General features: G+C 45.4%; 106 protein-coding genes and 3 pseudogenes (2 of these 109 running past the window's edge). 65 read left to right on the top strand and 44 right to left on the bottom strand.

Annotated features, from left to right (window positions below; genetic code table 11):
• Positions 1-1401 carry the 5' portion of a SusC/RagA family TonB-linked outer membrane protein gene (locus tag AXF12_RS01355; RefSeq protein WP_066427868.1) on the bottom strand. The gene continues 1656 nt to the left of window position 1, outside the view, so 1401 of the gene's 3057 nt are visible here — the first part of the coding sequence; the start codon lies at positions 1399-1401; its stop codon lies beyond the left edge, outside the window.
• A 431-nt stretch (positions 1402-1832) separates the two neighbouring features.
• Between AXF12_RS01355 and AXF12_RS01350 the strand changes: the two genes are divergently transcribed.
• The 10 genes from AXF12_RS01350 (at position 1833) to AXF12_RS01305 (ending at position 9214) form a co-directional block, all read left to right on the top strand.
• Complete coding sequence (locus tag AXF12_RS01350) at positions 1833-2882, top strand: NAD(P)/FAD-dependent oxidoreductase (protein ID WP_066427867.1); 1050 nt, start codon at positions 1833-1835, stop codon at positions 2880-2882.
• 296 nt (positions 2883-3178) lie between these two features.
• Positions 3179-3964, top strand: a complete 786-nt coding sequence (locus AXF12_RS01345) for a threonine/serine exporter family protein (protein WP_066427866.1) — start codon at positions 3179-3181, stop codon at positions 3962-3964.
• On the top strand, positions 3951-4502 hold the full coding sequence (locus tag AXF12_RS01340) for a threonine/serine exporter family protein (RefSeq protein ID WP_066427865.1): 552 nt from the start codon (positions 3951-3953) through the stop codon (positions 4500-4502). Before AXF12_RS01345 ends, AXF12_RS01340 begins: the two co-directional genes overlap by 14 nt.
• A gap of 134 nt (positions 4503-4636) precedes the next feature.
• Positions 4637-4909 carry a hypothetical protein gene (locus tag AXF12_RS01335; protein WP_066427864.1) on the top strand — a complete coding sequence of 91 codons (273 nt, stop codon included), beginning with the start codon at positions 4637-4639 and terminating at the stop codon, positions 4907-4909.
• Positions 4910-4915: 6 nt separating this feature from the next.
• Positions 4916-5587: a hypothetical protein gene (locus AXF12_RS01330; RefSeq protein ID WP_066427863.1), complete on the top strand. Its 672-nt coding sequence runs from the start codon at positions 4916-4918 to the stop codon at positions 5585-5587.
• Positions 5508-6239: a YggS family pyridoxal phosphate-dependent enzyme gene (locus AXF12_RS01325; protein ID WP_066427862.1), complete on the top strand. Its 732-nt coding sequence runs from the start codon at positions 5508-5510 to the stop codon at positions 6237-6239. The genes AXF12_RS01330 and AXF12_RS01325 overlap by 80 nt, the downstream gene beginning before the upstream one ends.
• Positions 6240-6331: 92 nt before the next feature.
• The gene (locus tag AXF12_RS01320; protein WP_066427861.1) at positions 6332-6931 is read left to right on the top strand and encodes a LemA family protein; all 600 of its coding nucleotides are present in this window, start codon (positions 6332-6334) and stop codon (positions 6929-6931) included.
• Positions 6932-7423, top strand: a complete 492-nt coding sequence (locus AXF12_RS01315; protein ID WP_066427860.1) for a TPM domain-containing protein — start codon at positions 6932-6934, stop codon at positions 7421-7423.
• A 25-nt stretch (positions 7424-7448) separates the two neighbouring features.
• A complete protein-coding gene (locus AXF12_RS12375; RefSeq protein WP_066427859.1) occupies positions 7449-8366 on the top strand; it encodes a TPM domain-containing protein in 918 nt (305 codons plus the stop codon).
• 26 nt (positions 8367-8392) lie between these two features.
• Entirely contained in the window at positions 8393-9214 is an 822-nt protein-coding gene (locus tag AXF12_RS01305) for a TPM domain-containing protein (RefSeq protein WP_082752952.1), read from the top strand.
• A 267-nt stretch (positions 9215-9481) separates the two neighbouring features.
• Here the strand turns inward: AXF12_RS01305 and AXF12_RS01300 are convergent, their stop codons facing one another.
• The 4 genes from AXF12_RS01300 to AXF12_RS01285 form a co-directional block, all read right to left on the bottom strand.
• The gene (locus AXF12_RS01300; protein ID WP_066427858.1) at positions 9482-9844 is read right to left on the bottom strand and encodes a winged helix-turn-helix transcriptional regulator; all 363 of its coding nucleotides are present in this window, start codon (positions 9842-9844) and stop codon (positions 9482-9484) included.
• Positions 9845-9897: 53 nt separating this feature from the next.
• Positions 9898-10908 carry a Gfo/Idh/MocA family oxidoreductase gene (locus tag AXF12_RS01295; RefSeq protein ID WP_066427857.1) on the bottom strand — a complete coding sequence of 337 codons (1011 nt, stop codon included), beginning with the start codon at positions 10906-10908 and terminating at the stop codon, positions 9898-9900.
• A 132-nt stretch (positions 10909-11040) separates the two neighbouring features.
• Entirely contained in the window at positions 11041-11457 is a 417-nt protein-coding gene (locus AXF12_RS01290) for a hypothetical protein (RefSeq protein ID WP_066427856.1), read from the bottom strand.
• Between the two features lie 211 nt (positions 11458-11668).
• Positions 11669-12655 carry a helix-turn-helix transcriptional regulator gene (locus AXF12_RS01285; RefSeq protein ID WP_066427855.1) on the bottom strand — a complete coding sequence of 329 codons (987 nt, stop codon included), beginning with the start codon at positions 12653-12655 and terminating at the stop codon, positions 11669-11671.
• 129 nt (positions 12656-12784) lie between these two features.
• Between AXF12_RS01285 and AXF12_RS01280 the strand changes: the two genes are divergently transcribed.
• Positions 12785-13645 carry a CPBP family intramembrane glutamic endopeptidase gene (locus AXF12_RS01280; protein ID WP_066427854.1) on the top strand — a complete coding sequence of 287 codons (861 nt, stop codon included), beginning with the start codon at positions 12785-12787 and terminating at the stop codon, positions 13643-13645.
• A 269-nt stretch (positions 13646-13914) separates the two neighbouring features.
• On the opposite strand, the gene AXF12_RS01275 is transcribed toward AXF12_RS01280, so the two are convergent.
• The 12 genes and pseudogenes from AXF12_RS01275 to AXF12_RS01215 form a co-directional block, all read right to left on the bottom strand.
• Complete coding sequence (locus AXF12_RS01275) at positions 13915-14643, bottom strand: aldo/keto reductase (RefSeq protein ID WP_066427853.1); 729 nt, start codon at positions 14641-14643, stop codon at positions 13915-13917.
• Complete coding sequence (locus AXF12_RS01270; RefSeq protein WP_231909880.1) at positions 14621-14908, bottom strand: hypothetical protein; 288 nt, start codon at positions 14906-14908, stop codon at positions 14621-14623. The genes AXF12_RS01275 and AXF12_RS01270 overlap by 23 nt, the downstream gene beginning before the upstream one ends.
• Before the next feature lie 79 nt (positions 14909-14987).
• On the bottom strand, positions 14988-15812 hold the full coding sequence (locus AXF12_RS01265; protein WP_066427852.1) for an alpha/beta hydrolase: 825 nt from the start codon (positions 15810-15812) through the stop codon (positions 14988-14990).
• A gap of 51 nt (positions 15813-15863) precedes the next feature.
• The gene (locus tag AXF12_RS01260) at positions 15864-16586 is read right to left on the bottom strand and encodes a nitroreductase family protein (RefSeq protein WP_066427851.1); all 723 of its coding nucleotides are present in this window, start codon (positions 16584-16586) and stop codon (positions 15864-15866) included.
• 846 nt (positions 16587-17432) lie between these two features.
• Positions 17433-17798 carry a nuclear transport factor 2 family protein gene (locus tag AXF12_RS01250; RefSeq protein WP_066427849.1) on the bottom strand — a complete coding sequence of 122 codons (366 nt, stop codon included), beginning with the start codon at positions 17796-17798 and terminating at the stop codon, positions 17433-17435.
• 163 nt (positions 17799-17961) lie between these two features.
• Positions 17962-18411 (bottom strand): MarR family winged helix-turn-helix transcriptional regulator, encoded by a 450-nt coding sequence (locus tag AXF12_RS01245; protein WP_066427848.1) that lies wholly within the window; start codon positions 18409-18411, stop codon positions 17962-17964.
• Entirely contained in the window at positions 18386-18838 is a 453-nt protein-coding gene (locus AXF12_RS01240) for an EVE domain-containing protein (RefSeq protein ID WP_066427847.1), read from the bottom strand. The genes AXF12_RS01245 and AXF12_RS01240 overlap by 26 nt, the downstream gene beginning before the upstream one ends.
• The gene (locus AXF12_RS01235; protein WP_066427846.1) at positions 18839-19213 is read right to left on the bottom strand and encodes a DoxX family membrane protein; all 375 of its coding nucleotides are present in this window, start codon (positions 19211-19213) and stop codon (positions 18839-18841) included.
• 173 nt (positions 19214-19386) lie between these two features.
• Positions 19387-20202, bottom strand: a complete 816-nt coding sequence (locus AXF12_RS01230; protein WP_009421548.1) for an alpha/beta hydrolase — start codon at positions 20200-20202, stop codon at positions 19387-19389.
• Positions 20203-20332: 130 nt separating this feature from the next.
• Positions 20333-21184, bottom strand: coding sequence for a hypothetical protein (locus AXF12_RS01225; RefSeq protein ID WP_231909881.1), 852 nt, complete (start codon positions 21182-21184; stop codon positions 20333-20335).
• Between the two features lie 186 nt (positions 21185-21370).
• Positions 21371-21748, bottom strand: coding sequence for a VOC family protein (locus AXF12_RS01220; RefSeq protein WP_009421531.1), 378 nt, complete (start codon positions 21746-21748; stop codon positions 21371-21373).
• Between the two features lie 76 nt (positions 21749-21824).
• Positions 21825-22553 (bottom strand): annotated as a pseudogene (locus tag AXF12_RS01215) (AAA family ATPase); the annotation flags it as partial.
• A 249-nt stretch (positions 22554-22802) separates the two neighbouring features.
• Here AXF12_RS01215 and AXF12_RS01210 point away from each other — a divergent pair.
• Positions 22803-23519 carry a transposase gene (locus AXF12_RS01210; protein WP_231909882.1) on the top strand — a complete coding sequence of 239 codons (717 nt, stop codon included), beginning with the start codon at positions 22803-22805 and terminating at the stop codon, positions 23517-23519.
• Positions 23520-23532: 13 nt separating this feature from the next.
• Here the strand turns inward: AXF12_RS01210 and AXF12_RS01205 are convergent, their stop codons facing one another.
• From AXF12_RS01205 to AXF12_RS01180, 6 genes are all read right to left on the bottom strand, one after another.
• Positions 23533-24219 (bottom strand): hypothetical protein, encoded by a 687-nt coding sequence (locus AXF12_RS01205; RefSeq protein WP_066427843.1) that lies wholly within the window; start codon positions 24217-24219, stop codon positions 23533-23535.
• Between the two features lie 7 nt (positions 24220-24226).
• Complete coding sequence (locus tag AXF12_RS01200) at positions 24227-24913, bottom strand: hypothetical protein (protein WP_066427842.1); 687 nt, start codon at positions 24911-24913, stop codon at positions 24227-24229.
• Positions 24914-24990: 77 nt separating this feature from the next.
• Positions 24991-25212, bottom strand: coding sequence for a hypothetical protein (locus AXF12_RS01195; protein WP_066427841.1), 222 nt, complete (start codon positions 25210-25212; stop codon positions 24991-24993).
• 90 nt (positions 25213-25302) lie between these two features.
• Positions 25303-25632, bottom strand: coding sequence for a hypothetical protein (locus AXF12_RS01190; RefSeq protein WP_143325029.1), 330 nt, complete (start codon positions 25630-25632; stop codon positions 25303-25305).
• Positions 25633-25655: 23 nt separating this feature from the next.
• Positions 25656-27809, bottom strand: coding sequence for a peptidase domain-containing ABC transporter (locus AXF12_RS01185; protein ID WP_066427839.1), 2154 nt, complete (start codon positions 27807-27809; stop codon positions 25656-25658).
• Between the two features lie 3 nt (positions 27810-27812).
• Positions 27813-28952: an HlyD family secretion protein gene (locus tag AXF12_RS01180; RefSeq protein ID WP_066427838.1), complete on the bottom strand. Its 1140-nt coding sequence runs from the start codon at positions 28950-28952 to the stop codon at positions 27813-27815.
• Positions 28953-29178: 226 nt separating this feature from the next.
• Between AXF12_RS01180 and AXF12_RS01175 the strand changes: the two genes are divergently transcribed.
• From AXF12_RS01175 to AXF12_RS01145, 7 genes are all read left to right on the top strand, one after another.
• Positions 29179-30003 (top strand): carboxypeptidase-like regulatory domain-containing protein, encoded by an 825-nt coding sequence (locus tag AXF12_RS01175; protein WP_066427837.1) that lies wholly within the window; start codon positions 29179-29181, stop codon positions 30001-30003.
• Between the two features lie 20 nt (positions 30004-30023).
• Positions 30024-30752, top strand: a complete 729-nt coding sequence (locus AXF12_RS01170) for a hypothetical protein (protein ID WP_066427836.1) — start codon at positions 30024-30026, stop codon at positions 30750-30752.
• 538 nt (positions 30753-31290) lie between these two features.
• Positions 31291-32442 carry a suppressor of fused domain protein gene (locus AXF12_RS01165; protein WP_066427835.1) on the top strand — a complete coding sequence of 384 codons (1152 nt, stop codon included), beginning with the start codon at positions 31291-31293 and terminating at the stop codon, positions 32440-32442.
• 457 nt (positions 32443-32899) lie between these two features.
• Entirely contained in the window at positions 32900-36244 is a 3345-nt protein-coding gene (locus AXF12_RS01160) for a SusC/RagA family TonB-linked outer membrane protein (protein WP_066427834.1), read from the top strand.
• 15 nt (positions 36245-36259) lie between these two features.
• Positions 36260-37741, top strand: a complete 1482-nt coding sequence (locus AXF12_RS01155; protein WP_066427833.1) for a RagB/SusD family nutrient uptake outer membrane protein — start codon at positions 36260-36262, stop codon at positions 37739-37741.
• Between the two features lie 21 nt (positions 37742-37762).
• Entirely contained in the window at positions 37763-38617 is an 855-nt protein-coding gene (locus tag AXF12_RS01150; protein WP_066431664.1) for a zinc-binding metallopeptidase, read from the top strand.
• A 12-nt stretch (positions 38618-38629) separates the two neighbouring features.
• A complete protein-coding gene (locus AXF12_RS01145) occupies positions 38630-39934 on the top strand; it encodes a DUF4302 domain-containing protein (protein ID WP_066427832.1) in 1305 nt (434 codons plus the stop codon).
• A 139-nt stretch (positions 39935-40073) separates the two neighbouring features.
• On the opposite strand, the gene AXF12_RS01140 is transcribed toward AXF12_RS01145, so the two are convergent.
• The 4 genes from AXF12_RS01140 to AXF12_RS01125 all read right to left on the bottom strand — a co-directional run bounded on the left by AXF12_RS01140 (position 40074) and on the right by AXF12_RS01125 (position 43538).
• On the bottom strand, positions 40074-40970 hold the full coding sequence (locus AXF12_RS01140; RefSeq protein ID WP_066427831.1) for a DUF3078 domain-containing protein: 897 nt from the start codon (positions 40968-40970) through the stop codon (positions 40074-40076).
• A gap of 23 nt (positions 40971-40993) precedes the next feature.
• Entirely contained in the window at positions 40994-41314 is a 321-nt protein-coding gene (locus AXF12_RS01135; RefSeq protein ID WP_066427830.1) for an iron-sulfur cluster assembly protein, read from the bottom strand.
• 102 nt (positions 41315-41416) lie between these two features.
• Complete coding sequence (locus AXF12_RS01130; protein ID WP_066427829.1) at positions 41417-41839, bottom strand: SufE family protein; 423 nt, start codon at positions 41837-41839, stop codon at positions 41417-41419.
• Between the two features lie 97 nt (positions 41840-41936).
• Positions 41937-43538: an L-lactate permease gene (locus AXF12_RS01125; RefSeq protein ID WP_066427828.1), complete on the bottom strand. Its 1602-nt coding sequence runs from the start codon at positions 43536-43538 to the stop codon at positions 41937-41939.
• Positions 43539-44197: 659 nt separating this feature from the next.
• On the opposite strand from AXF12_RS01125, the gene AXF12_RS01120 reads away from it, so the two are divergent.
• On the top strand, positions 44198-45631 hold the full coding sequence (locus tag AXF12_RS01120; protein ID WP_066431662.1) for a lipopolysaccharide biosynthesis protein: 1434 nt from the start codon (positions 44198-44200) through the stop codon (positions 45629-45631).
• A gap of 77 nt (positions 45632-45708) precedes the next feature.
• Here AXF12_RS01120 and ybeY read toward each other — a convergent pair whose 3' ends face one another.
• Both ybeY and AXF12_RS01110 read right to left on the bottom strand, forming a co-directional pair.
• Entirely contained in the window at positions 45709-46125 is a 417-nt protein-coding gene (gene ybeY / locus AXF12_RS01115) for an rRNA maturation RNase YbeY (protein WP_066427827.1), read from the bottom strand.
• Positions 46126-46131: 6 nt separating this feature from the next.
• Complete coding sequence (locus tag AXF12_RS01110; RefSeq protein ID WP_066427826.1) at positions 46132-46338, bottom strand: YgaP family membrane protein; 207 nt, start codon at positions 46336-46338, stop codon at positions 46132-46134.
• Between the two features lie 288 nt (positions 46339-46626).
• Between AXF12_RS01110 and AXF12_RS01105 the strand changes: the two genes are divergently transcribed.
• The 8 genes from AXF12_RS01105 to AXF12_RS01070 all read left to right on the top strand — a co-directional run bounded on the left by AXF12_RS01105 (position 46627) and on the right by AXF12_RS01070 (position 55217).
• A complete protein-coding gene (locus tag AXF12_RS01105; RefSeq protein ID WP_066427825.1) occupies positions 46627-47607 on the top strand; it encodes a polyprenyl synthetase family protein in 981 nt (326 codons plus the stop codon).
• Positions 47608-47864: 257 nt separating this feature from the next.
• On the top strand, positions 47865-48506 hold the full coding sequence (locus tag AXF12_RS01100; protein ID WP_066427824.1) for an HmuY family protein: 642 nt from the start codon (positions 47865-47867) through the stop codon (positions 48504-48506).
• 44 nt (positions 48507-48550) lie between these two features.
• Complete coding sequence (locus AXF12_RS01095; protein ID WP_074860856.1) at positions 48551-49750, top strand: HmuY family protein; 1200 nt, start codon at positions 48551-48553, stop codon at positions 49748-49750.
• Positions 49750-50439 (top strand): HmuY family protein, encoded by a 690-nt coding sequence (locus AXF12_RS01090; protein ID WP_317045036.1) that lies wholly within the window; start codon positions 49750-49752, stop codon positions 50437-50439. Before AXF12_RS01095 ends, AXF12_RS01090 begins: the two co-directional genes overlap by 1 nt.
• An 81-nt stretch (positions 50440-50520) precedes the next feature.
• Positions 50521-52479, top strand: a complete 1959-nt coding sequence (locus AXF12_RS01085; protein ID WP_066427822.1) for a TonB-dependent receptor plug domain-containing protein — start codon at positions 50521-50523, stop codon at positions 52477-52479.
• Positions 52480-52709: 230 nt separating this feature from the next.
• Positions 52710-54227 (top strand): F0F1 ATP synthase subunit beta, encoded by a 1518-nt coding sequence (atpD, locus tag AXF12_RS01080; protein ID WP_066427821.1) that lies wholly within the window; start codon positions 52710-52712, stop codon positions 54225-54227.
• A gap of 11 nt (positions 54228-54238) precedes the next feature.
• Positions 54239-54523 carry a F0F1 ATP synthase subunit epsilon gene (locus AXF12_RS01075; RefSeq protein ID WP_066427820.1) on the top strand — a complete coding sequence of 95 codons (285 nt, stop codon included), beginning with the start codon at positions 54239-54241 and terminating at the stop codon, positions 54521-54523.
• A gap of 70 nt (positions 54524-54593) precedes the next feature.
• A complete protein-coding gene (locus AXF12_RS01070; protein WP_066427818.1) occupies positions 54594-55217 on the top strand; it encodes a ribonuclease HII in 624 nt (207 codons plus the stop codon).
• Between the two features lie 81 nt (positions 55218-55298).
• Here the strand turns inward: AXF12_RS01070 and AXF12_RS01065 are convergent, their stop codons facing one another.
• From AXF12_RS01065 to dut, 3 genes are all read right to left on the bottom strand, one after another.
• Positions 55299-56561 (bottom strand): murein hydrolase activator EnvC family protein, encoded by a 1263-nt coding sequence (locus AXF12_RS01065; RefSeq protein WP_066427816.1) that lies wholly within the window; start codon positions 56559-56561, stop codon positions 55299-55301.
• 12 nt (positions 56562-56573) lie between these two features.
• A complete protein-coding gene (lolB1, locus tag AXF12_RS01060) occupies positions 56574-57344 on the bottom strand; it encodes a lipoprotein insertase outer membrane protein LolB1 (protein ID WP_066427814.1) in 771 nt (256 codons plus the stop codon).
• A gap of 114 nt (positions 57345-57458) precedes the next feature.
• Positions 57459-57893 (bottom strand): dUTP diphosphatase, encoded by a 435-nt coding sequence (dut, locus tag AXF12_RS01055; RefSeq protein ID WP_066427810.1) that lies wholly within the window; start codon positions 57891-57893, stop codon positions 57459-57461.
• Between the two features lie 502 nt (positions 57894-58395).
• Between dut and nrdD the strand changes: the two genes are divergently transcribed.
• From nrdD to AXF12_RS00970, 17 genes and pseudogenes are all read left to right on the top strand, one after another.
• The gene (nrdD, locus tag AXF12_RS01050; RefSeq protein ID WP_066427809.1) at positions 58396-60195 is read left to right on the top strand and encodes an anaerobic ribonucleoside-triphosphate reductase; all 1800 of its coding nucleotides are present in this window, start codon (positions 58396-58398) and stop codon (positions 60193-60195) included.
• Complete coding sequence (gene nrdG, locus AXF12_RS01045; protein WP_066427807.1) at positions 60167-60643, top strand: anaerobic ribonucleoside-triphosphate reductase activating protein; 477 nt, start codon at positions 60167-60169, stop codon at positions 60641-60643. The genes nrdD and nrdG overlap by 29 nt, the downstream gene beginning before the upstream one ends.
• Positions 60644-60997: 354 nt before the next feature.
• Positions 60998-64408 carry an isoleucine--tRNA ligase gene (gene ileS, locus AXF12_RS01040; RefSeq protein ID WP_066427806.1) on the top strand — a complete coding sequence of 1137 codons (3411 nt, stop codon included), beginning with the start codon at positions 60998-61000 and terminating at the stop codon, positions 64406-64408.
• 49 nt (positions 64409-64457) lie between these two features.
• Positions 64458-64841, top strand: a complete 384-nt coding sequence (locus tag AXF12_RS01035; protein ID WP_066427805.1) for a TraR/DksA family transcriptional regulator — start codon at positions 64458-64460, stop codon at positions 64839-64841.
• Entirely contained in the window at positions 64841-65404 is a 564-nt protein-coding gene (locus AXF12_RS01030) for a Crp/Fnr family transcriptional regulator (RefSeq protein ID WP_066427804.1), read from the top strand. The genes AXF12_RS01035 and AXF12_RS01030 overlap by 1 nt, the downstream gene beginning before the upstream one ends.
• Before the next feature lie 23 nt (positions 65405-65427).
• Entirely contained in the window at positions 65428-65673 is a 246-nt protein-coding gene (locus AXF12_RS01025) for a hypothetical protein (protein WP_143325028.1), read from the top strand.
• 74 nt (positions 65674-65747) lie between these two features.
• Positions 65748-66161 carry a hypothetical protein gene (locus AXF12_RS01020; protein WP_066427800.1) on the top strand — a complete coding sequence of 138 codons (414 nt, stop codon included), beginning with the start codon at positions 65748-65750 and terminating at the stop codon, positions 66159-66161.
• A gap of 428 nt (positions 66162-66589) precedes the next feature.
• The gene (locus tag AXF12_RS12190; RefSeq protein WP_159429713.1) at positions 66590-66760 is read left to right on the top strand and encodes a hypothetical protein; all 171 of its coding nucleotides are present in this window, start codon (positions 66590-66592) and stop codon (positions 66758-66760) included.
• 207 nt (positions 66761-66967) lie between these two features.
• A complete protein-coding gene (locus tag AXF12_RS01015) occupies positions 66968-68392 on the top strand; it encodes a TolC family protein (RefSeq protein WP_066427798.1) in 1425 nt (474 codons plus the stop codon).
• Positions 68393-68566: 174 nt separating this feature from the next.
• Positions 68567-68890 carry a hypothetical protein gene (locus AXF12_RS01010; protein ID WP_066427797.1) on the top strand — a complete coding sequence of 108 codons (324 nt, stop codon included), beginning with the start codon at positions 68567-68569 and terminating at the stop codon, positions 68888-68890.
• A 129-nt stretch (positions 68891-69019) separates the two neighbouring features.
• The gene (locus tag AXF12_RS01005; RefSeq protein WP_066427796.1) at positions 69020-69367 is read left to right on the top strand and encodes an NTF2 fold immunity protein; all 348 of its coding nucleotides are present in this window, start codon (positions 69020-69022) and stop codon (positions 69365-69367) included.
• A 178-nt stretch (positions 69368-69545) separates the two neighbouring features.
• Positions 69546-70754, top strand: coding sequence for an SH3 domain-containing protein (locus tag AXF12_RS00995; RefSeq protein ID WP_066427792.1), 1209 nt, complete (start codon positions 69546-69548; stop codon positions 70752-70754).
• Positions 70755-70985: 231 nt separating this feature from the next.
• Complete coding sequence (locus AXF12_RS00990) at positions 70986-71963, top strand: HlyD family secretion protein (RefSeq protein WP_066427790.1); 978 nt, start codon at positions 70986-70988, stop codon at positions 71961-71963.
• Positions 71964-71968: 5 nt separating this feature from the next.
• On the top strand, positions 71969-72382 hold the full coding sequence (locus AXF12_RS00985) for an EamA family transporter (protein ID WP_066427789.1): 414 nt from the start codon (positions 71969-71971) through the stop codon (positions 72380-72382).
• Between the two features lie 86 nt (positions 72383-72468).
• Complete coding sequence (locus tag AXF12_RS00980) at positions 72469-73251, top strand: DNA alkylation repair protein (protein ID WP_095114488.1); 783 nt, start codon at positions 72469-72471, stop codon at positions 73249-73251.
• Between the two features lie 37 nt (positions 73252-73288).
• Positions 73289-74452: pseudogene (locus AXF12_RS00975) on the top strand (ABC transporter permease).
• The gene (locus tag AXF12_RS00970; protein WP_066427784.1) at positions 74439-75638 is read left to right on the top strand and encodes an ABC transporter permease; all 1200 of its coding nucleotides are present in this window, start codon (positions 74439-74441) and stop codon (positions 75636-75638) included. Before AXF12_RS00975 ends, AXF12_RS00970 begins: the two are co-directional and overlap by 14 nt.
• Before the next feature lie 86 nt (positions 75639-75724).
• Here AXF12_RS00970 and uvrC read toward each other — a convergent pair whose 3' ends face one another.
• The 3 genes from uvrC to AXF12_RS12025 all read right to left on the bottom strand — a co-directional run bounded on the left by uvrC (position 75725) and on the right by AXF12_RS12025 (position 78742).
• Positions 75725-77521, bottom strand: coding sequence for an excinuclease ABC subunit UvrC (gene uvrC, locus AXF12_RS00965; RefSeq protein WP_066427782.1), 1797 nt, complete (start codon positions 77519-77521; stop codon positions 75725-75727).
• A 127-nt stretch (positions 77522-77648) separates the two neighbouring features.
• Positions 77649-78362 (bottom strand): lipocalin-like domain-containing protein, encoded by a 714-nt coding sequence (locus AXF12_RS00960; protein WP_066427779.1) that lies wholly within the window; start codon positions 78360-78362, stop codon positions 77649-77651.
• A 152-nt stretch (positions 78363-78514) separates the two neighbouring features.
• Positions 78515-78742, bottom strand: coding sequence for a hypothetical protein (locus tag AXF12_RS12025; RefSeq protein WP_143325027.1), 228 nt, complete (start codon positions 78740-78742; stop codon positions 78515-78517).
• Between the two features lie 177 nt (positions 78743-78919).
• Here AXF12_RS12025 and AXF12_RS00950 point away from each other — a divergent pair.
• Positions 78920-80082, top strand: a pseudogene (locus AXF12_RS00950) (serine hydrolase domain-containing protein).
• Between the two features lie 13 nt (positions 80083-80095).
• Here AXF12_RS00950 and AXF12_RS00945 read toward each other — a convergent pair.
• From AXF12_RS00945 to pheS, 4 genes are all read right to left on the bottom strand, one after another.
• A complete protein-coding gene (locus tag AXF12_RS00945; protein ID WP_066427776.1) occupies positions 80096-82588 on the bottom strand; it encodes a TonB-dependent receptor in 2493 nt (830 codons plus the stop codon).
• 188 nt (positions 82589-82776) lie between these two features.
• Positions 82777-84114 carry an RIP metalloprotease RseP gene (rseP, locus tag AXF12_RS00940; protein ID WP_066427774.1) on the bottom strand — a complete coding sequence of 446 codons (1338 nt, stop codon included), beginning with the start codon at positions 84112-84114 and terminating at the stop codon, positions 82777-82779.
• Between the two features lie 325 nt (positions 84115-84439).
• A complete protein-coding gene (locus tag AXF12_RS00935) occupies positions 84440-84703 on the bottom strand; it encodes a hypothetical protein (protein WP_095114450.1) in 264 nt (87 codons plus the stop codon).
• Between the two features lie 112 nt (positions 84704-84815).
• A complete protein-coding gene (gene pheS, locus AXF12_RS00930; RefSeq protein ID WP_066427770.1) occupies positions 84816-85835 on the bottom strand; it encodes a phenylalanine--tRNA ligase subunit alpha in 1020 nt (339 codons plus the stop codon).
• A 278-nt stretch (positions 85836-86113) separates the two neighbouring features.
• Between pheS and AXF12_RS00925 the strand changes: the two genes are divergently transcribed.
• The 7 genes from AXF12_RS00925 (at position 86114) to AXF12_RS00895 (ending at position 92288) form a co-directional block, all read left to right on the top strand.
• Positions 86114-87328, top strand: a complete 1215-nt coding sequence (locus tag AXF12_RS00925) for an ROK family transcriptional regulator (protein ID WP_066427769.1) — start codon at positions 86114-86116, stop codon at positions 87326-87328.
• Positions 87329-87718: 390 nt separating this feature from the next.
• Positions 87719-88162, top strand: a complete 444-nt coding sequence (locus AXF12_RS00920) for a mechanosensitive ion channel domain-containing protein (protein WP_394336585.1) — start codon at positions 87719-87721, stop codon at positions 88160-88162.
• A 46-nt stretch (positions 88163-88208) separates the two neighbouring features.
• Positions 88209-89579 (top strand): SLC13 family permease, encoded by a 1371-nt coding sequence (locus tag AXF12_RS00915; RefSeq protein ID WP_066427765.1) that lies wholly within the window; start codon positions 88209-88211, stop codon positions 89577-89579.
• A gap of 132 nt (positions 89580-89711) precedes the next feature.
• Complete coding sequence (locus AXF12_RS00910; RefSeq protein WP_066431658.1) at positions 89712-90617, top strand: hypothetical protein; 906 nt, start codon at positions 89712-89714, stop codon at positions 90615-90617.
• On the top strand, positions 90617-91282 hold the full coding sequence (gene rsmI, locus AXF12_RS00905) for a 16S rRNA (cytidine(1402)-2'-O)-methyltransferase (protein WP_066427764.1): 666 nt from the start codon (positions 90617-90619) through the stop codon (positions 91280-91282). Before AXF12_RS00910 ends, rsmI begins: the two co-directional genes overlap by 1 nt.
• A gap of 14 nt (positions 91283-91296) precedes the next feature.
• A complete protein-coding gene (tsaB, locus tag AXF12_RS00900) occupies positions 91297-91932 on the top strand; it encodes a tRNA (adenosine(37)-N6)-threonylcarbamoyltransferase complex dimerization subunit type 1 TsaB (protein WP_066427763.1) in 636 nt (211 codons plus the stop codon).
• Positions 91933-91961: 29 nt separating this feature from the next.
• A complete protein-coding gene (locus AXF12_RS00895; protein WP_066427761.1) occupies positions 91962-92288 on the top strand; it encodes a nucleotide pyrophosphohydrolase in 327 nt (108 codons plus the stop codon).
• 79 nt (positions 92289-92367) lie between these two features.
• Here the strand turns inward: AXF12_RS00895 and AXF12_RS00890 are convergent, their stop codons facing one another.
• Positions 92368-94002, bottom strand: a complete 1635-nt coding sequence (locus AXF12_RS00890; RefSeq protein WP_066427760.1) for a right-handed parallel beta-helix repeat-containing protein — start codon at positions 94000-94002, stop codon at positions 92368-92370.
• A 338-nt stretch (positions 94003-94340) separates the two neighbouring features.
• On the opposite strand from AXF12_RS00890, the gene AXF12_RS00885 reads away from it, so the two are divergent.
• The 11 genes from AXF12_RS00885 (at position 94341) to obgE (ending at position 111144) form a co-directional block, all read left to right on the top strand.
• Positions 94341-94772 (top strand): hypothetical protein, encoded by a 432-nt coding sequence (locus AXF12_RS00885; protein ID WP_066427757.1) that lies wholly within the window; start codon positions 94341-94343, stop codon positions 94770-94772.
• 213 nt (positions 94773-94985) lie between these two features.
• Positions 94986-95804, top strand: coding sequence for a hypothetical protein (locus tag AXF12_RS00880; protein WP_066427756.1), 819 nt, complete (start codon positions 94986-94988; stop codon positions 95802-95804).
• Between the two features lie 130 nt (positions 95805-95934).
• On the top strand, positions 95935-101412 hold the full coding sequence (locus tag AXF12_RS00875) for an alpha-2-macroglobulin family protein (protein ID WP_066427754.1): 5478 nt from the start codon (positions 95935-95937) through the stop codon (positions 101410-101412).
• Between the two features lie 135 nt (positions 101413-101547).
• Entirely contained in the window at positions 101548-103878 is a 2331-nt protein-coding gene (locus tag AXF12_RS00870; protein ID WP_066427752.1) for a family 65 glycosyl hydrolase domain-containing protein, read from the top strand.
• Positions 103879-104356: 478 nt separating this feature from the next.
• Positions 104357-105181, top strand: coding sequence for a thymidylate synthase (locus AXF12_RS00865; protein WP_066427750.1), 825 nt, complete (start codon positions 104357-104359; stop codon positions 105179-105181).
• An 86-nt stretch (positions 105182-105267) separates the two neighbouring features.
• The gene (locus AXF12_RS00860) at positions 105268-106512 is read left to right on the top strand and encodes an alpha/beta hydrolase (protein WP_066427749.1); all 1245 of its coding nucleotides are present in this window, start codon (positions 105268-105270) and stop codon (positions 106510-106512) included.
• Positions 106513-107061 carry a dTDP-4-dehydrorhamnose 3,5-epimerase gene (gene rfbC / locus AXF12_RS00855; protein WP_066427747.1) on the top strand — a complete coding sequence of 183 codons (549 nt, stop codon included), beginning with the start codon at positions 106513-106515 and terminating at the stop codon, positions 107059-107061. It begins immediately after the preceding gene.
• 249 nt (positions 107062-107310) lie between these two features.
• Entirely contained in the window at positions 107311-107946 is a 636-nt protein-coding gene (locus AXF12_RS00850; protein WP_066427745.1) for a peroxiredoxin, read from the top strand.
• A gap of 348 nt (positions 107947-108294) precedes the next feature.
• Complete coding sequence (locus AXF12_RS00845) at positions 108295-108975, top strand: hypothetical protein (RefSeq protein WP_066427743.1); 681 nt, start codon at positions 108295-108297, stop codon at positions 108973-108975.
• Positions 108976-109030: 55 nt separating this feature from the next.
• Positions 109031-110146 (top strand): adenylate kinase, encoded by a 1116-nt coding sequence (locus tag AXF12_RS11840; protein ID WP_074860853.1) that lies wholly within the window; start codon positions 109031-109033, stop codon positions 110144-110146.
• On the top strand, positions 110146-111144 hold the full coding sequence (gene obgE / locus AXF12_RS00835; RefSeq protein WP_066427741.1) for a GTPase ObgE: 999 nt from the start codon (positions 110146-110148) through the stop codon (positions 111142-111144). Before AXF12_RS11840 ends, obgE begins: the two co-directional genes overlap by 1 nt.
• A 78-nt stretch (positions 111145-111222) precedes the next feature.
• On the opposite strand, the gene AXF12_RS00830 is transcribed toward obgE, so the two are convergent.
• The gene (locus AXF12_RS00830; RefSeq protein ID WP_074860850.1) at positions 111223-111999 is read right to left on the bottom strand and encodes a superoxide dismutase; all 777 of its coding nucleotides are present in this window, start codon (positions 111997-111999) and stop codon (positions 111223-111225) included.
• A gap of 131 nt (positions 112000-112130) precedes the next feature.
• On the opposite strand from AXF12_RS00830, the gene AXF12_RS00825 reads away from it, so the two are divergent.
• Positions 112131-113459, top strand: coding sequence for a UDP-glucose dehydrogenase family protein (locus tag AXF12_RS00825; RefSeq protein WP_066427740.1), 1329 nt, complete (start codon positions 112131-112133; stop codon positions 113457-113459).
• Positions 113460-113514: 55 nt separating this feature from the next.
• Here the strand turns inward: AXF12_RS00825 and AXF12_RS00820 are convergent, their stop codons facing one another.
• The 3 genes in view from AXF12_RS00820 to fabF are tightly spaced (at most 6 nt apart) and all read right to left on the bottom strand, a layout consistent with a single transcriptional unit that may run on beyond the window.
• Complete coding sequence (locus AXF12_RS00820) at positions 113515-114009, bottom strand: metallophosphoesterase family protein (protein WP_066427735.1); 495 nt, start codon at positions 114007-114009, stop codon at positions 113515-113517.
• On the bottom strand, positions 114006-114761 hold the full coding sequence (gene rnc, locus AXF12_RS00815; RefSeq protein WP_066427734.1) for a ribonuclease III: 756 nt from the start codon (positions 114759-114761) through the stop codon (positions 114006-114008). Before rnc ends, AXF12_RS00820 begins: the two co-directional genes overlap by 4 nt.
• Before the next feature lie 6 nt (positions 114762-114767).
• Positions 114768-115343 carry the final stretch of a beta-ketoacyl-ACP synthase II gene (gene fabF / locus AXF12_RS00810; RefSeq protein WP_066427733.1) on the bottom strand. It continues 675 nt past the right edge of the window, so the window shows 576 of its 1251 coding nt (coding positions 676-1251); its start codon lies beyond the right edge, outside the window — the gene reads right to left on this strand; it ends in the stop codon at positions 114768-114770.

Below are 115343 nucleotides of genomic sequence, written 5' to 3'. Positions count from 1 at the left end.
ATATTGTATCCCCGCTTGTGTCTTTAGTACCAAGTTTTTAATAGGTTCTATGGTTATATAACCTATCGGTAATATATCTTCTCCTTCTGCATAGCGTGGATTCTTCACTACATTATATGCGGGCATATAGAATCCACTATTAGGAGTTGAGCTATATTTGTATAGTACATAATCTTTAAGCTTTCCATTCTCATCTCGTGGGGAGTAAAATGGCAAGGTAAATAGGCTACCATTAGAGTCTCCTCCTCCTGCCCCATTAGTATCACTTTCACTGTGCCCTACACTAAGGCTAATCCCCATCTTGAGCCATTTATTTACTTCTGTATCTACATTGGCATTGAGTGTATAACGTTGGTAGCGCGATCCATAACGCAACCCCGTCTGGTCTGAATAGCTCGCCGATACAAAATAAGTAGTCTGATTGCTGCCTCCTGATAACGAGACATTGGTGCGATAGGTGGGTGCAAACCCTCTATAGAAAAGCTTCTTCCAATCGGTATTATAAGGACTTTCCTCCTTTATCTGCGTCACTAATGCTGGAGTAACTCTATTGTCTAATTGTGTTTTTAACCAGAAATCCAAATACTCATCTGTGGTCATCAGATCATCAAAGATTTTGGTACGTGCAAAACGTGAGAAACTCACTTGTTGACTGATAGACAGACTAGTTCGTTCACCTTTCTTACCACGCTTAGTTGTAATATAGATTACCCCATTGGCAGCACGTGTCCCATAGATAGACGTAGAAGCAGCATCTTTCAGCACTGATATACTCTCTATATCATTTGGGTTAAGCGACTTAAACACTGCCCTGCTCACAGCTACTCCATCTACTACAAAGAGTGGGTCGCCATCAGTGCTTCTGACCTTGTCCCCAGCTGCAAATGAATTAAATCCGTGTATGGTAATCTGCGACTCTGCCTCTGGATCACCACTGTTAGTAGTAATTACCGCACCCGCCACCTTACCTTGCAGTGCATCTGCTATATTGATTGTAGGTGTTTCCTTAATATCAGCACCTTGCACCGTAGCTGCCAATCCCACTGTCTTACTGGCTACCTTCTTCGCTCCATATCCCATCACCACGGTACCTTCAATTTCCTGCACATCATCTTTCAAGGTGATATTCAGCGTACTCATTCCTTGGGTTACCTTCTTGTCCTGCGACTTCATCCCTAAGAACGAAAAGTGTAGCACATCGCCTACATTGGCAGCAACGCTATAGTGCCCTTTATCATCGGTTACGGCGCCTTTGCTGGTACCTTTTATTTGCACAAACACCCCAAACAGAGGCTCTCCAGTATCATCCTTCACGGTCCCCGATACAGTGATATTCTGTGCTAAAGCGCTGCTACATACGCCCACCAGCAATAGCAATGTCCAAAATAGTCTTCTTCTCATTGTATACTTCAAATTTTTGGCAAAGATATCTAAATAAATATGATTTACGCAAGTTTTATTTTAATTGTTTTTGTTTACTTGTTTATTTTTATTAAGAAAAGTTCTTTTATTTGGAAAATAAACCTTGTATTCTGTTTCTTTTAATAATTGATTGTGAATACATTAGCATTTTTGGAACGTATAGAAGCTTTTAAGGTAGTTTTTACATTTATAACAAATTTTTTTAAAAAAGTAAGGGTAAAGAATGAAAGTCACTATCTTGAGCAACGCCTATCAATAGCTTTGTAAAGGCTTAATCCTTGTTTTGTTATAGTCTTAACCTCTTGGCTTGTTTCTGCTTCCTGTCCTCTGTTCCCCAATTTCTGATTTCTTTATGATAGTTTAATCGTTGGAAAGTGTTATCTTTGCGGCGTGATTTAGGTTTAGAGCGTATGTTTGATTTTATCATTGTCGGAGGTGGTTTGGCTGGGGTTACGTTCGCTCATACTTTGGAGCGGTACGGAAGGAGTTTTTGCCTTATAAGCGATCGGTCGCAGGCAGCGAGCCTTGTGGCTGCGGGGGCGTATAACCCTGTGGTGCTCAAGCGTTTCACACCGATATGGATGGCGACGGAGCAGATACACTGCTTGCACGATTTTTACGGCGGAGTGGAGGCAAAGCTGGGTACGCAACTGCTGCATCCAATGGCGGTATTACGTAGGTTTGCTTCGGTGGAGGAGCAGAACAACTGGTTTGCCGCTTCGGATAAGCCTGTGCTCTCGGAGTATCTCAGTGGGGAGTTGGTAGGTAAGGTAAGCCCTTATGTGCCTGCACCTTTTGGCTTTGGGCAGGTGCTGCATACGGGGCGTATGGATGTGAAGCGATATCTCTCACTGAGTTTGCAGCGCTGGGGTAGCGAGGGGGTATATCATCCTTATCGGTTTCAGTACGAAGCGCTATCGGTTGGCAAGGGTTCTGTGAGTTACAAAGGTGTTGAGGCGCGACATATTGTGTTCTGCGAGGGTTGTGGGGTGTCTGCTAATCCGTTTTTTAAGGCACTGCCAATGGCGCCTTGCAAGGGCGAGTTGCTCACGTTTTGTGCCCCTGAACTATCGGTGGAGGTTATCTTGAAGGGCGATGGGGTGATTTATCCTGAAGGCGGTGACTGCTACAAGATAGGCGCTACGTATAACCGCGACGACCTGAGTGATACGATCACTGAGGCGGGACGTGAGGAGCTCATAGAGCGACTCAAGAAGCTCATCACTTGTGGGTATACGATTACGGCGCACGAGGCTGGGATACGCCCTACGGTGATCGATAGGCGTCCACTGGTGGGGCATCATCCTGTATATGACAATGTTTGGATACTCAACGGGCTGGGTACGCGTGGGGTGCTGGGAGCGCCGTATCTCGCTGAGGTACTCTACGGGGCGGTATTCGAGGGGGAGGCGGTAGCCCGTGAGATGGATATAGGGCGGTTTGCTAAGCGGATTTTATAAACAACCCCACCTTTCCACATACTCCCATTCTCACGTCACTTCTCCCTTCAAAGAGGAATTTGTAGAGAGCAAAAGTACTTTATGCAATATGTTTGCAGTATACCCCTCTTTTGAAAGAAGTGGCACACTGCAAAAGTATGCGGAGGGAAGGGTGTTGCAATAGGTTCATTATGAGGGGTTGCTTTGTGGAAATGGTAAAAATCGGAGTGTGTTTTTGCGTAGAATGAAATGTTTTTAGTAATTTTGCGGCGTTTTTTAAGATTAGGCTTCAGGCTTGAAGCTCAAAGCTGAATGTTATGAAGGATATAGAAAGAGCGGCGAAATTGTTCGCTGAAATTAATGAACTGCTCATCTCTAGTGGGGCGAATACGCAGCGTGTGAAGCGCAATGTCGATCGGATTTCGGGGGCATTGGGCTATGATTGCGAGGTGTTCTACTCGCATTCGGCGGTGATTGTTACGGTGATTGGCAAGCTCACGGGCGAGAAGGAGACGGTGGTGGAGATGATTCCGCACCACGGGGTGAATTTTAACGCTATCTCGGATATCAGTATCCTCTCGTGGGAGGTGCAGGAGAAGAAGCTCACCATCGACGAGATTGAGCAGCAAGTGGCTGCCATCAAGGCAAAGCCACATTACAATATGTACGTGATGTGGTTCTTCGTGTCGGTGGCTGGGGGTGCGTTGGCTTACATCTTTGGTGGCAAAGAGAGCAGTTATGCTGAGTTTGGGATGTCGTTTGCTGCTACGCTGGCAGGCTTGGCAGGGCGCCGCGTGTTGCAATTGCGCAAGTTCAACGTCTACATCTGCTGGGCGTGGGCAGCCTTCGTATCGGTGTGTGTGATCAGTATTTTTAGGAAGCTGATTGAGTATTACACGATCGACTTGGAGTTTCGCAATGCCTTGGCGGCGAGTGTGCTGTGGTTGGTGCCTGGGGTGCCGCTGATCAATGGGTTTATCGATATGCTCACCGGCAGCACCGTATCGGGGATGGCAAAACTCTCGCACGCAGCCATCTTGGTGTTTATGATAGGGTTAGGTTTTTACGTTGCTTTATATTTGTTTGGTTATGGAGGTCTTTAATACGTTTGTAGAGTTAGTACCGCGCATCTTCTGGTCGATGTGGGTGTCTATTGGTTTTGCGTTGCTGTTCAACACGCCGCGCCGTGCGCTGTGGATCACAGGGGTGCTAGGGGGCATTGGCTGGTCGGTAAAGTTTATGCTCTTGGGCACTGTGATGCCTGAGCAAATCGTCATCACCTCGTTCTTTGGGGCGTGTGTGGTGGGCTTCTTAGGGGTGTACTTCGCCCATAGGGTGCATACCCCGCCGATTGTCTTTACCATCCCTGCGGTGATTAATATGATCCCTGGTAAGTTTGGCTATGAGTTTATGATGGGCTTGATGGAGATCGTAACGGTAAGCGGCACGCACGAGGAGAACTTGGATATGATCTTTAAGACCATCAAACTCGGCTTGCAGACGGGCTTTATCACCTTGTGCTTAGCTTTCGGGGTGATTGCGCCAATGCTGCTGTTCAACACCTACACAGTCAAAGGCAAGGACTTGAATGCCTTTATCAAGAGGCGATTGGGCAGAGCGGGGAAAGAGAAGGAGAAGTAGAACTATAATAAGATGATAATGAGAGGTTGCATAGGCAGTAATTGTCCTTTGCAACCTTTTTTTGTGCGGAGGCTACGGTGGATTCAAAAAAAAGTTGTACCTTTGCCCTCGTGGAATGAGCATTGGAAATTGCTATGGAGTGTACAGTATTCCTAACAGTGGGGCTGATAGTAGCTATGGGGGTAGCGGTGTATCTCTATTTTCGTTATGTGGGGAGATATTGGTTGGAGTGCATAGGTTTTGCGCTTGTGCCTATGAGTCTTATCTCGGTAGTTATAGCCCTTACAGCGCCTCAGTACAACGGGTTGTTCTGGTGGATAGGGGACATTTGTGGCGTGCCTGTGGCGTTGCTGGGGCTGTTTGCTTTTTGGTATATCAGAGCTCTTGCTAAGGGTTTTAACCATTGATAGCGTATGGAAGGTGTATATTTTACAGTGGCAAATGGAGTGCTTGCGGGGCTATTGCTATTAGTGCTGCTAAAGCTATTGTTTGCCATAAGCGCTGATAGGCGATGGGAGCGGTGTAGCATTGCGGTGATAGCCTATGGGGAGATGCCTGTCGCTATTTATTGGGGGAATTATTGCCATAGTACGCCTCACTACTCTTGCAGTGGGGTTTATACCAATGAGGCTGATGGGACGAGGGCAGACTCTTTCTTGCCAGCAGGCACTTATGTGAAAATGGAGGTAAGCGAGCAGGAAGGGGAGCGGTTTGTCTGTCAATTATTGCCTGAGAAGATTGATCTGCGATGGGTAGCGCCTTTTTGTGGCAAGAGGTGTGCACTTGATGAGCAGCACCTCAATTATCGGGCACTTAGGGCTGCGGCAAAGCAGATAAATAGCAAGGAGAAAGTAGTGTGCTTTAAGATACTTGCTGACCAGCGTGTGGAGCTGTCAGTAGGCAGTAGTGCGCTGATAGCCACAGAGAAGATTGACCCTACAGCGCAACAGATCGTAGTGCAAGTATACCCTCCTACGTGGGTAGAAGGTGAAGAAGATGATACTTATGGAACATATTATAGAGAATATCAAGCAAATAGAGGCGCGCATCACTGTGGCGTGCGAGCGTGCAGGAAGGGCGCGTGAGGAAGTGAAGCTGCTCTTGGCGACCAAGACGGTTACTCCAGAACGCATCAAAGTGGCTTTCGCGGCGGGCTATACGCTCATCGCTGAGAATAAGGTGCAGGAGCTTAAAGAGAAGTATGAGGCGCTGAGCGATGTGCCGCATACCAATCACTTTATTGGGCATCTGCAAACCAATAAGGTCAAGGAGATACTGCGCTATGGCGTGAGTTGTGTGGAGTCGGTAGATAGGCTTGATTTGGCACAGAAATTGCAGCAGAGGTTAGCCACAGAGGATAAGCACCTCGATGTGCTCTTGCAGGTGAATACCTCAGCTGAGGAGAGCAAGTACGGCGTGGCACCCGACAAGGCTTTGGACTTGGCAAGAGCCGTAGCCCAGTGCGACCGCCTGCACATCAAAGGACTGATGACCATAGGGCTTTTCAGTGCGGAAGAAGAGAAAGTGCGCGTGTGCTTTCAGCTCTTGCGGCGTTTGCAGGGCGAGATAGCCGCCTTAGGGCTGCCAGGGGTGGTGATGGAAGAGCTTTCAATGGGTATGAGTGGCGACCTTGAGATTGCCATTGAAGAAGGAGCTACCATCGTGCGCGTAGGCACTGCCATATTTGGTAAGAGGGTCTACCCCGATAGTTATTATTGGAAAGAGAGCAGAGAGTAATAAGTAGAGAGTAATGAGTAATGAGCTGACTTCTAATTTCTAATTCCTCATTTTCTAATTTCTATTTTGTAAACAATTAAAAATAAGCATATATGAAAAAATCATTAGTAGTTATTTTAGTCCTCGTAGGGCTTGTATTTATAATTGGCTCCTTTTGGGTGAGCAAAAGCAATGAGATGGTGCGCCTGAAGAACACTGCCGAAGCGCAGTGGGCGAATGTAGAAACCGCCTATCAACGCCGTGCTGACCTCATCGGTAACCTCGTGAAAACCGTGCAAGGTGCCGCCGACTTCGAGCGCAATACACTCAAGGAAGTAGTAGAAGCCCGTGCCAAAGCCACTTCGGTGAATATTGATGCCTCTAAGCTCACGCCTGAGACTGTAGCACAGTTCCAAGAAGCACAATCTGGACTTACTTCCGCACTCTCGCGCCTATTGGTAACCGTTGAAAAGTATCCCGACTTGAAGGCAAATCAGAACTTTTTGCAATTGCAATCGCAGATAGAGGGCACTGAGAACCGCATCAACATAGAGCGCACCCGCTTTAACGAGGCGGCTAAGCAGTACAACACTTATATTGAGCTGTTCCCTAATAGCATTATTGCCAGCTTCTCAGGCAGAACAAAGATGCCGCTCTTCAAGGCTCAGGCAGGTGCAGAGAAAGCTCCAGAGGTAAACTTTAATTTTAACTAAATGAAGGTTGCAGATTTCCTTACCGCTACTGGGGAGGCACAGGTGATCGCTGCTATTCGCACTGCTGAGGCAAATACCTCAGGGGAGATACGGGTGCATTTGGAGTCAGGCTTGAGGGATGAGGCGTCAGGCGTCAGTTCACGCCCCACACCCCAGACCTCAGACCCCACACCTGATGCCGTCTTGGTGCGTGCAGTGGAGGTGTTTCATCATCTTAAAATGGAGCAGACTACCCAGCGCAATGGGGTGCTCTTCTATGTGGCAGTTGCCGCAAAGCAGTTTGCTATCTATGGTGATGAGGGTATCAACAAAACTGTGCCCGAGGGCTTTTGGGAGGAAGTAAAGCAAGTGCTCGGGGTACATTTCCGCAAGGGGCAATTTGCTGAGGGCTTAGAGGCGGGTATCTTAATGGCTGGTGAGAAGCTCAAAGCGTATTTCCCTGTGCAAGAAGACGATGTTAATGAGCTCCCCGATGAGATTTCTGTGGGTTGATGTTTAAACCCTTATCTAAGTAGAAATGAAAAGCTATATGCTAAAAGCTAAGTACTATGCACTATGCATTATGTACTGTGCACTATTCTTCTGCCTTCAATTCGCTACAGCACAAAACCTTCCTGCCTTAAAGAACAAAGCTGAGGCGGTGCAGGACTATGTGGGTTTGCTTTCCGAGAGCGATCGCACAGCTCTCAATGAGAAGCTGAGGTCGTACACCGATAGCACCTCCACGGGTATCGTCATTGCCATAGTGGGGACAGTAGACGATGATATTAACTACGAGGCGGCACAACTGCTTACCAAGTGGGGCGTTGGTCAGAAAGGTAAGGACAATGGCGCGCTGATACTAATGGCAGCTGAGAGTAGGCGCGTAGCCATCTCCACAGGCTATGGAGTTGAAAGCATTCTTACCGATGCCCTTTGCAAGCAGATTATTGAGCAGGATATGATCCCTGCCTTTAAGCGTGGTGACTATTACGCAGGCTTTGATGCGGCAACCACTTCCATTATGCAGGTGCTACAAGGCACTTTTAAGCCGAGTGCTACTGATAAGTATGTGGATAACTCACAAAACTATATCATAGGGGGAGATAGTGCTTCCTCTTCATTTTGGAATGAGTTATTAGAGGCTTTTGAGAGGTTTTCTACTTTTTTCATTCTTTTCTTGTTCTTTTCGTTGCTTAGTCTAAGTCTACGACTATTAGAGGCGTGGCGTTATCAGAGGGAGAAAAATAAAGAGATAAAAGCAAAAGGAAAAAGAGGACACATAACTTTCTTAGAAGCATTCACTATTATTAATGCTCAACATTACAGTACAGATGAGGATAGCACTACCTATAGCCGTTCAGGAAGTAGCAGCTCTCGGAGTTCAAGTAGCTCTTCCTCAAGTAGCTTTGGAGGAGGACGTAGTGGGGGCGGGGGAGCCAGTGGTAGTTGGTAAGCTAAATTAATATAAAAAAGAATCTTATGCTAAAAGCTAAAAGCAACATATTAAAAGCTAAGCACCATGCACTGTGCACCATTCTCTGTGCACTATTCTTCTGTCTGCAATTCGTTGCGGCGCAAAACCTTCCTGCCTTAAAGAACAAAGTTGAGGCGGTGCAGGACTATGTGGGGTTGCTTTCCCAGAGCGATCGGGCAGCCCTCAATGAGAAACTGCGCTCCTACGCCGATAGCACCTCCACGGGTATTGTCATTGCCATAGTGCGGACAGTAGACGATGATATTAACTACGAGGCGGCACAACTGCTTACCAAGTGGGGCATTGGTCAGAAAGGGAAAGACAATGGCGTGCTGATACTAATGGCTGCTGAGAGCCGCAAGGTAGCTATCTCCACAGGTTATGGGGTAGAGAGCTATCTGACCGATGCGTTGAGTCGGCAAATTATTGAGCAAGATATGATACCCTCCTTTAAGCGTGGCGACTATTACACAGGCTTTGATGCGGCCACTACTTCCATTATGCAGGTGCTACAAGGCACTTATAAAGCCGATAAGCGCACCGCAGTGAATGATGCTAAAGACATCTTTGCTGCTATATTCGTCTTTGTAGTCATCGCGTTGCTATTTATCTTAGCCATAAAACGCGGCAATAAAGGCGGCGGCAACGGCAATAACTCACGCGGCTTAGACCTCTTCGATATCATTATGCTCTCCAGCTTAGGGCGTAGCAGTGGCGGTGGTTTCTCATCAGGCGGCTTTGGTAGCTTCGGTGGTGGGAGCAGCGGAGGCTTCGGCGGTTTTGGTGGCGGTATGGGCGGCGGTGGCGGTGCCAGCGGTAGTTGGTAATCCATAGCAACCTAGAAAGAATTAACTGAACGTACGATAATTATACCGATTATTTATTAGGAAAACACAAAAACAGCCTAAGCGCACTATTCGCTTAGGCTGTTTTTCAATATATAATGAGAATACCTTTAAAGCTATTACCTAATGTACCAAACCGATATACTTATCTTGTATGTAGCTAATAACGTTTTATATCGGTAAGGCTACTGACACCTAACCCTTGGAATACAGTAATAACATAAAGAGCAGATCCACTCACGAGTTATTTCATTTCTGATTCAAGCGTTTATACTTAGCCGCCCATTCCCTAAACACCACCAGCGCAGGAAAAAGCTCAGTGGTGATATAGGTTAGTTCATATTCCACCCTTGGTGGCACCTCGTTATAGGCGTGTCGCCTCACCAACCCAGCCTCTTGCAACTGACGCAAATGTACAGTAAGCATCCGCTCACTTAGTTGGGGCAGCCGTTGCTTAATTTCCCCAAAACGCAAGGCTCCATTGCTTAGCTTACGAATGATAAGTAACTTCCATTTGCTCCCAATAAGATCTAAACCATAGGTCAGATCCGCATCTTCACTGATAGAGCGCTCTACAGAATTATAGGGAGCGACTTCTTTTTTTACCTCCATAAAAAACTGATTATTCCATTACTAACTAAATATACGTATACCCCTAACAGCATTTACACTGCAAAGATAGCATTTTTTGACAAATCAATCACGCGTATTACTTCAAGTGCCTCAGTAGCAGGCACGGGGTTCTTTGCCCCGCAAGCGAGATGCTGATAGAGTGCCTCGTAAAAATGCATATAGTTACCCTGCTGGGCGGTCGTTTCTTCGCGTTTATCAAGGGTGTGAAGTATCCCATTCGGTGCACTTACTTTTGGTAACCATTTGGAGAAAGAAGGTTTTGCGCCCTTATCCAAAGCCTCTTCTTGTGCATCAAAACGCTGCTGCAAAAAGCTGCCTTTAGTGCCGTGGAGTTTGTATTCCCATTGCCGTTCAAGGGCAAAAGTAGTGGAGATAAGGCGCACGCGTAGCTCCTTAGGGTAGTGTAAAAGGATCTCAAAATAGTCGTTCGTGAGCGTGCCTTCGCGCATATAACCGAGATCGGCAGCAATGCGCTGCGGTGTACCAAAAAGCACCAAGGCTTGGTCAATGAGATGTGCGCCAAGGTCGTGCAGCGTTCCCCCACCAGCCTCGGCGGTCTCCTTGTGTGCTTTGGCACTGAGTGTTGGGCGAAAGCGGTCGAAGCGCATCTCCACTTGCTTGAGATCGCCCAATACGCCACTTGCCACTATTTCTTTTACTTTTAGAAAATCACCATCGTAGCGGCGATTTTGGTATACTGTAAGACTGAGTGCCTTCTCGGCTGCAAGGCGCACCAAATCGGCAGCCTCATCAGCATTGACCGTAAAGGGTTTTTCCACTAGGACGTGTTTGCCTACCAAAAGAGCCGCACGGGTGTACTCATAATGGGTTTGCACAGGGGTATTGACCACTACCAGATCAATTGCAGGGTCCGCAAGCCCCTCAGCTACACTGCTGAAGTGTTTTGCCTCGGGGTAAAGGCTTTGGGCTTGCGGGGTATGACGCTCCACGACCCCGTAGAGCTTAAAATGTGGGTGCGTCGCAATAAAAGGTGCGTGGAAGAGTCTTCCGCTCATTCCAAAAGCTGTTAAAAGTACATTCATCTGATTTAAAAACTACAAAGGATGGATATATTACAAAAAAGGCTATCCAAAAAGTCTACTTGTAACATTAGTTTATTTATTTAGTCACATACTGCAAGACCTTTTAGGTAGCCTTTAATTAAGGGGAGCATTTTAGCTTTCTAATTCACTAACAGCTTTGTACAATATCTGTTTACCTTTGTAGTACATAGCGCGGGCGATACCTACATTTGCCTTATCTCTATCTAAGACAAGTATAGAAAAGTAATCCCCTGTATTACTTACTGAGATGATATAAATTACTTTGTCTGTCTCAATATGAATAAGCTCCATTTTCATCTCAACAACCCCTTGGCTGGAAGTAATCACACTTCTCACCTTATGAATAACCAATAACATTGAAGAAATATCGTCCTCAATAATCTTTGCAAAGGGGGTACCATTGCTCACTTTTGAAATCATAGAACCATCGGAATAGCTCATTACCCCCATAAATAAGAACCCTGGCACGGTATTACTTGCCATTACACAATAGTCGTCAATTATCTTTTGTAATTCTGCTCCTGTCATAAAAATAATAGTTTAAAATTAGTACCACAAAGGTATTAAAAAAATAAACGATAAATTACAATAAAAAAGAAAGAATTTTAATACTTATTTTGAAACTACCTTATAACCAAATAGATACATATCAATTAACTTAGTTGTTTTTCTCAACTTACAGCTAGCTTTATTCAGTATATACGTTGCACAGGATGTCGTCCTACGGTCTGATCTCTGACTACTGCCCTCTGACCCCTGACGCTGTCTCCCCCCACCGCCTTTTAAACGCCACTGAAAAGTGTGAAGAGTCATCATAACCGCACTCCCACGCGATTTCCTTTACACTGCGGTCGGTGGTGGTGAGCAGCCTTCGCGCCAATTGCATCTTGTGCTCAAAGAGATACCCGTAAACCGTAGTGCCATAGAGTTCTTTAAAGCCATAACACAGTTTCTTCTCGTTAAGCCCTACCGCTCGCGCCAACTCTGCAATGGAAGGCGTATGCAGCAAGTCGGCAGTGATAAGCCGCACCACTTCACCCATACATTCACGGTCGGCAGCCCTTTTGCAGTACTTATAAGCAGGCACAGCACTCTCAACAGTAAAGAGATGTAAGAAAAGTTCCAACAGCTTCGCATCGGCATACGCCTTGGCAGCAACTCCCAACGCAGGCGCACACTGCAATTGCCCCACAAGCTCACGCAGTATCGCTGCTTTGGCAGGACTGTGTTGCAGTGGCAAGAAAAAGTTCTCCCCCGTATCGTAACGCTCAAAGTGCACACTAAACACCTCAGGATACCGCAGTGCCATTGCCTCAAACTGTGCCCCCGAGACAGCCACAGAGCGCAAACTGTAAGGACTATCCGCGGCAAAAGTCTCCTTGGAATAACATTCTTCCTTACTGAAAAAGAGATGATACTGCCCCTCAAAGAGCGTGCGCTCCGCTACCTCGTGCGTATGGATAGCAAAGCCTTTCGCCGCCTTGTCTATAAAGCAAAAGCGCACCGAAGGGATCGCCCACTGCTGCTCCAAATGCACCGCCTCGGGGAAGGTCATCGCCCATTGGTAAACAAAGTGCGTCCCCGCCTCTTGCGTTTGCAGCGAAAAGCAATCCGTATCGTCCATAAGCGCACTATACGACTGCTGAAGCGCAACCTCACTATGCTTATCAGCCTCGCGCTTCTCCATTGCCATCGCTTGTAAATCTTCTCCTGTGATGTGTAACATATCTTTTGGCTATTGAGATAAAAGCATTTGCTAACGAAATAAAAGGCATTACACACCTATCGCTGTACCTTTGCCCCGTATTTCACCGCAAAGGTAGCAAAAACATTGTAACTAACAAAATATTTTATAATGATGACACATAAACAAACATTGAGAAACGTCCTTATCTTCACCGCTGTAGCCGCCTTTATCGGCTGGATAGGCGGTTGGATCGACAGTATTTTGCCCGACCAAGGGGCGCACACCGAACCCGATACCATAGGCGCCGCACTATGGATCGCCAGCCCGCTCATTACCGTTATTCTCCTGAGAACTTTCGGTGGCGATGGCTGGAAGGATATGGGGCTAACGCCTCACCTGAAGGGCAACAAGCGTTGGTATCTGCTCTCGCTACTCGTCTACCCCGTTATCTATGGAATCACCATTGGATTAGGGGTGTGTTTCGGCTGGGCTGATGCCTCAAAGTTCAGCCTAAGTGCTTACCTGCCTATCTTTGGCTTTTGGATTGCCTTTGAGTTCATCAAAAATATCTTTGAGGAATCCGTATGGCGCGGCTACCTCACCCCTAAGGTGAGTCTGCTCATAAAGCGCGATTGGCTGTTCTACGGGGTGGTAGCCACCATCGTATGGCTATGGCACATCCCTTACTACCTCTTCTTCTTAGGCGAGGACTACCTGAATATGTTCTTCCCTTATGGCAAAGTCGCAATGGCACTGTATTCACTGATAGTAGCCTTCTGCTGGACACCCCTCTTTGTGGAAATGTTCTTCCTCACCCGCAGCCTTTGGCTCTGCATTATAATGCACACTGTTGAGGACGCCCTCAACCCACTCATCTCAGGAGGCTTTGTCCACATCCCCGATGACAAGATACTGCTCATCTCCCCCACTTATGGCATTATCCCGATGACCCTCTTCCTCCTCTTAGGCTTATACCTACGCAAACGCCGATTATCACTTATAGGGGAGAGAGAAGTGTATAGTGTATAACGAAAATTAAAAGTGAAAAAAACGAGAAGTCAGCAGGTCGTAGAGCAACACCCTACCTCCTGCTGACATCTTGTTTCTAAATTATTCATTATCTTTGCCGCACAATGATTCAGATTTACAACTAGCAGAATATATTTCAACAGGCGGCTCTCGGGCAAACGTTCCGTCTGAGAGATGAGGTGCTTATCCTCGTGGAAGAGGGGAGTGTGGTGGTGGTGCGCAATGGCGTTCGGGTAGTAGGGGAGCGCGGTAGCGGCCTGCTGTTTGTCTCAGGCGATGTGTGTACCTTTGAGGCACTTTCGCCCGAGGCGCGCTTTACGGCGATGGTCGTTCTTGGCAAAGGTGCTTTCTGCTTTGATTTTCCCTGTCAAAAAGCCTTTGCCGAGCGGACTGTAAGGTACAAAGCCAATACCGAGTTCCTCTAAGGTAGGAATGATAGTTGCCTCAGGAATGCGCCACATCATAGAATACTCACTTTGGAGGGCTGTTACAGAGGCTACAGCGTGTGCGCGGCGTATCGTCTCTGCATCGGCCTCTGAAAGTCCATAATGGCGTATTTTGCCTTCTTTAATAAGCGACTGCATCGTCAGGGCAACCTCCTCAATAGGCACTTTGGGGTCTACACGGTGAAGGTAGTACAGATCGATATAGTCTGTACGCAAGCGGCGCAATGAGTCTTCTAAGGTGCGCCTTATGGTCTCGGGGCGTGCATCTAAGTTCATTTTGCCATTAGCAGCGTCTATACCATAAATGCCGCATTTAGTAGCGAGTACCACCTCTTTGCGGAAAGGCTGTAATGCCTCACCAACAAGCAATTCATTGTCATCATACGCCTGAGCGGTGTCAAAGAAAGTTACCCCTAAATCGTGTGCAGTGCGTATAAGTTGCACCTGCTCAGCGTGCGATAGCTCCGTAGTGCCATAGCCGTGTGAAAGCCCCATACAGCCAAAGCCAAGTGCTGAGACTTGCAGATTGTTACCTAAAATTCTCTTTTTCATTTCTTATCTTTTTAAGATCTTTTTCTAGCTGCAAAGGTACTGCTTTAAGTCCATCAAAATGCTTGCGCAAAGCCTCAAATACTCCTGTTTTACAGATTTTTGTACCTATACACTCTACAAAATCGCCTATTTTTTTACCCCCACTACACCAGTCGTCCCACCATACATCAAGGACTTCTACATCTCTAACATATTGCTTGTTACTCTGTCGCATACAAGCAAAGCCTTCATTTCCTACAATATTGGTAATTTTATATATTTTCATTTGATAAATTAGTTATTAATGTTTAGTCATTAGTAAATAGGGGCACATCGGCAAATTGACAAATCGACAAATCAACTCATTATCTCAAGTTTTTCAGCATAAACTGTGTCATCATCTCTGCTGTTTCCGCTTCTTTAGCAGTAAACAAATGGTCTCCTCTTTCAATAAGACTTACCTTACAATGCTTGTAGAAAAAAGGCAAATTCTCGCTATAGGTATAGGATATCATCCGATCACCTGTGCCGTGAATCACCAGCACCTTGCCTTTGTAGGTACTCGCTTTCTGAATGAGTTTGCAGCGTTGTGCCGAGAGGATATAGTCTTTCCCCACAGTTACCTTCCCTCCAAAAAAGGAAAGCTCCTCAGGTACATTCAATGGGTCGAAAGTGGCATCAAACAGTACCCCTTGTGATAGTATGTCGTGAATTGTAGAAGCAGGTGCTAACAAGCCTAATGCTTTAACGTTTTTCTTTCCTAATTCGGCACTCAAAAGCATCGCTATAGCCCCTCCTTGCGAGTGTCCTATCAAGCCTATCTTACCTACGAAAGGGAGTCTTTTAGTAAATGCCATTATGCGCCGTGCATCTTCTAACTCATTATCTAACGACATTTTCTTAAAATCTCCTTCACTTTCGCCGTGTGCGTTAAAGTCAAAGCGTACTGAGGCAATACCGTGTGCCGCTAAGCTATCTGCCAAAGTAGCATATAGCTTTTTGTCTTTATTGCTAGTCAGTGCGTGAAAGATAATCACAGTAGGGATTTTCTGAGACTTTTTCACAGTATCAGGAGTGGTTACCACTCCGCGAAGTGTTCCTACAGCTCCCTGAATAGTTACAGGCTCTGTTTTGGCATTTACCAAGTTAATAGTAACTAAAAAAGTAAAAATAATATTCCTAAGTTTCATATATTTGAATTATTAAACAGTTATTAGTATCTAATCATTATTCATTAACCATTAATCATTATGTCTGTACACTTCCTCAAACGGCAATCTAAACCTTTCGCCCCAGATACCGAGCTGTTCACGAAGTCCACAAGTAATCACCATATTCACTTCTGCTCCGCAAGGTAGGTGCAGTAGTTTCTTAATACGACGGCTGTCGTAACCCTCTAACGGACAAGTATCGTACCCTTCCTCTGCCATTGCTAGCATAAAGGTCTGTGCTACGAGTCCACAGCTTTTGTGTACACTTACGCGAATATCGCCTTCCGAGAGCTGTTGCATCATAGGACGAAACCAACTGGTAACCATCCCAAACGCTTTGCGGAAGAGTCCTAGTAGCCCAAAAAATCTACTATACACAAAGGGCATCAGTTTGCCGTAATATGCCTCTTTATCTTTAATACGCTTGGCTTGCCTTTCGGGCGGACTGTTCCGCTGTACATTACCACGCTCAAACTCCAAGATAGCACGAGCGTGAGCGCGGTGTTTGTCTTGACGAGTAACGAAAACCACCATTTGTTGTGCCGTGGTAGCCGTACGCTGTTCGAGGCAGGCGTGTGCTAATTTCTCTAACAAAGCCTTATCAGTGATGTGGTAGAGCTCGTACAACTGCATATTAGAGCTGGTAGGTGCCAGTGTGGCGAGTTTAAGACATTCGCGCACCTTTTCCTCACTGATGGGCGTAGGCTCATAATAGCGTACCGCCCTACGAAAGTTTAAAATATCTTTTAACATAGAATTAGTGTTTAGTAGTCAGCTAAATTTCCTGACATTTCTTATTGATTTTTATTTTGTAATGACAAAATTACAAAAAGAAACTGAAACGAACAAAATATTGAAGCTGTTTAAACTTTTCCCTATAATAAAATAAAAGTTCCCGAAAATTAGTAATTTTGTGTTTGAAAAAAAAGAACACCAAAATTCAGGAATTTTGGGCAAAGATACAATAAATAATTGGATTATTTCCTTTTTAAGTGTAAAAAAGAAGGTTTAGCTTTAATAATGGAGAGCAACCAGATGTTTATTTTGATGAAGAATTGTACAAAAATAGGTTTAAAATTGAACAAGCAAATGGTTGGCTTTACGGATATAAAGGTTTGATAATGAGATATGAGTATCTTGATGTAACTTGGATTGGAATGCTCCTATTAGGGTTTATCTCCAAGTTCCTCAAAAAAGTTTAAACACGTTTATTATGAAAAAAAATAATATTTTTATTTAAGTACTATAATTTTAAATATATTTCATTTATTTGTATACTCTCATTCTTTATAAAACTTTCTAAAAAACTTCCATAACCACCCATTGCCTGTGAGAAAATGGTATCTTTGTAAATACTTTAGGCTTTTTCCTACGGGAAAAAGCCTAATTTATTCGTTTTTCTATCTTTTTTCGAAATGCCAAAGGTTGCCTAAGCTATAAGTTAGCCTTTGGGAAAAATGCCACAAGTCCATAAAGTGTTTTTGTAAGGTTTTTTCACCTTAAAAATACCTAAAACACCCATTGCGTTGCTGTTTTTCATTGTGCCATTAGCTAAAAAAGCATTTGCGCTATACGTGGCACAAGGGAAAACGCTTTTCTTTATTCTCTGTTGTTCATCGTCCAGCAGTCGGTGATTTTCCCGTCTTTAATTTTTAGAAAATCAGTACCTACTTTCACTGCTTTTTTATCTCCTAACGTAGCGGTTACGCGCCAATAAGCAGCAATAAAGTCCTCATCGCGAAAGGGTCCGAGTACAATCTCATAATGCAAGGCATCTGCCTTAGAGCGAATGGTATTAATCCACGCTTTGGCACTGGGGATATCGATTACAGATGCCGGAGGAGGGGTAGAGTCGGAAGTTAAGTGCGCTTTGAAAGTAGGAGATAAAATCTCATCGGCAAGGTCGAGATTTCCATTCCACATCTGTGTCCATTTTTCGTAAATTTTAATTGCTTCTGTATTCATCTTTATAATAGAATTTAAAATCGTGCAAAGGTAGGGAATAATTAGCGAAATAGAAAATTAGGGAATTGCTCAATTATTCTCCGCTTTTTCCTTCAAAGCATTCACTCCATTAATACCCAAACAAAAAACTATACCAAGGATAGCAAGGAGTAAAACGATTCTGTTAATTCGTTAAAAGTTTGTGCAGTTGAGCGTTGAACGAGGGCTGTTCGGTTACCAAAATACTGAAAAATTCATCGTCGAAAGCCTCGACCTTAGCGACAACTTGTGCGATAAGTTCGGCACCTTTATCAGTGATAGCAACTACTTTGGCGCGGGTGTCGGTCTTGTGTTCTTCCCTTGTGATGAGGTCTTTGCTCTGCAAAGTGCGCACCACTTGCGAGGTAGTCATTGGGTCTATCTTGGTGAAATTTGCCAAAGATACCTGCGTGATTTCCTTTCCTTGTTGGGCGAACCACTGGGCACTCGCCAAGAGTACAAACTGGGGATGTGTGAGGTCGAAAGGTTGCAACACTTTTTTGATTCCGCGTTGCCATAACATACTTACCTGCCAAAGTAAAAGCCCTGAGCTTTCTTCGGCTCTTAAACTAAAAATTGAGTGCTGAGAGGTCATTGTGTAACATTTTAGAGGCTATAAGTTTAAAATCGTTCTCGGATATTTCCAAAATACCAAAGCGAAAAGGATATCCCCACGCTTTTTTGTTGGGGATAAAGTCCAATAGCTCGATAAGGTCGGCTATGGGCGTTTCTTCGCAGTCTACAAAAGTAATATTTCTCCTAAACGGACAAAAATTTTCACTCATCTGAAAGGCATAGACTTCCTCGTCTTTCACTCTGCCAATAGCCGTGAAGGCTTGGCATTTGTCTTCCTTTCCAAAATAGCGTTTGGAAGAGTAATAGAGAATACCGTCTCCCTCCTGCATACGTTTCAAAGGCTGTGCCTTTCCGTGGCAAGCTTGGGCAAAGCCTCCCGCAACGCCCATTTGTACGTGGTCTCTGCTCGCCACGATAATCCAATATTTGATAGGTCTCTTTTTCATTTATAAATGGAATAGGAATTCGTAATAATTTCTATATGAATATAGTAAAAATACATTCATCAAGAAAATAAATAAGCCAGGTCCTACCACAGGAGGAGCTACAAATAAGTGAAATAGCAAAATATTGATAGAGATAGGTAACAATATCAATACTGCTAAGGGCGTTAAATACCCTGAGAGTAACAAAATTCCTACAATCAATTCTGTTACTTGCACAAAAGTAAGCAAATAGCCCGTTTCTTGGAAAGCTTGCATAATATGTTGTGCTTTTTCAGGCATTTTTGGTTTAAAAGCCTTGATAAAAAGAGCGTTCACTGGAAATACTACCAATATAAGCCCTAATACAATACGTACAATAAGTGTAGCGGTTGTCATAAAAATTAATATTTGTAATTCGGGCGCAAAGGTAATATGTTTTTATATAATAAGCAAACTTACTATATATTATTTTATAAATATTTTTTTGAGGTGTAGGTATTACTATGAGTTGGGGATATAAAAACTCCCCATAGATGGTTTTTGTATCTATGGGGAGGGTGTTTTATAATTTACAACTGTTTCTTCAGCCATTGGGTAACCTCTTGGGCTAAGGTATCCTCTTTACCTGAAAAACCGTGATCGGCGCGGTCTATAAGGGTTAATTCAGATTTTTTGTAGAAATAGGTAAGGTATTCGCTATATGAGTAAGGCACTGCCCTGTCGCCTGTACCGTGAATGAGTTTTACGGCACCTTTGTATTGCTTGGCGGCTTCAAAAGGTTTCATACGTTGCCCTGCTAAGATGTATTCTTTTCCTAAAATTACTTTTCCTCCCATAATACTTATCTGTTCGGGTACGTTCAGCGGGTCAAAAGAAGCACCTATAAAAGAACCTTTTAGCATATCGTCGTGGATAATTACTCCTGGGGCGAGTAGGGTTACCGTTTTTATTTTGCTCTTTCCCAATTCTCCACTGAGCAGAATTGCTACCACACCTCCTTGTGAATGCCCTAAGATACTTATAGAGCTTACAAAGGGGAGTTTCTCTACATACTGAACGATACGGCGGGCATCTTCTACCTCATTGTCGATGGTCATATTTCTAAATGAGCCGTCACTTTCTCCGTGTCCGTTGAAGTCAAAGCGTACGGAAGCGATATTTTCCTTGGCGAGACTTTCGGCGATGGTAGTATGCATTTTCTCGTTGATATCCCCTGTAAGTCCGTGAAAGAGAATCACCACGGGTACTTTCTTTCCGTTTAGGTTGTCGGGAGTAGTTACCACCCCACGGAGTTTGCCTACTGCTCCTTGTATTTCTACAGGCTCTGTTTTGGCATTGATTGCTGTTGTTGCCATAATGAGTAATAAAATTAAAATTTTCTTCATTTTTTTTACTTTTAGTATTTTTACAAGATAAATATTTATGGGCAAAGGTAGCAAATAATCAGCTAATTAAAAAATCCCCACTGGTAGATTTTTCTATAAGCGGGGAGGGGGGGTGTGTTTTCTAAAGGTTCTATGGCTTTTCAGATGTTAGTGAAGGAGAGGCACTATAGCCCCCTACGAACCATTCATTTTTTTCACTATCATATCTTAGAATCTCTACAGATGAATTGTCCTTGACATAGAAAAAATAAGTGAAATTTTGATATTTAGCTCTAAAAATATAAGAAATTGCTACATTATCAGGGGCTAATTTGAGCCTTATGAGCAATTTTCTTATAAAAAGAGAGGTTTCTTTGTCTTCTTTTAGGGTTTCAAAAGATTTATTTATATCGGAAATGCGTTTTCCAAGATTATTATCGGGAATGTAGTCATACATTTCATTGGTTTTAGGGTTAAAGTAGCCTAATATATTAGCTCTCCCTCCGGATTGTTGTCCTGCTTCTATATGAAAATAGAATATACCTTTATATTCTTTGGTTTCTATACTATGTGCGAGATTTGCAAAAGCTCCCGTATGAGGGTATAATCCTATGTAATAGGTCTTGTGTGTCATTGTAGTTAGATCAAAACTTACGGCGATTACTACTCCCCAACAAGAATAGAAAACAAGTAGCTTATTTTCTAAATGGAATCCTTTGATGATATTATAAGTATAATATGCGCCTTCTCCTATTGATTTTCCAAAAATCCAATGAAGGTCTTTTTTATAAGTAGAAATAAAGATTTTTGTAGAAATACTCGTTTTTTTATTTATAAATAAAGTACGGAACTCTGCTTGCTTCTCACCACTATCATCTCTGACTAATTGTAGAGAAAAGTCCTCGAAATCTTGTTTGTAGATGGTATCTATATCTGTCTTAGTTTGACTAAACATATTTTGAGAATAGCTAAGTATAAAGATTAAGAATAGGAATGTTCTCATAGGCTAATTTTTAGAGGATTGTTCGATTTTATCGAGTTTAATTCCTAACCAAATGGCGAATTACAAATGACGAACGACGAACGACGAATGACGAATGACGAATGATGAGTGCAAAGGTAGTGAATAATTAGCTAATTAAAAAATCCCCGCCGGTAGATTTCTCTTTCAATGGGGGATTTTTCATTTTTATTCGGGTGCGGAATAGGTTACGATATCTATTCCGATGCCGTTGGGATCTATAATGGCAAAATGGCGGTCGCCCCAAGGCTCTTCGCGTAAGTCTATGGCAATGGGCACGCCCTGCTCTTTTAACTTGTGGTAATACTCATCTACATTCTCTACTTCAATGGTGAGGTATACGCCCTGTTGGGTAAAAGGTTTTTGGAAGAGAGGCTGTTGCGAAGGGTGGTTAGGCAACAAAAAACTGATTTCTGCCTCCTGATTGGGGGTGTGCAACAGCAAATAAAAGTCGTTTTCAAAAGTAACGCCAAATTGCAATACTTGGGTGTAGAAAGCCTTGCTTTCGGCTAATTTCTCGGTGATAATACCTGCGTTTAATTTCATTCTGATAATGTATTTGTTATTCGGGGCAAAAGTACCGCAAGCGCAGGGAATACAATTGTAAAAAACGGACAAAGTTTTATTTCTTACATTCTCCTATACTTTTTAATAAAGCATCATATTGTTCCTCATCCTTTTCTTTAATCTTTTTTAAAATATATTGAGCCATTGTTCTCATTTCTGGAATATCAACAGGTCTCATGCTTCTTTCAAATAACCCCTCTAAATGAGAATATTCATTATCAATTCTATCTGCCAATGTTACAGCTTGTTTGTCTCCTTCAAAAAATTTTAATAGTTTATCTTTATCGTTTATGTCTGCATTAGGATATTTATAGAATAAGAAAGCTTCTAAAAATTTTCGTGTATTATTAGCAAAATTATAGAATAAGCTATGTTCATTAATATCATTTTCTTCTGCAATAGAACATTTATATATTTGATGAAATAAATAATTAAATTCTGTTACATAGTTTTTTAAATAGTTTGGCATTATAATTAATTTACTTTCATCACTTTCCCTAGTAAGTAAAAAATATGAAATTATATTTTCCTGACCGTCTTTTTTAGAAAGATAATTTGAAAATCTTTTCAGATATTTGAGAAAATCTAAATTATGTGTTGATATAAATAATTGTTCAAATTTTTTTGGTTGAATGATTTCTGAACTTATCAAACTATAAACAAAAAATATGTGATTCCCATCTAAACTTGAAATAGGATCATCTATCCAAATAATAGGATTCATATTTTTAGTATCAATGTCCTCAAGTTTAGCCATAAAATAGCAAAAAGATATTAAACTACATTCTCCTTCACTTAAATGATATGCTTTTTTCCCATTTCTAACAACGAACCTGTTTAAACTTTTATCTTTCTAAGGAAAAACCTGTTTAAACTTTTCAAAAATAAAGAAGTTCCAGAATTTTTAGTACTTTTGTATTGTCAAACTAAAAATCTAAAAAAAACTGGAACTATGTGCAAAGATACAATAATTAATTGGATTATACCTTTTTTGAGTGTAGGAAAACGAGGATTTTCTTCAAAATTCTGTCTTATGAAAATTATTACACTGATTTTTAAGAGATTAAAAACAGGATGTCAGTGGAGAGAAATTCCTATAAAAGAGCAATTTGAAGAGGGAGAAATCTCTTGGAACACCATCTATTACTACTTTAACAAGTGGAGCAAAGACGGCTCATTTCAGAGGGTATGGCTTAATATTTTAGAGAAAAACAAGAGTAAGTTAGATCTTTCTTGTGCTCAAATAGATGGTAGCCATAGTAAGACAAAAGGAGGAGAAAGTAGAGGGTTTCAAGGTAGAAAAGCAGCTAATACGACAAATGCTATTTTCCTTTGTGATAATCAGAGACAAATGTTAGCAATGAGTCCTCCAATGGCAGGAAATCATAATGACCTGTACGAAATAGAGAAGAATCTAAAGGCTATTTTTGAGTTCTTAGAACAGGCTGATATAAATACAGAGGGACTATTTATAAGTGCAGATGCAGGTTTTGATAGTCAGTCAGTTAGAGATTATTTAGAGAGTAAAGATATTGTTGCTAATATCAAGGGAAACCCAAGAAATGGGGGTGAAAGAGATAATTATTTTGATGAAAAGTTATACGAAAGAAGATTTACAATAGAAAGGGCTAATGCTTGGATAGATGGGCAAAAAGCTTTATTGGTCAGATATGAAAAGTTAGATGTCAATTGGGTGGCGATGCATCTATTAGCATTCAGTTTTTTCTTCCTTAGAAAAATAAAAGTTTAAACAGGTTCTATAATTAAAACTTCCAAAATACATTGCCAAAGGCAATACCTATCCCAATGTAATCACCTTTGATAGGTGTGCTCTCGTCTCCTAAACGATAATCGGCAAGGCTATAGATTGCTTTGAGTCGTAGGAAAGAACCATCGCGCCACCAACGTGTTACTGAAAGTGTAGGGCGGAAAATAAAACTGCCTTTACTGCGCGAGAGACGTTTACCATTACTGGCTAAACCATCACGCGAACGATACTGCCGCTCTCCGTAGCCTAACCCTGTTTGCACATCAAAGGTATACCTGCCAAGAGTGTAGACGCTATAGCCCAGCTCTAACATTGCCATATAAGTCTCTTTGCCTTCACTTTCTGCCATCTTACGCCCTTGAGGGGCATTGTCGTAATTGGGGTAATATACCCATAAGGGCTGGGTTACTTTATTAGAGATACTGCCAATGAATATATTTGCCGAAAAGCCGTACTGCCTTACGCCAGCCCCCAAGCCTATATCTAACACCCAACTGATAGGGTCGTCATTGCGAGTGCTATAACCCCCAGAAGTATCCCAGAGAGCATAGAAGCCATCGGCGGGAGTGATGTCGGATATGGGTTCTATATACTTAGGAAGTTCTTTAACGATTGTGTCTTGCTCTTGTGCTTGGCAAAGTGTTGTTAGTATGATAAAGATTATAGTCGAAAGATGCTTCATAAAGGTGTTATTCTTTTACTTCAAATTTAAAATTGATGTAATCCTGATTTTCCTTATTTGTGATTTTACCTTCTGCTTTGGTAAAATAAGTAACTATCTCATCTTTGGGAACGTCTCTATTCTTTTCATTTTCAAACATCCAATCAAAAGTATCTCCCATTAGAGTAAAGTTATACCACGTTTTTATAGAAACATTCTGTTTACCTGAAAGATAGGACTCTGTATAGTATATCTCACCTTTTTCATTAAGTTTTATAATGAAATGAGCCTTTTCATCCTTCACTAATTTCAATAATTGCTCAGCCTGAGTATTTGCAGGCGATAATTTATAGGTATTAGATGCTACTTTCTCTACTGTAAAATACTCTAAGTGCTCTGCTTTGTTCAAAAATTTACAGATAAAGACTGCTTTTAGGGTTAACGCACTTAAAGAGGATTTTCTCTGTTCTTCTTTTCGAGGGTCTGAAGGAGTGAAAACACACTCTTTAGCTTTATAAAGGTTTGATGAGATGAGAAAGTGCCCTGTGAGATGTTGCACCTTACCCTCTTGCTGGTTATCAATATTAAAACTCACCTTTTTATCTTCAAAGATAAGGCTTCTTGGTGTCCATACCTGTTTAAATTCTTTTACCGCATCTTGGGCTCTTAATGGTATAGTAATTAATATTATGAATAAGGCTAATATTTTTTTCATACAATTAATATATTTCTAATAAGAAGGCTACCTAAAACTGTTATATTGCTCTTAGGTAGCCTTCTCATAATTAGTAATTAAAGTGTTACGCTAACGCCATAAGCATCTGTAATCTTTTCTCCTGTTATCTGATCACGAATTGTAAAAACCTTTGGTCGAAGATGTCTCTTACACCAGTCTATAAAACCACCTCCTTCAATTACCTTGAGTTCTTTAACACTAAGTGCCTCAACTCCTTTTACATTGTTAAGCTTATCTAAGCTCAACATCTCTGTTTTTTGTTTTTGTTCTGTTTTCATTTGTTTAAAAATTTTAAAAATTAAATACTATTACTCGAAAGATAGCCTCGCGCGCTTGCTATCTTATTTCGGGTGCAAAGTTAATATCGCTCAGTGCAGAAACCTTGCACTGAGCAAATTTTCTTCAAAAATATTTGAAAAAAGTGTTGTTCCTCCTGAAATCATTTGTGCTTCTCCATTGGAAATAGCTACAATTTTAATCTCTACTACCAGCTGAAAATCATTGTCATATCTATAACACTGCGCTTTCCTGTCATAAGAGACTGAGGCACCTAAGTCTTTTAAATAAGTGAGCATATCAAAGAGTCTGCGTCTGCTTACTCCAAGGTGAGAGGCTAATTCTTCAGGAGTAATTATCTGTTGCTGTTCTATATATTCGTGCAGCTTTCTGATTTTTTCATACGTGTGTAGTTTCTTCATAGTCATTATCTTTTTTATTATTTTTATACGAGGTTTTGAGCACTCCAAAGTTTATGGTACAAACCTTGTTTTTGTAAAAGCTCTTGGTGCGTACCTTGCTCAGCAAGCGTACCTTTTTCGAGCACTAAGATAGTATCGGCACTGGCAATAGTGCTCAATCTATGGGCAATGACTATCACAGTGCGCCCCTGAGCTTTAAAGGCGTCTATAGTTTGCTTTACTACTTGCTCTGAGGCAGTGTCGAGGGCTGAGGTTGCCTCATCAAGCAGTAGGAGTTGTGGGTCTTTGTAGAGGGCACGGGCAATCGCAATACGCTGTTTTTGTCCGCCTGAGAGCTGTGCTCCATTTTCACCTACTTGTGTTTCAAAACCGTAGGGCAACTTCTCTACAAAGGCAGTGATACCGAGTGCTTTACACAGATCATATACGCGTTGCAGGTTGGGGAAGTTATCACCAAGGGCGATATTTTCAATAATAGAACCCGAAAAGAGGTCTACTTGCTGCGGTACAATTCCTACAAAGGAGCGCAGACTTTGCACGTCAATGTGGCTCACTTCATAGCTCCCGATAGTGATTTTGCCAGCCGTCAGGGGATATAGGTTTTGCAGAAGAGCAAAGAGTGTGGTTTTGCCGCTGCCACTCTCCCCCACAATAGCTGTGATAGTGCCTGCTTTGATAGTAGCATTGAAACTCTCGAATACCTCTGTGCGCGAGCCATAACGGAAGGATACATTTTCAAAAACTATATCCGTAAAATGCTCACGAGAGAGCGTTACTTTGTTTTCTGTTTTTTCGCGCTCTAAGTCCATTATTTCAAAAAGGCGGTCGGTGGCAATCATTGCGTTTTGTAGCGTCTTATTAGCCCCTATGAGCGAAGCCACAGGCGTAGTGAAGTACCCTACTAAGGCGTAGAAAGAGAAAAGCTCCCCAGGTGTCAGTGTTCCTTTGAGTACATAGCCCGCCCCTACCCACATCAGTATCACGGTGAATACAGCCGCCAAAAACTGTGTAGAAGTGCTTGCAAAAACGCCATTTAGTCCCGATTTATAGATGGTAAAAAGTAACTTTACAAACCTATTTTCTGTCTTGCTGTCAGAAAACTCCTCCAAAGAAAACTCTTTAATAGTGCGCACGTGGGTGATGCTCTCCACTAATTGGGTCTGTAACTGGGCACTATCCTCCATTAGCTTTCGCTCTACACGCTTGTTATAACGGTTGTAGAGGTAATAGACTAAGGCGTATAGTGGGATAATCGCCAGCATTATAAGGGCTAAAGTAACGTTGTAGACGAACATTAAGGTGAAGGAAAACAGCACAATAAGCACATTGACCACCAAGTCAATGGCCACATCGTTGATAAAGGCGCGTATCTTCACCGCATCATTGATACGCGAGGTGATTTCCCCTATTTGCATTGTGTCAAAAAAACGTTGCGGCAAACGCAAGAGGTGTTTGTAATATCCGAGAATGAGGCGGGCATCGATAAGTTGGCCTGTCTTGAGTATAAAAACACTCTTTTTAGTGCCTATATACGCTTGCAAAAGAATAATGAGCAACATCACTACACTCATCAAGTTGAGCAAATTGCCATTGCCATCTACCAATACGTAATCGGTTATCTTTTGTATGTAGATAGAGGTAGAAAGCCCCAAAAGGGTAAAGATAAAAGCCCCAAAAAGTGCCTGAGTGAGCACTACCTTATGCGGAGCGATAAGCTCAATAAACCGCTGAAAGTTGCTCACTTTTTCATTACGTGCTACAAAGCTATCGTCTTTCTCAATAAGCACTAAGACGCCCGACCATATTTTGCTAAACGCCTCGTAGGTATAGCGCACCATCTTGCCCTCAGCGGGGTCCATAAGGTGTACGTGTGTTTTGTCCACTTTATAGAGCACCATAAAGTGCTGCAATTGTCCTTCGAGCACAGTGTGAGCGATAGCAGGGAGCGGCAACTCTGTGAGTGCCTCTAACGGAGCCCGCACCCCTTTGGCTGTGAGTCCCATCTTTTCAGCTCCCTCAATAAGCCCCATAAGATTGGTGCCGCGCTTATCAGTATGCACTAACTGGCGGATATGGGCAATAGGCAATTGCACACCAAAATAGCTGCCAACAGAAGCGAGGCAGGCAGCTCCACAATCGCGGATATCGTGTTGTTTTATGAGACATTGTTTCTTCATAGGCTATGTTTTTAAGGATTGAGTAGGATTGAGCCAATTGTCTACCTTGTCGAACAATAATTGATAAAGACTTCGGCGCGCAATGATAAAACGTGCGGTGAGGGTCATTCCCTTGCTTATAGCTGCCTTGTAACCATTTTTAAGACTAAGACTATTGTCCTCTAAGAGGCAGCGCACTTTAAAAAATATATCGCTATTGTGCTGGGTTACGTTATTGTCAATATCTAAAACTTTACCGGTGAGCGTGCCCCATTGGTTGTAATTAAAAGCGTCCACTTGAACTCTAACGAGCTGTCCTTTCTTGATAAGACCAATATCCTTTGGACTTACATACGCCTCAACTACCAAGTTGTTATTAGGGGAGATGGTTGCTATATTTTGAGAAGAGAGCACAAAACTACCCTGCTGCACACCAGAGAACCCTTCAATGGTGCCTGCCACAGGAGCTTTGATAACGTAGTTCTGAGCCTCTGTTCCGAGCTTAGTAAGCGAATTCTCTAAGGAAGTGAGTTTCTCCTTAGTGGTGATTTTACGGTTGCTCCACTCTGAGAAGTACTTGCTTTGGAGGTTCTGCAAAGAACTGTTGAGTTGTTGATAGGTAAATTCGTATGTTTCAAATTCTGAGAGCGCAATGACCCCTTTATCAAAGAGCTGTCGGTTGCGGTTGAGTTTTACTTTGGCTTGTGCCACTTTGCTTTGTAGCTCCTGACAGGCACTGCGGTAGGCTGCGTATTCCTCACGAAGGGCAACAGTCTGCAACTGTGAAAAGCTCTTATGAGCAATAAGCTCTAAGTCGGTGAGTAAGTCTTTTTGTTCTTGTATATTTTTAAGTATTGTTTCGCGTTCAGAACTAAGACCTTCGGAGGAGAGCACCACTAAGGTATCGCCTGCGGCAACCTCTTGATTGTTTTTAAGATAGATGCGCTCTACCCGAGCCGAAGCAATACTATTGATAGGTACAGGTTCCGTATCACTGCGCAGCACACCCCGTGCCTGTGCACTCACCTCTACCTTGATAAAGGGCAGAGAGATCAGCAGTACAAAAAGGCTTAGTAATACTACTATATAAATAGAAAATGTTTTGACCTTATTGCGGTAAAGCAGATTTTCATAAGTATGTATGGCGTCTGTTGTGATGTTCATATTTTTTATGTTTAAGGATAATATTTTGCAAATATACTAATTACTTTTAATTTACCAAAAATATTCACTAAAATATTTCTAACGAGTCGATAATAAAACGGTCTCTTATACTTATTATTTCATTGTAAAACAATGTGTTATACTTTTTTTGTGCTAAAAAAATATGTACACAAGATGTTAGGTAAAGAATTATTTTTTACATTTGCAGCGTTTAACAGTATTTTATATGAAACAGCTTATCTTAGCAATCGCAGTATTAAGCCTTTTTAGCACAAAGGCACAGAGCCTCATTAAGGGTACGGTTAAGGACGCACACGGGGTGCCTATCAGCTATGCCGACGTAGGCATTGTGGGCACTACGCGCGGTATCACTACCGATGCACAAGGGGCGTTCTCTCTGAATGTCGCCGACTACAAGCCTACCGATAGCCTCTTCGTATCGCACTTGAGCTATGAGCGCAAGGCGTTTACCATCGCCTCATTACAGGGGCAACAGCCGCTTGTCATCAGCCTAAAAGAGCGTACCATCGAAGTGCCTGAGGTAACCGTAAACGTCAAAAAAGGCAAGGAAAAGACCTTGATGGGCAAAGGCGTTCGCGTGGTAGCGGGCTCGGTGTGTATTATTCCTGATGAGTTTGAAACGAGTGGCAGTGAGGAGCTCGGCGACTTTATGCGCTTGAAAAAAGACCATATCGCTACCCAATTTGAGCTACGACTGCTAAAAAACACCGCCCAAACGCTGCTGCGCTTGGAGTTTTACAGTGTCAATGAGGACAAGAGTGTATTTACCCCGCTTATCCACGAGCCCATCTACATTGAGTTGCCGCAGAACAAAAAGGCAATGACCTTAAAGAAATCTTTACGAGTGCTGTTGCCCAAAGGCGAGGTATGGATAGGCTTTAGGGTCGTTTCCTCAATAGGTAAGAAAGGTGATGAGACGTGTTTTGCAGCCTCTTTCTCAGGCTGCTGGGTGCGCAATGGCAACGATTTGGAGAAAATACCCTTAGGCTTAGGAATGCAATTTGCCGTAAAAGGTTACTCAGTAGAATAAAACACAAAATACAACCGATAATGAAACACTTTTTGATCGTAATAGGCACGGCTCTCACAGCGTTTTGTGCCGCCCAAGCGCAGGACAGCACTGTGGTGCGCGAATTAGGCAAAAGGGAGATCCCCAAACTCAAACGCGTAAAGCACAGCGAGCGTCCACCAGTGGATTACAGCACTATCCGCGATGGCATCGGCGGCTTCTTTGACATAGGAATGGGCTACTCAACCGTAAAGAGCGACCCCGTAGGGGTGATCGCCCGTACTGCTGTGGGCATAGGCGCGCGCAAGGACGGATTTTCAGTAACGCTGCTCTTTGGCGGCGAAGTCTTAGGGCAGCACGAACCCTTGCAGGTGCATTACCCCGCCTATGAAGGAGATGCACAAAGCAGGCGTACGCTCCCGAGCGATATTCGCCCTATGTACTTTGTGCGCACCGACCTCTCTTACCAAGTGCTCCAAGCCCAGCGTAACACCCTTATGATCGGGGCGGGGGTAGGCTATGGCAAGCGCGAATACCGCACACAGGATGGCGCACTGGGCATCGGACGCTATCTGCGACAAAAGAAGGAAAGCCTACTGCTCAGTCCATACATAGAAGTACAAAAATGGTATCAGGGGGCGGGCTATCTCGGGCTGCGACTGAGTCTCCACCTAAACGATTTCCGATTGAACGACCACCACAGTGCCCCCTTTAAAGGCAACTGCCTAATGCTGAGCTTCACCTTTGGCGATTTATTTTGGAAACTTTAACCCCCACTCACCACATATAAATCGCTCTACACCACTAATAATCACTTAGATACAACAACCCCAACAAAAATTCTCAAAGAAATTATACATTATACATTGTGCATTATACATTATTTTGTATCTTTGCCGCATCTTTTTAACAATACCGCAACACAACATTTTCCCACAACAATCTAACCACTAAACCCTGATCCCTAACCCCTCCCTGTAAGAAGAACCTAAGAGCAAGGTAAGAGGAAGGTAAGAGCAACTACGGTATCAATACGGTACCAATACGGATGCACTACGGACTTTCTACCTACCCTAAAAGGGTGCATTTCGACACGATTAGCGATTACATATTATTCAATAATAGAGCTATTTTAGTAAGAATACATTAAAACATCCTATCGAACCTTACTCCTTAAAATATCCACTATAAAAACGGTGCGTTAGCCCTAAAAGCTCAAAGCTCGAAGCTCAAAACTAATCACATTTGGCAATCTAAACAAAAAACCTTATATTTGTCGCCTGAAACATATTTAAAAACAAAATCGCTATGTCAGACAAAATAGATTTTGAAGAAGGCTATGAGTTGCACCTCTACTCCGAAGAGGAATTAGAAGCCGTAGAGGCTTGGATAGACGAAAATATGGGCAAGAGCGACCTAGTGTTCCACGAGATACTCTCCCTTGATATCCACTGCGATGTCTACATCATCAACCCTAAAGACGGTGAGGACTACTATTGCGTAACCACCGTAGGGGCAGGTGCCTACCGTATGAATGCCCCTGAAGACGAACCCAAACGCTTAGAGCTATTTATGCTCTTGCCACCCGATTGGAAGATTGGTGAAGAATATGACGTAAAGAGCGAAGAAGATGAAAGCTATTGGCCTATCTATTGGATCAAACGCCTCTCGCGCCTACCACTGCAAATGGATACGTGGTTAGGCGAAGGGCACACCATCCCCACAGGCGAAAAGATACCAGGCACTAACTTCACGGGCTTTATGGTCTACCCGCTATGGACCTTAGATGAAAGCGCGCCCCTCTCGCTCAAAGAGAAGATTGCCGATGACGACACTGAGCGCAGGGTGATGTTCTACACCTTGATACCGCTCTATGATGAGGAGATGAACTACAAACTCGAGCACGGCACCAACGCCCTATTAGAGCGGTTCCGCGAGGCAGAGATGCCGTTTCCGCCTGTGGTCGACGTCAATCGCCCCAACGTATGCGAAGGCTTTCAGCTCACATCGCACCACGAGGCACTCAACGATGTCTATTGGGCTTTCAACGACACCTCTTACGACTCGGTGATGACCTTCTGGGCAGCTGTGAGCCAATACAACGAGGGATTGGAGCATCCCTTAGACGACTTCAACCCCTTTGAGACGCTCTTTGCCAGCACCAAGGTAAAAGTCTCCTACGAGGCTTATATTGATAGCCTTGATGAGCTGCAAGATTTTGAAACGCTTGACGACCCCGACTCCTTTGTAGAAAACACCTCCGATGAAGGTCCCGTAGAGGTAATTGCCACCCTCGAGGCTTCGCAGGACGGCAACTTCGTAGCGATGGAATTGCTGTGGTATCTCCACCAGCTCTTCCTCACGAAGGATTTGGGCGACCATAAGTTCTTCGAAGGGCTAAGCTTCGAGGGCTACGACGATGAGGGCACCCCTATGGCGTACGTGTGCTTAGGAAGTTAATTGCATAAGGAAATAAGCGACAAAAACAGAGGTATGTACTTCCTCCTTACAGGGGATTACATACCTCTGTTGGTATTTTCTATCTACTTATATCAAAAAAGTAGTATAAAACAACGCCTTATTTTGCGAAATCATAAGAAATATTTTGTCTACCTTCACAGGCTTAAATAGTGTATTTTTAGGTTAAAATCGTTTGCGACCATACGCAAAAGTATCTATAAAAGCCCATATAACAACATTTTTTTACAATAAATTTACTATACCAAAATCTTTAATTATAAATAGAATGCAAAAAACAAATGTTAACTTTATGAATAATATAACGAAATAAGCAACTTTTGTAACAGAATAATCAAAGAGCCTTTTTGTTGTTGTGAAAAAAAATATCTTTTTATATTTGCAAAGTGAAGAAAATAAATATAACTTTGCCCCGTCGTTAATAATAAATAATAAGGATATGAGAGTAAACAACAATGTATGGTGGGTACTGCTGTTCTTTCTGGCAGTACCGCTTGTCGGCTTCGCGCAGACAAGAGAAGTGAGCGGTACGGTTACCGACGATAAGGGCGTACCGCTGATGGGCGTAAATGTCATCATAAAAGGTAGTAACATTGGGGCTGTTACCGATTTTGATGGGCATTACAAAGTAAAAGTGCCTGATGATAAGGCGGTTTTGGAGTTCTCAACCCTCGGGATGGCTACCCAGAGCAAAATAGTCGGCACTGCAAAGATCATCAACATTAAGATGAAAGAAGACGTAGTGCAGATCGGTGAAGTGATCATCACCGGCTACCAAACAGTAGACAAAAGCAAGTTCACAGGGGCAACACAAACCCTCAAAGCCGACCAAGTAAAGATGGACGGCGTGGTAGACGTGGGGCGTATGCTCGAAGGGCGTGCTGCAGGGGTGAACGTCCAAAACATCTCAGGCTCGTTTGGTACCGCTCCTAAGATCACCATCCGCGGTGGTTCATCTATCTTTGGCGACACCAAGCCGCTGTGGGTGGTGGATGGTGCCGTGCAAGAAGAGGTCGTAAACCTCACTTTTGAGCAGCTTGCCTCAGGTGATGCCTCTACGCTGGTGAGTTCAGCTATCTCAGGGCTCAATGCCAACGACATCGAGTCTATCGAAATCCTTAAAGACGCCTCGGCACTTTCGCTCTATGGGGCACGTGCACTCAACGGGGTGGTGATCATCACCACTAAGAGCGGTAAGAAGAACACCCGCACCCAAGTCTCTTACCAACTCGAGCAGTCCGTGCGCTCAGTGCCTAACTATGGGCAGTACGACATCCTCAACTCACAAGAGACGATGGCCATCTACCGTGAGTTAGAAGAAAAAGGGCTTTTTAGCCTTGCTTCGCATACCCAAGCACGCTACGGTGGGGTTTACAATATGATGTACCGTGCCATCGACACTTACGACCCTGCCACAGGGCGTTTCTTGGTGGAAAACACCACCGAAGGGCGTAATGCTTTCCTCAAAAAGTATGAATATGCCAACACCGACTGGTTTAAAGTGCTCTTCCGCCCTTCGCTCACACAGAACCACACTGTGAGTCTCTCGGGAGGTGGTGAAAACTCTACGCAATACGCCTCAGTAGGCTTCTTTACTGACCCAGGTTGGAGCATCGCCGACCGCGTACGTCGTGTTACGGGTAACCTGAAGACCACTTACACCCTTTCGCCTAAGATTACCGTAGGGGTATTGGCACAAGGGTCGATACGTGAGCAAAAAGCACCAGGTACCTATACCCGTAAGGCAAACCAAGTAACCGGTGAGTACACGCGCGACTTCGATATCAATCCGTTTAGCTACGCACTCAATACAAGTCGCACGCTGCGCCCTTATGACGATAATGGAGCTTTGGAGTACTACCGCTATAACTACGCACCGATGAATATCCTCAACGAACTTAGCAACAACTATATGGATATCAACGTGCTTGAGCTGAAGTTGCAAGGTGATATCGACTTTAAGATCAATAAGAACCTACATTACAAGTTTCTCGGTTCTGTGCGCCACGTAAAGAGCACCAATAAACACTCAATGACGGAGGATAGCAATGTGGCTGGGGCACACCGCGCCAATGAGACGACCATCATTGCTAAGAACAATCCGTTCTTATTTACAGACCCTGACAACCCTGATGCTATCCCACAAGTGGTGTTGCCTAATGGAGGTATCTTAAGAACTTCTGAAGACAATCTACAGAGCTACTACTTCCGCAATGCGTTGGAATACAAGTCTTTGTTTAAGAATGTACACGATGTAAAGCTCTTCCTCGGGCAAGAATATCGCCATACCGACCGCGACAACAATTTCAGCACTGGCTATGGTTACCAGTTCAAGAAAGGTGGCTCCGTATTCACCGACTATCGCATCTTGCAAAAATACATACAAGATAACATCGATTACTTTGATAGCTCGTTCAACAAAGAGCGTGGCATCGCCTTCTTCTTGCAAGGCAACTACACCTTTGACGAACGCTACGTGCTCTCGCTGACAGCCAACTACGAGGGCTCTAACAAGCTCGGCCGCAGTCGCTCTGCCCGTTGGTTGCCTACGTGGAACGTCAGTGGACGTTGGAATATCAGCAAAGAGAAGTTCCTCGCTAACAACCCCACCGTCTCTAACCTCGCCCTGCGCGCTGGCTACGGACTCATCGCTGGCTTAGGAAGTGCAAGCAATGCGCTGGCAATCTACAAAAACAAAGTTACTGAGCGCTACGTGCCAGGCAATCGCGAAAATAAAATCGTGATCGATCAGCTGCAAAACAGCGAACTCACTTGGGAAAAGGTATACGAAAGCAACATTGGGGTAGACCTCGGGCTGTTTAAGAACGCCATAAACCTCACAGTCGATCTCTACCAAAAGAATTCTAAGGACCTCATTGACTACGTGCGCACCTCTGGCGTGGGTGGCGAGCAGACTAAGCTGGCCAACAATGCAGAGATGACCACTAAGGGGATTGAGCTTGCGCTGCGCACACGCAACTTTAAGAATGACAACTTCTCGTGGACATCTGAGATCAATTTCTCTTATTTCGACCAGAAGATCACCAAGCTGCGCTATGAATCGAATGTGTGGGGGCTGGTGCGTGAATTGGGCGGCAACGTGCTCGGCGAGCAGCGCAATACGCTCTACTCTTTTGACTTCCAAAAATTAGACGATCGCGGATTGCCTGTGCTGAAACTCAAAGAAGGTCAAGATCCTTTTAGAGACATCAACTTCCAAGATAGACAAGATATTTTGAGCTACCTCAAGAAGGAAGGCCCCGTAGAGCCTAACATCACCGGAGGACTCTCTAATACATTTAAGTATAAGAATTGGGAGCTGAGTGCACTCATCACTGCCTCTGCAGGCAATAAGATTAGGCTCGCCCCTATCTATAGCTCTGAGTATAACGATTTGGACGTTTTCCCTCGTGAGTTTATCAACCGTTGGACGGCTTCAGACCAGCAGACTCATATTCCTGCTATTGCTTCAAAGAGAATCATCAATACAGTGGGAAGTGATAATATGAGAAAGATCTACAACGCTTACAATTACTCAAGCGAGCGGGTGGTTGATGGTGCTTTTATCCGTATGAAGAGTATCTCGCTCTCTTACTCATTTAACAAAGACTTGCTCGAGGCTCTTAAGCTAAGCAACTTCACGCTGCGTTTGCAAACAACCAATCCGTTCCTTATCTATGCGGATAAGAACCTCAATGGGCAAGACCCTGAGTTTTTTAGAGCAGGTGGGGTTGCCTACCCTGTTTCTACACAGTATACCTTTACAATCAATATAGGAATTTAAAAAATCAGAAAGGATATGAAAAAGTATATATGTAATAAAACTGTTGCAGCTCTTGCCTTAGCACTGGGGCTATCAGGCTGTAACTCCTTCTTAGATGAAGTGCCTGATAAGCGCACAGAGATAAATACACCTGAGAAGATACAAGAGCTCTTAACCTCAGCCTACCCAGACGGGCTATATATGCTCGTAGCAGAATCGATGAGTGACAACGCCGATGATAAGACCACTGTAACGGAGAATAATACCGTCAATACAGATGCTTATCACTGGAAGGACAACACTGAAGTACGCCAAGATACGCCTACCCACTATTGGAATGCGGCTTATACGGCTATTGCAGCTGCTAATCAGGCTTTAGAGTCGGTTCAGGAAATCGGCAAAGGTAAAAACCTCAACTACCTAAAAGGGGAAGCCCTTGTGGCGCGTGCCTATGCCCACTTTATGTTGGTTACCTTCTGGGCAAAACCTTATAATCCAGCTACGGCTGCCACTGATGTTGCGCTGCCTTATGTGAAGACGCCTGAGAAGGTGGTTTTTGCTAACTATAAGCGCATTTCTATCAAAGAGTATTACGACCTCATTGAGCAAGACCTTCTTGAGGGTATCGCCTTGATAGACAACTCAAAGTATAAACAGCCTAAATTTCACTTTACCAAAGAGGCTGCCAATGGCTTTGCTACGCGCTTCTATTTAGCTAAAGGTGAATGGGAAAAAGTGATCAACCACGCAAATGCTGTTTTAGGGAATGACCCTGCTAAGAATTTGCGCAATGTAGTAGCCTATGCACAACTGAGTTATTCTCAAAACAAAAATCTTTATGTGAGTTCGAGTGAGCCTGCTAACTTACTCATCTCAGGGAACATCTCTGACTATTCCATTCGATTCGGAAGTGTGAAATATGGGTTGACGATAAACGTAGCGAGAAACATTATTGGTCAGCGAAGCCATCCCACCCTAAACAATTGGGCTTACGACATCTATGGCAACACTGAGAACCTCAATATTCCTCGCTTTCTGCAGTACTTTAAGTATGATAACATATCAGCAGGCACAGGATATCGATACACAATGGCAAGCTTGCTCTCTTATGATGAGGTGCTGCTCAACCGTGTAGAGGCTAACCTGATGCTCGGCAACACAGCTGAGGTGATTGCTGACCTTAACCTTTATCTACCCTATAAAACTCAGGGAGGCACCATAAACCCCGCACTCACTGAGGCTATAATGAACAGACGCTATGCAGGTGTTGGAACGGCTTTCGACCCCAACTATAGCCTCACTACACAGCAACGCGAATGGCTACAGTGTATCGCTGATGTACGTCGCGCCGAGTTCCTGCACTTAGGCCTACGCTGGTTTGATATCAAGCGTTGGGGAATGACCGTTACCCACACCGATAGCAAAGGTACTTATGAACTTAAAAAAGACGACCCTCGCCGCGAGTGGCAAATACCTGAGGATGCCGTGAAAGCTGGCCTCCCTGCTAACCCAAGATAATCACCCTAAAAAATGATAGAGATGAAAAGATATATACTAATAGCAATAGCGATGCTGAGCCTCACTGCCTGCAAGCGCGATAACGGAGACGAACTCTCAGATAAGAGTATTTTTGACGGAGGACACCAGTACTCTCAAACCACCTTGGATAGGTTTATCTACAACAACTTTCAGCGACCTTATAACATCGCTGTTACCTATAAGTGGATAGATGCCGACTTTGAACAGAATAAGTTTCTCTACCCGCCCACACGTGAGAAAGTGCAACCAATGCTCGAAATCGTTAAGAAAGTATGGATAGACCCTTACGTAGAAGTGGCCGGTGCCGACTTTATCAAAACCGTAGCCCCTCGACAAATCTCACTCATCGGCGGCTATAATAGAAATACTGATGGCACCATCACCCTCGGCTTTGCCGATAGCGGTATGAAGATCACCCTCTTCAATGTCGATCAGCTCGATATTACCCAGCAACAGGCTACCCGCCAATATTTCCATACCATTCAGCACGAATATTGCCACATCATCAATCAGCACAAACCCTATTCTGATGAGTATCGCAAAATTACCCCCAGCGACTACACCGCTCAGTGGTTTAATGTGAAAGACGTTGATGCCCTCAACAAGGGCTTCATAACCCCCTACGCTATGGCTAATGATATTGAAGATTTTGCCGAAATGACCTCAGCGATCCTCAGTATGTCAAAAGCTCAGTTTGATGCAAAAATCAATGCCGTAACCAATGCCAATGGTAAGGCGGCTCTTCGCTCAAAAGAAAAAATGGTTGCTGAGTACTTTAAGAGCGAGTGGAACATCGACATCTACCAGCTGCAAGACCTTGTAGAAAGACGTATGTTAGAAGTGTTAAACCCTTAAAAATAATTTACGATGAAAAAGATACTATTGATATTTTCAGCAATATTGCTCGCCTCTGCCTGCAACAAAAATGGCGTAGAGGATTTAGATGGCATCTCCTCAAGCGAGCAGATGCAGCAAAGCCAAGAAGCCCTTATAAAAGAGCTTACTGCCCCCGAAAATGGCTGGCGATTTGCCTACCAGCCTAATGAAGGTAAGGTGGGGGGATTTACCCTGCTGATGAAGTTCAGCAATGATGGCGAAGTAGTGATGACCTCCGACATCGATAGCGACACCGCTACCACCACCAGCGAATACCAAGTGAAGATGGGGCAAACTACAATGCTATCCTTCGTTACTAAGAACCATATCCACAAGCTCGCCGACTCAAACCTCGGCAGCCAAGGCAATGGCTACTATGGAGAGTTCGACTTTCTTTACTATGGCAAAGAAGGCGATAAACTCAAGTTTAAAACCCAACGCACTAATAAGTTTGTGTACTTCGAAAAGGCAACGGTTACCGATTGGAATAATATCTCAACAATAACAAATAAAGAAATTAATTTAGGGTTATTTGCTTATCGTCCACATACATTAAAGATTACCACCGCAAAAGGAACTGAGGAGTATAGAGCTACTTCTTATGAGAGTCGTCTTTTAAAGCTTTCAAACGGGGATAAGACGATTAGTTTTGGAACTTTGCCGACAGCAGATGGAGTGCAAATTATGCCTCCATTAGATGTAGAAGGAAAGAAGATTAGCGAATTAAAGCTTGACAACACCACACAAAGTTATAAAACTACTGTCGATGGGGTTACCGTTGAACTTATTCTCAAAACCTATCCTGAGGTGATAACAGATGATTATAAAGAAATTGATAACCTTGCTGGTTTTGCCAATATTATTCAGAATTTTCTTAACTCATTAAGTTCAGTAGAAATGAGGAGGCAGTATTTCTCTTCTAAAGGGAAGTTACTCTATGCTTATAGGATTCTTTTTAGGGAAAATAATGTATGCCTTATTGAAATATGGCACAAATTTACAAATAACCCAAATATACTCACCTTCCGTTGTGGATATGAGGTTAAGAATAAGAAGCTTTACATAAATGAAGGTGAAGGAAAACTTATAGCAGATGATCTGAAAGTTTGGCAGGGAGATAAAGATGTGGCGAATGCTGCCATTAATCTGATTAATTTCTTTTTAAATGATGGGAAAGAAGGTTTTTATATTGAAAAGCGTACGGAAAAATACGGTTTGCCTAACGATGTGTACACCTTACAAAGTAGTAAAAGACCTCAATATTACTTCCCTGTTTATGGGGTGCCAAAAAAATAAGAAACTTAAACGCTTAGACCTATTCTTAGGTGTTTTGTTACACTGTTTAGCATAGAACAATGTCTCCCTTTATAAAACAGTTTAGGCTGCCCAGCAGGCAGCCTAAACTTTAATAATAAGATAAAAGCTTATATGTGATTTAGAACTTATAGTTTACCCCTAAGCCCAACACTTCGCGAATCTGGAAGGCACGTGCCGCATCATCGTCGTAGATGGCTTGGAAAGTAAAGTTAGCACTCAAATACTTGTTGACAGTCATCACTACGTTAGCAGTGTAGTCGATATCTACGTTTTGAGGATTTTTCAGGTAGTTGCTGTACAGATTGAGGATGTTCTCAAACGATACATTGTCCATTACGTTGAACTTCGCATAACCATTCAAGGCAAACCCGAGTTCGTAACGCACTGTCTTGTTGTCGTCCAAACCGTAGAAGCTCTTAATGTAGCGAGCACTTGTTGGGTCGGTGAACTCCTTCTTAGCAAAAGTGAGCTTTGAGGTAGCTGGTGCTAAGTTCACCTTCAGGTTGTCACTTTTCTTCCACAGCATACCAGGACCGAACTGCAAGTAGCCAGGCGACATAAAGTCGTTGATAGGCGTACGTTGGGTAGCCGAATCGTACTTGTAGCCGCGTGTCATCTGAGTCTTGAAGTTCAGGAAGAATGAATAGTACCAATGCTCAGTAGCCTGACGCCCTAACACAGAGTTGAGCTCTAAGCGGTCGTTGGTTTTGCGTTCGAAATCGTCGCCTTCGAGTTTGGTGATACCGTAATCAACGAAGATGTTGTTATCCCAAGCCCATTTTTCTTTCTTATAGTTGAAAGCATAACTCACAGCCAAGTTAGCTGCGACATTGTTAGTTCCGCCTCCTGTCCAGTCAGCATTGAAAGCCGATTGTGAGAATAATAATGAGGCATTCCCTGCCTTTGTCCAGTTTGATGTAGGTTGATCCGCAGGTACTGTTGGGTCTGCGGTTTCTTCTTGTGCAAAAGCTGCTAATGATGACACAAATAGTGCCGATAGTAAAATTTTTTTCATACGTGATTAATTATTTCTAATGTTTAAATAAATCCTAACTCTAATTTTGCCACATCGCTCATCATATCTTGGCTCCACGGCGGGTCGAAGGTGATTTCCACCTCCGTTTCGTGCACCTCGTCGATGCTCTGAATTTTCTCTTTTACCTCCATAGGCAAGGCTTCTGCCACGGGGCAGTTAGGCGAGGTGAGCGTCATCAGTATCTTCACGTCGTAATCCTCATTGACGAATACGTCGTATACCAAGCCCAACTCATATATGTCTACGGGTATCTCAGGGTCGTAGATGCCTTTAAGCACCTCGACAATCTTTTCACCCAATGCTTCTGTATCTATTTCTGCCATTTTTTAGGGGTTAGTGATTAGGGGTTAGGGGTTAGTGAGTAAAGAGTAATGTGCGCTGGCTTCTAACTTCTCACTTCTCATTTCTGACTTCTGGCGAAGCCCTCACTTCTCCATTAATGAAAAGGCTACTGCATAGCGTTTCATCTGCTCGATCATACTCACCAATCCGTTGGCGCGGGTAGGCGAAAGGTGCTCTTTAAGCCCTATTTGGTCGATAAAGCCCGTATCTGCCTTTGCAATATCCTCGGGGGCTTGCCCTGAGAACACCCTTACGAGTAAGGCTACAATTCCTTTGGTGATGATAGCATCGCTATCAGCAGTGAACAGCACCTTGCCATCGGCAAGCTGTGCAAAAAGCCATACTTTGCTCTGGCAACCTTTGATGAGATAGTCGTCCGTCTTATATTGATTGTCAATCAGGGGTAGCTCTTTTCCCAAATCGATGAGGTAGGCATAGCGCTCTTCCCAATCCTTCAGGAACGAAAACTCTTCTACTACCTCAGCCTGAACTTGTTGAATAGTCATCGTCTGTATTTTGGGCGCAAAAGTAATCTATATTTTTGAATTGACAAGTTTTTTAACAATTTTTAGCGTTTAGCAGGTGTTTTTTTAGTATAGCTATCTAAAACAGTAGCATTACTAAATATGCCCCCACAGCGGCGATAATGCCATAGAGGAACATTGGGAAGGCGGTCTTCTTGATGATGGTGCCTTCGGCTTTGTCGATGCCCAGCACTGAGCATACGGCAACGATGTTGTTGATACACACCATATTCCCCATAGCGCCTCCGATGGATTGCAGGGCTAAGATTAGAGGTATTGAAAGCCCTGTGGCTTGTGCTACGGAGTACTGTACCGCCCCAAAGGTGAGGTTTGACACGGTGTTCGAGCCTGAGAAGAAAGCGCCCACCGCGCCGAGGTAAGAAGCAAAGGGCGTCCAGAACGAACCTGTAGCGCTCGCCAAGCCGCGTCCGATGGTTTGCACCATTGAGCTTTCGCCTCCAATGAGCATCACGTTTACCATAATCAAGGCGCCTACTAAGGCGAGGAAAGGCTTCTGCACTTGCTTAAAACTCGAAGAGAAGATACCCCCTACACTTTTCTTTGAAAGGGCAAAGACAGGGATAGAGAGCAGCACCGTCACCACAAAAGGGATGAGCGCAGGCACATAAAGTAGCTTATAGCTTGCCTGTTCGCCTGTTTGGAAGATATTCGTAAGGGAGAAGATGAGTCCTTTGGAGATGTGATAATCACCCAGATAGCCTAAGTGTAGGTGAAAAACCTCAGTAGGGTCGTTGAGCATTGCCTTAAAAGGGAGTTGCTGAATGCGCGTAAGCACTAAGATGACAATTAGCGAGGCAGTAGGGAAAAGCGCTTTGGTCAGTTCGCCCGCCTTTACCTTCTCGTGCTCAGGCTGCTCCTCGGTGGTTTTCTCTAAGCCGATGCCTTTATTAGCCACCCATACGGAGATTGCCAAGCCGATGGCACCGCCTACCAGTGCAGGAAATTCGTAGTTGAACCAAGCCACTGCCACGTAAGGGATGGTGCAGGCGAGGATGCTGATATAGATAAAGCCGAGGTTCTTTTTGATTTTCTGCCAAGGGACGATCACTCGTAGGGCTAAGAGTGGAATGATAAAGGCCGCAAGGAAGTGTATCAGAGCGCTGATCTGCCCTATCTGCGAAAGCTCGCCGTCGCTGATCAGCTTCTTATCAATCAGGCTGCTAAAGCCGAACCACGTAGGGGTGCCCACTGCCCCGAATGATACTGGTACGGAGTTCATCACCAAGGCGAGAACAGCTACCTGCAAGGGTTTGAAGCCCAAGCCTACTAAGATAGGCGCTGCGATCGCCGCAGGGGTGCCAAAGCCACTGGCACCTTCGATCATAAAGGCAAAAGCCCACCCTATGATCATCAGTTGGGCGACAGGGTTGGGGTTAATATTGCCCAACCAACGGCGTAGTACATCCATCGCGCCGGAGATTTCCATCATACGGTTGAAGAGCACTGCCCCAAAGATGACTGTAATGGGGGTCATCACTGAGAACATCGCCGATACGATGTTGGCGTTGAGCACGATAAACGAGCCGTCGAAGTACGTCAGCTGAATGATGTATACCAGCCCAGCGATTAGCGGTAGGGCTACGTATGAGGGGTAAGCATTGCGTTTTACCATTAGGTAAATCAACAAAACAATAGGGAGGATGCTTAAAAAAAGTGCCATATTCGTTAATTATTAAGTTTTCGTTTAGGCTGCAAAAATAGCGCTAATTTTCAAATGCGCAAACTTTTCGAAAGAAAATCCCATAATTTAACGTTTGTTAATAATTGCTTTCCGCCCCCTCAGTGGTAAAGTGAGGCTACACAGCCCTTTTTGGATAGGAGAAAAATGGGAAGGAGAGGTGTATTGAGAGGGTGTTTTTAACATATTCTCATCGAAATGGCTCTACAATTGAAGAATATGCAATACCTAATAGTGCCGAAATGCCCCCTTTTAGGGTAGGTAGAAGACCCGTAGTGCATCCGTATTGGTACCGTATTGCAACCGTAGTTGCTCTTACCTTTCTCTTAGGTTCTTCTTACCTTGAGGGGTTTGGGGTCAGGATTTAGTGGTTAGATTGTTGTAGGAAAATGTTGTGTTGCAGTATTGTTAAAAAGATGTGGCAAAGATACGAAATAATGTATAATGCACAATGTATAATGTATAATTTCTTTGAGAATACTTGTTAGGGTTGGTTGTATCTAAGTGATTATTAGTGGTGTAACGTGATGTATCGCTGGTGTATGAGAGGTGTTTACGTTAAGAAAATAGTGAAGATAGTGGTATTCTTTTTAAAAAGAGTTGTATATTTGCAGTTTGAAGGGCGGAAAGAGCCCTTGAGTATGCTCAGAAAGTTATTTAAAGATACGGTGATTTACGGGATAGCGACGGTGTTGCCAAGGGTGCTGACGCTGTTGCTCACGCGGCTGTATGTCAATAAGTTGGACACTGCTGCCTTTGGGGTATACTCGGGGTTGTACGTGTATCTCATTCTGGGTAATGTGGTGCTCTCCTACGGTATGGAGACGGCTTTTTTCCGCTTTATGAATAAGGGCGAGCGCAAGAGTGTGGTGCAGTCTACCGCACTTACTTCGCTCACGGTGAGCTCTTTGCTCTTTATGTTGCTGGCTTATGTGCTGCGCAATCCTATTGCTCGCTGGCTTGATTACGATGTGGAGTATATCGTCTTTGCAATCCTCATCTTGGTGCTCGACGCGTTGGTGGTTATCCCGTTTGCGTGGTTGCGCAACAAGGGGATGTCCAAATACTACGCACTGCTGCGCATCAGCAACGTAGCACTGAACTTGGGGCTGAACCTCTATTACTTTTCGGATGTGCAAGTGGGAGTGCCTTCTGCCCATACGGGGGTGTGGTACATCTTTATGGCGAATATGCTCGCCAGCCTCTCTACCTTGGTACTGGTGCTACCGATATACGTCAAGATACGCTTCTCGTTCGATGCGCGGCTCTGGCGTGAGATGATGATTTACGCCTTCCCTGTGCTCTTGGCGGGGATTGCCTTTGCGGTGAATGAGGGTTTTGACCGTGTGTTCCTGCGTATGCTACTGCCTGCCGAGACTGCCGATAGCACCATAGGGGTGTACTCCGCCTGCTATAAGATGGGCGTATTTATGAACCTCTTTGTTACGGCGTATAAACTTGGGGTAGAGCCTTTCTTCTTCAGCAATGCGCAGGACAAGAACGCCCCTAAGACCTATGCGCGCGTGACGGAGTATTTCATCATTGCAGGGGGCTTTATACTGCTGTTTATCACTGTGTTTACGGATTTATTCAAGCATATCTTAATCCCTAATAGCGACTATTGGGAAGCTCTGTGGATTGTGCCCGTGGTGCTCTTGGCAAACCTTTGTTTGGGTATTTACCACAGTCTTTCGGTATGGTACAAGGTAACCGACCGCACTACCTTTGGGGCGGTAATCTCACTGGTAGGTATGGCACTGACAGTGATTTTCAACTTTTTGCTGATCCCGCTTTTAAGCTACAAAGGGGCAGCATTGGCAACACTTATCACCTATATGGCAATGATGCTCATCTCGTACTACTATGGACAGAAGTATTACCCCATTCCGTATAAGAAGCGTAAGATAAAGTTCTTTTTGGGGATGAGTGTGTTCTTCTCGCTCATCGACTTTTATTTGTTAGGGAGAAATATCTACGTGGGGGTGGTCTTCCTTCTCATTTATGCTGTGTTGGGCAATGCTGCCATAGGAGGAATAAAGGCTATCAGAGGTCAGAGAGTAAAGAGTAGAGAGTAAAGAGAGGGGGCAGGGGTCAGCGATCAGTAGTATTTGGCTACTGATTGCTGACCTCTGCCCCCTGATTTCTTATCTTTTTATTCACTAAAAAGTTTTATTTTTTCTTCTTCTTTAAAGCGCATTTGGGTGCTGTCGGCGGGGGTTTTGTCTTTATAGCCGCAGAGGTGCAATATGCCGTGGGAGAGCACGCGCAGGAGTTCCTGCTCAAAGGGCACTCCGTAGTCGGTGGCATTCTCGCGCACGCGCTCTATGGAGATGTAGATATCGCTATGGAGGGTATCACCCTGGCAGTAATCAAAGGTGATGATGTCGGTAAGGGTGTCGTGGGCGAGGTACTGCACATTGATGCGGTGGAGGTAGTCGTCGTCGCAAAAGATGTAGTTAATGGCACCTACTTTGCGGTTTTCAGAAGTGGCGATAGCCTTTACCCAACGCTTGAGGGTGTTTTTTTTATAAGGCAAGGTGAAGTCGGTTTCGTTAAAAAAGCTAACCATAAGGCGTTATTCTTGTGTTTTATAGGTGCTGATGCCCAAGAGGCGGTAGAGTGGTGAGAAGTTGATAAGCACGGTTACCAACAGCAGAATTGAAATCATTGCCAAGGCTGAAGCAAGCCCCACGGGGAACTCGTTGAAGAGCCCTAAAACAGCGATTACTACGATGATAATCAGTCGGATGGTTTTGTCCTTTTTGCTTATATTTCTTTTCATATTAAAGTGTGTTTTTAAATTTTAGGGCAAAGATACAACTTTTTAATGAATAATGGATAATGTACAATGAATAATTTTTCAGCTTTAGATTGCGGGTAAAGATGCTATTGCAATGTGTGTTGGCAATAAAATTAATCGTTAATCATTGTACATTAATAATTATTACCTATCTTTGCGGCGGAAAGAATTAGTAATCACAGAAACCAGAGGTCAGTAATCAGAGATTAGAGGTATACGGATAGATTTGCTCACTGATTACTGATTCTTGACCCCTAATTTCTAAATAGAATGAAAATAACAGCCCAGATAAAAGCACCGATACGCGCTGAGATGGAGCTCTTTGAGCAGAAGTTTCTCTCGTCAATGGCTTCGAAAGTAGCTCTACTGAACCGTATTACTTATTACATTGTGAACCGCAAAGGCAAACAGATGCGCCCGATGTTCGTGTTTTTGGTGGCTAAGATGGTTTCAGGGGGGCGTATTGAGGAACGCACTTACCGCGGTGCCTCAGTCATTGAGTTGATACACACTGCCACCCTCGTACACGACGATGTGGTGGACGACAGCAACAAACGGCGCGGCTTCTTCTCCATCAACGCGCTGTGGAAAAACAAAATCGCCGTGCTTGTTGGTGATTACCTTCTTTCCAAGGGCTTACTACTCTCTATTGACAATGGTGATTTTGACCTGCTGCGTATCATCTCCGTGGCGGTACGTGAGATGAGCGAAGGCGAGCTGCTGCAAATAGAAAAGGCGCGGCGGTTAGACATCACCGAAGAGGTTTATTACGAGATTATCCGCCAGAAGACTGCTACGCTTATCGCTGCTTGCTGTGCGATGGGTGCCGCCTCCGTAGTGCTCGAAGAGGCTGAAACCATTGAGAAGATGCGCCTCTTTGGCGAGTACATCGGTATGGCTTTTCAGATTAAGGACGACCTCTTCGACTACACTGATGGGGCGATTGGCAAGCCTACGGGTATTGACATCAAGGAGCAAAAGATGACCCTACCGCTGATCTATACGCTCAACACTTGTACGGCTGAGGAAAAGAAATGGCTTATCAACTCAGTGAAGAACCACAATAAGGACAAGAAGCGCGTGCGTGAGGTGATCGCTTTTGTAAAGGCTCATAAAGGCTTGGATTACGCCAGCAAACGGATGCGCGACTACCAGCAGAAAGCCCTTGCCCTACTCACCGATTTCCCCGCTTCGGACTATAAAGATGCCCTTACCCTGATGGTCAATTACGTCATTGAGAGGGAGATATAGGTTTTAGAGAGTAGAGAGTAATGAGTAGAGAGTGATGAGTTCGGCGCGTTAGCAATTTACTCTCTGCTCTCTACTCATTACTCTCTGCTTTAATGCTCTTTTAAGAAGAATTTGTATTTTATTTCCATAGCTTAAAATGTTGATATAACAATAGTTAAAGTTCTGTGCTGAAAAATAGTTCGTCTTTTATTTGTAATAATTAAAAATAAAACAGTACCTTTGCGGCTCGAAAACTTAAGTATTGTAAAACAAAGTGTATGAGAAGAATTTTTATAGCTGTGATGGCTATTGGTGCTATGGTTGTGCTCAGCGGGTGTAGCAAGGATGATAGCCCAGAGCAGTCCACCGCTGGGATACAAGTGAAGAACTTAGATGCTGCTTCAAATGACGAGCAGATTTGGACGTATTTCTCTTTTGCCACAGGCAAGCTGGTTTCGCCTACGGGAGCTGTAGAAGAGAGCAAGGAGTGGGACATTGCCTTTCACCGTTTTTATATAAAGACTAACAGTGGCACCTCAGGCAAAGGCAACGTAGGGGTCGCTGCCACAGGGGTAAAGGACTTTGACGCAGTAACCAAAGCCCCTACACAAGGGTATGAAGCGGATAAAATGGTTACTGTGGAGACGCGTCCGGCTACGCCTGATACCGCCCCATCTAACGTCATTGTCTCGTCCAACCCTGTCATTACAGGTACTGTGGAGAGCAAAGACCCCAAAGGTTGGTACAACTACGTTCGTCCACAACAGGGTGAAACAACCCCTCACTTTAACATCACTAAGTACGTCTACGCAATCCGCACCTTAGAGGGCAAATACGTAAAAATACAACTGACGGATTACACCAACGACTACGGCACCTCGGGCTATATCAGTTTCCGTTATGCGTTTATTGAGCCCTAACCCGCTAATTGTTAAGAAACTAATTTAATTAAATAATTACCAATATGAAAATATGTTTATTATTACCCGCGCTTTTTGCAGGCGCAATGATGTTTACTGCTTGCAGTAAGGATGATGACAAACCGCTACCGCCTAACCTAGGAATAGTACAGCCAGAGGCTCAAGATAAAGGCAATGGTGTAAAAGAAGTGCAATACTTCAACGCTGAAAACGATTGGGCTTATTTCTCATTTGAAAGCGGCAAAGCCGTACAAGTGGATAACCCACGCACCAGCGGTGAGAATTGGGATATTGCACTCAAACGCGAATATCTGAAAACCAATGGTGGTAAGTCGGGGGTAGGCAATGCAGAGGTAGTCAATACCAATGAAACTGATTTTGCTAAGGTAACCAAATACCCCGCAGAAGGCTATGTAAAGGATGTGGAAGAGACTGTTAAATCAAAACGCCCAGGTGCACCAGATGAAACCTTCTCCCATAACAAAACTTTTGATGCGTGGTATGACTACGATGTGAAGACTCACATCCTCACTTCAAAGAAGGAAGTGTATGTAGTGAAGACTGCCAAAGGCAAGTATGTAAAGTTCCAAATCACTGATTATTACAACGCCACTAAGAAGGGAGCTTATTACACCTTCCAATACAAGGAGCTTACAGAAGCAGCCCCTGTAGACCCTAAAACTACTGTAAACCTTGATTTTGCAGGTACAACAGCTAAGGAAATAACCCTTGATGCTACAAAAGATTGGGTGTATTTCTCTTTGAAAGAAGGCAAAGTGGTAAGCCCTACAACCCCAGAGAAAAGCACTGATTGGGATATTGCTTTTTATCTTTATGGAGTAAAGACCAATGGGGGTGAGTCCGGCACTGGCAAAGGCGGTGTAATAGAAACAGGGTCTACGGACTTTGACACAGTTACTCAAACAACTATAACAAACTTTGTTACAGATAAAGATGGTAGTTTAGTGATAAGTTATAGACCTTATAAAGACGTTAAAGCAAAACTTTCACCTCTTATGAGTGGCTATGCAGGTCAGGGAATTGTAAATATTAATCCTAACAATATGCAGGTTTATGGACCTAACAATGTGTATGGACCCACTAAAAATGTATATGTGATCAGAACTGCTGATGGCACCTACGCAAAGGTGCAGGTAATAGAGTTTTACAAGAAAGAAGGAGATAAGTATTTACCTTTCTTCCCTAAACTAAGATATCAGTTGAGTAACACAAAAGCTAATTAATGATGAAGATAAGACTCTTAACCATAGCCTTGGTAGTAGGGGCACTGATGCTCAGCTCGTGTGCTAAGGACACAATGACAAAAAGTGAGAAAAAGCATCAGGTAGAGATCACTGGTACCCCTTATGAACTTGTAAAAGCAAAGAACCTCGTTGTGGGTGAGCAAGATTGGGTCTACTTTTCCTTTGAGAAAGCTACGCCTGTCGATCCCGCTGACCCAGCCAAGAGTACCGATTGGGATGTGGCTTTCTTTGCCTATTATATGAAGACTAATGGCGGTATTTCAGGACCAGGCAAAGGAGGAGTGTTATCATCTACTACCGTTACCACTTCATTCGATGAGGTGAAGAAAGCCCCCGCCGAAGGCTATGTCAATGATGTAAAAGAGAGAATGGCTTACGGGATGTATCCTAACTTGAGCTATCGGGACGACAGCGTTTCGCCTATACTATCAGGTGATTTCGCTGACAATAAAGACGTAGCAAAAGGTATCGTATGGCTTAACCCTGGCAATATGGCATCAAACGGGGGTAAGTGGCCAAGCGTTTATGCCCCCACTTATTTCGTCTACATCATCCGTACTGCCGCTGGCAAGTACGTTAAGTTCCAAGTTACTGACTTCTACAATGACAAAGCCGAAGCAGGCGCTCCTTCATTCCAGTACAAGCTCAGTGATGATGGTACATTCTAAATTAAATAACTTATCCATAAATAGAATTGCTGTGCTGCAAAGTGCATAGCAATTCTATTTTTTATATATACATAATTCTTTATGCTTAGAAAAACAATCGCTTTAACACTATGCCTCTGTGGGGTGATCTCATTTGCACAACGCAACAAAGAAAAAGACTCTATCAGGCAACTCGACGAGGTGGTAGTAACCGCCACCCGTGTGCCCAAAGCACTCAAGGACGTGCCCATCACCGTGCAAGTGGTTACCGCTGAGGATATCCGCAAATCGCATTCCATAGACTTCAAGTCATTTCTCGAAACAGAGTTTTCGGGTATTAACTTCACCTACAACGGCGGTATGCCCAACATCAATATGATGGGCTTTGACGGCAAGTACGTGCTCTTCCTCATCAACGGCGAGCGTATGGCAGGCGAAGCCTTTGACAACGTCGATTACGACCGCCTCAACCTCGACAATATCGAGCGCATTGAGGTGATCAAAGGGGCTGCTTCCTCCCTCTATGGCTCGAATGCCTTGGGCGGGGTGATCAACATCATTACTAAGAAAGTCCGCAAGCCCTTTGAGGGAAATGTAGGTTACGTCTACGACACTTCCGAAGGGCACAAAACAAACCTCACCGTGGGCACCAACCAAAAGTGGTTCGACCTCAGCGTTGCTTCCTTCTACAGAAAGCGCGACCCTTATGTAATAACTGATAAAGAGCCCTTAGTAGAGCGTTATGAAAATGGCACAATAAAAAGCCAATACTCCCTCAACAGTATGAACGTGGCGGGCTTCACCGTTTACAACGTTGAGCCTACGGTGCGACTCAAATTCAGCCCGAAAGCGGATATATCCATTACTCCCAACTACTATTTCAGCGAGCGCAAAGGCGGCGTTGAGGTTTCCGAAAAGCTCCGCGACCGCTATTACAACTACGGCGTACAAGGGAGCTCTAATATCGACTTGGGCGAGCGCAGCCACTTAGAACTCTCGGGCAGTTATGACCGTTACGACAAGTTCAACTACTACGTGATCCCCAAGGAACAAAAGAAAAAGTACCAAAACGTACTATGGCGCGGCGGGGCACAGTTCAACAGCGTGCTCTTCGGCAACAACGCTACCGTGCTGGGCATTGAAACCCAATCCGATGAACTTTTGGACAAGCGTTTCACCAATAGCACCGAACTCACACGGCAGCAAGCGCAGACCTATTCCGCCTTTTTGCAACAGGATATCGCCCTCACAGAGTCCCTATCCCTTGTGGCAGGCGCCCGCTATGACTATCACGACCTCTTCAAAGGCTTCCCTACCTATCGTCTCACCGCGATGTACCGCGTAGAGCCCTTTACCTTCCGCGGAGGCTATGCCTCAGGCTTCCGATCGCCTACCCTCAAGGAGCTTTACTCTAATTGGTTTCACCCTTGGGGCGGAGGCTTCCAAATAGTCGGTAATGAAAACCTCAAACCCGAGAAGAGCGACAACTTCACCTTCTCTGTCGATTACTCCTATGGCAAGTTCGACTTCACTGCCATCACCCAATACTCAAAGGTACACGACAAGATCGACAATACAGAAGAGAAGGATGCTAACGGCAAACTCGTAGCCATTAGGAAGCAAAACCTCAACGGCAATAGCACCATCGTTTCCTCAGAACTCTCGGCTACCTATCGCCCTTCAAAGAGTTTCCGACTAAAAGCCTCTTACGGTTATCACAATATGGATAGGCGTCGCAGCGAAATACGCCCCCATACGGTGACCTTCAAGGCTGAGTACATCCCCAAGCGCGAAGCCCTCTACATCCCTAATGTCATCGTTACGGGCAAATACGTCAGCGACACCAAGCTCTATTCAGAGGATACCGACAAAAAGCTCTATTACGCTGAATACGAAGGCTATAACGAAGTGCATTTACAGCTCTCCTCACGCCTGCCTTATCATTTTACCCTCTCCGCAGGGGTCAATAACGTTTTTGATTATACACCCAATGTTGTGGGCTTCTATTCCAGCATCACCCCAGGGCGCACCTACTACGTAGGGCTGAAGTGGATTTATTAATCCCAAACGGAGCGATAACGGATCTGTATCGGATAAAACCCCCACAGCAAGAGCAGAAAACCCCGTTAAGCGATAAAAATATAACCGTTTAATAGTAAATAAGTTACAAAAATATTTCATTTTTCACCTAAAAAAATCGCCTGAGAATTTGCTACGTCTCAAAAAAAGACCTACCTTTGCGAACTGTACAACTCATATCTTAGCATAAACAAGAAAACACAAGATTAATAATGTCTCAAAAAGGAAAAGTAGCACAAGTAATAGGTCCGGTAGTCGACGTAGTCTTCGCATCGGAAAAAGAGCTCCCTCGCATCTATGATTCACTCGAAATCACCCGTGCCGACGGCTCAAAACTCATATTAGAAGTCCAGTCACATATCGGTGAAGACGTCGTGCGTGCCATCTCAATGGACTCCACCGAAGGGCTCAGCCGCGACACCGAAGTGATTGCAACAGGTAGCCCTATCAAGATGCCCGTCGGGCACGACATCTACGGGCGCCTCTTCAACGTCATTGGCGACGGCGTCGATGGGCTCGGCAACCTCCCTAAGGATGGCGATAACGGCTTGCCTATCCACCGCGAAGCCCCTAAGTTCGAAGAGCTTTCCACTACTACCGAAGTGCTCTTCACAGGTATAAAGGTCATCGACTTGATCGAGCCTTACGCCAAAGGAGGTAAGATTGGGCTCTTCGGAGGTGCTGGGGTAGGCAAAACAGTCCTCATCCAAGAGCTGATTAATAACATTGCCAAAGGGCACGGTGGGCTCTCAGTATTCGCTGGGGTAGGTGAGCGTACCCGCGAAGGAAACGACCTATTGCGCGAAATGCTCGAGTCAGGCATCATCAAATACGGCGACGAATTCCTCCATTCAATGGAAGCAGGTGGCTGGGATCTGACCAAAGTAGATAGGGCAGCCCTCAAAGAATCAAAGGCTACCTTCGTGTTTGGGCAGATGAACGAGCCCCCTGGAGCCCGTGCTCGTGTAGCACTCTCAGGGCTTACCATCGCCGAGTACTTCCGCGACGGAGCAGGTGAAGGGCAGGGGAAAGACGTGCTCTTCTTCGTTGACAACATCTTCCGATTCACCCAAGCAGGCTCAGAAGTATCAGCATTGCTCGGGCGTATGCCATCAGCGGTGGGTTATCAGCCTACGTTAGCAACTGAGATGGGCGCAATGCAAGAGCGTATCACCTCTACTAAGCACGGCTCTATCACCTCAGTGCAAGCCGTGTACGTGCCTGCTGACGACCTTACCGACCCTGCACCAGCAACCACTTTCGCCCACTTGGATGCCACTACGGTGCTCTCTCGTAAGATTGCCGAACTCGGTATTTACCCAGCCGTAGATCCGCTCGACTCTACTTCGCGTATCCTTACTCCTGAAATTCTCGGAAAAGAGCATTACGAGTGTGCCCAACGCGTAAAAGAGCTGTTGCAGCACTACAAAGAATTGCAAGATATCATTGCCATCCTCGGTATGGAAGAGCTCTCTGAGGACGATAAAGTAGCTGTAGCACGTGCCCGCCGCGTACAGCGCTTCCTCTCACAGCCTTTCCACGTAGCCGAGCAGTTTACAGGGCTACCAGGGGCATTTGTAAGCATCGCCGATACTATCAAAGGATTTAATATGATCCTCGACGGTGAGCTCGACCACCTCCCAGAGGCTGCCTTTAACCTTAAAGGAACCATCGAACAAGCCATTGAGGCAGGTGAGAAAATGCTTGCCGAAGCTCAGAAATCCGCTTAATATTCGCACTTATGAAAGTAGAAATCGTTACACCCGAAATCCTTCTCTATAAGGGCGAAGCCTCTGCGCTGACTGTCCCTGGGGCAAATGGTGCCTTCCAGATGCTCGAAAACCACGCGGCGATCCTTTCAGTGCTTACCGCTGGCGAGATAAAACTCTTAGGGGATAACATCCAATTCAGTGAGAATGCCGCTAAGTACTTCACCCAAGGGGAGAAGAAAGGCGAGTACCTTCTCACTATAAAAGGCGGCACCTTAGAGTTCAACAATAATAAAGCTACTGTGTTAGTGGATTAGAAATAAGATTTGATTAAACAGAAAAGCAGCCATATCTCCAAGAGTATGACTGCTTTTTTATATCTGAACAATGAAAGACAAAGCCCACAAAACACCTTTACAGCTCTTTTACCACGCTGCAACAGAAGCAGGTACTGATGAAGCAGGGCGTGGCTGCTTGGCAGGTCCTGTAACTGCCGCCGCAGTGATTCTCCCTGCCGATTTCAACAATGAACTGCTAACGGATTCTAAGCAGCTCACCGAGCATCAGCGTGCCCTCTTGCGCCCCGTGATAGAGTGTGAGGCCGTGGCTTATGCAGTGGTGCATGTATTGCCAGCGGAGATCGATGAACTCAATATTCTCCGTGCCTCTATCACGGCAATGCACCGTGCTATTGCTGCCCTGAAAGTGCAACCTACTTTCATTGCTGTTGATGGTAATAAATTCGTAAAATACAAGGATATTCCGCACGCTTGTGTGGTAAAAGGCGATGGTAAGATACAAACCATCGCAGCAGCTTCGGTGCTGGCTAAAACCTACCGCGATGCTTATATGGAAGCCCTTGCTGCCGACTTCCCTATGTATCATTGGGAGCAGAACAAAGGCTACCCCACTGCCGATCATCGCGAAGCTATTAAGCAATACGGCAGCTGTGAGCACCACCGTAAGAGTTTTCAGCTACTACCCGTGGAGCAGCTTTCGCTTAATTTATAATGAATAATGGATAATGTATAGTGAGCACTGAGGTATGCTAACAATTATACATTATCCATTATTCATTGTGCGTTATAAAAACTACATCTTATGTATCCAAAATTCAGGATTGAGCCGTGTGGTATTCTTGTAGAGAAAGAATTTCATCTCGGTTTTACCACTGCTATCAGTGAAGATTTTTCCTAATGGTTCTTTGGTTTTCACCTTATCGCCTTTCTTTACGTAGACATCGGTGAGGTTATAGTAGATGGTGATATAATTCCCGTGGCGCACCTGTACCACTTTATTGCTTCCAGGGATCGACTGTATGGCAGATACCTCCCCTTCGAACACACAACGCGCCTCGCCACCGCGTTCCGTAGCGATGGTTACGCCGTTGTTATAGTGTTGCAGTTCGGGGTAGACAGGGTCGTAGTAAACGCCAAAGCCCTGCGCCTTATAGCCCTTTGCCACTGGCCATATCAAGTTGCCTTTGTTTGCCTCAAAGCTATCGGCGACCTTTTTTGTTTCAGGGGTAAGGACAAAGGCTACTTCGGCATCTGAGGAGGCTTTTGTAGAGGTCTTTCCGCCTGATTTAGCCGCCAAACGCGCCTGTTCACGCTTGTTCGCCTCGATGATTGCCAAGCGTATCAACCGCTGTATCTCACGATCGATGGCAGCAGCCTGCTTTTGTTTTTCCCGTATTTGCGCCGCGTAGCTACGCTCTTTCTCGCGAATACTCACCGCCAAGGCTTCGAGCTCTTTCTTCTCACCTTGTAAGGTTTGCTGCTCCTGACGCTGCTCAGCAAGCACGCGCGTCTTCTGGTCGCGCTGGGTGATGAGCGTATCGTTGATGAGCTTTATCTTCTCAGTCTTCTCATTGATGAGTGCTACCTGCTCTTTGCGGTAATTGACGTACTGCTTCATATACGAGAGCCGCTTATAGGCCTGTGCGAAGTTCTCAGAGGAGAAGAGAAACAGCAGTTTGTTCTGTGAGGACTTGCTCTTGTACGACTGCTTGATGGTCTTGGCGTACTCTTCTTTGTGGAACTCCAATTCTTTCTTCAGGGTGCGCATTTGCTCCTCGTTATCTGCAATTTCTTTTGCCAAAAGATTAGCTTGTTGCTGTCCTAATTGGATTAGGCGGGTGCGCATCTGTATCTTCTCATTGGCTACTTCTATCTGTTGGAGGGTGCTCTGGTGCTGCTTGGTCTGTTCGGAGCGCAGGGCTGACATCTGCTTGATTTGCTCAAGCAGTGCCCGCTTGCGTTGCTCCAATTCCTTCTGCTTGGTCTGTGCTGATAGCATCAGTGGGATCAGCAGTAGTGTGCAGAGTAGCCTTATGTGTTGCGCTTTTATCTTCATAACGCAGAGGAGTTATTGTAAGGGCTTTAAGCCTGAGGGAATATTAAAAGGAAATTTGAGTTCTTTGTTGAGTTCTAAGCTATTGAACTCCAAGGTGATTTCAGTGCTGCCACTCTTATCCGAAGCAACGACCTTGATGGTGTTCGGCAGCAACAGTTCGCCCACTTTCTGGTAAGTGTAAGCCGCCGTAGCCTTCTGCCCCTGTGCAGCGTTGGTAATGAGGGTACTACCAATCTTATAACTGTCGGGCAGGAAGCCATAAGTAGCCTCAATGGGGCTCTTTCCTGTTACTTTCAGGCGGTAAAGATTGTTTTCAGTAGGCAGATGCTCTATTTTAGCGTCTCCATCTGTGGGATTGATACGATAAACCGCGTTGCCGAGCAATAGGTTCTGCAGTTCCTCGAAGCGCACGTCAATGCCCAAGAGCTTGCTGATGTAAGCGTAATCACCACTGAAATAAGTATTGTCTAAGCGGTTGTAATACTCGGCTTTTTCAGGGGTAATATACGTCTTGGCAATGCCTAAGGGTGCCGAGAGCCATATTGCCTTATCCTTTTGCATACGGAAGGAGAGTGGCAGGCTCTGCTCGCTCTTGCCGTCGTTGTAAGTAACCTGCACGCTCCCGCTTAAAGTGGTAAACTTCGGGAAGGACTTGAGGTGGTTCTCAACAATCTCACGCGATTGAGTGTCGAGCTTTGCCGTAGTGGTGCTCGCTACTATCTGTTTGGACTTACAGCCTATCATTGTAGCAGCTGTAAGGCATATAAAAAGTATTTTCTTCATAATTGTTTTATTTAGTGATCAGAGGGCAGGGGTTAGGGGTCAGAGATCAGGGGTCAGAAAGCCGTTGGATAGCTGTTTGCTGATTTCTGACCTCTGACTACTGACTACTATCGTTTATTTCACTCCTGTGCTGCCGTAGCCTCCTGTGCCGCGCACCGTGTCGCTCAGGGTCTCCACTTCCTCGAAAGTAGCCTTCTCATAGTGGGCAAATACCATCTGAGCGATGCGCTCGCCACTCTCGATGGTGAAAGCCTCCGATGAGAGGTTTACCAGCAGCACCTTTATCTCGCCACGATAGTCCGCATCGATAGTGCCAGGGGTGTTGAGCACTGTAATGCCGTGTTTGAGTGCCAGCCCACTGCGGGGGCGCACCTGTGCCTCGTAGCCTTTGGGGATTTCGAGGAATAAACCCGTGGGAATGAGTGCCCTTTCAAGGGGTTTGAGCACCACTGCGGCAGTGATATGCGCCCGCAGGTCTACCCCAGCGGCGTCTTCGGTTTGATAGGCGGGCAACGCCAGCCCCGATTCGTTCTTTATCTTTACGATCATCGATAATAAGATGTTTTGAAAGTGCAAAGGTACAAACTTTTAGTTTTTAAGCAAAGAAAATAGTGATTTTTGGTGATTTATTCGTTACGGAACCGTTGTGGAACCGTATGGAGAGGGGGCGGATGAGCGGTAATAATTAGGTAAAATTTGCTGGAAATAGATTTTTAATTCGGTGGTGAAAAAAGAGAGGGAGGTAATTTTTTATAAATCAAAGCGCTACGAAAATTGTTAATAACTCTGTTGATAACTTTTTCATTTTTGTTGAAAAGTATAAAAGATATTCCTTAACTTTGCACCCACATTTCAATTAGAAAAGGTGGATAGACCATCTTATACAGATCACACTAAACTAAGAAACTTCGCGGGGAGACCGCTGCACTACTAAACGTCAATTTTACGTCTAATTCATTGATTGAGTGGAATGTAGATATTCTGCTCAGTGGCTTTGTCGGCTTTTGTTTTTGGAAATAATAACTAAGTAACATTATAAACAATAGAAATTATGAGTAAATTTACATCCTTGACAGATGAGCAGCTTCAGACGAAGTGCAATTTCATTGAGAACTACTTGCAGTCGCATAATGCAGCGACAGGTTCGCTATTCGACCCCAATGCGAATGTAGCCCATAAGAACATCGCTACGATGGAGGCAGAACTCAATAAGGACATCAACATTCAGGTGAATCGCGCGCTGGTGAGCCGTAAGATTGCGGAGCTTTTTGGGCAGGAGCTCGCCGATGAGTATCTGCGCCAGATACGCGAGCACGAGATCTACGTACACGATGAGACGAGCCTCAAACCTTATTGCGTGAGCGTATCAATGTACCCTTTATTATTGGACGGGCTTACCAAACTCGGTGGTGAGAGCAAAGCCCCACAGCACTTGGCGAGCTTCTGCGGTTCGTTTGTGAACTACCTCTTCTCGGTGTCGTCGCAGTTTGCAGGGGCAGTGGCTACGGTGGAGTTCCTGATGTATTTTGATTACTTTGCGCGTAAGGACTTCGGCGAGGACTACCTCAATACGCACCGCAAGGTGATTGAAAACGAATTGCAACACGTCATCTACGCTATCAATCAGCCTGCAGCAGCACGCGGCTATCAATCTGTCTTTTGGAATATCTCGCTGTACGACAGACCTTATTTCGACTCAATGTTTGGTACTTTTGTATTCCCTGACGGGTCGGCACCTGTTTATGAGAGTTTGGATAGACTACAACAGTTTTTTATGGCGTGGTTCAACAAGGAGCGATGCAAAGCCATCTTGACCTTCCCTGTGGTAACGGCGGCGATGCTCACTAAGGACAAACGGGTGTATGACAGTCATTTTGCTTCCTTCTGCGCTAAGGAACTCAGCGAAGGGAATGCCTTCTTTATCTATCAGTCCGATAATGCCGACTCTCTTGCCAGCTGTTGCCGCTTGCGCAATGAGATTTCCGACAACACCTTTAGCTATTCGCTGGGAGCTGGCGGGGTAGCCACAGGCAGCATCAACGTGATTACCATCAATATGAATAGACTGTACCAGAAGGGCTTATCCTTAGAGAAGACGGTGGACAATATTCATAAATACCAAGTGGCGTATCGCGCTATTGTGCAAGAGTACAAGGATGCGGGGATGTTGCCTGTGTATGATGCGGGCTTTATCTCCTTGGATAAGCAGTTCCTGACTATCGGCATTAACGGGATGGTAGAGGCAGCGGAGTACTTAGGGATTAAGATTTCTGACAACCCTGACTATAAGGCGTTTATCAATAAGAATCTGAAGACTATCTACGATATGAATAAGGCGGCGAAAGCGAAGTATGGCTTTATGTTCAACACTGAGTTTGTGCCCGCGGAGAACCTCGGGGTGAAGAACGCCCGTTGGGATAGAGAAGATGGGCTGGTAGTGCCACGCGATTGCTATAACTCGTATTTCTACATCGTAGAGGATGAGAGTCAGAACGTGATTGATAAGTTTTTCTTGCACGGCAATGAGTACATACAATACTTAGACGGTGGCTCGGCATATCACTGCAATCTCGAAGAATACCCTACCAAAGAGGGCTTTTTGAAGTTGCTGAACGTAGCGGCACAGACAGGCTGCAATTATTTCTGCTTCAACATCAAGGTAACGGTGTGCAACGATTGTGGGCATATCAACAAGCACACTGCAGACCACTGTGTGGTGTGTGGTTCTGACAATGTGGACTATGCCACCCGTGTGATAGGCTATTTGAAGCGCATTACGAATTTCTCAAAAGACAGACAGATAGAGGCTAAAAAGCGTTATTATGCAGATACTAAGGTACAGCACGTATGATATCGTTTTGCAGGAAGTGCCTAACGAGATATCGCTTTGCTTTACGATTACGGGGTGTCCCCTCGCCTGCGAGGGGTGCCACTCCTCGTATACGTGGGATGAGCGTTGGGGTACTGCGCTGACTGAGGACGACCTGACTGCCCTGATAGACAAGTATCAAGGGATGATTAGCTGTGTGCTCTTTATGGGGGGCGAGTGGTGCAAGGAGGCATTGCTCTGCTTTCTGCAATTGGCACAGCAGCGCGGGCTGAAGACGGCACTCTACACAGGGCTCAACCACAAGCAGGTAGGTCGCCAATGCCCTGAGCTACTCACCGCCTTGGACTACATCAAGACTGGCAAGTGGATACCTGCCCTTGGGGGCTTAAACAGTAAGACCACCAATCAGATTTTTACCGAGGTGAAGACAGGTAGGGTGATGAATGAGCTGTTTTTGCATAGTTTTTAGAGCAATTAAGTATATCCTCTTTATAAAGAAAACACTGTATTTCTTGATTTGAAACCCCGAAAGATTTATATTAATCTTTCGGGGTTTCAAACCTTTTCCCTACCTTGGCTTAGTAGTAAAGCCTTTGAAAATATAGGTTTTTACTTTTGCCTTACTGAGGGGGTGTTGTACTTTTTTTGAAAAAATATTAGGTTGACGCTTGTAGGTTTATTTTTTTTTCGTACATTCGCAGCCTTAAAGTAGGAGTTAGGGATCAGGGGTCAGAAGTCAGTGATCAGTATTAGAAGTGATCAATTGTCAGGCTATGTACTGATTTCTAACCTCTGGTTACCAATCACTAACCACTAAGTAGATATGAAGTTTAAAGAGTATAAGCAGTTGGATTTGACGGCCGTAGCGGCTGAGATATTGGCTTTCTGGCAGGAGCGTGGCATTTTTGCAAAGAGCATCGCCCTGAGAGAAGGCAACACCCCTTTTGTGTTTTTCGAGGGTCCGCCCTCAGCCAATGGGGTGCCTGGTATTCACCACGTGATGGCGCGCTCTATCAAGGATATTTTCTGTCGGTATAAAACCCAAAAGGGCTTTCAGGTGAAGCGCAAAGCGGGTTGGGATACACACGGACTGCCGGTAGAGCTTGGCGTGGAGAAAGAGCTGGGCATTACCAAAGAGGATATAGCTAAGACCATTTCTGTAGAGGACTACAATAAGGCTTGCAAGGAGGCAGTGATGCGCTATACCGACATCTGGAACGACCTTACGGAAAAGATCGGCTATTGGGTGGATATGGACGATCCTTACATCACCTATCAGCCTAAATATATGGAAAGCGTGTGGTGGCTGCTGCGCCAGATCTACGACAAGGGACTGCTCTACAAGGGCTACACCATACAGCCTTATTCGCCCAAGGCAGGTACAGGGCTCTCAAGCCACGAACTCAATCAGCCTGGAACGTATAAGGATGTGAGCGATACTACGGTAGTGGCGCAGTTTAAGGTAAAGCAGCCTTCACAAGCGTTGCAGCAGGCAGTAGGGAGCACATTGGGTGGTGAGGATTGCCACATCTTAGCGTGGACGACTACCCCTTGGACATTGCCTTCGAATACGGCACTGACGATAGGGAAGGACATTGACTACGTGCTGGTGAAGACTTATAACCAATACACTTTTGAGCCTATCAATGTAATCATCGGTAAGCCGCTTTTGGCAAAGCAATTCGGCAAGAAGTTTGTGGAGACAGCAGAGGCAGATTGGGCGTACAAGCCAGAAGACAAGACCATACCTTACCGCATATTGGCGGAGTTTAAGGGTAGCGACCTGGTAGGAACGACTTATGAGCAGTTGATTCCGTGGTTCTTGCCTGCGGAGAATCCCGAAGGGGCGTTCCGTGTGATTGCTGGGGACTTCGTAACCACTGATGACGGTACGGGGGTAGTGCACACCGCACCTACCTTTGGTGCCGATGACGCCCGTGTAGGGAAGGAAAACAATATACCGCCGATGCTCATCAAGGACAAGCACGGTAACCTTATTCCGCTGGTAGACCTGCAAGGGAAGTTTGTTACAGGTGAGAAAGTGCCAGCACTCTTTGGTGGCAAGTACGTGAAGAACGAGTATTACGCTAACGGTGAAGCCCCTGAACGCTCGTGGGACGTTTCGATGGCGATACAACTAAAAGAGGAAAACAAGGCGTTTAAGGTAGAGAAATACACGCACAGCTATCCACATTGCTGGCGTACCGATAAGCCCATACTCTACTATCCGCTCGACTCGTGGTTTATCAAGATCACCGAAGTGCGCGAGCGTATGGCAGCGCTCAACGACACCATCAATTGGAAGCCTAAGGCAACGGGCGAAGGCAGGTTTGGCAACTGGCTGAAGAACGCCAACGACTGGAACCTCTCGCGCTCTCGTTATTGGGGTATCCCACTGCCGATATGGCGCACTGAGGATAAGCAGGAAGAGCTGTGTATCGGTTCGCTCAAAGAGCTGAAAGAGGAGATCGCTAAGGCAGTGAAGGCAGGCGTAATGGCGGCTGACCCCTTTGCGGACTTTGTGGTAGGTGACAACAGCGAGGCAAATTACGCAAAGGTAGACCTGCATAAGAACATTGTAGACAAGATAGTGCTCGTATCGCCATCAGGCAAACCGATGCGCCGCGAGAGCGACCTTATCGATGTGTGGTTTGACTCAGGCTCTATGCCTTACGCACAATGGCATTATCCTTTTGAAAATAAGGACTATATAGAAGGGCATAAGAGCTTCCCTGCGGACTTTATAGCAGAGGGAGTAGACCAAACGCGTGGCTGGTTTTACACGCTGCACGCCATCGCTACTACCGTATTTGACAGTGTGGCGTATAAGAATGTGGTATCCAACGGCTTGGTACTTGACAAGAACGGACAGAAGATGTCCAAACGCTTGGGCAACGCAGTAGACCCCTTTGAGACCATAGCCGCTTACGGGGCAGACGCTACGCGTTGGTATATGATCAGCAATGCGAACCCTTGGGATAACTTGAAGTTTGACTTAGAAGGTGTGGCAGAGGTGAGAAGGAAATTCTTCGGGACGCTTTATAACACCTATTCTTTCTTTGCCCTCTACGCCAATACGGACAACTTCACCTACGCCGAGAAGGATATACCGCTACAAGAGCGACCCGAGATAGACCGCTGGATACTCTCAGAACTGAACACCTTGGTGGCGAATGTCGATGCTTTCTATGCCGACTATGAGCCTACACGTGCCACACGTGCTATCTCCGACTTTGTGCAGGAGAACCTCAGCAACTGGTATGTGCGGCTCTCGAGGAGACGTTTTTGGAAAGGCGAGTACGAGGCAGATAAGATTTCAGCCTACCAGACGCTGTACACCTGCCTTATCACCATTGCTAAGCTCATCGCCCCTGTGGCTCCGTTCTATGCTGAGCAGCTGTACAGAGACCTCACCGCCACCACAGGCAAAGAGGCAGCAGAGAGCGTGCACCTCACCGACTTCCCCACAGTAGATAGTGCTTGCATTGACAAGGCTTTGGAAAGCAAGATGGAGAAGGCACAAGCCATTTCGTCCTTAGTGCTCTCATTGCGCAAGAAGGAGATGATAAAGGTGCGTCAGCCTTTGCAGAAGATAATGATACCTGTGGGCAGTGCCGCCGAGAAGGCAGAGATAGAAGCCGTTGCCGAACTCATCAAGAGTGAGGTAAACGTGAAAGAGATAGAACTCTTAGAAGACGCCAGCGGGGTACTCACCAAGCAGATAAAGCCTAACTTTAAGGTGCTGGGTCCTAAGTATGGCAAGGATATGAAAGCTATTGCAGCGGGTGTGCAAGCCTTTGGACAGGAAGAAATATCGCAAATAGAGCGAGAAGGCAGCTATAAGTTAGTATTGGCGGATAAAACGGTAACCCTCTCGCTTGAGGACGTAGAGATCTCCACTCAGGATATAGAAGGTTGGTTAGTAGCTAGCGCGGGCAACTTATTAGTAGCATTAGATATTCATATCAGCGATGAATTGCGCTCAGAGGGTGTAGCGCGTGAGTTTATCAACCGCATACAGAACTTGCGCAAGACCAAAGGCTTTGAGCTTACGGATAAGATCGCCATTAGCTTGGAGGTGAACAATCCGTTTATAGGGGATATTCTCAGAAATCAGGAATACATCTGTAGGGAAGTGCTTGCCGATGAGATAGCATCAGTGGATTATATCGCAGTCCCTGACGAGATAGAGATAGACGATGAGAAGTTTTTAGTGGGGATTGAGAAGGTGTAATCCCTGACACAATACATATTTATTAACTTAATTTAAAAAGAATAACTTTATGGAAGATGAAAGTGTAAGAGTTCGGTATTCGGACAAGGAATTAGAAGAGTTTAGAGTGCTCATTGAGGAGAAAATCAAGAAGGCGCAGGCGGATTTGGAGCTGATTAAGAGTTCGTATATGAACAGTGCTACCAACGGCACGGACGACACTGCCCCTACGTTTAAGGCGTTTGAAGAAGGCTCAAAGGTGACCAGCAAGGAGGAGAACACTGCCTTGGCAATTCGTCAGGAGAAGTTTATCCGCGACCTGAAGAATGCGCTGATTCGCATTGAGAACAAGACGTATGGGATATGTCGCGTTACAGGTAAGCTCATCGACAAGCGGCGACTGATGGCAGTGCCACACGCTACCTTGAGCATTGAGGCGAAGAATATGCAGTAATGGACTTGCTCTCGTACATCAGCGAGCAGACAGCACTCGGCCCCACAACGCTTGCAGTGATTGATGACCTCTTTGAAAGGCGACACTGTAAGAAGTACGACTTACTGCTTAAAGCGGGCACGCAGTCGCGCGAGGTGTTTTATGTGGAGCAGGGGTTGCTGCGGCTCTATTACTACAAAGAGGACAAGGAGGTTACGCACACTTTCCTCGTGGAAAAGATGTTTTATTTCCCTGTGGAGAACGTCTATTATGAGCAGTATTACCGCTTCTACTTAGAGGCGTTGGAGGCGTGTGAGCTACGTGTAGCGAGCTTTGATGCCGTAGAGCAGTTAGTCAATGAGCATCAGGAGTTGGAGCGTTTTATGCGGTTGTTGCTCATCTCAGCGATTAAGAACCTCAACGAGCGGCTTTACGCTGTAAAGTTTCAAACCGCCCAAGAGCGGTATGAACTGCTGCTGAAGAACTACCCCGAGATTGTACGGCGTGCGCCTTTGGGGCATATCGCCTCGCTATTAGGCATTACCCAACAGACGCTCAGCGTGGTGCGAGGAGCGCAGGGGTGAAAGTTAGTCAGAAAGCAGTTTTTATGAAAAAAAATCCCTTTATTTTAGCATCCATTTTTGGGGTGATTGTCGCCTATGGGCAAACAGATAGCTTGGCGATAAAAGACACCATTCAGTGGTACACGGCAGGCTCAAAAGACCCCAAAACACCCACAACAGGCTATTGGAGTATGCCTTATGGCATATACCTCGCCTTTGAAATAGGCTCCTTGCTACCTATGGTGAAAACTGACCCTCTTGGGCAGATAACTGCCTGGGTGGCAGCCTAAGTCTGCGCTCTCCCTACCTCGCCATAGGAGTATCTGCCACTTCCTTACACAACAGAAGCGACCACGAACTCACTGTGCGCTACAACACAGATGAACTGCACTACATAGATGAACAATGGACGCACAGCATCGTAAACCGCCACAGCTATAGCAACGAATCTGCGCTCTATATGCTCGACGGCGGCTATACCCTTGCGATAGGAAAATACTGGGCACTCGAAGGACTGCTTTCTATGGGGGCAGGTGTACGCCATTACGAGGCTAATGGTGTCTATTACAACGGCAAAGAGCACGATCTAAAGCGCAATGTATGGAGCTTTGTCTTCGCACCAGGTGTGGGTGTACGCTTCGGACACTTCTACCTCAAAGGGCAATATTACTTTATGAGCTACCGCATCAAAGACGAGGTCAGTACCCCATTGCGAGGTAACGGGGTGCTTATAAAGCTCTGTGTGGACATCTTTGGTCTGCCGTGGACGTTTCAATAGTCCTTCTGTGAGGCTACAAAGGCAGGGGAAGTATTTAAAAGGCTGTTTAAACTTTTATCCTTAATAGTTGATAAGTCCATAGTTCGTTGATTTTCTTTTCATTTTGTTCTTTTGTCTTGATACAAAAGAACAAAAAAATCAAGGCTCTGGATGCTTAGGCGAGAAAATCAACGTCCCTCGCTGAAAATCTTTTAACTCGCTATCGCTCAAACAGAAAAGATTTTCTACGCTCGCGACATTGATTTTCTCAGCCACGCCTCCAAGGCCACCGCAAATCGGGGCAATGATTGGGGCTATGTCAGGGGAATAAAGTTTAAACAAATTTTAAATTAAGACCCTTAATTTAAAAAATTAACACGTTATCTGTAAGCGGGTAACGTGTTTTTTTGTATCTTTGCCCCCACACCTCAAACCTCAAACCTGATAATATGGTAACCTATTTAATCATCATCAACAGCGTGCTCTTAACGCTGATAGTAGTGCTCAGCGGTATGTTCTTATGGCGTAAGCACCTCAATCGCGACAGTGAGCGGCGGCGGTTCATCTTTGAGTTTGTAGCCGATAGCCCCGTGCTACTTTATTACGCTTGCTATATCTAACTATATATCAGCAAACTACATTCTACTTTCTAATTTCTCCTTTCTCTTTTTAATCTATCTTAAAAACTTTCTACCTTTTTATAGTTTCCATTCCAAAAACCCGCCGTATCTTTGCCGCGTGAATTAGGGAGGAGACTTTAAGAGGGAGGCTTCAGTCTGTACTCTGAAGCCTAAAGCCTCATCCCTGACACCTAAAAAAGAATACTTATGAAAAACACTTACTTATTTCTTATCATCGCGCTCCTCACAGGGGGCTGGGCTGCGGAGCAGTCGCTGTCGTTTGAGGAGGCACTCTCTCAGATGCAGGGCAGTAACCAGAAACTCAAAGGTACACAAAAGCAGGCTGAGGCTGCCGACTTCGGACGGAAGTCCTACCGTGGACTTTACTTGCCGCAGCTCTCTATCAATGCGAGCTATACGCACCTCGCTGACCCCATCTACATCGATGCCAATAGCTATAAGGCTGGTGTACAACAGGGCTTGGCAGGCTCTCTTGGGAGTATAGGCTCGCAGTTGCCTCCTACATTGCAACCGCTATTGCCAGCCTTGCAACAGCGTATGGCACCGCTCTTTCAGCAGGACTGGAAGTACCGCCTTGTGGAGCAAGACATCTATCGCGTGTCGGCAGATGTGAAATGGGTGCTCTTCGCTGGCAGCAAGGTGCGCGCAGGCAATAAGGTGGGTAACCTCAGTAGCGACCTCGCTAAAGCAGAAGCCCAGCGCACTGAGTACGCCCTCATCTCAGAGTTGGCAGAGCGTTATTTCCAAACCCAATTAGCCGAAAAGGCATTAGAGGTGCGTAAGCAGTCGCTCGAGACAGCACAGCACCATTATGAGAATGCCCAGAAGCTCGAGAAGAACGGTATGGTCGCTTCTGTGGAGGTGATGCAAGCCAAGAAAGCCGTTACCGATGCCCAGCGTGAGGTGCTTGCCTCTGAGAAAGACATACAGCTCGCACAGACCGCCCTCTACGGGGTGATGGGCGTGGCTGAAACACCCCTTACCGCCCTCACCACACCGCTCTTTGAGGTAGCTCCCTTGCGCGAACTCGCTTACTATCAGGCAGAGGCAAAGGAGCATTATCCGCTGATCGTGCAAGCGCGCTTAAAGGGACAACAGGCAGCTGAGAACGTAAAGGTGCAGTGGGCAGGCTACTTGCCCGATGTGGCAGCCGTAGGCAAGAAATACCTCTGGAAGGAGCACCTGCCACTTACCGAGCCCGACAATTGGTATGTGGGGGTAGGCTTGCAATGGAACGTTTTTGATGGCTTGCAAGGCAAGAACAAGATCGCCCAAGCCAAGGCATTGCGCGAGAGTGTGCAGCTGCTCACCGCCCAAGCCGAGAAGGACGTGCAGACCTTGGTAAAAAAGCAATACACCGAGATCGCTAAGCAGCAAGAGCAATACGCCAGTCTTGAGGAGAGTTTGCGCTTTGCAGAGGAGCTGGTACGTGCTCGCAACAAAGCCTTCACGGAAGGACTATCCACCTCCACTGATGTTGCCGATGCCAATCTCTATTTGGCATCTATACAAATCAAACGCTACCAAGCCCTCTTTGAAATGGATAAGACCTTAGCACAGTTGTTGGAGACCTGTGGGAAGAGTGGGGAGTTTGCGGGGATGATTAAATGATTTTATTCTTTATGAAACCCCAAGAACAACGAACCATAGAGCGGCGGCTACTGAGCTATACCGATACCTTGCAGCAATGGTTTACACGCATAGAGGCAGCAGTAGCAGCCAGGGGAGCGCGTAGATGAGGCGACTTTTATAGCGACTATAACGGACATCCGTAAGGAGTTTGTAGTGGCTAAGTATAAGGAGACAGCGAAAGCGAGCGGTAAGGTGGTGTGCTATCTTCCTATGCTTTTTGATGCAGCGATGGAGCGCATTACGCATATCGATATAAATGGCGCAGAAGCACTCCTCACTACCGACAAAGTGGAGTGTGGCAACAACTTTCGGCAACAGTATCATTTTAGGCGCGAGCTGGGCAGCTGGAAACTCGCCCTTACGGATAAACCTGGTGAACATCCCGAGTATCTTTCCTTGCATTATACGCCGCAAGAGATACAAGTATGGGCAAACACAACGTGGGAGACAAAATTAGTATTTAATATAGGGTTATAAGAATGCTAAATAAGTGATATGGCTGTATTCGAATTAAAATCATCATCGTTTTTCTCTGCTGAGGCATTTGACGAGACTTTTGTGGGTAGGGCTATTGTAGCGGGGTTTGCAGATGCCAAAGGGAGGTAAATGCATATAGCTATTACGATAAAACAGGAGAACTGGCTCCTGATGAATTGGTGGGGGGGTGCTCTCATACCCATTTACGACCGTTATATCACTGATAAATTGCGCAAAAGATCGCGTATTGTCAAAGGAATGCACTATGGATTTCCTCCCTATTTCGACACTGACTTAGAAAATATTGATGAGGTAATTGTTAAGGAGCATAAAGCAGAGGTAAGCAGTTTACTTACTTATAAGGGTAAGCCTCGCCAGCGCAAATACTTTCTTATCAAGGATGGAGAACGCTGGCTTTTAGATAGCATTAAAGAACGCTATCTCAATGAAACTGAATGGCGAACAATGAATGTATAAACAATATGAAAACACAACCTACACTCCCGTTGCTCCCACCAGAGGGGCATATAGAGACGGAGGCGGTGCTTGCAAAAGGGAAGTTATTTGCAAAAATACCCGTTTTTTGCAAACGTCAGTTAGAACCTTTGCAAAAAATGGGTATTTTTGCAAATGTCAGTAATAAGATAAAGGAGAGATGAAAGCACTATTTATAACATTTGTTGCGGCTTTGGGGCTTGTGGGGTGTGATAGCTGCCAGCGGAGACAGGCTACTGAGGTAGTCGCGGATAAGGTTGCCCCAGAAGTGGATAAGGCACTTCAAGGGCATACGTTTTTTCGTGTGCATACTAATGGAATGCTCGATACGTTGCTCTTTCAGCCTTGTGATGCGCATATCTCAGCGATACGGGTAAAGGGAAAACAGCTTTTGCACGATTGGGGGCAAGAGGACGATGACAGGCAAATCGTTTCGGGCTTTGTGCGCAAGGATACGCTTGTGTATACGGTGAGTCTTAGCGGAACAGCGCGGGAGGAAATAAAGTTTGTGCCGCTTGATGCTCAAAAGAAGTTTTGGTATATTGGTTATACTACGGGGGTGGGCTATGAGTATGGGCTTTTTATCGATAGCCTGTACAGCAAGTCGTTGCCGTATAAGGAGGAAGCCTGTCCTGATGACTATGACGCTCCCGACCCTCCTGACGGCTACAATGATGCGGATAGGGCAATATTGGGGGATAAGATGCGCGCGGTGCCACTGCCGTTTGACTATGCGGCGTATCGTGCCCATTGCGATGAGTTTTCGTATACCTGTATGGAGCGTTATCCTAAGATAATGGTTGAGGAAGACCCTGAAGATGCTGAAAGACTCTTAGAGCAACTGGGCTGTGAATACACACCTTGGGGTATTTTCTTGTTGCCTAAAATACGAGGCTATTGGGCTGGGATTGTAGCTATTGGAGAATGTGATGTGCAGTATTGTTACCTCTTCCTTGCTAAAAATGGCAAGAAAGTGAGTCAGCTTGAAATCGCTGAAATAGGCTATCAGAGGATTAATGATTTCACGATTACGGCTCAGGGTCTGATAGAGTTGTATCATCGTGTGGCGGAGGGGGACAAGCGGCAGCTCAAAGCGGTCTATCGCGTGCAGCCTAATGGTACGATAAAGCAGCTAAGTGCGCATAAAGTTTCGCCTGTTTATACTATTAACGACAGGGACGGCTATACCAATATCCGTAAGGGCAAGGGTACGAATACCCCCGTTATTGGAAAGGTAGATGATGGCGATACGGTAGAGGTGCTCAGCGGTAAAGGGGATTGGTATTTGATACGCACCCACTCAGGGGTAGAGGGCTATGTGCATCGCAGTAGAGTTATCCAAGTTGGCGATGAACCAGAGGTTTGGTAGGAGGGGTAAGATCAAACTGGTAAACATATAAAATTACTATTTCTATAAAGCAACTGTTTTTACAGATTTATTTCTGAATAACTGAAATTTTATAGAACTGCCATTCGCGAAAAAACGGAAAAGTGAACCTCACGTGAACCCCATCTGAACCGCAAGTGAACCCCATCATCTCCCTAACAGAAAATATTTCTGCCTCACTATAAACTGAATATAAGATAAAATTAGAACATAATGAAAAAGAAGAACATTACAGGACTTATCATTACCATTGCTATTTTTGCCCTTGTGATTGGGCTATCGGTGTGGTATTTTAGCAGTGCGTCGCCGGTGTACTTGCAGGGGCAGGTAGAGGCAAAGCAGATCAATGTGGCTCCTAAGGTGCCAGGTCGGGTGAAGGCGATCTATAAGCAAGAGGGCGACCTCGTGCACAAAGGCGACTTGCTCTTAGAGCTGGAAAGCACGGAACTCGATGCCAAGCTCTCGCAAGCCCAAGCGGCACGGGCGGCAGCTCAGGCACAGTCGGACAAGGCACAACGTGGGGCGCGCTCGGAGCAGATACAAGGGGCGTACAACGTATGGCAACAGGCGCAAGCGGCTGCCGACCTCGCTGCCAAGACGTACGAGCGCGTGAGCAATCTCTACAACGACAAGGTGCTCCCTGCCCAGAAGAAAGACGAGGCATACACCCAGATGATCGCCCTGCAAAAGCAAGCCGAAGCCGCCAAGTCGCAGTATGATATGGTGCGCAATGGGGCACGCACGGAGGACAAGGTGGCTGCCGCTGCCTTAGTGTCGCAGGCGCAGGGGGCTATCAGTGAGGTTGAGGCGTATAAGGACGGGGCAAAAGTGTTCGCACCTTCCGATGCTGAGATACAGACGATTATCCCCAATGAGGGCGAGATCGTCAATGCGGGTTACCCTGTGATGAACCTCATTGACACGAGCGACGAGTGGGTGGTCTTCAACATCCGCGAGGACAAGATGAACGCCTTCAAGGTCGGTACGCAGTTTAAGGGCATTGTGCCTGCGCTGGGCAATCAGGAGATTACCCTCGTGGTAAGGCATATCGCTGTGCAGGCGGACTTTGCTACGTGGACAGCCACCAAGAGCAAAGGCGACTTCGATAGGAAAACCTTTGCCATTAAGGCGTATCCTGTGCAGAAGGTGAAGGACTTGCGCCCTGGTATGTCGGTATTAGTAGAAGAGTAGGGGAGATGTGGCTCGTATTAGCAATACTCTCCGCCCTCTTTGCGGCATTGACTTCTATCTTTGCCAAGATAGGCATCGAGGGGGTCAATAGCACCTTAGCGACTGCCATACGCACGGTAGTGGTGCTGGTGCTCTCGTGGGCTATGGTCTTCCTCACCCAAACCCAAGGCGGCGTGGTGGCAATCAGCAAGCGCAGTTGGCTCTTCCTCATTCTCTCGGGCTTGGCAACGGGCATCTCGTGGCTGTGCTACTACAAGGCGATACAGCTCGGAGAGGTGTCGAAGGTGGTCTCCATAGATAAGCTCAGCGTGGTGCTCACCTTTGTGCTGGCACTCGTATTCCTCCACGAGACTTTTAGTGTAAAGACGCTCATCGGGGTGGTGCTCATCACTGTGGGGGCACTGGTGATGGTGTGGTGAGAGGGAGGTGTGGGGTATGAGGTATGAGGAATAAGAGACAGACTTACTATCTGCTAAATAATTAATCTAAAATGAAGAATAACGATATACCTATTGAAATATTGAATCGCAAAGGCGCACAAAAGGCAATAGACATACCTGAGCAAGTGCTTTTGCTGCTTAATAGCGGGCTTATTGAGAGTGTAAATCTCACGGAATGGCTCGCTGTAGACCATTTGGAGCTTGTTAAGCAACTATTTGTAGACACAGAAGACATTGAGAAGCAGATAAAAGCACTTAAAAAGCCTCCTACAATGCAAATCATACGTGTTATAGGGGAATATCTTTATACGCATCATCAGAAGGATACGCAGCTGTATAAGCGCGTTGCTGAACACATCTCTGATAGTATCCGCTGTTACGCGCCTTTTTGGATAGCGAAAGAGACAGACCTAAGCATTGAGGAAAAGCTTGATAAGTGTCGCCCCTTTATTGGAGATCATCATTTTGGAGTACGTGAAGTGGTATGGATGGCACTGCGTCCTGAAATGAGTCTTCACTTAGAGAGGGTTATTCCACTGCTTACCAAGTGGGCAACTGATCCAGAAGCTAATATACGCCGCTTCTGCACTGAGAGCCTACGGCCGCGAGGAGTGTGGTGTGCTCATATTGAGATACTTAAAGAGCAACCCGAGAAGCTATTGCCTATATTAGAACTTCTTAAATCTGACCCTTCCAGATACGTGCAGGATAGCGTTGGCAATTGGCTCAATGATGCGAGCAAGACCCGCCCCGACTTTGTTCGCGACCTCTGCACCCGTTGGAGTGCTGAAAGCCCTACTAAAGCCACAGCTTATATTGTAAAGAAGGCGATGAGGAGTATCGAATAAGAGGATAAAACACAATTAAATTCACATTTATTAAGTAATGAACCACTTTCTAAACCTATTCACCTCAGAGTGCCGCAAGTTCTTCACAGAGCCCAAGCGGCTGTTCTATGTGCTGGTGCTGCCCTTCTTGCTCTTTGTCTTCTTCGCCTCGCTATTTAGCGCAGGGGTAGCCCGCAAGATGCCTATGGGCTATATCGACCGCGATCAGTCGCAGACCTCACAAAGTCTTGTGCGTATGCTCGGCAGCACCCCCTCTATGGACTTGTGCTACAGCCTCCGCGATGAGGAAGAAGCCAAACGCCTCATACAGCAGCAGAAGATAATGGGCTTCGTGAGCATTCCGCAGGGCTTCCAACGAGGGCTCTACAAAGGCGACCCCCAGCAGGTTATCTGCTACCTCAATAGCCAGTTTATGCTCCCCTCAGGCATTATCTAGAAGGACTTCCAAACGACCGTAGGGATGTTCGGCGCAGGCTCTGCGATGAAAAAGCAATTGCAAAAAGGCGTACAGACCGCCCGTGTGCGAGCAGAGGCACAGCCCGTATTAGTCGATGAGCACGCCCTCTTCAATCCCTACTCTAACTACGCCTATTACCTGCTCACGGCACTCTTCCCGATGCTGTTGCAGATGGTGGTAGTGATGAGTACCGTCTACGCCTTGGGTATCGACCTGCGCAATCGGCAGGGCAAGCAGTGGCTCGAGGCAGCAGGTGGCAACCCCTTTATCGCGCTGATGGGGCGTACCTTGCCCTATACCCTCTGCCTCTTCTTTGTAGGCTGGTGGATGAATCACCTCCTCTTTGGGCTTATCGGCACCCCGCTGCACATCCCGATGGGCAATGCCGTGCTGCTTACCTTTGCCTTCATCCTTATTTATCAGATAATGGCGATTGCCTTTGTGAGCTTTGCGCCCGACTTCCGTGCCGCGCTCACCATAGGCAGCGGCTTCACTGCCTTGGCATTCTCCTTCGCTGCCTACACCTATCCCATTGAGGGCTTGCCCTTTATGATGCGCATCGTGGCACAACTCTTTCCCTTTACGCACTTCGTGGAGTACTTCGTCAATCGTGCCGTCAAGGGCGTACCCTTTGCAATGGCGTGGGAAGGCCTCTTCTCGCTACTGCTCTTCGCACTCCTCTTTGCGTTGGCTTACCCCCGATTCGTTAAACACTTAAAAGCAGGTGGTTATGAAAAGAATTAGCAGTTACATCTATCGCTCCTCAGCCGCTTTCACCAAAGCAATGCGCTGGGAACTCAAATTTATCTTCCGCGACAAGTCCGTGTTCTTCTCCTTTGTCGTCTCCGCTATCTTAGTAGCGTTTGCCTACACCTACCTCTATTCCAGCGAGGTACTTGAGGATTTGCCCATTGGCGTCATCGATGAGGACAACACCGCCACCAGCCGACAGCTGCTGCGGATGATCGATGCCACCTCGCAAGCACAGATACGCGCCTCCTACACCACCACAGAGGAAGCAGGCGAGGCATTCCAACGCGGAGACGTGCGTGGGGTGGTCATCATCCCTCGCGACTTTGGGCGCAACCTCCAGCGCGGTGAGCAGCCCACCCTCTCCGTCTATGCCGATGGCTCTTATATGCTCTATTACAAGCAAGTAGTAACCGCCGTAAAGCTCTCCGCCACCTATATGAGTGCAGGGGTACGCATCAAGAAAATCAGTGCGCAGGGCAAGCTCCCCACCCAAGCCCGCAGCGAGGTATCGCCCGTGAGCGCGAAGGTCGTCAATCTTTACAACCCTTCGGGGGGGTATGCAACCGCACTAATCCCTGTGGTGCTCATCATCGTTTTCCAGACCACGATGCTCACCGCCGTGGGTATGCTTGGGGGCACAATGCGCGAGGAGAAAAAGCTCCACCGCATCTATCCCGACTCCGATAGCTTCTTCGGGGCAATGCCTATCGTGATGGGCAAAGCCACCGCCTATCTGCTCTTAGCAATGGTGATCCTCATCATCTTCTTAGGTATCGTGATGCCGCTTTATGGTATCCCGTTGCGCTCCGCAGTGTTGCCTGTGGTAGTCTTTATGATACCCTTCTTGCTGGCAGTCGTCTTCTTTGGGCTTACGCTACTCACCTTCTTCCGCCGCCGTGAAGATGCCATAATGGTAGTGATGTACACCTCTCTGCCCGCAATGATGATAACAGGCTTCTCGTGGCCGTCCAACCTCTTCCCTCAGTGGATCACCGCCCTGAGCTATGTGCTGCCCAGCACTTGGGGGGCTAAGGGCTTCGTCTCCCTCACCCAAATGGGAGCAGAGCTAAGCACCATCAAAGAGTTCTGGATAGCGATCTGGGTACTCTGCGGGGTGTATCTTATCACCGCGAGCTTTACGATGAGGAGGATATTGAGAAAAGCTAACGATAACTGAGAATAGAGAGATTTGATAAACTTCCTATAATAACAGCAAATCCCGAGAGTAGAAATACTCTCAGGATTTGCTGTTTCTTTAATTTCTTATCTATTATGAAAATACTCCCACACTTTCTTAGCCTTATGGTTACCCACAGTGGCAGTAATCTCCTCAAGAGACGCTTCTTTGATGCGCTTGACCGACTTAAAGTGCCTTAGCAATGTCTCTTGGGTCTTTTCGCCAATACCTTCAACAGCACTTAGTTCTGATACAATAGCTGCCTTACTGCGCTTCTGTCGATGGAAGGTGATGCCAAAGCGGTGTGCTTCATCGCGGAGCTGCTGAATGACGCGTAGGGTCTCTGAACGCTTATCCAAGTAAAGCGGGATAGGATCCTCAGGGAAGTAGATTTCTTCCAAACGCTTGGCAATACCTACGATGGCTATCTTACCGCGAAGCTCCAAAGCCTCTAATGCCTTTAAAGCTGACGAAAGTTGCCCTTTTCCACCATCAATGATGATGAGTTGAGGCAAAGGTTGCTCTTCATCCAAAAGACGACGATAACGCCTAAAAACAGCCTCTTCCATAGATGCAAAGTCATTAGGTCCCTCTACGGTCTTTACGTTAAAATGCCGATAGTCCTTTTTGCTGGGCTTGGCATTCTTAAACACCACACAAGCCGACACAGGGTTAGTGCCCTGTATATTCGAGTTGTCAAAGCACTCAATATGCGCTGGGGGTACCGAGAGGTGCAGGTCGCGCTGCATTTGGGTGAGAATGCGGTTGGTATGCCGCTCAGGGTCTACTATTTTCTCCTGCTTAAAGCGTTCAGCGCGGTACTGCTTGGCGTTGCGCAGTGAGAGTTCGAGTAGCTTTGCTTTCTCTCCACTCTTAGGCACTGTAAGGGTTAAGCCTTCGGGCAAGGTAATGACAAAAGGCACAACTACCTCCTTAGAAGTAGCAAACTCACGCTCACGTAAATCTAAAAGCGCATACTCCAAAAGCTCGGCGTCGGTTTCCTCTAAGCGTTTTTTGATTTCAATGGTATGAGCGCGTACCACAGCCCCATACACCACCTGCAAGAAGTTCACATAAGCATACTCCTCATCGGAGACGATGCTCAGTACATCTACGTTGGTAACCCTTGCACTGACGATGGTAGAGCGCGCCTGATAGTTCTCAAGCACTTCCACCTTGTGCTTTACCCGCTGTGCCTCCTCAAAGCGCAGCTCGCCAGCCAATGCCATCATCTCGCTCTTAAAGTGCGCTAAGGCTTCTTTGTAATTCCCTTTGAGTATCTGTACAATCTCTTCAATATTCGCATTGTAATCAGCTTCGGTTTGCAGCCCCTCACAAGGACCCTTGCAGTTCTTTAAGTGATACTCCAAACACACCTTAAACTTGCCAGCACGGATATTCTCCTCAGAAAGGTCATAGGTGCAAGTGCGCAGCGGATAGAGCTCGCGAATGAGGTCAAGCAGCGCACGTACTGCCTTTACGTTGGTATACGGACCAAAGTAAAGCGACCCGTCTTTGACCATACGTCGCGTGTAGAACACCCGTGGAAATCGTTCTTTCTTGACGCATATCCAAGGGTAACTCTTGTCGTCCTTTAGCAGGATGTTGTAGCGCGGCTGATATTGCTTGATGAGGTTATTCTCTAAGAGCAGCGCATCGGTTTCGCTCTTTACGACTATGTGCTCAATACGGGCTATTTTCTGTACCAGCATTCGCGTCTTTACGCTGCTGTGGTTCTTAGCAAAGTAGGACGACACCCGCTTTTTGAGGCTAACTGCCTTGCCTACGTAGATAAGCGTATCCGCCTTGTCGTAGAACTGGTAGACGCCAGGCTCCAACGGCAAGGTTTGCAGTTGTAATTCTATGGGAGTAAGTTCCGTCATTAACTTCTTTTCAGGCTGCAAAGATAGTGATTAATAGATAATGAACAATAGATAAATTTTTACTGTAAAATAAAAAACCACCCCGCAAGAGGTGGTTCTTCTTTACTTTATTTTACAACCGCAGGATTTATTTCTTCACAAACCCTAAAACATCATCTTCACTCATAAGCTTAATAGAAAGTTTATCCTTCTCTAAAATCACTACCTGATATCTTGCTGTTTTTTGTGCCGACTCAGTTACTATAATTCTATTGCCCTTTTCTATTACAAAAGTGCCTTTTACCACTTTCTCTTTTCCATCCTCGTAAGTAGTCAGAGTGAAGTTATCATCTGCAATCACCAAGTTTGATTTCTTCATCTGTTCATCGGTAACAGATGTGCCATTATAAGTATTCAGATTCCAAGTGCCTTGCAGTGATTTCTGAGTTGCGTGTACTTCTTCATAAGCAATCTTTGTTCTGCGATATACATCTATCCCTCTTTTTGTTTTTAACACCATCTCTGAACTTGTAAGGCTTACAATTTCAGTTCTACCCTCTACCATTTTACTACTGATAAGGATTAATGTATTCCCCTCAATGCGGAATGTACCTTCTTCGGATTCTTCTACTATTTTATCTTGTTCATTCTTGTAAACGCTTGTAATAGTCACTTTGTTATTTGCGAAAACTATTTTTGGCGACAAATCATTATCTACAGGAGCTCCACCATTAGAGGTTAAGAACCAAGTCCCCTGTATAAGATCTTCTTTACTCTCCTCTTTGTCTTTGCTGCAGCTTGCTGCGAAAAACAAAATACTTACTGCCATTAAGGCACTTTTTAAAAACGCTACATTTTTCATTGTTAAATTCTTTTATAATGTTTAATGCCGCAAAATTACAAAATATATTTTACCCCCGTTTTAACAAAACTTTAACACTGACTTTAACACTTATAATGTTGCAAATCCCTCAGAAAACAAAAAATCTGTTTAAACTTTTTCCTCTGTGCCATTCACAGCTCGCTTTTACGATCTGCGTTGGCCTTGGAGGCGTGGCTGAGAAAGGCAAAGACACGAGCGTGGAAAATCCCTACTGTTTGAGCGACAGCGAGTTTAGGGATTTTCAGCGAGGGGCTTCTGCCTTTCTCGCCTAAGCATCCAAAGCCTTGATTTTTTGCTTCTTTTGTATCAAGACAAAAGAAGTTAAATTGAAGAAAATCAACTAATTTTGGATATATCAACTACTAAAGATTAAAAGTCTAAAAATCCTACTCTTATCCTTATATTACCGCCACTTTCCCCTTGCCCTAACCCCTTTTTTAGCCAAACATAGCTCTGCACTCCTAATAAAAATTATGCACTATACATTATCCATTATTCACTAAAAACCTCTACCTTTGTAAAAAAATCTCCCAGTTATGAAGACCTTTAAAAAAATACTCCTTGCATTATTGCTTATTATCGCCCTTACCATTGGGCTTACTTATGCCTTGGGCTATGCTATGTGCTAAAGGCTGTACGTATTGTCTACGGCACTGGGCACACCACTACCTTTCTCGACGACTACACCTATTTCGACAACCGCACCATCGAGAAAAGTACTGCGCCCACCCCTTGGCCAGTGCACCCCGATTACAACAAAGTGCCTGCCACCCCCGCCCTAAAAGCGCTGCACAAACGCTATGGCACCACAGCTTTCTTGATTATCAAAGGCGACAGCCTCTGGCACGAACAGTATTTCGAGGGCTATACCACCACAACCAAAAGCAATTCCTTCTCAATGGCAAAGTCATACGTCTGCGCCCTGCTGGGCAAAGCCATCGCCGAGGGTTATATCAAAGGCTTAGACCAAAAAGTAGGCGACTTCCTGCCTGAGTTCCGCACAGGCTTAGCCCAAAGCCTCACCGTGGGCGATCTCGCCTCAATGGCTTCAGGCTCCAACTGGGATGAGGCGTATTACAACCCCTTTTCGATCACCACCCGCGCTTATTTCGATACCGACTTCCGTAAAGCGATGCTCGGTGTAAAGATCGTCACACCCCCAGGCAGAGAGTTCGTCTATCAAAGCGGCAATACCCTCCTATTGGGGATGGTCATAGAGAAAGCTACCAAACGGAGCCTGAGCGGATACCTAACGGAGCGACTATGGCAACCGGTGGGTTGCGAAAGCGACGCACTATGGCAGCTCGATAGCAAAGAAGATGGACTGGAGAAAGCCTATTGCTGCATCGCCTCTAATGCACGCGACTTCGCCCGTTTAGGGAAACTCTATCGCGATAAAGGGCGATGGAATGGCACTCAGCTCTTGGACAGCACTTTCGTCGAAACCTCACTGCGCCCGCGCTTTGCCGATGCCCCTGAGTATGGCTATGGAATGTGGTTACTCGACTATAAAGGCAAGCACTTCTTTATGATGCGCGGTCACTTGGGGCAATACGTGATAGTAGCCCCCACCGATGGCGTCATCATTGTGCGCTTAGGCAGAGAAAAGTCAATCAAAGCAGGCGAGAACAACCTCTTCAGTCGCGATATTTACGGCTATATTAATGAGGCTTATACAATGCTTCAACAGCCTTTATAGTGCTGCCCTCTCTTTAAAACTGATAAGTTACCGTTGCGTTGATATGGCGTGGTGCCCCAGGAAAGTTGCGCAGGTTGTCATATCCACTTATCCAATACGTGCGGTTGAGCACATTATTGACGTTGAGCTGCAACTGCACATCGCTCACGCGGTAGTAGAGCACAGCGTTCACCAAGGTGTAATCGGGGTAAGTGGTGGCAGTAGCGCGACGCCCTACTTGCCCGAGACGCTCACTGACGTAGTTCACCCCGACGCCTACACCTAAATCCTTCAATGCCCCCTTAGGAATGATGTATTTCGTCCAGAAATTCGCAGCGTGGAAAGGTGTAGAAGGGCGTTGTATATTTACGTCGCGCAGGTCGCCAGGCTCTTTTAGCTTGGTGATGCGGGCATCCGTGTAAGCGTAGTTAGCAATGATGCTCCAATGAGGGAAGATGCGCCCCGCCACATCGATCTCTACACCCTCTGAGCGCATATCCACAGGGATACGCCAATCAGGCAGGTTCGGACGCGCACTTGCCTCTAAAGAATTTTCTTGTAGTATCCTATACACAGAAATGGTAGCTGAGAGGCGGCGACGGAACCACTCCGTCTTCAAGCCTATTTCGTAAAGTTCGCTTTTTTCATAGTCAAAAGGACCCCCATAGCGGTCGGGTTCTGCCTGTATATTCGAACTCTGGGGCTGGAAGCCTTTTACCCAAGTGGAATAGAGGTTGATGTTGTCTGAGGCAGCAATCACTAAGCCTATGCGCGGAATGAAGGCTTTGGTTTCTGCTTTTGCCTCTTTGTTTTTGCCTGTGGTTACTCCCTTATTGAGTATTTCAGTGTAGTACTCTTGTCGCACACCAATAAGCAGCTTGAAGATATCGTACTCCAATTGGTCTTGTGCGTAGATGGCGTGAGAGTACTCCTCATAAGGTGCTAAGGCATTAGCCTTAAAGATGTACTTACTGATGTTCTTATAAGCATTGCCCTCTGCAGGGTTGAGCATATCAAAAACAGGCACATTTGTAGTAGGGGTTTGCACGCTACCTGCCAGCACATTGGCAGTGGTGGTGTAAGTGCCTGAGGTGCTGGTGCCATTCTTATTCACATAGCCCTGTGCGGTGATGTTAGAGCCGTGCTTGTACTCAGAGTTGAAGTAATCATAGCCCACCAATAGTTTGTGCTTTATCCCACCCGTATTGAAGTTGAAATTCATATAAGCGTTGATGCTGTTATTAACGTAGTAACGTTTGCGCAAGGTCGCGTTCATCAGCACTTTGTTAGGATCGGCATAACGGAAGTCGTTACCTATCTGTTTGTAATAAGCATTGGCTTGTAGGTGCTCTTGCAGATCCTCATCATAAGAAGAGTTGAGGTAAGTAGCGTTCAGTGAGATGTTATCTGTGAAATGATGCGTAAAGCCAATGGTTGTGTTGAGTTGTTTTTCTTTTAGGAAATCATTGGCAGCACTCATTGACATTGAGATCGGGGTGTCATAGAGACTGCCTCCGTAAGGGAAGGGCTGCCCACGGTCTACTTTCCCATTGAAATACTGATAGACAAAATCAACATTCAGGCTTGTTTTCTCATTGGGGATATAGGAGAATGAAGGTGCAACGATGTAGTTGTCATACCCTTGAAGATCGCGGAAAGTATCGGTTTTCTCATAGCCAAGGTTGAGACGGTAAAGCATTGTCTTTTTCTCATTCAGCGGGCCGGTGAAGTCACCATAAGTCTTTAGCGCGTTCCAACTGCCTGCACTTATTGATACACTATTGCGGCGTTCCAAGAGTGGCTTCTTAGTAACGCGGTTGATGATACCCCCAGGAGCTGCATTACCATAGAGGGCTGAAGCAGGACCTTTGATGACCTCCACACGCTCAATATTTGCCAATGAAGATTGCCGCCATAGGCTACTTTGAGAGCGCATACCATTTACTAAGTTACCCGACCCACGATTGCCCGTAGCGCGAAAGCCGCGAATGGAGAAGTCGTTGTAAGTGGTGTATTGGTTCACCCCGCTGATGTTCTTCACCACTTCATTAACGGTAGTTGCCCCTTGGTCGAGGATCAGCTCTTTGGTAACGTAGCCTATGGATTGCGGCACATCTTTAAGAGCAGAAGCCGTCTTCGTCCCTACGAAGGAATTGGTGTTCTTATAAGTGCGTTCCTTACGCCCTATGACTTCTACTTCTTGCAGGGCAGTGGTCTCGGCTTCTAATTGAGCATTGATAACAATGGGAGCTTTAGAGGGTTCGGCTTCTACCTCTATGATGTAATCCTTAAAGCCAATACAGCTAAAAACAAAAGTTTGCTTCCCTACAGGCACGTTCCGCAGGTGATAACCGCCTTTTTCGTTGGTAGCTGTTCCTACGTTAGTACCTTTGACTACTATCGCTACACCACCTATGGGTTGGTGCTTTGCATCAGTTACGCGCCCTTCTACGGCAATGGTTTCTTGTGCTAAGGCACTGCTTATGCAAGCCCAAGCTATTGCGAGTGTGCTAATGATATATCTCATTGGTTATTTAATTTAAAATTATTCTAAGTTTGTTCAGGCTGCAAAAATAGAATGTTTTATTGATATGTCAAGTATATTAACACACTTTAACAGATATAGATAATCAGAGAGCAGGGGTCAGCAATCAGAATTACCTATATGGCTCACTCTGATTACTGACCCCTGCTCTCTGTCTATTAGCCTCTAATTTATTTGAATATGGCTCGGTAGAGGTCGTTACCGTTGGCGTAAAGCAATATTGCTATGAGGATTACAAAGCCAACCATCTGAGCTACTTCCAGAACCTTTTCGCTTGGTTTGCGCCCTGTAACAATTTCGTATAGTAGGAATACCACGTGCCCACCATCGAGGGCTGGGATAGGCAGTATGTTCATAAATGCTAAGATGATGGAAATAAAAGCTGTGGCATGCCAGAAAGAGAGCCAGTCCCATTGAGCAGGAAAGAGCTTGCCTATGGTGCCAAAGCCACCTACTTGGGTGGCACCTTTTTTGGTGAATACAAACTTAAACTGTGACACATAATCGCGCAACACATCATAGCCGTAAGAAATTCCGTTAGCAAAGGCAGCTCCGAGGCTGTATTTCTTCTCTGTAATTTTTATATTTGACGCAGCGGTAGCAGTATAGATCCCGATTATCTTTCGACCATCTTTTACCTCAGGCACTATGGCAAGGGCTATGCGCTCTTCTCCTCGTTTTACCATCATAGGTAGTGTGTCACCAGCTTTGGTTTGTTGGATAGTAGTGACGAATTCATCGTAGAAGTCAGTAGGAGTATCGCCTGCACTGAGTATCTTATCACCCTTTTGCAAACCTGCCTTAGCCGCAGCACTACCATTGATTACTGAGTCAATGACTGCGGGGAAGCGTGGAGAGAGGGCTGTCATCTCGCCTGCGTGGAAGAGCTGCATCCCTATAGAATCAGGTAAAGAAATGCTACGAGTACTGCCATCGGCATTCTGCACCGTGAGATTACTTACATCGTGTAGAAGTAAGTACTTATTGATGTCTAATATATTTTCTAAGGGTTTACCGTTTACTTTGGTGACGATGTCTCCATTCTTAAAGCCATAGCTCTGCATAATAGGACTTGGAGAGAAGCCGTCAGGTAGTCCGTCAGCTTTTACTTGTCTTTCGCCCCAAACAAAGAGTATCATTGCATAGATAAAGAAACCGAGTAGGAGGTTTACCGTTACCCCGCCAACCATAATGATCAGGCGTTGCCAAGCGGGTTTGGAGCGGAATTCCCAAGGCTGAGGGGGTTGTGCCATCTGCTCTTTATCCATACTCTCATCGATCATCCCTGCGATTTTGACATAGCCTCCTAAGGGTAGCCAGCCAATGCCGTAGACAGTCTCACCGATCTTTTTCTTAAAGAGGGCGAACTTCACATCGAAGAAGAGAAAGAACTTCTCTACGCGTGTTTTAAAGATTTTGGCTGGGATGAAGTGCCCCAGCTCGTGTAATACGACTAAGATAGATAAGCTCAAGATTAGCTGAGCAGCTTTTATTAGAAATGTTTCCATTAAAATAAGTTAGTTATTTGAAAATTTTATGATATGAGTAAGACCTTGTGGATCTCTGCGATTGTCACGGAAAGAGATTACAAAGATAGCATCATTTTCTATTTGATAGAAAAGACTAAAATTCTCTTGCACAACAGCTCTATGTACTTTTATTCCTGTGAGCATATTGTCACCTACAATAGGGAATGACTCTGGGAAGTCTAATATTATTTGTTCAATACGTCGGACCTCGTCTCTTAGTTTTTTAGAGTAGGATGTCGAAAGGTGGTAATTATTCCAAAAATACGAATTGCTGTAAATTCATTGTCAGCCTCTGTTGTCCAATTTATTGTCTTTGCTCCCATTGTTCAAACTCAGCGTCAATCTTTTTATGCATTTCTTCACTAGTGATATATCGTCCAGCTTTTACATCTTCAATTCCACGCAAGATAGAAAGTACCTGTGATTTTGGCACTTTTACCGTGGTTTCTTGCTCTTCTTTGATGTCTTTAACACCAAATGAACGGATGGTTTCCTTTAAGCGGGTTACTTCCTCTGCTGGCATATCCACTTCGAATGATAAAGTTGTTACACTCATATTACTTTTCATTATTTGATAATATTTTGCAAAAGTACAAATACTTTGCCAAACTCAGTACAGGGGAGTTAAATATTTCTTGTAAATATAGTGCAGTGGCTGAGATGATAAGATTTATCAATGGTTAAAGGTTCGCTTTGAACTGCTCTAAGAAGCGCACATCGTTTTCGTAGAACATACGGATATCGCCTATTTGGTAGAGGAGCATTGCAATGCGCTCTACGCCCATACCGAAGGCAAAACCACTGTATACCTCAGGGTCGATATTGCAGTTCTTGAGCACGTTGGGGTCGGTCATTCCGCAGCCCATAATTTCAAGCCAGCCTGTGCCTTTGGTGATACGGTAGTCCACCTCGTTGTTTAAGCCCCAGTAGATATCCACTTCGGCACTCGGCTCGGTGAAAGGGAAGTAGGAGGGGCGTAGGCGTATTTTTGACTTCCCAAACATTTGCTTAGTGAAGTACAAGATCGTCTGTTTGAGGTCGGCAAAGGAGACGTCCTTGTCAATATACAGCCCTTCTACTTGATGGAACAGGCAGTGTGAGCGCGCTGAGATCGCCTCATTGCGGAACACGCGCCCTGGGGAGATGGTGCGTATCGGTGGTTGATGGTCTTCCATATAGCGCACTTGCACCGAACTGGTGTGGGTGCGTAGGAGGATGTCGGGTGAGGTTTGGATGAAGAAGGTGTCCTGCATATCGCGGGCGGGGTGGTATTCGGGTAGGTTCAGTGCGGTGAAGTTATGCCAATCATCTTCAATCTCGGGGCCTTCGGATACGTTAAAGCCTATGTTAGAGAAGATCTTCACGATCTCGTTTTTCACTATTGAGATGGGATGGCGTGCCCCAATAGGGAAGGGGGTAGCGGGGCGGGTGAGGTCGCCATAGGAGCCTGTGCTTTCTTGGGTGTTTTCTAAGAGGTCGCGCAGTTGTTGCACTTTGGCTTCTGCTTTGCTTTTTAGTTCGTTGACTACCTGCCCAAAGGTTTTCTTTTCTTCATTAGGCACGGACTTAAAGGCAGTGAAGAAGTCGTTTAGGACGCCTTTTTTACCAAGATATTGGATGCGAAACTGCTCGAGTTCGTCTTTTGTTTTGGCAGTAAAAGCCTCAATTTTAGCGATGTGCTCTTTTATTGTATCAATCATCGTGATGCGATAGTTAGTTCTTTTCAGAGGGCAAAGGTACGAAATATTGTTTAATGTGCAATGAATATTGAATAAATTTTTCAGTTAATGGGTAGGGTTGCTCTCTACTGACTGCTGTCGCTTCGTTCTTTGTCCGTTCTTTCTTCGTTGTGGGTTGTGGGGAATATTTCTCGTTGTAGGGGGAAGTTTTTCGCATTTATTAAAAAATGTTTGTGGGAGGTGTGGTTTTTTAATTTATTTTATTAATTTTGCGTTTTGGATTTAAATGTGAATGTAATATGAGTTTAAAGTTTTTGGAAGAAGTGAAAATGGGCGTTAAGAGCGCATCGCTTAAGAAAGACATTATTGGGTATCATATTAATAATGGTGATTGCACTTTGGCGGATTTGGGGCGGGAGCTGAACTTGAGCATCCCGACGGTGACTAAGCTGGTGGTGGAGCTGCTGGAGGACGGCATCGTGATGGATTTTGGTAAGCAGGAGACCCTTGGTGGGCGGCGACCGAATGTGTATGGGCTGAATGAGAACTCGGGTTACTTTGTGGGTGTGGATGTGAAGCGCTTTGGGGTGAATGTGGGTTTGATTAACTTTAAGGGCGATTTGATCGATGCGCAGATGGATGTTCCTTTTGAGATGAGCCATTCGTTGGAGCACTTTGAGGCGCTATGTGCTATTGTGGAGGATTTTATTGCGCATACGGTGGTGCCGAAGGAGAAGATATTGAGTATAGGGGTGAATATTTCGGGGCGTGTGAACTCGCAGTCGGGGCATAGTTATAGTTTTTTTTATTTTGATGAGCGCCCTTTGACGGAGGTTTTTGAGGAGCGTTTTGGGATTAATGTGACGATTGACAACGACTCGCGTGCGATGGCGTATGGCGAGTATATGAAGGGGTGTGTGAAGGGGGAGAAGCATATCTTGTTCGTGAATGTGGATTGGGGTTTGGGCTTGGGTGTGATTATGAACGGGCAGTTGTACTACGGCAAGTCGGGGTTCTCGGGTGAGTTTGGACATCTTCCTGCCTTTGACAATGAGATGTTGTGCCATTGTGGGAAGAAGGGTTGCTTAGAGACGCAGGCTTCAGGCTCATATTTGCACCGTAAGTTTATTGAGAAGCTCATAGGGGGTTATTCTTCGCAGCTTACGCAGCAGGCGGGCAAGAATGATTATGCGAATATCAGTTTGGAAGATATTATCAATGCGGCGAATGAGGAGGATATGCTTGCCATTGAGCTAATTGAGGAGATTGGCAACACTTTGGGAAAGCATATAGCGGGCTTGATCAACTTGTACAACCCTGAATTAGTGGTGATTGGCGGTGCTATGGCGGCTGCGGGTGATTATTTGTTGTTGCCTTTGCGCAGTGCGATAAAGAAGTATTCGCTGAACTTGGTGAGCAAGGATTCGACTATCCGTGTGAGCAGATTGGGCGAACGATTGGGGGTTTTGGGGGCGAGTATGCTTGCCCGTAGTAAGTTTCTGGGACTCAATTAGTGTAAAAGAAGCCTTAAAATTTGATTTTCAAAATCCTTAAAGTTTCTTAAAAAAGGCGGCGAAATGGGGGTGATGGTAATAAAGTTTTGTTAAAGTCAGAAAAATACTTGCTATGTTACAAATTCGTCGTACCTTTGCATCGCAATGAGGGTGGTAGCTCATTGTAAAACTTCAAATAATAGTTTTCATAATTTAAAGTTTTGGTTGGTTAATGGAAAAGTCCGATATGTTAAGTATCGGACTTTTTTTATTTTCTTGTGATTTTATTTGGCGGTTTGTATTTTTCTTTTTATTTTTGCCGTGTAAAATATAGCGAGTAATCACGAAGGGATATTTTTCAAAGAGTATTTTAATCAGTTTGTAGCTACTGCGATTACGATTGTGGTTTTTGTGGTGCTGAGGTATCTTATCAATAAGGTGATTAACAAGGTGGCTCAGCAGGCGAATATAGGTAATAGTAGGAAGGGCTTGGTGAGGAAGTACATTGATTATTTGGCGTTTGCTTTGTCGCTAATCATTATTGTATCGATTTGGGGGATTAAGCCTGAGCAGTTGTTTTTGTTTATATCGTCGGTATTGACGGTTATTGGGGTGGCTTTTTTTGCGCAGTGGTCGATACTGAGTAATGTGACGGCGGGGATTATTTTGTTTTTCTCGTTTCCGTTTAAGATAGGGGATAAGATAAGGTTGCTTGATAAGGATTTCCCGATAGAGGCGCGGATTGTAGAGATACAGTCGTTTTACACTTTGCTCAGGACTGAGCAGGGGGAGGAGATTTCTATTCCTAACAATTTGTTGTTGCAAAAAGGGGTAGAGATACTCTCTAAGGGGTAGCTTGCCCTAAATATTGTTGTGTACCTAAATATAAAATGATAAGATTATGATGACGAATTTGTTTAAGAAGCCTGCAATTATAGGGCTGGCTTTGGCAATTGGAGTTTTACTTTATTTGTTTTTGCCTTATGAGGAGCAGACGAATAAGGGCTTGGCGTTGTTGGTTTTTATAGCTATTTTGTGGCTTACGGAGGCGCTGCATATTACCGTTACGGCGCTGTCGGTGCCTGTGCTGGCAATCCTCTTGGGGCTGGAGCATACGAAGCCCGCTTTGCAGGCGTTTGCTAACCCTACGATATTTTTGTTTTTTGGTGGTTTTGCCATTGCCACTGCGCTGAGCGTTCAGAACTTGGACAAGTACATAGCGCATAAGGTTATTGGGTTGGCTAAGGGCAATTTTATGATCGCCGTGTTTTTGCTACTGATGGTTACGGCGGTGCTTTCGATGGGGATCAGCAATACGGCTACGGCGGCTATGATTATTCCGTTGGCGATAGGGATGCTGAAGAATGTAGATTATAAGGAACATAAAGGGACTTACGCTTTTGTGATTTTAGGGATTGCATACAGTGCCAGCATTGGTGGAATGGGCACCTTAGTGGGGAGTCCACCGAATGCGATTGTGGCTTCGCAGCTCAATATTAGTTTTTCGGAATGGCTTCGCTATGGGATGCCTACGGTACTGGGCTTGATGCCTATAATGCTTGGGGTGATGTACGTGGTGTTTCGTCCGAAGCTCAATATTAAGATAGCGCAAGAAGAATGGCACGAGAAGCTCAATGCGAAGCAGTATATCACTATTGCTATCTTTGTGGCGACGGCGTTGTGCTGGATATTCGGGGATAAGCTCAATGAGCTGATGTCGCAAATATTGCATATTGACAGGATTACTGATTTCGATGCGGTGGTAGCTATGATTGCAGCCATCTTGATATGTGTGACGGGAGTGGCTGAGTGGAAACAAATACAGGAACAAACGGACTGGGGCGTGCTAATGCTCTTTGGTGGGGGGCTCTCGCTGAGTGCTATCCTTATCAGTTCGGGGGCGAGTAAGGCACTGGTGGATTCAGTGCAGTTCTTGGTGGATGGTAAGAGCTATTTTGTGATAGGGCTTTTGGTGGCTACGTTTATTATTTTCTTGACGGAGTTTACCTCGAATACGGCAAGTGCAGCGCTGCTGGTGCCTATCTTTATTTCGGTAGCTGAGAGTATGGGTATGAACCCTCTGGGGCTGTCGCTGATCATAGGGCTGGGGGCATCGTGTGCCTTTATGTTGCCTGTGGCAACGCCTCCGAATGCAATTGCCTACGGCACGGGGATGGTAAGCCAACGCGATATGATAAAAGCGGGCTTTGTACTGAATATTCTCTCTGTTATTTTTATTTCCGTGATGGCTTATTCTTTCTGGTTTGAGTAAAAAGATGTGTTTTTATTTGGAGTGTATTTGTTTTTGCTGTACTTTTGTCGCTCTAAATGAAAAGATAGATAGAATACCTTTCCTTTGATGGGGTCAATGGTGAATTTTAACAGTGTAAAAATAATAATTACAATGAAAGAAGAATTACAACGCGAGCTTATCGCTTTAGCCGAAGACATTATTGCTTCAGCAGGACAGTATGATTTTTCGCAACTTACTAAGCAAGCAGGTAGGCTCAGTGAGAAGATTACGATACTGAGTTTTGTAGAGAAATACTACGACACCCTTGGTGTTGCCGAACAGCGTAGGGATCGCACTATGCAAAAGGTGGCTGAATTTATCGAAGAGAACCGTGAGGAGGATATCTTTGATATAGGTGTGAAAGCGGTGGAAGAGGTGAAGCCCCTTAAAAGCATTCAGAAAGAGAAGGGAGATAAGTCTGCTTTTGTAGCGATGGAACCTGAGGTATCGCCAGTGTCGCCTAAACGGAGAACAGTGGCAGATGCTGAGGCGATAGATATCCCTATACAAACCTCTGGAAAGAAGGTGAGTACGCCTATTATGAAGGAGGTGACTGATGAGCCTGAGTTCGTAATCCCCAAAGCACAACGTGAGGAACCACGACCAGTAGAGCAGGTAGATGCACAGCAGTTTATTCAGCAGTTGGACAGCAGCCCTCAACGTGAAATCTTGAAGCAAACGCCCTCGCTTGAGGAGTTTATCTCGCAATCGCAAAATACGGTGTTTGACAAGCGAGACACTTCAATAGATATTAAGCCCGTAAAATCAGTCAATGACAAATTTGGCAAGGAAGTACAGATTGGGCTTAACGATCGGTTGGCTTTTATCCAGAAACTTTTCTTCGGCAGTGAGAGCGAATACAACAAGGTTGTAAAGCGTGTGAGCGAGGCCGAAAGTATGCAGGAGGCTGCGGTATTCATCGAGCAGGAGATCAAGCCTACGTATAATTATTGGAAAGGTAAGGAAGAGTTTGAGGAACGCTTTTTGAGTCTTCTTTTGAAGCGTTTTGAGGTGTAATGAGTAAGTTGTTCCTTATCCCCACCCCTATTGGAAATTTAGAGGACATCACTCTACGCGCACTACGTATGCTCAAAGAAGTTGATGTGATTCTGGCTGAGGATACGCGTACCAGTAGTAAGCTATTGAAGCACTACGACATCCATACGCCAATGCAAAGCTATCACCAACACAATGAGCACAAGGTGGTAGAGGGCTGGGTAGAGCGTATCAAGAGTGGCACTACGGTGGGGCTTATCACTGATGCAGGTACGCCTGCGATCTCCGACCCAGGGTTTTTGTTGGTACGCGAGTGTTTAGCTGCTGGAGTAGCTGTAGAGTGCTTACCAGGGGCTACTGCTTTTGTGCCTGCGCTGGTGGATAGTGGCTTGCCGAATGATAGGTTCGTTTTCGAAGGGTTCTTGCCTGATAAGAAAGGGCGGCAGACGCGCTTGCAGCAACTTGCAGAGGAGAAAAAGACGATGATTTTCTACGTATCGCCTCATAAACTACTCAAAACACTGGGGGACTTCATCGCGGTCTTTGGTGGGGATAGGAAGGCGAGCATTTCGCGCGAGATTACCAAGATACACGAAGAGACGCAGCGGGGTACGCTTTCTGAATTGCTCGCTTATTACGAAGGGAAGGCTATCAAGGGAGAAATAGTGATGGTGGTTTCTGCATAAAGAAGGATTAGACAATGACAATATTATATATAGAAACTTCGGGGGTGAACTGCTCAGTGGCGGTGTCGCGTGGTGAGGAGTTGCTAGCGGAGCAGTCGGAGAACACAGGTAAGTTCACACACTCGGAGCATTTGCACACGTTTATTGAGGAGGTACTTCCGCAGGCGGGTGTTTCTTTGGGCGATTTGGATGCGATTGCCGTCAGTGGAGGAGCGGGTTCGTACACGGGTTTGCGCATAGGCGTGGCTACGGCAAAGGGCTTGTGTTTTGCCTTAGGGAAGCCTCTGATAGCCATCCCCACGTTGCAGATATTAGCCTCGCAGGTGCAAGGAAGGTGTATCATCCCGATGATAGATGCGCGCCGTATGGAGGTGTATTCAGCAGTGCTGAATGATCGTTACGAGTTTGTATCGCCTTCAGAGGCTAAAATACTCGATGCGGATAGCTATTCGGAGTACCTCAATGAAGGAAAGGTGATCTTTCTGGGTGATGGAGCTAAGAAGTTTTCGGCGATATGCACTCACCCCAATGCGGTATTTGTAGAGAATGCTTTCCCGCAGGCAAGAGATATGGTGCGTTTTGCTACCGAGCGTTATCAGAGAGGTGATTTTGCCGATGTGGCTTACTTTGAGCCTCAGTATTTGAAATAGAAATCAATTAGTAAACATTATAAAAAGCGATGGATATTAAAGGTGCTCAACTTGAAGTTGACAGATGGATTAAAGAACACGGGGTTCGTTACTTTAACGAGCTAACTAATATGGCACAACTCACTGAGGAAGTGGGTGAGGTGGCGCGTATCATTGCACGACGCTATGGTGAGCAGTCGGAGAAGGAGAGTGATAAGAATAAGGACTTGGGGGAAGAGCTTGCTGATGTGGTGTTCGTAGTGCTTTGCTTGGCTAACCAAACAGGGATTGACCTACAAGAGGCTTTTGACAAAAAGATGCAGAAGAAGACACAACGCGATCACGATAGGCATCATAACAACGCAAAATTGAAGTAGGCGTTTGAGCCAGTAGTTTCATAAACTAAGGGGCTATCTGAAAAACTCAGGTAGCCCCTTTATTTATGAAGGTTCCTCTTTAATAAGAGATGTCTTCTATTTTGCTGTTGATAACACGTTCTAATAAGATGGGTTTCTTATTGTTATGGAAAGGTTTATAGGCTTTATTTTTGATGACTTTGTTGTTTTTGAATACAAGTCCGTCGACGGATTTGGCATAGAGTATGGGCTCGTCGAAGGTTTCAAAGGTGTTGTCTTCAATGGTGATGCCTGAGTGAAAGTAGCCTTTCTGATGTACTAAGTCAGGGATTTCGGGGTAAATAGAGATAATGGCATTGGTGAATTGGTAGTTAGCTGTTAGGGCATTGATAAAGCGGTTGCCTCTTATGGTTACATTGCGACAAGCCCCCGTTTCGTACCAGCCATTGCAATCGCCACAGAGGAGGATTGCCGCCCCGTGGGTATGGTCAAAGACATTATTCTTACAGAGCACTTTTCGCGGGGTGCTAAAGAGCGCCCCCCGTGCACGGTTGTTGCGCACTATGTTGTTTCTGAAGATGACTTGAGGTGTCCAAGTGAGGTTTTCCAGTCCGTAGCTTTCGCCTTCTTCAAAAGTAGGAAGCGGTCTATCTACCTGTATTTCAAACTCCTTTGTTCCAAAATCAGAGGGGGCGTCTACTGCTTTTATAGCTGTGATTTTGTAGCCTGTGTCTACAATGTCCATTGTTTTGGAGCGTATGATTTGGAGTGTATCACCTACTTCTCCCCACTTAAAGCCGTAAGTTTGTGGATGCATATAACGCGCGCGTACTGTATGATTATCTATGCGCTCAGTGAGGCGTAAGTAAGTGCCGTGTACATTGATAGCATCATCAGCCATTCCCTCATAGAGTCCATTTTCAGAGAGGATCAATCCCTTACAACCAGAGAAATGCGTTGCGTCTCCCTGAGTGGTAAAAAAACGCTTTTGTGCGGGGTCAGTTGTTGAGGCAATACCTATTGTAACACTGTCAAGAGTAATATTTTCCGACATCTGAGCAAGCACCCCCATACCCCACGCATAGCGGATTGTAATATGTTCTAAACGTATATCCTTACAGCCATCGATGAAAATAGCAGGGGTGGGGCGCTGGTAATTGCGCAGTGCAAAACGCTCCCCGATACGTGTAAAGGGAATTTGACTCCAGCCTTCTATCTTGAGCAAGCCTTTTTCAACCTCAGAGATGCGTTGCACGGAGAAATCCACATTGGGGCGGCGATAGGCTAAGTGTCCATCAGGCGAGAAAGCCATCGCCACTTCAGGCACGTAATCATAATTGCCTCCTGCCACTGCTGCATCGCCAAAGAGATGCAGTTTACCCTCACGAATAGCGTAATAATCTGGGTTTGTAATACGCGCCAAGCAATAGCCTTTGCGTTTGTTTACCTTCACGATAGTGAGCTGGCGAAGGTGTGGCAGGTCAAAGTCTATAGTGAGATTGCGCAAGGTGATGCGCTGGCAGTTTTGAAAGACAAAAGGCAGGGTAGTACCTTTACAGTTGAGTGTTTTACCCTTAAAATCGATAATCGTATCGTGTTTGTTTTCAAAGAACTCAGCGATTTTCTTAGGATTGTCTTGGTCGTGATTCGAGATAAAGAGCGTTTTGGTAACGTCTTTTTGAGCTACGCAAGTAAAGGCTGTCAGAGCTCCAAGTAAGGTAAAAAGTGTTTTCATTTTTGTGGTGATATATGCAAAAATCTATTTTTCTTCGTTTATTGGAGATAAAAGTATAAAATAATTTTTAATTAACAATAAAGCAGTTTTTAAATTTTGATTCTTAGCAATTGATATATTCAAAATTAGTTGGTTTTCTTTAATTTAACTTCTTTTGTCTTGATACAAAAATCAAGGCTGTGGAGGTATGGCTGTTGTAGGCAGGGGAGAGTAGAAAGGGAGGGTGTGAAAGACATACAGTACAAGGATTTAAGCAAAATTCTAATTAATTTTGGATTTGTTTGGTAGTTTGGCAAGAATATTGTACTTTTGCCGAGTAATTAAAAAGATTTTGTACAATGAAAAAATTAATGATTAGTATGGTAGTACTGGCTATGACGCTCACTTCGTGTGGCAATAGTAAGAATGCGGTGAGCTATGCTTACGCAGAGAATTATTTTGTGAACAACACTTATCAGAACAGCGAAGTGGAAACCTTAAAGATTGACAATCAAGAGGAATTTGACAAGGTGTTTGGTGGGGCAACTACGATGACTTCTCGCCCTACAGCGATTGATTTTAGCAAAAAAACAGTGCTGGCAATTGTAGCGCCTGCCAGTGAGAAAGAAGTAAAAATTACTATAAGAGCAATGGAGCGCACTTACAACGGAGGTATATTTCTGAAATACGCTGTTAGTGAGGGTAAGGATTTGGGTTACAGTGCCCAAAGTGCTCAGATATTGATTGTTGACAAGACTGATAAAGAGGTAGAGTTTAGGCAAGTACCTTAGGTTAGCGAATAGTGATTAGTTTATAATTTATAGAGAGCAGGCTATCTCATTGAGGGGTAGCCTGCTTTGTTGTTGTGTCTTTGGGTAAAGCAAGGGTAAAAGTAGGATTTTGAGCGGGGCAAAGCTGTAAAAAGTGTTAAAGTTTTGTTAAAACGGGGGGGTAAAATATATTTTGTACCTTTGCAGCATTAAACATTATAAAAGAATTTAACAATGAAAAAGATGTTTTTAATTTTAGCAAGTGTGGTTATTGGTTTAGCCGCTTGCAGTAAAGACAGTGGAGGCGATGACACTCCAAAAGTAAGTGTAACATTTAAACCATTAGTTACAGAGACAAAGAAGCTAGAGAACGTAAAGCTTGGAGAACATATTGAACTTGAATTTACCATTACTGATTTAGAAGATAATACAGGTAAGGAAGTTGAGTATATAAAACCTCAGACAATAGAATCTTCTGCATATTATAACAACCCAGTTAAAGATTATGAAATGTTAGCATATGTAGGAGAAGGACAAAAAGCTCCAAAAGTAGACATCCTTACTTATGCAATCACCTATTACAAGGCAGATACTTATAAGGTCTATATCATTCCTAAGAAAGCTGGTTCTTATGAAATTCCTTTTAGCTTTTATAAGAGAGTTGATGGTAATAAGGATAAGGAGAAAGACATCACTGTGCTTCCTTACGAATTCCGTTTCGATGTAGCAAAAGTAAAGGCTTGGACGAAAGTAGAACAACAAGGCAATAGATTTAGAAATGTTTTTTATTTTAGATTTGAGGACGGAGGTGCTCCTAATATGAATTTCCTAAGTTCTTCTAAATGGCATAAGCAAGAATATTTCTTACATTTCAACGGGCAAAATTTATCAGGTGAATTTGACCAAGGGAAAGATATCCAATTCTTTGCTTCTGAATGGAAAAATGGTTCTGCTCCTGAAATTCTGTATAGAAAAATTGATAGAATACATATCACACAAGAAAATGGACCACATCCTTACAACAGTATTGATTATTACGATATAGAATTTTAAAAATATTTCATTTGGTAAATTAAACCATCTCGGAAGAGGTGGTTTTCTTTTTTTTACAAATATTTTTCACTTTTTGCATTTTATATTTCGAAAAAAGATGTATCTTTGCCCCCGATAAATACATTCAACTATGAAACGACTAAGCCTTTGTTTGGTAATGCTCTTGGCGCTCTTTGCGTGCAAGAAAGACGTAAATTTCAACAGTAATCCGCTGGCTTTTAAGGATTACATTTCAGGTTTTAGCAGTGGGCTCATATCGGCTCACGCACCTATTAGGGTGGTGCTCAATAAGCCTATCCCTAAGGATAAGATCGCACAAGTGCCCAATCTCGACCTCTTTGAGGTTTCGCCCAGCGTAAAAGGGAAAGTGGTGTGCAACAACCCTTCAGAGGTGAGTTTTGTACCCGAAAAACCACTGTCGCAGGACACAGAGTATAAGGTGTCGTTCAACGTGAAGAAGCTCTACGGAAAGGTGAGCAAAGATGAGTTAGCAGTGTTCAACTTCACCGTGAAAACCTTAGAGGAAGGCTATCGCATCACCGAGGGCGAATTGCAGAGTTATAACAAAACGCTCTACTTCCTCAGTGGCGAACTGCTCTCCAACGATTTGATTAGCCCTGAGAAAGCCAAAAGCCTCATCACAGCCACCGTTGGCGGCAAGAAGGTAGCCGTAAAGGTGCAGGGCAATGGGCTGAGCAATCGCTTTAACATCATTTTTGACAGTATTCCCCGTGGCGATAAACAGCAGCGTTTGGAAGTGAAGTGGAACGCCAAGGATGTTAAAGAGGAGAAGCTCGTGCCTTTTGGGTTTAACATCCCACAGAAGGGCGTTTTTAAGGTGGTAAGCGTGCGTCCTGAGCGCGGCACTAACAATCAGTTCTTGGTAAACTTCTCCGACCCTTTGGAGAAAGATCAAGATTTCACAGGCTTGGTAACCCTCAGCGACACCAATACGGCATTGAAGTACAGCGTAAATGGCAATGTGCTGAAAGTATACCGCGAAGAGAGCAAGGAGGGTGAGTATACTGCCTATATCTTTGCAGGTGTGCGTAATATCTATGGCAATCGCATAGGCAAAGACGTGTCGTTTAAGCTCACTTTCAGTCAGCAGAAGCCTGAACTGCGCTTTGTGAAAAGCGGTACCATCCTGCCGAGCTCGCAGAACTTAAAGATCAACTTCCAAGCCATCAACCTGCGTGCAGTGAACGTTACGGTGTACCGCATTTATGAGAATAACATCTTCCAATTCCTTCAAGATAACAACTACGATGGCGGTTTCCGCATACGCCGTGTGGGTCGCCCTATTGCACGCAAAGTGTTGCAGCTCACCGATAGCGCACTCTTCCCACTGCGCGAGTGGAATACCTATTCGCTCGACCTCTCCTCGGTGATTACCCCCGAGCCTGGGGCTATCTATCGCGTAGAACTCAGTATGCAGAAGAACTATTCGCTCTACGGTTGTGGCAGCGAGAAAGAGCCTTTAGACCTATCGTTTGAAAGTCTACCTCTTGATTCCGACGACGACAAGGACGGCAACTCCTCCTACGATGATTACGAAGAGGATTATTATTGGGATAGAAGCGATAACCCTTGCGAAGAGTCGTATTACTACGGTAGGGAAATTGCTACTAACATCTTGGCAAGCGATCTGGGAGTGATCGTAAAGAAGGGGCAGACCAACAATTACACCGTGGTGGTCAATAACATCCTCACCACTGAGCCTGTGAGCGGTGCCCTTGTGGAGGTCTACGACTATCAACAGCAGAAAGTGCAAGAGGCAAAAACGGATAAAGAGGGGATTGCTACCTTTGCCCTATCGCGCCGTGCGTATTTTGCAAAGGTGAAGAAGGACAAGTTTACCACTTACGTAAAGATGGACGACGGCGCACCACAATCGGTGAGCAAGTACGATGTCGATGGGCTCAAGCTCCAAAAGGGCTTAAATGGGTTTATCTACACCGAGCGCGGAGTGTGGCGCCCTGGCGACAGCATCTATGTGGGCTTTATCCTCAATGATTTTGCCCAGAAAACACCCGAAAAGCTACCTGTCAAATTGCGCTTTACCGATCCTTACGGAAAGGTATTTGCAGAGCGTATGCAAACCAGCAACCCTACCAATCAGTACGTCTTCGGGCTAAAAACCTCACCCGATGCACCTACGGGGGCGTGGACGGTAGCCATCACAGTAGGAGCTGCGAAGTTCCATAAGAATATAAAGATTGAAACCATCAAGCCTAACCGCCTAAAAATTGAGAACAGCTTAGCGGGAAAACTCATTCCTGCCAGCGGTAGCAACGCACACCTGAAAGTGCTATGGCTACACGGCGCACCTGCGGGAAGCACGGGGGTAAATGTAAAAGCGAAGTTCTACCCTATGGAAACGGCATTTAAAGGCTACGAAAAATATGTGTTTAGCAATAAAGCCTTTCAGTTTGAGAGTGAAGAAGTGCCCGTATTCGAAGGCAGAACCGATGGAGCTGGCAATGTGAACTTCTACTTCAAAGGTGGTGAACTGCAAGCCCCTGGGATGCTCAAAGTAAACTTCCTCACTCAGGCTAATGAAAGTGGAGGCGACTTCAGCACCGATGTGTGTTCGGCAAAGTTCTCTCCTTTTGATGAATATGTAGGTCTACGCTTGCCCGAAGAGGATAAGTACGGCTACTACAACACAAATAAAAAGCATATTTTTGATGCCGTAGCCCTCACCGACGAAGGACGCCCATTGCGCAATAAAACCATCAATGTTACTATCTACAAAGTAGGCTGGAACTGGTGGTGGGACGCCTCTAACCAAAATATCTCTACTTACAATAGCAGCAGTAGCAACGCTATTTATCTCACAAAGCAGATCGTTACCGATGGCAGTGGTAAGGCACGTTTTGACTTGAACATTCCTGATAGCGATTGGGGGCGTTACTTTATAATGCTCACCGACACTGATAGTGGGCACAAGTGCGGCACCACGGCTTACTTCGATTGGGGCGACTGGTCGGGCAAGTCGCGCAACACTTCAAACGACGATGCGGTGATGCTCTCACTGGGTACTAACAAGAAAGAGTACTCAGTAGGCGAGAAGGCTAAGATCTCTTTCCCTTCGGATAAAGGAGGGCGCGCGTTGATTTCTGTAGAGAACGGCAACGATGTGCTCTCTACTTATTGGGTGGAAACTCGTGAGAAGGAAACCACTTACGAGGTGCCTATTACCGCAAAAATGGCACCTAATGTCTATCTCTATGTAACGCTCTTGCAGCCTCACGCGCGCACCGTGAACGATGCCCCTATACGCCTTTACGGGGTAACGCCTATTACGGTGGTGGATAAGAGCACACAGCTTACCCCTGTGATCAATATGCCCGATAAGCTCCTCCCTCAGAAAAAAGCAACCATTAAAATCAGTGAGAAGAACGGCAAACCAATGACCTACACCCTTGCTATTGTGGAAGACGGACTGCTAAACCTCACCCGCTTTAAGACACCTAACCCTTGGAACACATTCTTCACTAAGACGGCTTTGGGTGTGAAGACGTGGGATGTGTACAACGACATCATCGGGGCGTATGGAGGCACCATCAATCAGGCGTTTAGTATTGGTGGTGATGAGGACTTAGGCGGTGCTGATGCTCAGAAAGCCAATCGCTTTAAGCCTTTTGTGATCTTCAAAGGTCCGTTTGAGCTTAAGAAAGGGGGTGCGAATGCCCATACGATCGAGGTGCCAAACTATATGGGTTCGGCACGCGTGATGGTAGTAGCTTCGGATGTGAGAAACAACGCCTATGGTAGTGCTGAGAAGAAGGATATCCCTGTGATAAGTCCGCTGTCGATACTCGGTTCACTGCCTCGTAAGGCAACACCAAGTGAGAAGATAGTGCTGCCCGTAACCGTATTTGCCAATGAACGCAAGATTAAGGACGTAACCGTGTCGGTAGAAACCAACGACAAGTTTAAAGTGGTCGGTGGCAAATCGCAAGGACTGCATTTCAGTAGCATTGGCGAGCAGATGGCTTACTTTGAAATAGAAACCGTAGGTCAGGGCTTGGGCAAAGTGAAGATTACCGCTACTTCCGCAGGCGAACGCGCTACTTATGAGGTGGAAATGGACGTGTACAACCCTAACCCTATCACTTATTACACCCAAAATGCGGTGCTCAGTGCTGGTAAATCAGCGCAGTTAGAGACTTCGGTATTCGGCAATAAGGCTAAGACCGTGCTCGAAATCTCGTCCTTCCCTGGGGTAAATTTAGAGAGCCGCTTGGGCTATCTCATCGCCTACCCTCACGGCTGTGGCGAGCAGCTTACCTCTGGGGCATTTCCACAGCTGTTCTTGGGCGATTTTGTAAACCTCTCACAGCAGCGCAAGGACGAGGTAAGTCGCAATGTGATGGCAGCCATTAGCAAGCTCCACGAAAACCAGCTCAGCAATGGTGGTTTCACCTATTGGAAAGGTGGTAAATACGCCGATGCGTGGGTAACTTCGTACATCGGTCAGTTCTTTGTCGAAGCCGAGAAAAAAGGCTATGTGTTGCCATCGGATAGCAAGCAGCAATGGCTCAACTATCAAAACAACGAGGCGCGCAGCTGGATGCACAACGCACGCTATCAAAATGATTTTGAACAAGCCTACCGCCTTTACACTTTGGCTTTGGCAGGCAATCCTAATGTAGGGGCAATGAACCGTTTACGCGAAATCGACGACCTCTCGGATAACGGCAAGCGTATGCTCGCTGCGGCCTATGCCCTCGCTGGACAAAAACAAACCGCACAAAAGCTCTTCAATACGCTCAATTTAGAGGAAGATAGCGGCTATTACTACGGTTCGGTGGTGCGCAATAAGGCAATGGCTTTGGAGACTGCACTGCTGATCGGTAAGCGTGAGGACGCAGGGCGTTGGGCTCTTGAGATTGCCGATAAGCTCTCTTCCAACGACTGGATGAGCACCCAAACCACCGCTTACGCCCTCTACGCTATGGCTAAATACGCTGCCATCAACAAAAGCGGGAAGACGTTCAACGCCTCGTATACCTTTGGCGGTAAGACGGAACAGATCACTTCGAAAACGCCTATGACGAGCATAGTGCTGCCTACCAAGGGCGATAAACAACCGCTGAGCGTGAAGAACAACGCACAACAGACACTCTATGTACGCCTTATTTCCAGCGGACAGCTGCCTGTGGGTAAGGAATTGGTGATGCAGAACGGGCTTTCGATAAGGACGAGCTTCCGCAGTGCTAAGGGCGAAAGCCTCGATGTAGGGCACCTGCGACAGAGCACGGAGTTTGTCGCCGTGATTGAGGTAAGCAACCTCACGGGCGAACGGGTAGAGAATATTGCCCTAACGCAGCTCATCCCTTCGGGCTGGGAAATCGTCAATACGCGCTTTACCGATTACGACGAAGGCAGTGAAAACACTCTTATTGATTACGCCGACTTCCGTGACGATAGAGCCAGCTATTACCTATCACTTGGGGCGCAACAAACCAAGCGCATACAGCTCAAGCTCAACGCTTCGTATGCAGGGCGTTATTACCTGCCAGGCACTTATGGCGAGGCAATGTACAATGCCCGCTACAACACCCGCACCGAAGGTCGCTGGGTTGAAGTGGTGAGATAAGGCAAGAACTGAGATATAAGCAGCGAGAAGCAAGTAGTGAGCTAAATGCTACTTGCTTCTCGCTTTTTTTCTACTTTTCTTATTTCTAATTCTCTAAAAAAGTTGTACCTTTGTAGCCTCAAAACAATTCATAGAATGCATCAAGATTATATATTGCCCGATCCGTGGTGTATCATCGAAGAGGGCTTTGACCCTAAGCGGGTTACACGCAGTGAGAGTATCTTCTCGCTGGGCAACGGTACGCACGGTGGGCGCGCGACTTTTGAGGAGCTATACAGTGGTGAGAGTTTCCAAGGCAGCTATATCGGTGGGGTGTATTACCCTGATAAAACCAAAGTAGGCTGGTGGAAAAACGGTTATCCTGAGTATTTTGCCAAGGTGCTCAACGCTCCTTCGTGGATCGGTATCAATGTGTATATCAATGGAGAACCCTTAGACCTGAATACTTGTGCCACAGTGCGCTATTTCCGCCGTGAACTCAATATGAAAGAGGGCGTCTATCGGCGGACTTTTGTAGTGGTATTGCACAATGGGGTAGAAGTAGCGGTAAAGGTAACGCGCTTTTTGAGTCTGTCCCACGATGATTTGGGGGCGATTCGCTATGAAGTTACGCCCCTTATAGCTCCCAAAGGCGAGGCGGTAGCCATTCGCTTTGAACCCTATTTGGATAGTGGCATTACTAACCACGATAGCAATTGGGAAGAACACTTTTGGGAGACTGATGAAACAAAACTAACGGGGCAAAGGGCGTTTATCACCACACATACAAAGAAGACTGACTTTAAGGTGGTTACCTTTCAGCGGACGGAAGTGTGGAGTGGAGAAGAAACCATTATAAAGCCCCATCATACAGATACCTACATATCGTTGAACTACCTCACCCAAGTGTCTGTGGGGGATACGGTCTATCTTGAAAAGTTCGGAGGTTATGTGTCGTCCTTTAAATACGGCGATACAGACCTACTCACCATAGCCAAGGAGCGCGTACAAGCGGTTGTAAACTTGGGCTTTGATGGCTTGCTCGCTCAGCAACAGCACGATTGGGCAGCAATATGGGAGCGGGCTGACATTACCATCGAGGGCGATGTGAAGGCACAACAGGCAATACGCTTTAATATCTTTCAGCTCAATCAAACCTACCTCGGCGGTAAGGGACTGAATATAGGTCCCAAGGGCTTTACGGGCGAGAAGTACGGTGGTAGCACCTATTGGGATACGGAGGCTTATTGTATGCCTTTCTACACTGCAACTAAGAATGAGGTGGTGGCGCGGCAGCTGCTGGAATATCGGTACAATCAGTTGCCACAGGCGATTGCCAATGCTGAGAAGTTAGGTTTTACGGGGGGTGCGGCTCTTTATCCTATGGTAACGATGAATGGAGAGGAGTGCCATAATGAATGGGAAATCACCTTTGAGGAGATACACCGCAATGGGGCAATCGCTTATGCCATAGACCGCTATGTGCGTTACACAGGTGATAGGGATTATCTACGAGAGAAGGGCATTGATGTGCTGGTGGGCATTGCACGCTTTTGGGCACAGCGGGTAAACTTCTCTGAAGAGAAGCAGCGGTATGTTATTTTGGGGGTTACGGGGCCTAATGAGTATGAGAATAACGTCAATAACAACTTTTACACAAACTATATTGCGGCGTGGTGCTTGCGCTACGCGAGCTTTGAGCTACGAGCTTTGAGCTTTGAGGAGTCAGAGGTCAGAGAGCGGTTGGGGGTTACTGAAAAGGAGGTGCAGGGCTGGCTACGGATTGCTGAGGAGATGTATTATCCTTATTCTGAAAAGTATGGCGTTTATTTGCAACAAGAGGGTTTCTTAGATAAGGAACTGAAGCCTACAAGTGTGATCCCTACAGAGCAAAGACCTATCAATCAGCATTGGTCGTGGGATAGGATATTGCGATCACCTTACATCAAGCAGGCGGATACGTTGCAGGGTTTTTACTTCTTTGAGGATGATTTCAGCGAGGAGGCACTCAGGCGGCATTATGAGTTTTACGAGCCTTTTACGGTGCACGAGTCGTCGCTCTCGCCTTGTGTACACAGCATTCTTGCAGCGCGCTTGGGTAAAGAAGATGATGCTTATTGGCTATACCTACGCACGGCACGCCTTGACCTCGACGACTATAACCACGAAGTGCACGAAGGGCTACACATCACCTCAATGGCGGGCACTTGGATGAGCGTTGTTGAGGGCTTTGGAGGTATGCGTGTAAAAGATGGTAAACTGCACTTTGCACCTATCCTGCCCAAGGAATGGCAAGGCTATTCTTTCAAAATAAACTTTAGAAATCAAATACTTAAGATAGAGATCAGAGGTCAGAGATCAGAAGGCAGAGAGCAGAGATCAGAGACCAGAGGACAGAGACCAGAGGTGTCTTTTGAAGTTGATAAAGGAACGTTGGAGGTTGTGTTGTATGGGGAGGTAGTAAAGGTGGAAGCTAAATCAAATTGATTTTTACCATATTCTTATCAAAATCGACTTGTAATTGAATAATATGTAATTCATAATAATACTAAAATACTTCCTTTTTAGTTAGGAGGAAAGTCCGTGTTGCATCCGTACTGGTACCGTATTGCAACCGTAGTTGCTCTTACCTTCCTCTTACCTTGCTCTTAGGTTCCTCCTATGGAGAGGGGTTAGGGATGAGTGTTTAGTGGTTAGAATGTTGAGGGATGATGTTGTGTTGTGGTATTGTTAAAAAGATGCTGCAAAAGTATAAAATAATTCATTATCTGCAAAAATTTTGTGATGGTATTTTTGCCAACCTATGATGAGCGTGTAATGGGTGTTGTTGTATCTGATTGATCGTTAGTGATATGAGGAGGTTTGTGCGTGTTGCATTTGATGTGTTTACCTTTGGAATAGAGATGGCTTAATTTGCACAATAACTAAAAAATTAGTACTTTTGCGCGCTCATTAAAAGAATATTATGCAGGCATATCACGATTTATTAAAGTATATTTTAACAAAAGGCTATTCAAAGGACGACCGTACGGGCACAGGCACCACCAGCGTCTTCGGCTATCAAATGCGCTTTGACCTCAACCAAGGCTTCCCTTTGCTAACCACTAAGAAGATTCACCTCAAATCGGTGATATACGAGTTGTTGTGGTTCCTCAAAGGCGATACCAACATCAACTATCTCACCGAGCACGGTGTGCGTATATGGAACGAGTGGGCGGATGCACAGGGCGATTTAGGACCCGTGTACGGACACCAATGGCGCAATTGGAACAGCGAAGGCATTGACCAACTCAGTGAGGTGGTGCACACCCTCAAGGCGAACCCCGACAGCCGCCGCATTATCGTTACGGCGTGGAACCCCTCGGTGTTGCCCGACACCTCAAAGAGCTTTGCCGAGAATGTCGCCAATGGCAAAGCAGCACTGCCGCCCTGCCACGCGCTATTTCAGTTCTACGTAGCCGAAGGACGCCTTTCGTGCCAGCTCTATCAACGCAGTGCCGACGCCTTCCTCGGGGTGCCCTTTAATATCGCCTCGTATGCCCTGCTGACAATGATGCTCGCCCAAGTGTGCGGATTGCAGTTAGGCGATTTTGTCCACACTTTTGGCGATGTGCATATCTACAACAACCACCGCACGCAGGTCGACCTATTGCTCAGCCGCACGCCACGCAAGTTGCCCACGATGCACCTCAACCCAGCAAAGACCGATATTTTCAGCTTCGATTACGCCGATTTCACCCTCGAGGGCTACGATCCTTACCCTACGATTAAGGCAGCGGTAGCCGTCTGAGAAATGTTAAATATTCTTAAAAAAACATACTACGTAAATTATTCTTACTACTTTTGTAGCTTTCTAACAAAAAAATAATACCACTGATGAAGAAATTAATAACACTATTCATCCTTTTGGTGATGGGGCAAAATGCCTTTTCACAGATTACTACCGAGACCTTCTCTTCGGGTAGACTTAACCGCAAGCAGAAGATCGCTATTTACAAACCCGAAAAATACTCCGACAAGGACACCTATCCACTGTTGGTAGTGCTCGGGGCAGAAACGCTGATGGAGCCTGTGGTGTCGGCAGTGCGCTACTACGAGGGCTATGGCGATATGCCTAAGTGCATCGTCGTTGGGGTGATTGATGCCAACCCTGAGGATGTAACCATCATCGATGAGGTAGCCCACCCTATGAACGAGTCGGCGCGCTTCTTTGAATTTGTGTCGGCAGAGTTAGTGCCTTACATCCAAGGGAAGTTCCCCATAGCGAGCCTCAAAGGGATTATCGCTACTGACGAGGCAGGCTTTTTGGCAAATTACTATCTCTTGCAGCAAAAGCCTACTTTTAACTTCTTCGTGAGCCTCAATCCGATAGGCACACCACGCATTGGCGAGGAAATAGCACAGGCTTTGGCAGCAGGCTCAAACCACCGCATTGTTTACTATATGGCGACTACCGATGTTGAAAATAAAAAGAACTACGAGCGCGTGGTGCAGCTCGAGAAAAGTATCCGCACTATGCCCGTGCACGCTACCGTCAATTACTATTTTGAAGAGTTTAAAAACCTTTCCATCAATGCAGTAAACCTCAACGGTATTGCTCGCGCGCTCGATTATTGCTTTGACATCTATAAGCCTATCGGTGGCAAGGAGTTCAAAACCAAGATAGAGCCGCTTGAAACGGGCATCTTTGATTACTTAGAAAAGAAATACCAAACCATTTACGACTACCTCGGGGTAAAGAAGAAACCTACGCTCAACGATGTGATGGCTACCTACACTGCCATTACGCGCTCACAGGATTGGGAGTCGCTGCAAAAGCTGGCTAAATACGTCGGCGATAACGGCTACTTCAAAACCGCTATGCCCGATTTCTTCTTAGCTGAATACTACGAGAAGACGGGCGACAACAAGAAGGCACTTAAAACCTATCAGAAATCGTATACACAGCCCAGCATCGACTTTATTACGGGCGACTTAATCTCTGAGAGAATCACCCGAATGAAGGGCACCAGAACGCCTAAGAAGAGCAAAAAAGAAGTAGTACCTGAGGTGCAGGAAGAAGTGCAACCTACCGAAGAGGTGAAACCCGATGAGGTAAAAGAAGAAGTAAAGCAAGAATAGATGAATGTGATTAAAACCGCCTTAGAAGGTGTAGTGATTATTGAGCCACGGGTGTTTGCCGATGCGCGTGGCTATTTCTTTGAGTCGTTTTCGCAGCAGCGTTTCGCCGAGCAGGTGTGCGATGTGCGTTTTGTGCAGGACAACGAGTCGAAATCGAGCTATGGGGTGCTACGCGGGCTCCACTTTCAGAAACCACCCCACACCCAAGCCAAGCTCGTGCGCGTGGTGAAAGGTGCTGTGCTTGACGTAGCCGTTGATTTGCGAAAAGCCTCGCCCACCTTTGGCAAGTACGCCGCCGTAGAGCTCACCGAGGATAACAAACGCCAATTCTTCATTCCTCACGGCTTTGCTCACGGCTTTGTGGTGCTCAGTCCAGAGGCAATATTCCAATACAAATGCGATGCCTATTACGCCTCCACAAGCGAAGGAAGCCTGCGCTGGGACGACCCCACTATCGCCATTGATTGGCATATTCCCCACAGCGATATCATCCTATCTGAGAAAGATAAAGACGCACCTTTGCTCAAAGACCTTGATTTTTATTTTTAATGCGGATTACTTGTTTATCATCAGTGTAAAGTACAAGAGCACAGAGGAGAATTTATCTCCTTTGTGCTCTTATTTTTGTGAGCTATTTGAAAGAAAGTAACTTATTTATAAGTATGAAAATCAGCTATTTGTAAAAAATATAATGAAAACTTATCTTTCTATAAGTTAATTCAATCAAATAACACTTTCCTCCTAAAGAAAACGCCCTACTTTTGCACCCGAAAACAAGATCAAAAAACACAAGAATATATGTCATTTGTAGGAAAGAAATTCCCCAATATCGAAGTAAACGCGATGAATGATTTGGGCGAAACATTTAAAATCAATGTATTTGCAGAAGCAGTAAACAATAAAAAGAAAGTTTTACTGTTCTGGTATCCAAAGGATTTCACTTTTGTATGTCCGACAGAGCTACACGCTTTTCAAGCAGCTCTTGCTGAGTTTGAAAAGCGCAATGTAAAGGTGATCGGTGCCTCTTGCGACACTGCCGAAGTGCACTTCGCTTGGCTTAATACCCCTAAGAAACAGGGAGGTATTGAAGGGGTAACTTATCCGCTACTGGCTGATACTAACCGCAATCTGGCACGCACACTTGGTATTCTCGACGCAGAAGAGATATATGACGAGGCTGCTAATGCATATTTCTATGAAGGCGACGACGTTACCTACCGTGCTACTTACCTCATTGATGAGGATGGGAAGGTGTTCCACGAAAGTATCAACGATATGCCATTAGGGCGCAATGTAAGTGAGTACCTTCGTTTGGTAGACGCTTACGCTCACGTACAGCAATATGGCGAGGTGTGCCCAGCCAACTGGCAAGAAGGTAAGGAGGCTATGCACGCTGACCGTAAAGGTGTTGCCGACTACCTATCATCACATTAAAATCATCACTAATACATACACTTTTAGTCTCCCCAAACACCCAAATAGGGGAGGCTGTTCTATAACTTTATTATTAAATTATTAATGACACACAGTGTATATCACTACACTAAAAAACTCAACACTAAAAAGTAAATTATTATTTCTTTCACTAACTAAAAAACAAAAAAGGCAGCCCACTAAGAGCTGTCTTTTTTGGTATAGTGAGGAAGAAATGACCTTATAACCCCTCGTTTTGTGCTTTTATAGGGCAAACTTCTATAAGTAAAAAATTTTATTAATTTTATTTTGTCAGTAAATAAAATAGCCGTACCTTTGCCAAATAATTCAAAAAGAAAACGCATATTAATGAATACAAAGATTACTATCCCTGCTCTTGTATGGCTCACATTAATAGCCTGCAAAAGCAACAATAATGAAGAAATCACCGTTGACGCTGATGCTGCAGCCAATACTGAGATAGCTGAAGCACAACGCGATAAGAGCGCTGAACCCAAGGAGCTTTTGCGTCAAGTAACACCTTCACAACGGCAGGTGCAGGCGCCTCAAACTACCGTAATGCTCAATCCTCCTCACGGGCAGCCAGGGCACCGTTGCGACATCGCTGTGGGGGCACCGCTGCCTAATGATAGCAATGTGATCGCACAAGCCTCCTCACAAGCGCGCCCTGTGGGGCAAGGCGAAGCAATGCCTGCGGTTTCAGATGGCACTCAGGTGCAATACGTGCAGGTAGCACAGTCGCAGCCCACCTACGTGGGCAAGAAAGGTGAAAAACTCAATCCACCTCACGGACAGCCAGGGCACCGCTGTGATATTCCTGTAGGCGCGCCACTGAGTAGTAAGCCCGTAGCACAAGCAGCTTCACAAGGGGCACAACCCACAGTAACACAACAACAAGTGGTTATTCCACCTGACCCCAACGGACGCAAAGTGGGGGTTACAGAAGAAGGTTTCTCAGGCAAACCCAATCCACCACACGGGCAACCAGGACATAGATGTGATATTGCCGTAGGAGAAACGCTGCCTTAGTTGGCTGCTTTTAGTCCTAAAAACTGATATTATCAATCATTAAACATTTATAAAATTGGAAATCATTAAAATACGCGACAAAGCCTTTGAGCCTTACGTTACTGCTGACGAACTGCAAGAGATTGCCGAGCGTTTGGCAAGCGAAGTGCGCACCGACTTAGATGGGCGCGTGCCGCTCTTTGTGGTAGTGCTTAATGGGGCTTTTATGTTTGCTGCCGACTTTATCCGCCACTACAATGCCGACTGCGAAATTAGCTTTGTGAAAATGTCTTCCTATCAAGGTATGCATTCTACGGGTAAGGTAAAGCAACTCATCGGATTAGATGTAGATGTAGAAGGGCGTGATGTGGTGATTCTCGAAGACATTATCGATACGGGGAACACCTTGGAGGAACTCTACCGCATCTTTGAAGATAAGAAGGTAGCCTCACTGCGCATCGCTACGCTCTTCTTTAAGCCTGATGCTTATAAAAAAACACTTAAAATAGACTATGTGGGCAAACCTATCCCTAACCGCTTTATTCTCGGCTACGGGCTCGATTTCGATGGGCTGGCACGAAATCTTCCGCAAGTATATCAATTAAACACATCAATGACAAATATCGTACTCTTTGGCAAACCTGGGGCTGGCAAAGGCACCCAAGCAGCCTTCCTGAAAGACAAATACAACTTAGTGCATATCTCCACAGGAGATCTCTTCCGCTATAACATCAGTAACGCCACTAAGCTCGGCAAGCTGGCACAATCGTATATCGATCGCGGGGATTTAGTGCCTGATGAAGTAACCATACAAATGCTGCAAGAGGAAGTGGAAAAGAACCCTGAGGCAGAAGGCTTCCTCTTTGATGGTTTCCCACGCACCATAGCACAGGCAGAGGCTTTAGACGCTTTCTTAGAAGGCAAAGGAATGAGTATCCGCGCTACCGTAGCCTTAGAGGCTGACGATGAAGTACTCGTAAAGCGCATCGTAGAACGCGGAAAGGTAAGCGGCCGTGCTGACGATCAGGATGAAACCAAAATACGCAACCGCTTTGTGGAATACAACGAGAAGACTGCCCCTCTGATGGATTACTACAAAAAGCAGGGTAAATATCACTCCGTAGATGGTATTGGCACCATTGAAGAGATCACCAAGCGCCTATCCGACACTATCGACACCATTAAAGGCTAATGACCGAAGGCAATTTCACCGACTACGTAAAGGTTTACGCCGCCTCTGGCAACGGGGGCAAGGGGTCTATGCACCTACATCGCGAAAAATTTATTGCTAAGGGAGGCCCTGATGGGGGCGATGGCGGCAGAGGGGGGCATATCATCATACGCGGCAATAAAAACCTATGGACACTCATTCACTTCAAGTTCCAAAAGCATTTCCAAGCGGGGCACGGCGAGAGTGGTGGAGCTAACCGTAGCACAGGTGCCGATGGTGAAGATGTATACTTGGAGGTACCACTGGGTACCATCGTAAAAGACGCTGAGACTGAGGAAATACTGCTTGAGATCACCGAAGATGGGCAAGAGCTCATCGCCTTGCGTGGTGGCAAAGGTGGCTTAGGCAATTGGCACTTTCGCACGGCTACCAATCAAACGCCGCGCTATGCACAGCCAGGGCTTGCTGGTGAAGAGCGCGAGCTGCTCTTAGAGCTTAAAGTGCTTGCTGATGTGGGCTTTGTAGGCTTTCCTAATGCTGGGAAATCAACCCTGCTCTCAGTGATTACCTCTGCTAAACCCAAAATTGGTGATTACCCTTTCACCACGCTGAAGCCTAACTTAGGCATCGTGGAATACAGAGACTATAAGTCGTTTGTGGTGGCTGATATCCCTGGTATTATCGAAGGGGCTGCAGAAGGCAAAGGTTTGGGGCATTACTTCCTCCGCCATATAGAACGTAATTCGGTGCTATTGTTCCTCATTCCTGCTGATAGTAAGGACATCGTAGAGGAGTACCACGTATTGCTCAATGAACTATCGGAGTACAACCCTGAGTTGTTGGACAAAGAGCGGCTGATAGCTATCTCCAAGAGCGATATGCTCGATGAAGAGCTTACAGAGGCAATAAAAGCAGATATTAAAGACAAGTTAGAAGGTACACCTTTCCTATTTATCTCATCAGTATCAGGGAAAGGCATCGCACAGTTAAAAGACAAACTCTGGGCGATGATACAGTAAAACACATATATAAAGATAAGGCTGGTAAAAGTGTTTTTAAAAACCACTCTTACCAGCCTTTTCTATATCTTCTAAAAACTATTTAGCTGATTGGTAAAGTTCAGCTACTTTGTTCCAATCAATGACGTTGAAGAAGTTCGCAATATAGTCACCGCGCTTATTCTGATATTTCAAGTAATAAGCGTGCTCCCACACATCCATTGCAAGGATAGGCGTCCCTGATACCTCCAAATTAGGCATCAATGGACAATCTTGGTTGGCAGTACTTACCACTTGCAGCTTGCCATCTTTCACCACAAGCCAAGCCCAGCCCGATCCAAAGCGTTTCGCACCCGCATCTGAAAAAGCCTTCTTAAAATTCTCAAAACTGCCAAAATCACGCTTAATAGCCTCTGCTAATGCCCCAGTAGGTTCTCCACCCCCTTTAGGCGAAATAAGCCCAAAATAAAGCGTATGGTTGTAATATCCACCTGCGTTATTTCGTAGGGCAGCATTGCTCATATCCATTGTTTTAAGCACTTCTTCGATAGATTGCTTCGCTTGTGGCTTGCCTTCCACAGCCTTGTTGAGATTGTTCAGATAGCCCACGTAGTGCTTTGAAAAGTGGATGAACATTGTTTCGGCATCGATATAAGTGTCGACAGCATCGTAAGCGTAAGGTAGCGTTACGAGCTTAAAAGCTCCTGCTTCGGCTTTTACGTCCGAAGGATTGCCGTAAGGGTTTGCCTTCTTAGCAGAAGTCATAGCCTTAGGGCTCTGGTTCTTTACTTGTTTCTTCTGAGCGTAAAGCTCACCAGTGGTGCATACCGTAGCCAAGGCTAAGGCACACACAGCGATTGTGTTTTTTAATTTCATTAGTGATAAATTTTTTGCAAAAGTATATAAAAGTTTTGAATAAACACTTCTCTATAAGAAGATTTGTCTATCTCATAGCGTTAGTATTTCTAATAAAATTGTATCTTTGCCGAAATTTAGCAACTGAATATATGAGAATAGCAGTGATAGGCACAGGATATGTAGGCTTAGTATCAGGCACTTGCTTTGCTGAAATGGGCAATAGTGTTACCTGTGTAGATGTCGATAAGCACAAAATACAACGCCTCCGCGAGGGGATTGTCCCCATTTACGAACCAGGTTTAGAGGCAATGGTGCAACGCAATGTAGCCAGTAAGAACCTCTTTTTCACCACAGAGCTTGGCGAAGCGCTCCACAATGCTGAAATAGCTTTTATCGCCGTAGGCACCCCTATGGGCGATGATGGCTCAGCCGACTTGCAATATGTGTTGTCAGTGGCAAAGCAAATTGGAGAGGTGATGCAGGGAGAGCTCATCGTCGTTGATAAATCAACGGTGCCCGTGGGTACTGCCGATAAGGTACGAGTCACCATTGCTGCTGCCCTTAAGAAGCGTGGTGTAGACATCCCTTTTGAGGTAGTCTCTAACCCTGAGTTTCTTAAAGAAGGCAAGGCTGTCCCTGATTTTATGAAGCCCGATAGGGTGGTTATAGGCGCTGAGAGTGAAGCTGCTTTTAAGAAGATGCGTACCCTCTATGCGCCTTTCTTTATGCAGCACGACGGCTTTATTGCGATGGATATCCGTTCGGCAGAGATGACCAAGTACGCTTCCAATGCGATGCTCGCTACAAAAATCTCTTTTATGAACGAAATAGCTAACATCTGCGAGCGCGTTGGTGCCGATGTCAATAAGGTACGCATTGGAATTGGCTCGGATACACGCATTGGCTATAGCTTTATCTATCCAGGATGCGGATACGGAGGCTCTTGCTTTCCAAAAGATGTGTTAGCATTGAAGAAGTTAGCCGAAGAAGTACATTACGAGGCAGAGCTCATTTCCGCTGTTGACAATGTGAATAATCGTCAGAAATACGTCATAGCTCAGAAGGTAATCGCACGCTTTGGTGAAGACCTCCGCGAGCGCACTTTTGCCGTCTGGGGGCTCTCTTTTAAGCCTGAAACTGATGATATGCGTGAGGCACCTGCTATCTACGTTATCAAGGAATTAGCCAAGCGAGGAGCGCACATTCGCGCTTACGACCCCAAGGCAGTGTACGAGGCAAAGGCTTGCTACCTCAAAGACGTCCCTGTGGATTATGTCGAAAGTAAATATGATGCACTTAAAGAAGCCGATGCAATGATTCTACTCACTGAGTGGAAAGAGTTCCGCTCACCCGACTTTGATGAAGTTGCTAAGCTCCTCAAAGAAAAAGTAATCTTCGACGGACGAAATCAGTATAACTCTTTCAACCTTCCTCAAAAAGGTTTTGAGTATATCCAAATAGGTTACGGAAGAAAATAATAAGTTTTTTATATATCAACAAGCACTTAGAGAGGATCATTACCGCTTTAAGTGCTTATTTTTTGCCGCTCAATTCAATAATCTCTAAGTTTTTTACTTCGCCCTTATTGAGCTCAAAGCGCAGCATTGTGCGCACCGTTTGCCACCCGTGAAGCCCCGCGGCACCAGGGTTGAGGTGCAGTAGTTGGTATTTCTTGTCGTACATCACCTTTAAGATGTGCGAGTGCCCTGAAATAAATAGCTTAGGGTGCTCTTTCTCAATGTATTGCTTAGCTAAGGGCGTGTATTTATTAGGATAACCACCAATGTGCACCATCAGCACTTTTACACCTTCCACCGTGAAGCAGTTTACCTCAGGGAATGCGCTGCGGATAGTAGCATCGTCAATATTGCCATAAACGCCCCTGAGCGGCTTGACTGCCTCAATAGCTTCAATCACTTGCAGCGAACCAAAGTCACCACAGTGCCACACCTCATCTGCCTGAGCGATGTAGTGCAGCATTCGCTCATCAATGTAAGCGTGTGTGTCCGATAAAAGTACTATTTTCATTTCACATCTATTTTGCGATACTTACCTTCAATCTTGTAACACAGCCGTTTAGCGGCAAGCTCTTCTGCCTTCTTCTTTGAGGTAGCCCGTGCTTTGCTAATGCCTAACCCATTGACTTCCACCTTTGCCTTAAAGTATTTTGAGCCTGAGCAGTCTTCGTTATCTTCCTCAGCTTCTATCGAGAAGTCTTTTTTGTGCTTTTGGCACCATTCGATAAGCAGACTCTTATGGCTGATTACTTTTCCCTCTAAGCTCTTAATGTTGATGTTAGGTATAATTAGTTTACGCTCAATAAACTCAAAACACGCTTTGTAACCCCTGTCCAAGTAAATAGCCCCTACCAATGCCTCAAAGAGGTTTCCATTGATATGATTGCCGAGTTGCCTTGGTGAGAGTTTCGTACGCAAAAAGCCCAAGAGATTGAGCTCTTCCCCCAATTGATCGAGGTTGCGTCGCTCTACGATCTTTGAGCGCATTTTAGTGAGATAGCCCTCATCCTCTTGAGGGGCATTAGTGAAGATATAATCAGCAATTACCGCCCCCAGTATGGCATCCCCTAAGAATTCTAAACGTTCGTAGCTCTTGCGTCCTTCCTTCTGATACTGATATGAGGGGTGCGTAAAAGCCTCACTATAAAGCGATAAACGCTTAGGCTCAAAGCCCAAAAGCGTTTTAATCTTCAAATAAAAAACCCCGTCTTTCTTCCTTGAAGTAAGACGGGAGATATTAAATATTTTCTTAAAGTTTATCACAACTCCTTACACTGTCTTTTTAAATAGCAAACAAGCGTTATGACCTCCAAAGCCAAAAGTATTGCTCATCGCAACCTTCACATCGCGTTTCTGAGCCTTATTAAAGGTAAAATTAAGGCGTTGGTCGATCTTCTCATCAGGGTGTTCAAAGTTGATAGTAGGCGGCACTATACCGTGCTTAATCGCCAAGATAGAGGCTACGGCTTCGATAGCACCCGCAGCACCCAATAAATGCCCAGTCATTGACTTGGTAGAGTTGATGTTAATATCATATGCGTGCTCCCCAAACACCTCCAATACCGCTTTTGTCTCAGCGAGGTCGCCCAGTGGGGTAGAGGTGCCGTGCATATTGATCGCATCTACCTCGTCTATGCCTACACCTGCATCCTTAATGCAGTTGAGCATCACATTCTTAGCTCCTAAGCCCTCAGGGTGAGGCGCCGTCATATGGTAAGCATCGGCGGAGAGTCCACCCCCTGCCAATTCGCAGTAGATAGTAGCCCCACGTGCCACCGCATGCTCATATTCTTCAAGTATAATCGCTCCTGCACCCTCACCGAGCACAAACCCATCACGGGCAGC

It is taken from the genome of Capnocytophaga haemolytica, assembly GCF_001553545.1.
GTDB lineage: Bacteria > Bacteroidota > Bacteroidia > Flavobacteriales > Flavobacteriaceae > Capnocytophaga > Capnocytophaga haemolytica.
This window is presented reverse-complemented; position numbering and strand designations above follow the sequence as displayed.

Coding starts and splice junctions, on each gene's coding strand:
- AXF12_RS01350 (WP_066427867.1), top strand. CDS start 1,833: ATGTTTGATTTTATCATTGTCGGAGGTGGTTTGGCTGGGGTTACGTTC.
- AXF12_RS01345 (WP_066427866.1), top strand. CDS start 3,179: ATGAAGGATATAGAAAGAGCGGCGAAATTGTTCGCTGAAATTAATGAA.
- AXF12_RS01340 (WP_066427865.1), top strand. CDS start 3,951: ATGGAGGTCTTTAATACGTTTGTAGAGTTAGTACCGCGCATCTTCTGG.
- AXF12_RS01335 (WP_066427864.1), top strand. CDS start 4,637: ATGGAGTGTACAGTATTCCTAACAGTGGGGCTGATAGTAGCTATGGGG.
- AXF12_RS01330 (WP_066427863.1), top strand. CDS start 4,916: ATGGAAGGTGTATATTTTACAGTGGCAAATGGAGTGCTTGCGGGGCTA.
- AXF12_RS01325 (WP_066427862.1), top strand. CDS start 5,508: ATGGAACATATTATAGAGAATATCAAGCAAATAGAGGCGCGCATCACT.
- AXF12_RS01320 (WP_066427861.1), top strand. CDS start 6,332: ATGAAAAAATCATTAGTAGTTATTTTAGTCCTCGTAGGGCTTGTATTT.
- AXF12_RS01315 (WP_066427860.1), top strand. CDS start 6,932: ATGAAGGTTGCAGATTTCCTTACCGCTACTGGGGAGGCACAGGTGATC.
- AXF12_RS12375 (WP_066427859.1), top strand. CDS start 7,449: ATGAAAAGCTATATGCTAAAAGCTAAGTACTATGCACTATGCATTATG.
- AXF12_RS01305 (WP_082752952.1), top strand. CDS start 8,393: ATGCTAAAAGCTAAAAGCAACATATTAAAAGCTAAGCACCATGCACTG.
- AXF12_RS01300 (WP_066427858.1), bottom strand. CDS start 9,844: ATGGAGGTAAAAAAAGAAGTCGCTCCCTATAATTCTGTAGAGCGCTCT.
- AXF12_RS01295 (WP_066427857.1), bottom strand. CDS start 10,908: ATGAATGTACTTTTAACAGCTTTTGGAATGAGCGGAAGACTCTTCCAC.
- AXF12_RS01290 (WP_066427856.1), bottom strand. CDS start 11,457: ATGACAGGAGCAGAATTACAAAAGATAATTGACGACTATTGTGTAATG.
- AXF12_RS01285 (WP_066427855.1), bottom strand. CDS start 12,655: ATGTTACACATCACAGGAGAAGATTTACAAGCGATGGCAATGGAGAAG.
- AXF12_RS01280 (WP_066427854.1), top strand. CDS start 12,785: ATGATGACACATAAACAAACATTGAGAAACGTCCTTATCTTCACCGCT.
- AXF12_RS01275 (WP_066427853.1), bottom strand. CDS start 14,643: ATGAAAAAGAGAATTTTAGGTAACAATCTGCAAGTCTCAGCACTTGGC.
- AXF12_RS01270 (WP_231909880.1), bottom strand. CDS start 14,908: ATGAAAATATATAAAATTACCAATATTGTAGGAAATGAAGGCTTTGCT.
- AXF12_RS01265 (WP_066427852.1), bottom strand. CDS start 15,812: ATGAAACTTAGGAATATTATTTTTACTTTTTTAGTTACTATTAACTTG.
- AXF12_RS01260 (WP_066427851.1), bottom strand. CDS start 16,586: ATGTTAAAAGATATTTTAAACTTTCGTAGGGCGGTACGCTATTATGAG.
- AXF12_RS01250 (WP_066427849.1), bottom strand. CDS start 17,798: ATGAATACAGAAGCAATTAAAATTTACGAAAAATGGACACAGATGTGG.
- AXF12_RS01245 (WP_066427848.1), bottom strand. CDS start 18,411: ATGACCTCTCAGCACTCAATTTTTAGTTTAAGAGCCGAAGAAAGCTCA.
- AXF12_RS01240 (WP_066427847.1), bottom strand. CDS start 18,838: ATGAAAAAGAGACCTATCAAATATTGGATTATCGTGGCGAGCAGAGAC.
- AXF12_RS01235 (WP_066427846.1), bottom strand. CDS start 19,213: ATGACAACCGCTACACTTATTGTACGTATTGTATTAGGGCTTATATTG.
- AXF12_RS01230 (WP_009421548.1), bottom strand. CDS start 20,202: ATGAAGAAAATTTTAATTTTATTACTCATTATGGCAACAACAGCAATC.
- AXF12_RS01225 (WP_231909881.1), bottom strand. CDS start 21,184: ATGAGAACATTCCTATTCTTAATCTTTATACTTAGCTATTCTCAAAAT.
- AXF12_RS01220 (WP_009421531.1), bottom strand. CDS start 21,748: ATGAAATTAAACGCAGGTATTATCACCGAGAAATTAGCCGAAAGCAAG.
- AXF12_RS01210 (WP_231909882.1), top strand. CDS start 22,803: ATGAAAATTATTACACTGATTTTTAAGAGATTAAAAACAGGATGTCAG.
- AXF12_RS01205 (WP_066427843.1), bottom strand. CDS start 24,219: ATGAAGCATCTTTCGACTATAATCTTTATCATACTAACAACACTTTGC.
- AXF12_RS01200 (WP_066427842.1), bottom strand. CDS start 24,913: ATGAAAAAAATATTAGCCTTATTCATAATATTAATTACTATACCATTA.
- AXF12_RS01195 (WP_066427841.1), bottom strand. CDS start 25,212: ATGAAAACAGAACAAAAACAAAAAACAGAGATGTTGAGCTTAGATAAG.
- AXF12_RS01190 (WP_143325029.1), bottom strand. CDS start 25,632: ATGAAGAAACTACACACGTATGAAAAAATCAGAAAGCTGCACGAATAT.
- AXF12_RS01185 (WP_066427839.1), bottom strand. CDS start 27,809: ATGAAGAAACAATGTCTCATAAAACAACACGATATCCGCGATTGTGGA.
- AXF12_RS01180 (WP_066427838.1), bottom strand. CDS start 28,952: ATGAACATCACAACAGACGCCATACATACTTATGAAAATCTGCTTTAC.
- AXF12_RS01175 (WP_066427837.1), top strand. CDS start 29,179: ATGAAACAGCTTATCTTAGCAATCGCAGTATTAAGCCTTTTTAGCACA.
- AXF12_RS01170 (WP_066427836.1), top strand. CDS start 30,024: ATGAAACACTTTTTGATCGTAATAGGCACGGCTCTCACAGCGTTTTGT.
- AXF12_RS01165 (WP_066427835.1), top strand. CDS start 31,291: ATGTCAGACAAAATAGATTTTGAAGAAGGCTATGAGTTGCACCTCTAC.
- AXF12_RS01160 (WP_066427834.1), top strand. CDS start 32,900: ATGAGAGTAAACAACAATGTATGGTGGGTACTGCTGTTCTTTCTGGCA.
- AXF12_RS01155 (WP_066427833.1), top strand. CDS start 36,260: ATGAAAAAGTATATATGTAATAAAACTGTTGCAGCTCTTGCCTTAGCA.
- AXF12_RS01150 (WP_066431664.1), top strand. CDS start 37,763: ATGAAAAGATATATACTAATAGCAATAGCGATGCTGAGCCTCACTGCC.
- AXF12_RS01145 (WP_066427832.1), top strand. CDS start 38,630: ATGAAAAAGATACTATTGATATTTTCAGCAATATTGCTCGCCTCTGCC.
- AXF12_RS01140 (WP_066427831.1), bottom strand. CDS start 40,970: ATGAAAAAAATTTTACTATCGGCACTATTTGTGTCATCATTAGCAGCT.
- AXF12_RS01135 (WP_066427830.1), bottom strand. CDS start 41,314: ATGGCAGAAATAGATACAGAAGCATTGGGTGAAAAGATTGTCGAGGTG.
- AXF12_RS01130 (WP_066427829.1), bottom strand. CDS start 41,839: ATGACTATTCAACAAGTTCAGGCTGAGGTAGTAGAAGAGTTTTCGTTC.
- AXF12_RS01125 (WP_066427828.1), bottom strand. CDS start 43,538: ATGGCACTTTTTTTAAGCATCCTCCCTATTGTTTTGTTGATTTACCTA.
- AXF12_RS01120 (WP_066431662.1), top strand. CDS start 44,198: ATGCTCAGAAAGTTATTTAAAGATACGGTGATTTACGGGATAGCGACG.
- ybeY (WP_066427827.1), bottom strand. CDS start 46,125: ATGGTTAGCTTTTTTAACGAAACCGACTTCACCTTGCCTTATAAAAAA.
- AXF12_RS01110 (WP_066427826.1), bottom strand. CDS start 46,338: ATGAAAAGAAATATAAGCAAAAAGGACAAAACCATCCGACTGATTATC.
- AXF12_RS01105 (WP_066427825.1), top strand. CDS start 46,627: ATGAAAATAACAGCCCAGATAAAAGCACCGATACGCGCTGAGATGGAG.
- AXF12_RS01100 (WP_066427824.1), top strand. CDS start 47,865: ATGAGAAGAATTTTTATAGCTGTGATGGCTATTGGTGCTATGGTTGTG.
- AXF12_RS01095 (WP_074860856.1), top strand. CDS start 48,551: ATGAAAATATGTTTATTATTACCCGCGCTTTTTGCAGGCGCAATGATG.
- AXF12_RS01090 (WP_317045036.1), top strand. CDS start 49,750: ATGATGAAGATAAGACTCTTAACCATAGCCTTGGTAGTAGGGGCACTG.
- AXF12_RS01085 (WP_066427822.1), top strand. CDS start 50,521: ATGCTTAGAAAAACAATCGCTTTAACACTATGCCTCTGTGGGGTGATC.
- atpD (WP_066427821.1), top strand. CDS start 52,710: ATGTCTCAAAAAGGAAAAGTAGCACAAGTAATAGGTCCGGTAGTCGAC.
- AXF12_RS01075 (WP_066427820.1), top strand. CDS start 54,239: ATGAAAGTAGAAATCGTTACACCCGAAATCCTTCTCTATAAGGGCGAA.
- AXF12_RS01070 (WP_066427818.1), top strand. CDS start 54,594: ATGAAAGACAAAGCCCACAAAACACCTTTACAGCTCTTTTACCACGCT.
- AXF12_RS01065 (WP_066427816.1), bottom strand. CDS start 56,561: ATGAAGATAAAAGCGCAACACATAAGGCTACTCTGCACACTACTGCTG.
- lolB1 (WP_066427814.1), bottom strand. CDS start 57,344: ATGAAGAAAATACTTTTTATATGCCTTACAGCTGCTACAATGATAGGC.
- dut (WP_066427810.1), bottom strand. CDS start 57,893: ATGATCGTAAAGATAAAGAACGAATCGGGGCTGGCGTTGCCCGCCTAT.
- nrdD (WP_066427809.1), top strand. CDS start 58,396: ATGAGTAAATTTACATCCTTGACAGATGAGCAGCTTCAGACGAAGTGC.
- nrdG (WP_066427807.1), top strand. CDS start 60,167: ATGCAGATACTAAGGTACAGCACGTATGATATCGTTTTGCAGGAAGTG.
- ileS (WP_066427806.1), top strand. CDS start 60,998: ATGAAGTTTAAAGAGTATAAGCAGTTGGATTTGACGGCCGTAGCGGCT.
- AXF12_RS01035 (WP_066427805.1), top strand. CDS start 64,458: ATGGAAGATGAAAGTGTAAGAGTTCGGTATTCGGACAAGGAATTAGAA.
- AXF12_RS01030 (WP_066427804.1), top strand. CDS start 64,841: ATGGACTTGCTCTCGTACATCAGCGAGCAGACAGCACTCGGCCCCACA.
- AXF12_RS01025 (WP_143325028.1), top strand. CDS start 65,428: ATGAAAAAAAATCCCTTTATTTTAGCATCCATTTTTGGGGTGATTGTC.
- AXF12_RS12190 (WP_159429713.1), top strand. CDS start 66,590: ATGGTAACCTATTTAATCATCATCAACAGCGTGCTCTTAACGCTGATA.
- AXF12_RS01015 (WP_066427798.1), top strand. CDS start 66,968: ATGAAAAACACTTACTTATTTCTTATCATCGCGCTCCTCACAGGGGGC.
- AXF12_RS01005 (WP_066427796.1), top strand. CDS start 69,020: ATGCATATAGCTATTACGATAAAACAGGAGAACTGGCTCCTGATGAAT.
- AXF12_RS00995 (WP_066427792.1), top strand. CDS start 69,546: ATGAAAGCACTATTTATAACATTTGTTGCGGCTTTGGGGCTTGTGGGG.
- AXF12_RS00990 (WP_066427790.1), top strand. CDS start 70,986: ATGAAAAAGAAGAACATTACAGGACTTATCATTACCATTGCTATTTTT.
- AXF12_RS00985 (WP_066427789.1), top strand. CDS start 71,969: ATGTGGCTCGTATTAGCAATACTCTCCGCCCTCTTTGCGGCATTGACT.
- AXF12_RS00970 (WP_066427784.1), top strand. CDS start 74,439: ATGAAAAGAATTAGCAGTTACATCTATCGCTCCTCAGCCGCTTTCACC.
- uvrC (WP_066427782.1), bottom strand. CDS start 77,521: ATGACGGAACTTACTCCCATAGAATTACAACTGCAAACCTTGCCGTTG.
- AXF12_RS00960 (WP_066427779.1), bottom strand. CDS start 78,362: ATGAAAAATGTAGCGTTTTTAAAAAGTGCCTTAATGGCAGTAAGTATT.
- AXF12_RS00945 (WP_066427776.1), bottom strand. CDS start 82,588: ATGAGATATATCATTAGCACACTCGCAATAGCTTGGGCTTGCATAAGC.
- rseP (WP_066427774.1), bottom strand. CDS start 84,114: ATGGAAACATTTCTAATAAAAGCTGCTCAGCTAATCTTGAGCTTATCT.
- AXF12_RS00935 (WP_095114450.1), bottom strand. CDS start 84,703: ATGAAAAGTAATATGAGTGTAACAACTTTATCATTCGAAGTGGATATG.
- pheS (WP_066427770.1), bottom strand. CDS start 85,835: ATGATTGATACAATAAAAGAGCACATCGCTAAAATTGAGGCTTTTACT.
- AXF12_RS00925 (WP_066427769.1), top strand. CDS start 86,114: ATGAGTTTAAAGTTTTTGGAAGAAGTGAAAATGGGCGTTAAGAGCGCA.
- AXF12_RS00915 (WP_066427765.1), top strand. CDS start 88,209: ATGATGACGAATTTGTTTAAGAAGCCTGCAATTATAGGGCTGGCTTTG.
- AXF12_RS00910 (WP_066431658.1), top strand. CDS start 89,712: ATGAAAGAAGAATTACAACGCGAGCTTATCGCTTTAGCCGAAGACATT.
- rsmI (WP_066427764.1), top strand. CDS start 90,617: ATGAGTAAGTTGTTCCTTATCCCCACCCCTATTGGAAATTTAGAGGAC.
- tsaB (WP_066427763.1), top strand. CDS start 91,297: ATGACAATATTATATATAGAAACTTCGGGGGTGAACTGCTCAGTGGCG.
- AXF12_RS00895 (WP_066427761.1), top strand. CDS start 91,962: ATGGATATTAAAGGTGCTCAACTTGAAGTTGACAGATGGATTAAAGAA.
- AXF12_RS00890 (WP_066427760.1), bottom strand. CDS start 94,002: ATGAAAACACTTTTTACCTTACTTGGAGCTCTGACAGCCTTTACTTGC.
- AXF12_RS00885 (WP_066427757.1), top strand. CDS start 94,341: ATGAAAAAATTAATGATTAGTATGGTAGTACTGGCTATGACGCTCACT.
- AXF12_RS00880 (WP_066427756.1), top strand. CDS start 94,986: ATGAAAAAGATGTTTTTAATTTTAGCAAGTGTGGTTATTGGTTTAGCC.
- AXF12_RS00875 (WP_066427754.1), top strand. CDS start 95,935: ATGAAACGACTAAGCCTTTGTTTGGTAATGCTCTTGGCGCTCTTTGCG.
- AXF12_RS00870 (WP_066427752.1), top strand. CDS start 101,548: ATGCATCAAGATTATATATTGCCCGATCCGTGGTGTATCATCGAAGAG.
- AXF12_RS00865 (WP_066427750.1), top strand. CDS start 104,357: ATGCAGGCATATCACGATTTATTAAAGTATATTTTAACAAAAGGCTAT.
- AXF12_RS00860 (WP_066427749.1), top strand. CDS start 105,268: ATGAAGAAATTAATAACACTATTCATCCTTTTGGTGATGGGGCAAAAT.
- rfbC (WP_066427747.1), top strand. CDS start 106,513: ATGAATGTGATTAAAACCGCCTTAGAAGGTGTAGTGATTATTGAGCCA.
- AXF12_RS00850 (WP_066427745.1), top strand. CDS start 107,311: ATGTCATTTGTAGGAAAGAAATTCCCCAATATCGAAGTAAACGCGATG.
- AXF12_RS00845 (WP_066427743.1), top strand. CDS start 108,295: ATGAATACAAAGATTACTATCCCTGCTCTTGTATGGCTCACATTAATA.
- obgE (WP_066427741.1), top strand. CDS start 110,146: ATGACCGAAGGCAATTTCACCGACTACGTAAAGGTTTACGCCGCCTCT.
- AXF12_RS00830 (WP_074860850.1), bottom strand. CDS start 111,999: ATGAAATTAAAAAACACAATCGCTGTGTGTGCCTTAGCCTTGGCTACG.
- AXF12_RS00825 (WP_066427740.1), top strand. CDS start 112,131: ATGAGAATAGCAGTGATAGGCACAGGATATGTAGGCTTAGTATCAGGC.
- AXF12_RS00820 (WP_066427735.1), bottom strand. CDS start 114,009: ATGAAAATAGTACTTTTATCGGACACACACGCTTACATTGATGAGCGA.